We start from the raw sequence: 112,589 nt of genomic DNA on the forward strand, positions 1-112,589 counted from the left end.
AGGCTTTATGGCGTCAGGCCACAAGCTTCAATGGTTTTGTGGCGAAAGCCCGCCGCCGATCAGCGTGATCTTGAGGAATGAGCGCAGCCCCCGGACAAAGCCACGCCCTCACCGACCATCTTTCGCATCGTCATAGGTTCTCGCTGCCGCGTCGATCCTGTCGCTATTTTCAGCTGCCCAGGCGCACAGGGCTTCGAATGGCTGCCGCAGGGAGTGGCCGAGCGGCGTGATGGCATATTCAACGCCGATCGGCTGCGTCGGCAGAACCGTGCGGGTGACAAGCCCATTGCGCTCCAGCCTCTTCAACGCATCGGCCAGCGCCTTGTGCGTGATGCCATCCAGACGCCGCTTGATTTCGTTGAAACGCGATGGCTTGGGGCAGATCACCGTCAGGATCAGGATCGTCCACTTGTCGGCGATCTTGTCCAGCACCGGGCGGACCTTCGGCATATCGCAGAGCGCCTGCTGAGAGAGGGTTTCCAGGTCGGTATACTCGTCCATATCTAGGCTATCCAAGGTGCGTAATTGATATCAGATATCCACCGTATATCATGGCGGGACCATTGATTGAAAGGAATTACGATGGCTCGCATGAACAACAAGGTGGCTCTGGTCGTAGGCGGCGCGAAGGGCATCGGCCTCGCCATAGCAGAGCGGCTTTCTGCCGAAGGCGCAAAGGTTTTCCTCACCAGCCGCAAGGGTGAGGAGGCCGAAAAGGCAGCCCAGAGCATCGGCAATGGCGCGGTCGGCATTGCTGCCGATGCAAGCTCTCCGGAAGACATGCTCGCGGCTGTCGAAACCGCCCGCAAAGCCCATGGCCATATCGACGCGCTGGTCTTGAATGCCGGTCTTTCCGAATATGCACAGATTGCCGAGATCACGCCGGAGCATTTCGACCGCCACTTCGACGTCAACGTGAGAGGGATGGTCTTCGGCTTTCAGGCCGCTCTGCCTGCAATGAGAGAAGGAGGCTCAGCTGTGCTTATCGGGTCGATTGCCGGTAGCGCAGGCTACGCAGGTTACGGAACCTATTGCGCCACCAAAGCGGCCGTCCGCTCCTATGCAAGAACCTGGACGGCCGAACTCGCCCCCAAAGGCATCCGCGTCAACGTAGTCGCACCCGGCCCGACGGATACGGACATGATGGCCTCAGTCGCAGACGACGTGCGCGCGGCCATCGTCGCGCCGATCCCGATGGGCCGCATGGGACGGCCCGCGGAAGTGGCCGCGGCGACGCTGTTTCTGCTGAGCGATGAGGCGAGCTATATCGCCGGCGCCGAGCTCTGCGTCGATGGCGGGTTGCGGCAGGCTTAAGGGCGGATGGAAGATGCTGCCCGACCTTGAAGGGGTCGGGCGGCCACGATCACCATCGCGAGCCTGCGGCTCCAAGATGGTGGCGATGTGGAGCCGTCAGGCTGTCGTGTGGACTGGACGCTGCGATGTCGTCTGCCGCCGGCTGGTCAGTGTCAGGATCAGGGCGCCGCTCAAACCGGACACGAGCGATCCCATCAAAATCCCGATCTTGACGTGATCCTGCACCGCCGGATCGTCGAATGCCAGCAAGCCGATGAACAGCGACATCGTAAACCCGATGCCACAGAGAAGTGCCGTCCCTGCCACCTGTCCCCAGCTTGCCTGGGCGGGAAGTTGCGCCAGACCGAGCTTCACGAGCACGGCGACGACGCCAAATACGCCGATGAGCTTGCCGAAGAAAAGGCCTCCCGCCACACCCATTGTCAGCGGCTCGGTAAACACCGACAGGCTCAGACCCGAAAGGGAAACGCCTGCATTGGCGAAGCCGAAGATTGGCACGATGATGAAGGCAACGGGTTTGTGCAGCGCATGCTCGAGGCGATGAAGCGGCGACTCGTCCGGCGTCGCTTCCGGTGTGCCGGGCGTCAACTTGAGCGGGATCGTCAGCGCCAGCATCACGCCAGCCAGTGTTGCGTGAACGCCGGACGCAAATACGAGCACCCAGAGCACGGCGCCAAGGACGAGATAGGGCCACAGCACCTTCACCTTCATCTTGCTGAAGATGAAGAGATTGCCCCAAACGAGAGCGGCGCCGATAAGAGCGACCAGGTTCAGGTCTGCCGTATAGAACAGAGCGATGACGATGACCGCACCGAGATCGTCGATGATGGCCAGCGCTGCAAGAAAGATCTTCAGCGAGGTCGGGACGCGCGATCCGAACAGGGAGAGCACGCCAAGGGCAAAAGCGATGTCCGTCGCTGTCGGTATGGCCCATCCTTGCAAGGCGGCTGGATTGTCGCGGTTCAGCAGGACGTAGAAGAGTGCCGGAAACACCATGCCGCCCGCTGCGGCGGCACCCGGCAGAACCCTGCGGCTCCAGCTGGAGAGTTGACCGTCAAGCATTTCGCGTTTGATTTCCAAACCCACCATCAGGAAGAACACCGCCATCAGGGCGTCGTTGATCCAGTGCTGGATGCTCAGCGGTCCGATATAGACGTGGAGGATATGGAAATAGTCTTCAGCCAGAGGCGAGTTGGCCGTGATGATGGCTAGAAGTGCGACGGCCATGAGCACGAGGCCACCCGAGGCCCCGTTGTCGAGAAACTTGCGAAGTGTGGAATTGATGCGACCTGGATTTGATGTCGAAGACACAGGCTCACCCTCCCTTTGTTGGAAGTTGATCTTAGTCTCCGTCGATTTCGGGGGAACCCGCAGCGCACGCAGCACGCGCTTTCAGGTTCAATCATAGCCCAGTTTGGTGCGTTTTTCCACCAAAACCGGCATCTTGCGCGTGCGGTTTAAGGTTTTTTGCCGGGCAAGTCGACGTTTCAGCGCCGCGCTTGTTCGTCCTCCACCCGTCCGGCAAACCAGTTGGCGAGAAGTGCGCCGGATATGTTGTGCCACACGCTGAAGATGGCGCTGGGCACGGCGGCAAGTGGCGAGAAATAAGCCGTTGCAAGGGCGGCACCGAGGCCGGAATTCTGCATGCCGACCTCGATGGCAATGGCTTTGCGCTTGGCAAGCGTCAGGCCGAAGGCCTTCGCCGCAAAGAAGCCCAGCAGGTAGCCGAGGCCGTTGTGAAGGATAACGACGGCGAAGATCATCAGGCCGGATTGGACGATGGACGCCTTGGACGCGCCGACAACTGCCGAGACGATGAGGACGATGCCGATAACGCTGACGAGCGGCAGAGCAGGGACGGCGGCCTTGACGAAAGCGGGCAGAAGTTTCTGCAGGATTGCGCCGAGCGCCAGCGGTATCAGCACCACCTTGATGATGCTCATGAACATCGCCCAACCGTCGACGGGCAGGTACTGGCTGGCAAACAGCCAGACGAGGAAGGGCGTGACGATGGGAGCCACAAGCGTGGTGACCGACGTGCAGGCAACAGAGAGCGCCACGTCTCCCTTGGACAGATAGGTCATGACGTTAGAGGACGTGCCACCTGGGCAGCAGCCCACCAGGATCACGCCTGCCGCCACTTCCGGCGGCATCGGAATGAACTTGGTCAAAAGAACAGCCAGAAGCGGCATGATCAGGAATTGGCCAAGAACGCCGATCGTCACATCGAAGGGCCGCTTCACCACCTCGCGGAAGTCATCAAGCGAAAGGGTAAGACCCATGCCGAACATGATGATGGACAGCAACGTCACGATCCATGGACCGATCTGCTTGAACGTGTCGGGAAAGAAGAAGCCGAGGACCGCAAACAGCACCACCCAGGCCGCGAATGTCTTGCCAACGAACGACGATATCTGCGCCAGTGCCTTCATGATCTGTCCCTCCAAAGAAATGCAAGCGGGACGTCTAGATGCGTCAGCTTGACTGTCAAGGTCAGTTTGGCTGGGTTGTTGCGTGTCTGCTAATATTGCCGTTGCCTGCTTTCAGAAGGCATGTGGACGACAGCTGCAATCGGGGACGATGCGCTTGCACCCATCGGCGAGTTCATCCGTCGCCCAGCAGAAGACATCAAGGGCGCGCTTTTGTCAGCCTGATTTGATCGCCCTCAACCTTGATCTCGTCGCTCCAGCCAAGGTGCCGGTAGAAGCCAGCGGCGCGGCTATTTTCAGCGGTTTCCAGCCAGATTTCAGAATGGTGCCGAAACAGCTCATTCTCAGCGGCATCCACCAGCTTTGCCCCTATGCCCATCCCCTCATGTGAGGGAAGAACGAAGGCAGCGAAGAGAGATCCTTCGGCAATATCGATCATCGAGAACCCGACGACCTCATCGCCCGAAACCGCGGCCCAGGCGCAGGGTGCAGCAGAAATCATCTCGGCAATCGACGCCTCGGTGATGCCGAGACCGGCAAGTTGTTCGCGGCTCAGGTGGTTCTCACGAACGGAGGTGCGAATGTGAAACAGGGCTGGAACATCGGCGGGATTGGCGGGTCTGATCTTCGTCTTCATGTGCTCCTGCATGTTGAAGTGTTCGTTTTGACAAATACGGCTTCATGCTGACAAGGCTTTAATTGCGACGCCGATTGGATTGGCGTAGAATTGGCGATCATCTGGGGGATGTCCATGCCAAAATTGGCCCGGTTCGTACAATTCTCGAGCGGCGTCTTTGCGCTGGCCCTCATCACCTTGTTGAGAACATACGCCGCAGCCGCCGATGATCCTGGTGATCGGCCAATGAATTTTATCCTCGTCTCTGACGGGGATTGCAGCAACTCATGCGTGCAGTGGGTTTCGGCAGAGGGAGCGATAACGTACGCCACACCGACGCGGTTTGCCGCTTTTCTGTCGACGCTGAAGAACCGTAAACTTCCCATCGTCATCCAATCTGTCGGAGGTGACGTCGACGCCGCTTTGGCAATTGGCCAGATGATCCGCAACCGCAAGCTCGATACCGCTATCGGACGCACCCAACTGAACGATTGTCCAATGCTTGATCCGCGGTGCAAGGAGAAAATGGTCAAGGGCGGCTGGTCCTCTGGCACAGTGCGCAGCGGCGGGGCCTATTGCTTTTCTGCTTGTCCATTAGTCGTTGCGGGCGGCGTCAACCGTGCGGCAGCGCCTAACACATCGATCGGTCTCCACCAGATTACAAACGGCAAGAAAGACCGAAACTATGGACCTGTGAACAAGCGCAATCTCGATGCCATCTCCACCCGCAAGGACGACCGCATTAAAGAGAAGTTGGGTACTTATCTTGACGCCATGGGTGTTCAATCCAAAGACGTTTTCGCCATGATGGGACTGGCCACGCCGCATGGTCTTTACCACGTGCTGGATGAAGAGGCACTCAAAACTGGATTGATCACCAAGGTTTACTCGCTTGAGGAGGAGCCGGGGCTCGCTTTCACGCCTGAGGTGCCTAAAACGCTCGCAAAGAAGCCGAAGGCGAAGGGATAGCCTTCGCTGCAGTAATACAACGCAGTAGTTCACAACATCCAATGCGCGCTAAAAGCGTAAGAGCAGTTCTCAGGCGACAGAAGCTGTTGAGTTGAAGGAATGTCAAAAATTAAACTTTCACGCATCTTGCCCGCGGATGCGGATGCACTCATCGATGCAAACCGAAGAAGCGCTGCTTTCCATTCGCCATGGGTTAAACCCTTCGTCGATCGCGAAGGTTTTGATGCTTGGTACGGAAGAACTCTGACCGGGCCGAATCTAGGTTACGTGGTTCGAGAGGCCGAGAGCGACGCAATCGTCGGTGTCGTGAACATCAGTGAGATCGTTTGGGGCGTATTTCGAAGCGCGTATCTAAGCTATTACGGCATGGTGGATTGGTCACGCAAAGGCTTCATGACTGAGGGCGTCCGCAATGCTTGTTGTCATGTTTTTGATGATCTCGGCCTGCACAGGCTGGAGGCGAACATTCAGCCCGAAAACATTGCCTCTCTGTCGTTGATAAAACAGGTGGGCTTCAAGAAGGAAGGATTTTCAACTCAGTATTTGAAAGTCGAGGGATCGTGGCGTGACCACGAGAGGTGGGCGCTGCTCGCCAACGGTCGGCCGATGACGCCCCCTCCTGAGAATGGAAGCCTTGGCTGAGGCGCGCGGGACCGTTACGAGCTGCACCCCCCTTAACGCTATCAGAAGGTTTCTCCATTAGCATCAGCACATAATTCCGGGCAGCTTCTTTAAGGGTCTGATGGCCTCTCTGCTTTTGGTGACGGCGGCACTCCTTAGCGCTACCGTTACCGCTGCTGCCGATTCCGCCAATATCCGTGTCACCTGTTGGACTACCGCCTCGTTTTCGGAAGACCTCGTGGCGGTTGCTCGGGATGAGCAGAGGTGCTGTGCTTCAGCGCACGGAAGAAACTTTCGATCGACGCCGAGCGGGTGCTGCTTCGGTTCTATATCACAGCGGATCGTGTGCTTCCTCAATATCTGTTGTCGCGCAGAAGTGCGCTGGAGGCGGTGCATCTGCTCATGTCTATTTCCGGCGACGGAGACCTAGCCTCCCTCTATGAACGCGCCGACAGGCTGCTTTACGAGGCCAAGGATAACGGACGTAACAAGACAGAAAGTGCAGTCAGCGCCACAGCTTCACCGAAAGCTGTGAAAATCAATAAGGCGAGCAGAGCCTAGCGGGCTGCTGTCCGGCAAAGCCTCACGCCTGCAACGACGCCCCCAACAAAGCCAGTCCCATCAACAGCACCACCAGCGCGCCCGCAATCTCGATCCCATTGGCGATCCTTGAGGCGCGGCGGCTGCCGGTTCCGGCGTAGCGGATGGCGGCGTCCTTGGCGGTGACGGCGAGGATGGCGAGGAGTGAGACGGTGATGGCGGTGCCGATGGACATGGCAAGCACCGAGAGCATGCCGCCGAGCAGCAGGCCGTTCAGCATGGAAAAGCTCATGACGATGATGGCGCCGGAGCAGGGGCGCAGGCCCACCGCCACAATGGCCGACCAGGCTTCGGTGAGGCTGAAGGTGCGGGACTGGAAGAGCAGGGGGTCGGGCGCATGCGCCTTGCCGCAGGCATCGCAGAGATCGCCGCTGCCGCTTTGGGCGTGATCGGCAAAGACCGGCTGGCCCTGGAAGCGCAAGCCGCTGCCCATGCCGGTGCGGCGGGGCGCTGAGCTTGCGGTCTCCCCGAAGCCGGTCGTTCCGTTTTCGGCTGCCTTGAACGAGAGCACGGGGCTGGCGGACAGGCTGGCGCTTGTAAGAGGTGAGGCCGATGACGATGCGGCAAGGGCCGGTGCGGGCGTTTGCGGGGATGCGAGCGCGTGATGGTCAGCGCGCCGATGCAGCATGCTCCAGATCTTGCGCGCCAAGAGCCAGGCGCCGAAGAGCGCGACCATGGCAAAGCTGGCAATTTCCATCGCCTGCGTCGCCTTGGTCATTGTGATGGAGGTGCCGCGCAGCACGAAATAGGCCGCGACGACGAGGCCGATGGCGACGACGCCTTGGATCAGCGCCGAGACGAAGGAGATCAGGATGCCGCGTTTCAGCTGCGTCTCGTTGGCGATCATGTAGGAGGAGATCACCGCCTTGCCATGGCCGGGGCCGGCCGCATGGAATACGCCATAGGCAAAGGAGAGGCCGATCAGCGAGGTCAGCGCCCAGGGGTCTTCGCGCATGGCTTTCAGCGCGCCGGTCAGCGCGCGGTAGAAGCTCTGCTGGTGGACGTTGATCCACTGGAAGAAGGGTGCCAGCGGCCCGCCGACGGAAATGGAAGGTTCGGCCGAGCCGATGCCGAGCGGCGATTGGGCGTGGGCGATGCTGAGGGAGGCGAAGAGAAGGGTGAGGGTGGTGAGCGCGAGGAGAAGCTTGCTTCCCTCATTCCTGTCCTTGTGAGAGGAATCCAGTCGTCGCGCGTCTGCGCGGCGGGAGGAGTCTTGCCAACCCAATGACCTCTCCGGCGTCATGGTCACTCCCCAGGGTGACCTGACCATCCATGAGCCGTTGAAAACATGGATCCTCGGGTCAAGCCCGAGGATGACCCAAAGCGAGCGTTTCAGGGTAATCATCAATCCCTCAGCCTGCCGGGCTCCCTGTGGTGAAACGCCATCCTCTAGCATTGCAGTTCCAGTCTTGTCGCAAAGAGCTTGGTCATGTCGGTGCCGGTCGGGTCGTTGAAGAAGGCGTCGGTGAGACTGCTCTGGTTCTGGGCGATGATTTCATCCGGGTCCGGGCGCACCACCTTGTGTTTGCAGGCGGCCAGATGCGGACCCTTCACCACGATGTCGGTGTCCTTGGCAAAATCGATGGCCGTATACATGGTCGGGTCCCAGGCGCCGAAGGAGAGCTTGCCCTTCACCGGCAGCGGGTTTTTCGGCTTGACCGAGAAGAACATCAGGATCTGGCCATCCTTGTAATCCACATGGATGACGTCCGGCTTGTTGAAGTCGATGTTCTTTCCGTTCACCGCGATGAAGGTGTAATAGGAATATTCCGCCAGCGATTCATGCACCGTGTTGCCGATTTCGGCGAGCTCTTCCTTGTCGAGCTTGGCGTCGCTGTTCTTGTCGTAATCCAGCACCACGCTTGCGGAAAACATCTCGTCGAAGCGCCAGATGTTGCGCACTTCCTGCACATTGCCATCCGCGCCTTCGATGATTTCCATGCGGGCTTCGGCAAAAATATGCGGATGGGCGAAGGCGGTGAGCGGCGCAAGACAGGCGGCGGCGCAGGCGGCCATTGGCAGAAGACGTTTTTTCATGGGCCGCGTTTATCCTCGGGCGAATCTGCGGTTACTCTATAACAAATTGGGTCTGAATTTCGGCGGCCAGCCGATCAACCGTTCTTTCGGAACCAGTTGGACAGATAATCGACGAAGCTGCGCACCTTGGCCGGCAGATAGCGCCGGTGCGGATAGACCGCGTAAATGCCGCGATCGCGGGAAATATAATCATCGAAAAGCGTCACAAGCTCGCCCGACTGGATATGTGGGCGGGCGATGAAGTCCGGCACGATGGCGACGCCTAACCCAGAGCGCGCGGCGCGCAGCGTGGCCTGCGGGCTGTTAACCTCGATCGGCCCGCGCGTTGCCACCGAGTTGGTGCCGCCGCCCGGCTCGAAATAGCGGATGTGGTTCTGGAAGCGGGAATTGGTATCGATGATGCAGGGGACTTTTCCGAGATCCTGCGGGTTTTCCAGTGGCCCATGGCGGGCGACGAAATCCGGTGTCGCCACCGCGTGAACGCGAAAATCCGACAGCTTGCGGGCAATCAGGCCGGAATCCTCCAGCTTGGTGATGCGGATGGCGAGGTCGAATCCTTCTTCGATCAGATCGACGAAGCGGTCGTCGGCGACGATCTCCATGGAAAGCTCGGGGTTTTCGCGGGCGAAATCGATGAGGCTCTGGCCGACATCGGCATCGATGAAGGTGCGCGGCACCGAAAGCCTCAGCTTGCCCTTCAGATCGGAATTCTTCTCGCGTACCAGGTCGGCAAGATTGTCGATCTCTTTCAGAATGTCGGAGGCGGTGCGGTAATAGGTATGGCCGGCTTCCGTCAGCGAAAACTGCCGTGTGGTGCGGTTGAGAAGCAGCGCGCCGAGATCGTCTTCCAGCTCCCGGACATATTTGGACAGCAGCGCCTTGGAGCGTCCGGTCTTGCGTGCGGCGGCCGAAAAACCTTCCGCTTCGACCACGTCGATAAAGGCGCGAATGCGCGTCAGCGTGTCCATTCATAAACTCCTGTTCGTTCCATATAATTGAACGATTGGAATCCACTGTCCAACAGGAAAAGCACTGCCGAAAAAATTCGCGACATGCTGAAAAAATCCTCTTGATTATGACGGCGAATATTCTTATCTCCCTGTCTGCCCAAAGTCGCACGTGCCCATGTGTGTCCGCCGACCCTCGATGTGGTGAGGAGTTCGGTAAGGTACCTGGAATTAACCCCTCCAGTCGCTGTTCCGGCCAACCGGATATGCGAGGACATACGAAGCAACGACGGTGCGGGCCTTTCTGGTTCTCTGCCGGCTTTCCATCAGCCGGGGTACTGAAGAGGCACACCATCATTGCCGTAAGTGCGGTTGGGTATGATTCCCTCCAATCCCATGGCAGACAAAGCCGAATAATGCTCCTGGCAGGGCGTTGTTCATATTTGCGCCTTGAGCGTATGCGAATGAATCTGCGCCTCCACCGGCTGATTCGTCTTGCATATCTCGAGCGTTCTTTGTCCTCCGGAATTTTCCGGAGCCGGATCAAGTTAGGGAACACAACGATGACGACTGCTCGCATCCTCGACTTCATCAATACCCGCCGTCCCGAAGGTCCCTGCCTTGTGGTCGATCTCGACGTCGTGCGTGACAACTTCCATGCGTTCCGGCATGCCCTGCCGAACAGCGCGATCTATTACGCCGTCAAGGCCAACCCGGCTCCTGAAATTCTGTCGCTGCTCGCCTCCATGGGCTCCAACTTCGATTGCGCCTCCGTGGCTGAAATCCAGATGGCGCTCGATGCCGGTGCGACCTCCGACCGCATCTCCTTCGGCAACACCATCAAGAAGGAACGCGATGTTGCACGCGCTCACGCGCTCGGCATCGATCTCTTCGCCGTGGACAGCCATGAGGAAGTCGAGAAGGTTGCCCGTGCCGCTCCCGGTGCGCGCGTATTCTGCCGCGTTCTGACCGATGGCGAAGGTGCCGAATGGCCGCTGTCTCGCAAGTTCGGCTGCGTGCCGCAGATGGCTGTCGATGTTCTGGTCTATGCACACCAGCTGGGTCTGGAATCCTACGGCGTGTCCTTCCATGTCGGTTCGCAGATGATGAACCTCGACGCATGGGATGCAGCCGTTGGCGATGCCAAGCGCGTCTTCGCCTCTCTTGCCAAGCAGGGCATCCACCTGCAGATGGTCAATATGGGCGGCGGTTTTCCGACCAAGTATCTTCGCGACGTTCCCGCCGCTGAAGAATACGGCCAGGCAATCGACACGGCGCTGCGCAAGCACTTCGGCAACCAGATCCCGAAGACCATCATCGAGCCGGGCCGTGGCATGGTTGGCAATGCGGGCGTGATCAAGGCGGAAGTCGTTCTCGTCTCACGCAAGTCCGACAATGACAACCATCGCTGGGTGTTCCTGGACATCGGCAAGTTCGGCGGTCTGGCCGAAACCATGGACGAAGCCATCCGCTACCCCATCCGCACCACGCGCGATGAGGACACGATGGAGCCTTGCGTTCTGGCCGGTCCGACCTGCGACAGCGCCGATGTGCTCTACGAGAAGAACATGTACCCGCTGCCGGTCTCGCTGACCATCGGCGACGAAGTTCTGATCGAAGGAACGGGCGCCTACACGACCACCTATTCGGCGGTCGCTTTCAACGGCTTCGAGCCCTTGAAGGCCTATGTGATCTAAACCCGTCTCAGGGTTTTCTCGATCCAAAGCAATGTGATCTGCGCGAGACGCCGCCCGTTGGGGCGGATGGCGTTCTCCCGGATCTTCCCGTTCCGGCCCGGCTGACGCCCGGGCCTGGCGCACACCCTGCTTGCCAATCCTCTGTCCAGTCGAGGGATAAGCTTGCGGCGCGCGCCGGGCCGGAACGGTTCATTCCTTGTCGTTGCAAGATGGTTGCGCGACATGTTTCTGGCAGGTGCCGCTTTCGTGGGCGGCTTGGTAACGGGAGGCCGGGATGGCCGCTGTTCTCAATTCGGTTCGTGCATTCTTCACGCCGCAGACATTCTTCATCGAGACCGAAAACGCCGGCGACATCGTCGCGCGCGAAAACCTGCTGGACCGCGCCATGGGTCCCGGCCGCCGCCGCAAGTCTTCCGAGAAGCTGCGCGCCGGCCGTGTGCCTGCCGAAGGTCTGGCGCTGGTTGCCCGTGATGAGGATGCCCATGTCATCGGCACCGTGCGCCTGTGGAACGTCGAGGCGGGCGTGACCCGCGAAGGCCGCCCGGTTGCCGCCCTGCTGCTCGGACCGCTCGCCGTCGATGCCGCCCATGAGGGCAAGGGTATCGGCTCGGGGCTGATGCGCGCGGCAATCGCTGAAGCTGCCCGCCGCGGCCACGGCGCAATCCTGCTTGTGGGTGACGCGCCGTACTACGAACGCTTCGGCTTCTTCGCGAACAAGACCCAGCACCTCGTCATGCCTGGCCCCTTCGAGCGCAACCGCTTTCTGGCGCTGGAACTGAAGGCGGGTTGGCTGGATGGTGCCGCCGGCATGCTGGTGGCGAGCGGTCGTCGCTTTTCCTGATCGACAAACAGTCCCTGAGGTCTGCCATTTGACTGTGTGAAATGAGAGAGCCGTTCCCGGTATGGGGGCGGCTCTTCTTATTAGCGGGTGGGCTGCTGCTTCCCGGCCAATCCTGCAATCCACTCACGAGACGATCGGTATCCAGATTTCCACCTCGCCGCGACCGGTGCGCCCATCGGAGCGGTGATCGTAGCGTTCGAAGTCCGGGGCCTGTGCGCTCTTCAGGCCAGCGTCGGGCAGTGCCTTGTTCCAGATCGTATAGACTGTCTTGGCAAAGTCCGAGATATGGCCGCTATGGGTGAAGACGGCATATCGGTGTGCGGGGATATCGATATGCTCCATCCCGGATGTCGAGCCTTTTGCCTCTACTCCCGCGATATAGCGGAAATTGCCGGCGCCGTCCCCCATGCAGCAGACCCCGTATAAGGCTCCCGGCACGGCGTTTTCCACCTCGTTTTCGCGGGCGTTGAAGGCCTGCCAGAGTGCCGGTATCGCGCCGGTGTTGCCAAAGGCGCAGTCGATGCCAAGTCCCACCACCCGCAACGCGCCGCGTTCTTCCTGGCGGGGGGCAGCAACCGGAACAATCATATCCTTGTTCATTTCAAAAGGCTCCATGAGATCGAGAGTGGCGATGGATCGATGGCTTCGCAGAGCGCTTGGCGTGATGCCGAAGCAATGTGCGAAGGCACGTGTGAATGCCTCGTGAGAACCATAGCCAGCATCGAGTGCGATGGCGATGATGTTGTCCTGACCATGAGCGACGGCGCGTGCCGCCTTGGATAATCTGCGGGCGCGCGCGTAGCTCATGATCGACATGCCTGTGGCCAGTTGAAAGATCCGGCACATGTGATGGACATTGACCGCGCAACGCTCAGACAGCGAGGTCAGGGACAGGTCTGTGTGCAAATCCGTTTCTAACTGCCAGATCAGTCTTTCAACAACGGCCATGGGCTCTCCCGTGCTTCACCCGGTCCTTATCGCGGATCGGAGGCTGGTGCGCTTGATCGTATTTGACTTTGCGATGACGGCAAGGGTGCGTCGAGAGCGTGCTTTATGGGACGCAGAAAAGGCTGAAGCGTGTTGCGGTGTTTCAAAACCGCTCCACGCTTCAGGTCGATATCTCACTTGTGGGGGCAGGGCGGAGGGTGCCGCCATGCCATCATACCATCCGGATTACGCGGCGCGCTGGACCTGCGCCTGGTCGTTGCCGGCGATCTGGAACCGGCCTGCGAGCGAGGCGAGCGTGTGGGCGGCATCTGCCAGCGTCTGGGTGGCGGCGTTGGTTTCTTCCACCATGGCGGCATTGTGCTGCGTCATCTGGTCCAGCGTGTTGACGCTGGTGTTGATCTCGGCAAGACCGACGGATTGTTCGCGAGCGGCGGTTGCGATGGCGTCGATGTTGAGATCGATGCGCGATACCACGGCCTGGATTTCGGCCAGAACCGAACCGGTCGACTGAACGAGATCGACGCCGCCTGCCACTTCCTGGCTGGATCTGGCGACCAGCTGCTTGATTTCCTTGGCGGCGGCGGCAGCGCGTTGCGCCAGATCGCGCACCTCCTGCGCCACGACGGCAAAGCCCTTTCCGGCATCGCCCGCACGCGCCGCTTCAACACCGGCATTCAGCGCCAGAAGATTGGTCTGGAAGGCAATGCCTTCGATGACGCCGATGATGGAGCCTATTTCACCCGATGCCGTCTCGATGCGGCTCATGGCCGAAATCGCCTCACCAACGACAGCGGAGGAATGGACGGCGGAGTTGCGCGCATCCTTGACCAGATTGCGCATGTCTTCCACGCGCGATACCGAGGCCTTGCCGGTAGAGGTGACCTGCTCCAGGGCTGCGGCGGTTTCTTCCAGCGCGGCTGCCTGCTGCTCGGTGCGGCGCGCCAGATTGTCGGCGCCGCCACGCAGTTCCTGCCCCTGTCGGTTCAATTGGACGGTCTCCGACAGAACCTCCCGAAGCGTCGAGCGCAACGTTGCGACCGACTCGTTGAAATTCTGTCGCAGGGTTTCGAAGCGCGGATGGAAGGGCTGTTCGAGATTGCGGCTCAGATCGCCATTTGCGAGCTGGCTCAAGCCACCGCCCAGTTGCTCGACAGCAAAACGAAGCGCGTCGGCATCGGCAAGACGCTCACGTTCGCGCTCCTGGCGTTCGGCATCGCTTGCCTGGCGCGCCTCCTCGGCTTGCGCTTCCAGCCGTCTTTTCTCCAACCCCGCATCGCGGAAGATGGCAAGCGCCTTTGCAATGGCGCCGATCTCGTCCTTGCGGCCAAGGTGCGGCGGAGCGTCCGTCAGGTCGCCGCCTGCCATCGTCGTCATGGCGTGGGTCATGTCGCCCAGCGGGCGGATGGCGCGGCGTCTGGTAAAGAGCGTGGAGGCGATGCACAGAAGAATGAGGAAGAACCCAAGGCCATAGCTTGCGCCCTGTAGCAGGGTGGTCTGCGAAGCAGCATAGGCCTCCTTCTCCGTGCCGAAGACATTGCCCATCTCCACCAGTTGGTTGACGGCAGCTTCATGCAGATGGAATTTCGCCCGCAGCGCGCTCAAGGATGCGGTAATGGCCGCACGATCATTGGCAAAAAGGGCAGGGAGCGTTGTGGTTTCCATTTCGCGCCAGAAATCGTCGCCCTTGACCAGCACATCATCGAAAAGCTTGGCCTTCAAGGCATCTGGCAGGGTGGTCGTCTTCCAGTATTGGCGACGGTCTTCATATTGGTCTTTCAGAACCTTCATGCGTGCTGCGTTGGTGTTCAGCGTATCGGTATGCAAGGCGCTTTCATTGGCAAGCGCATAGCTTTCGATGACATACAGCGGCGGCGGCAGAATATCGGCGATCAGGTCCTTGCTGTAGATGATGTCCTGATAGATCGGGCCATTCACCTTCAACCTGTTTAGCGCCTCAGCGCCTGTCAGAAGTGTCAGAAGCACGCCTGCAATCAGGGCAATGCCTGTGGCTGTGATGGCCGCTGAAATGGAAACTCGCATGGTTGTCTTTCTCCGGGCCCTAGATCGCCAGATGCGGCATTAGGGTCATAGCTTGAGTCCGGGAAATAACGTCGCGAAGATAGGTTTAGATCGAACTAATTATGGTTAATAATAATAATCTGTTTTAGCGTGGTTAAAGGTTTCTTAAATCTCTGGCCTCTCGGAGCAAAAGGCGCCAGGGCTTGAGCCTTCCCATGCGATTTGATCCACCTCAAATGCCTCAGTCGTTCGAAGAGATAGGAAAGGCGCGACACACCTTCTCCGCTCTTTTGCGCCGAGTCCAAACCTTGCGGGCGCCAAGCGAAGACGCGTGTTCATCGATCTGATCAAGGAGAGAAAACGTGTTTGCGACCGTCCGAAAAGCCATCCTTCCGCTTCTGTGCTGCGCTCTGCCCGGCATTGCCTTCGCGGCGGATCTGGCGCAAGTTGCACCAGCCCCCACGGCTGAAGAAGCGATCGCTGCGGCAAGCCCGTGGATGATCCGCGTTCGAGCGCTCGGTGTTCTCACCCATGACAGCGGCACGATCAATGGCGTGCCGGGTGCCGGGCTCTCCTATTCGGACACGGTGATCCCGGAATTCGATATCAGCTACTTCTTCACCGACAACATCGCCGCCGAACTCATTCTCGGCACGACCTTTTCCAAGATCAAAACGACGGGGTCGCTTGGCGAGATCGATGTCGGCAAGACCTGGCTCTTGCCGCCAACGCTGACGCTGCAATATCACTTTACCGATTTCGGCGCCTTCAAACCCTATGTGGGTGCTGGCGTGAACTACTCTCTCTTCTATCACCAGAGCGAAAAGCCGGGCTTCAGCAATCTCGATGTGAAGAACGATTTCGGTGCGGCCGTGCAGGTCGGCTTCGACTATATGGTGACGAAGAACTGGGGCGTGAATTTCGACGTGAAGAAGATTTTTCTCGATACCAAATGGACGGCGACGAGCGACGCCTTTGGTGACATCAGCGGCAAGGCGAAGATTGATCCATGGCTGGTGGGCGCGGGTGTGACCTATCGGTTCTGAGGGTTCAGGAGAGGGCGTCGCCGGAGGGTGCGGCCCCTTTTGCCGTTCACGCGTCTCCCTCTCCACCGTCATCCTTGCCCCTGAGGCGAGGATCCAATTATTCCCAACGGCGTCAATGGCTTATGGATCCTCGGGTCAAGCCCGAGGATGACGGAGGTGGGAGTGGAGCGCCTCAGTCTCTACCGCGTCTTTGCGTTAACAACACCTCACCGTCTTCATTCCAACGCGCTGTCTTCAGGCCAAATTGACCGCTTCTCACAAATCCGCTAAACACTGCGGCAGGTTGAGAGTGCCTGCCGTCCGCGAGCATCATTGCTTTGGTGAAACTCTCTGTCAAACCTCCGATACGGTCATTCCTTTTCAGGCATGCAGACGGTGGCAATGCGGACCCCTCCTCGACACTGTATGCCGATGCAGGAGAACCGCCATGCGGAACACGACACCACCTCTACCCAGTCTCGATACGCTGAAGGATCAGGCGAAGCGTCTTCGCGCTGGCCTTGCTGACGAAGGGACAACCATCGGCCATTCACGCGCGCTGGAACTGATCGCGGCGCAATATGGCTACCGCGACTGGAACACGCTGCATGCCGCCGTCGGCAATCGCCCGCCCTTCAATCCCTATATGCTGGGCTCGCGGGTCAGCGGCTATTATCTCGGCCAGCCTTTCACCGGCGCGATCCTTGGCGTGCAATCGCTTGGCGGCGATCCGGAGCGTTATCGTCTGACGATGCATTTCGACGATCCGGTGGATGTCGTCACCTTCGACAGCTTCTCGGCCTTTCGCCAGCGGGTTCATTGCAATGTGGACGCGAGCGGTCGCACGACGGAGCGGACCTCCGATGGGCGGGCGCAGGTCGAGCTCACCTGGTAAAAGCGCAAGCGTGTCCAGTGCTGATTTCAGTACTGGATGCGCTATCGCTGCAGACGTCTTGTGTTGTTACGCCGAGATATCGACGATGCCGCAATCGCCCGCTTCTGAAGCGAAGGCGAGCAGCTTGCCGGTGGCGCTCCAGGAGAGGCCGGAGATCGCGCCCTTGCCGGGGCGGCGCAGCAGCGCCTCCTTGCCGTCGGCCATGCGCACACCGAGGATCATGCCATCGATGAAGCCGATGGCGAGCACGTCGTCGCTGGGGTGGAAAGCGACCTGCGTGGCCATGATGTTGCCGCGGGTGCCGAGTTCTTCCGGCGGCTTGCCCATCGGGCCATCCTTGCCGGAGAAGGGCCAGACGATGGCGGCCGGTGCGCCGGAAGAGGCAAGCCATTTGCCCTTGGGCGACCAAGAGAGCGATTTGACCTTGGCCGGATATCCCGTCATGCGCATGTGGCGGGCGTCAGCACCTTTCGGCGCATCGAGCTTCCAGCCATGCAGCGCATTTTCCTGCATGGTGGTGACAAGGAAGCGGCCATCGGGGGAGTATGTGACGCCGGTATGGGCGCCCTTCCATTCCAGATCGACGGGATCGCCGGCGGTCGCGACCCAGTGCAGCGTCACGCCATTGTAGCGGGCCGCGGCGATACGCAGGCCCTTGGGTGCAAAGGCAATCGCCTCGACCGTGCGCTCTTCCTTGAATTCCTTGGTGGTGCCGTCCGCAAGCTTGACGAAGCTAGATTTTCCAACGGCATAGGCCACGGCATTTTGCGGGCCACCTGCCACCACGCTGATCCACTTGCGCGGCACATGGGCGATTTCGGTCACCGCGCCATCATGACCGATGCGCAGCACCTTGCCGTCCTCGCCGCCCGTCAGAAGCGTGGCGCTATAGGGATCGCGAATGCAGGTGAGCAGGCCTTCATGGGCCTGCGTTACCTTTTCCCCGCCATCGAGACGGTGAATGGTGCCGGCGGCGGTAGCAAACAGCGGGATATCGCCCAGAAAATGCGCCGCGACGACGTGGCCTTCAAGGTCAAGAGGAGCAACGGTTGGCATGGGTGATGAGTCTTTCGTCTGTATGGGTTTTGGCTGCGGTATGGGGTGGTTTGTTTTCGTCCACCCTGTGCGGCGTGGATCCTCGGGTCACCCTCGGGCTTGACCCGAGGGCCGAGGATGACGCGAAGGAGAGGGCGGAGCCCAAGCTTCCCTTGGTCGGCCCCGGTGGAACTGGACCGGCCCCGAAGGGGGATGCTTAAGCCTTCGCTTCGCAGGCGTGGAAGCTCGCTTCCAGTTTTTCGCGGTCGAGTTCACGGCCGATGAAGACGAGGCGGCTTTCGCGCTTTTCGCTGTCCTTCCACGGGCGCTGGTGATCGCCCTCGATGATCATGTGCACGCCCTGAACCACGTAACGCTCGGCATCGCCCTTGAAGGCGATGATGCCCTTGAGGCGCAGAATGTTCGGACCGTCGGTCTGCGTTACCTTCTGGATCCAGGGGAAGAAGCGCTCCGGGTTCATCTCGCCGCCGCGCAGCGAAATGGACTGAACCGTCACGTCATGGATGGGAGACGGTGCCGCATGGTCATGGTCGTGATGATGGTGGTCATGGTCATGCCCGTGGTGATCGTGGCCATGATGGTCGTGATCATGCCCATGATGGTGGTGGTCGTGATCGTGGTGGTGATGATCGCAGTCCGGGCCGCAGGCATGGTCTTCATGGCCGTGCTCGAGGAAGTGCGGATCGTTTTCCAGCGCGCGCTCCAGGTTGAAGGCACCCTGGTCCAGCACGCGGGCAAGATCGACGCCGGAGCGTTCGGTCTTGTAGATGCGGGCGGAGGGGTTGATGGCGCGCACGATGTCTTCGATGCGGGCCAGCTCTTCCTTCGTCACGAGGTCGCTCTTGTTGATGACGACCACATCGGCAAAGGCGATCTGGTCTTCGGCTTCGCGGCTGTCCTTCAGGCGCAGCGGCAGGTGCTTGGCATCGACCAGTGCGACGACGGCGTCGAGCTCGGTCTTGGCGCGCACATCGTCATCCATGAAGAAGGTCTGGGCGACGGGAACCGGATCGGCAAGGCCGGTGGTTTCGACGATGATGCCATCGAAACGGCCCGGACGGCGCATCAGGCCTTCCACGACGCGGATGAGGTCACCGCGCACCGTGCAGCAGATGCAGCCATTGTTCATCTCGTAGATTTCCTCGTCGGATTCCACGATCAGGTCGTTGTCGATGCCGATTTCGCCGAACTCGTTGACGATGACCGCATATTTCTTGCCGTGGTTCTCGGTCAGGATGCGATTGAGCAAGGTGGTCTTGCCAGCACCCAGATAGCCGGTCAGCACGGTAACGGGAATGGGCTTTGCAGCAGCAGCGGTGTTTGCTTCGGTCATTGTTTCGGTCATGGGAAACCTCGATATGCGGCAGAGTGCCGCGACAGACAAAAATGTTGCCGTTCATATAGGCTTGCGAAGAAGGCAGTTCAAAGAAATTCTGTTCAAGAATTTTGATGCTGCGGCCTTAAGACGGATTGAAGTCGCTCACATCGAAGGCGCGCACGTCTTCCAGAAGCGCGATCAGACCGCGCACCGAATGGGCGATGATCTGCTCGCCCTTCTCGGCGGTGGCGGCGGCTGCGTTTCCGGCGACGCCCAATGAGTTCAGGTCGCTCATCATCCAGCCGAAGGCGTGCGGGCCATAGGCGCGCAGATGGGCAAAGCGGCTCGCAAATTCGCTTTGGCGGGAGGAAAAGCTCGCTGCCTTGTCCGTGGCGACTTCATCCGGCTTGAGCGCCAGCATGACCGACGTTTCAATATCGCCGCCATGAATATCGATCGCCTTGTCTTGCGGCGCAATCAGCCCGTCGGGCAGGCCGAACCGCGTCCAGCTGGTGGCAACCGCCAGCATGGAAAAGCGCTTGCGCGCCTCTGTCGCGACGATCGTCATCAGCGGCGCATTGCCGCCATGGGCGTTCAGCATGACGAATTTGCGGATGCCCTTCTCGTGCTGGGCGCGGACGATCTCCAGCCAGCGATTGACGGCCTCATCGAAGGCGAGCGTCTTGGTGCCGGCCACATCCATATGCTCGATGGAGTAGCCGACCGGCTCTACGGGTAGGAAAGTCACGGGGAAGTCTTGCGGCAGGGCTGCCTTCAGGCGCGCGACGATGCCTTGCGCAATCAGCGTATCGGTCTCAAAGGGCAGATGCGGGCCATGCTGCTCATGTGCGCCGAGCGGCAGAACTGCGATTATCTCCGAGGGTTGAAATCCGGCTGTTATCGTTTCGTCGTCAAATTGCGTGTATGTGTTTGGCATATGGCGATCCGCGCCTGTATTCGTTAGAAGTTACAATATCATATAGTCGTTTCGCGATCTGGCAAAAGGCACGGGCTGAATGAGCAAGGACAAGGCCTCGAAAAAGGACAAGGCGTCCAAGAAGGACAAGTCGCAGAAGAAGAAGGATATTGCCTTCAGCCCGGAAGAGCTGGCGCAATCCATCACGCAGGCCGCACGCTCCATGCGCACGGCGCTCAGCCACAATCTTGCGACGAGCGGCCTTTATGCGGGCCAGGACGGCGTGATCCTGGCGCTTGCCCAGGAAGGCAGCATGACGCCCGGCCAGATTGCCCAGAAGCTTGGCGTCAAGGCGCCGACCATGACCCGCACCATCGGTCGCATGGAAGCGCAAGGCTTTGTCGAGCGCAGTGCAGGCGAAGGCGATGGTCGCCTGACCATGGTGAAGCTCACCGAAGCCGGCGAGAAAAGCGTCGATCACATCAACACGTCGCTTGCGGCCTGCGGTGCGCGCGCGGTGGAGGGTTTGTCCGCCAAAGACGTGAAAAACGTGGTCAAGCTCTTGCGCGCCATCGACGCCAACCTGCAGTCCCTCGATTTAATCGATTAAAGATTTGAAGTGAAAGCCTTCAACAGTTCGCAAAACCCTTAAACCTGTTGCGCGTGTTGTTTAAATTGTTTAATCACGATTTAAACGTCGCGGGGGTGCGACGCGCGATCTCGGGGAGGGGACATGGCGCAGAAGGTGAAGCTTTCAACGATTGCCGAAAGCCTGGGGCTTTCCACGGCAACCATTTCTCTGGCGCTGCGTGACAGCCCGTTGGTGGCATCCGACACCCGCGAGAAGATCAAGGATCAAGCTCGCGCGCTGGGCTATATCTATAATCGCCGCGCTGCCAGCCTTCGCACATCCCGCTCCGGTATTATCGGCGTCGTCTTTCACGACGTGATGAACCCCTTCTACGGCGAAATTCTCAAAGCCATCGAAAGCGAACTCGATCGCAGCCGCCAGACCTTCATTCTGTCCAACCATTACGACTCGGTGGAAAAGCAGCGCACCTTTCTGGAAACGCTGCTGCAGCTTGGCAGCGATGGCGTGATCATGTCTCCGGCGATCGGCACGCCGACGGAAGATCTGAAGCTTGCGGAAGAAAACGGCATGCCAGCCATTCTGGTGGCGCGCTCCATGGATGGTGTCGATATGCCGACCTTCCGTGGCGACGACAGCTACGGCATCTCGCTTGCCACCAACCATCTGATCAGCCTTGGCCACCGCACCATCGCCATGGTGGGCGGTACCGACCAGACCTCCACCGGCCGCGATCGCTATCAGGGCTATGTGAATGCGCTGCGCAAGGCCGGTATCGAGGTCGATCCGAACCTGCGCATTCCCGGTGCCCGCTCCAAGCAGGGCGGCTTCGAGGCGGCGGTGAATTTCCTGTCGCTGCCACAGAAACCGACAGCCGCGGTCTGCTGGAACGACCTCGTCGCCATCGGCCTGATGAACGGCGTTTCACGCGCAGGCTTCGTGCCGGGCAAGGATATTTCCGTGACCGGCTATGACGATCTGGAAGAAGCGTCGATTTCCACGCCTTCGCTGACGACCGTGTCCAACGGTCAGGCGGAAGTGGGGCGTCTTGCGGCCCGCGCGTTGCTGGACAGGCTGGCGGGCAGCCATGAGCCGGACGGCATTCACCTGATCAAGCCGGAAATGCGCATCCGCCAGTCCACCGGGCCGTGCATTCCGCGTCAGTAATCCACGACAGTACCAATCTCGTCTTTTCGCGGGTTTCGGTTTCGTCTCGCATCGGTTAGCTTTGCCTTCCGCATCACGGAGCGGTCCCGCCGCTTCGACATTTTTTGCATTTCCGGGTCTTGAGAGCGACTGGCTCTCCTCTCTGGAAATGCGTCTGCAGGAGGAATGACCGCCCATGTCCGATCAAAAACCCGTCGTTCTCGTTCCGGGAAAAATTCATCCGCGCGTGCTGGAGCGCTTCCAAGGCAAGGTGGAGGTGGTGACCGCACCTGTGGGGGCAAAGCCTGCCATCTCCGCCGAGGTGGCGGAGCGCGTTCGCGCCGTCGCCGTCTCCGGCAGTGTCAATGCGGACTGGATCGATGGATTGCCGAACCTTGAGATCATCTCCAATTTCGGTGTGGGCTATGACGGCGTCGATGCCAAGCATGCGGCCAAGCGCGGCATCATCGTCACCAACACGCCGGATGTGCTGAATGACGAAGTGGCCGATACGACGATTGCGCTTCTGATCAACACGGTGCGCCGCCTCTATCAGGCCGAGAGCTATCTGCGTGATGGCAAGTGGGTGAAGGAGGGGCCGTTTGCGCTCTCGCCCTTCTCGCTGCGCGGTCGCAAGGTCGGCCTCTTCGGCATGGGCCGCATCGGCCAGGAAATCGCCAAGCGCCTCGAGCCCTTCAAGGTGGAGATCGGCTATCACACGCGCAGCAAGCGCGACGAGCTGTCCTACACCTATTACGCCTCGCTGAAGGAGATGGCGAGCGCGGTCGATATTCTGATCTGCATCGTGCCCGGCACGCCGGAAACCCACAAGGCCATCAATGGCGAGATCTTCTCCGCACTTGGCTCGAATGGCGTCTTCATCAATGTCGGCCGTGGCTCGAGCGTGGATGAGGATGCGCTGATCAAGGCGCTTGAAGACGGCACGCTCGGTGGTGCCGGTCTCGATGTGTTCTATTCGGAGCCGAATGTGCCCGAAGCGCTGTTGGCATTCGACAATGTGTCGCTCTTGCCGCACGTCGCCTCCGCCTCGGTGCCGACGCGCAATGCCATGGCGGATCTGGTGGCGGACAATATTCTCGGCTGGTTTGCGGAGCGCAAGGTGCTGACGCCGGTGCCGGAAACCCCGGTGAAGGGATGACCGAAAAAGAGAGCGAGGCGTTTTACGCCTTGCTCGCCTGATACCCCCGCACGGCCTTGCCGAAGGCTTCGAACAGAGCGCGTGAGGGGCCATCGGTCTCGGCCCAATATTCCGGGTGCCACTGGACGCCGATGGCAAATCCCTCGGCATCAATAACGGAGACGGCCTCGATGGTGCCGTCTTCGGCGGTCGCTTCCACCTGTAGTCTTGGCGCGGTTTGCGCAATCGCCTGGCGGTGGACCGAGTTGATCTGGATTTCGCCGGAAAGGCCAAGATGCTCCGCAATGCAGGAGCCTTCGCGCACATGCACCGGCTGGCGGATGCTGAACATCACGTCGCGCTCGGTGGTGTCCGGCTTGCGGTGGTCCCAGCGGCCCGGCAGTTCCTGAATTTCGCTGGCAAGCGTGCCGCCAAGGGCAACGTTCAACTCCTGAATGCCGCGGCAGATGGCGAGCATCGGAATGCCGCGATCGATCGCGCGGCGGATGAGTTCGAGGCTCGTCGCATCACGCCCGGCATCGAAGGGGCCATCGGCGTCGGTGGCCTGCTTGCCATAGAGTGAAGGGTGCACATTGCTGGCCGAGCCCGAAACGAGCAGCCCATCCACGCGGTCGAGAATGGCGTCGACCTCATTGCCGCTTTCGAAGGCGGGCACGATCAAGGACATGACGCCGGCCACCTTCAGCGCGGCGTTGAGATATTGCGTCTGCGCCGCGTGCCACTCGGCACCGTCCACCTGTTTGATATCGGCAGGGATCGCGATGATGGGCTTCGACATGATGGCTCCGAATGTGATGCGGTCTTGAAATAAAGCATGTTGCGCAAAAGCGTGCAGCGGTTTTGCGATAACGACATGCGAAAAAGCAAGGGCCGAAAGTGGGTGAGCGGATCTGAAAGATCGCAACACGCTTAAGGCTGCCGTCAGTGAAGCCGAAGGGGCGGATTCGTCAAGCATTCTCTTTGCGTAAGTGACGCAATTTATTGGTCTAAAGTATAAGACGATGCCGCTTGGACGATCGACTTTCCCATGGAGCGATCAATTTTATCGCTCCCAAGCATGTCATGAGATTTATTCTTCCATGGGCCGCTTGTCAGTTGCCATGGCCCATGCTTTTCTCCAGTTGATGTCGTGTGCGTGGAGGGATGCGACACGATGACAGGTTCGTATCTGGGAGGATAATATGGATCGACGTTCATTCATCAAAAAAGGTGCGCTTGCGGGCACGGGTGCTGCGGCAGCAACCGTTCTGGCGGCACCGGCAATCGCGCAGGAAAATGCCAAGATCACATGGAGGTTGACCTCCTCGTTCCCCAAATCGCTCGATACGATCTTTGGCGGCGCGCAGGATATTTCCAACCACGTGAAGAACGCGACCGACGGCAATTTCAACATCCAGGTGTTTGCAGCGGGCGAAATCGTTCCCGGCCTGCAGGCGGCGGATGCCGTCTCCTCCGGCACGGTGGAAATGTGCCATACCTGCTCTTATTATTACGTCGGCAAGGACCCAACCTTTGCGATCGGCACCGCGATCCCCTTTGGCCTCAATGCGCGTCTGACCAACTCCTGGTTCTATGAGGGCAATGGCAACACGCTTTTGAACGAGTTCTACGCCAAGCACAAGCTCTACGGCATGATTTCCGGCAATACCGGGGTGCAGATGGGCGGCTGGTTCCGCAAGGAAATCAACACCGTCGACGATTTCAAGGGCGTGAAGATGCGCATCGCCGGTCTGGCCGGCAAGGTGGTTGAAAAGCTTGGCGTCGTGCCGCAGCAGATCGCCGGCGGCGATATCTACCCGGCGCTGGAAAAGGGCACGATCGACGCGGCCGAATGGGTCGGTCCCTATGACGATCACAAGCTCGGCTTCCAGAAGGTGGCGAAATATTACTACTACCCGGCCTTCTGGGAAGGTGGCCCGGTCATCCACTCCTTCGTCAATCTGGACAAGTGGAACGACCTGCCAAAGAACTATCAGGCCGTGCTGCAGGACGCCTGCTCGTTCGCCAACACCAACATGCTGGCGAAATACGACGCCAAGAACCCGAAGGCGATCAAGCAGATCGTCTCCGAAGGTGCAACGCTTCGTCCCTTCAGCCAGGATATTCTGGACGCCTGCTACAAGGCGGCTCTCGAAGTCTACGCGGAAATCTCTGCCGTCAACCCGGACTTCAAGAAGGTCTATGACGACCAGGTCGCCTTCAAGCGGGAAGGCTATCTGTGGATGCAGCTCGCCGAGTACACCTATGACACGTTCATGATGATACAGCAGCGCAACGGCAAGCTCTGACGTTATAAGCAGGATTGATAGGACGCCCGGATCGAAAGGTCCGGGCTTTTTCGTTTGAGCTTAAACAGGGCTCTCGCGCGTTTATGGACAAGTAACGGCGCCTGGTTATGATCGGCAGCGTTGAGCAGCGAAGCAGAACATTTCGGAGACTAGCCGGAATATCGGCGAGGATCGGCCACGCCGACCTTGGCAAAGGCCTTGCTGTTCAACTGTGGAGGTGATGTGATGCGCAAGCCGCTGAGCATTACGTTTATCGTAAAGAAAAACCGGACAGGCTGGTCAATAGCTGTCCGGTTCAATTTCTTCAGATAAGCAAACCGGAAGGTGGGGCTGCAACCCCGCCTTCCACTCCGTCAATATAACGCTTTCACCCTTATCAAACAAGTATTGCCAATCAAGGATTGATCTTCGGCGGTTCGTTGAGGTTCGGCATTCCGGGCAGGCCGTTGCCGCCGCCCTGGCCGGGTGCGCCGTCCATGGGGGGCAGGCCGAAGTTGGGCATGGTGTTGCCGCCCTGGTTGCCGAAGGCGGGGACCTCGATCTTGATGGTGTTGAGATCGACCTCCGGGGTCTTGTCCAGCCAGTAGGTGACGGATTCCGGCCAGAAGATGACGATGGCGACGAGGATGAGCTGCATGCCGAGCCACGGGATCGCGCCCATGTAAATATCCGAGGTCTTTACCGTGCGCGGCGCGATGGAGCGCAGATAAAAGAGCGCAAAGCCGAAGGGTGGGTGCATGAAGCTCGTCTGCATGTTGATGCACAGCAGCACGCCGAACCAGATCAGATCGATGCCGAGCGACTGGGCGATGGGCGCTAGCATCGGCACGACGATGAAGGCGATCTCGAAGAAATCGAGGAAGAAGGCGAGGAAGAAGATGAAGATGTTGACGAAGATCAGGAAGCCGATCGGGCCGCCTGGAATGCCCGACAGCATGTGCTCGATCCACAGCGAGCCATCCATGCCCTGAAACACCAGCGAGAAGCAGGTGGCGCCGACCAGAATGAACACCACCATGGATGTGATGTGCATGGTGGAATGCATGCCCTGCTTGACCAGATCCCAGGTCAGGCGGCGGTGGGCTGCGGCAAGCGCCATGGCGCCGACGACGCCAAGTGCGCCGGCTTCCGTCGGTGTCGCAAGGCCGAGAAAGATGGTGCCGAGAACCAGGAAGATCAGCACGATGGACGGGATCATGCCGCCCAGAACCTTCAGCACTAGCGCCCGGTTCAGCTCTCCACGGGCTTCCGGCGGAAGTGCGGGAACATCCTTCGGCCGGAAGACCGAGAGAAAGAGGATGAAGAGCATGAAGATTGCGACCTGCAGGAAGGACGGGCCGATGGCGCCGAGATACATGTCGCCGACGGAACGGCCGAGCTGGTCGGCGAGAACGATGAGAACGAGAGAGGGCGGAATGACCTGCGTGATGGTGCCGGATGCAGCAATGACGCCCGTGGCGACGCGCGGATTATAGCCGTATTTCAGCATGATCGGCAGCGAGATGACGCCCATGGTGATGACGGACGCTGCCACGGTGCCGGTGATCGCGCCGAGAATGGCGCCAACCAGAATGACCGCATAGGCAAGGCCGCCGGGGATCGCGCCGAAGAGCTTGCCCGTGCCCTCCAGCAAATCCTCCGCAAGGCCGCACCGTTCCAGGATTGCCCCCATGAAGGTGAAGAAGGGAATGGCGAGCAGCAGATCGTTGGAGATGATGCCGAAGATGCGCAGCGGCAGCGCCTGCATGAAGGCGGGCGAGAAATGCTCGGTGAAGATGCCGATGACGCCGAACAGAAGACCGACGCTGGCAAGCGAGAAAGCGACCGGAAAGCCGTAGAGCATGAAGATGATCATGCCCAGGAACATGGCCGGCGGAAGAATACCGTATTCGAACATCAGAATATCCTTGGAATAGCGCCGGCGTTACTGGAGCGGTTTTTCATATTTGGTGTCGAGCTGATAGAGCCCGTTCAGCGCACCGATGCGCTTCACCAGTTCGGATATTCCCTGAAGGACGAGGAGGGCAAAGCCCGCAAAGATGATGAACTTGACCGGCCAGCGGATGAGGCCGCCGGCATTGGAGGAGACTTCGTTCTGTTGCCACGAGAGAAGGAACACCGGCCAGCTCAGCCAGGCGAGATAGAAGCAGGCGGGAAGCAGGAAGAGAACGAGGCCGATAATATCCACCCAGATGCGGGTGCGCGGTGCAATGGCGCCGTAGATGATATCGACGCGCACATGCTCATTCATCCGCAGCGTATAGGACGCGCCGATGAGCACGATGAAGCCGAACATGTACCACTGGATTTCCAGGAGGCCGTTCGAACTGTAATTGAACAGGTAACGCACAATGGCGTTGCCAGCGCTGACGAGGCAGCAGATGAGAACCAGATAGCCTGAGAATTTTCCCAGCGCCTCGCTCAACAGGTCGATGGCGCGGCTCAGTTTCAAAAGCGCGTGCATTGTTTTCCCCTTTCGATCCCTTTGCGGGTTTTCGAGGAGGAATGTTTATGGCGGAAACCCCTCAGGCGAATCGTCCTCCCACGCCTGTTGTCCCCACCAGAAATCCTCCCTGCGTCCATCGTTATGGGCAGGATTTGCCAAATGCAACTAGGAAGAAGGTCGACCATGCGCCATCCCGGTCTTTCCTGCGCGCCGGTGGCGTCGATGTGACAAATGCCAAGGTTTTCCAGCGGCGCGAGCCCGGGATAAATTGCCCGAATTCGGAGCGATTTTGCCGGGCAAACAGCGCGTTACCCGCGTTGCGTCGGCTTCAAATTTTGTGTAGGTCTTGACGCGGAGCGTTCTGTCGCTTGCTTCGTTATCAGGGAAGACATCCATCGGATGATGGGACGATGACGGCGAGCGCAGATCAATAGAGGGGAAGCAAGCATGAGCGAACACCATAGCGGTCCAGTCGAAGTCGGTGCGAAGATGGACCTTGCCGAGCATCAGAAGACCTACAATCATTTTCTGCTGGCTTCGAAATACGGCACGATGCTGGTGTGCATGCTGATGATCGCCATGGCCGTTGGTTTCTTCACCACAGGCGGTTTCTTCGGCGGATTGCTGGTTTTCATCATCCTGTCGGCTGCGGGTTTCTTCATTCTGTAAGCCGTTTTTGCCGTCATCCACGACAGCGCGGCACCCGTCGCGCTTCATCTCGCTCAGCGTCATAAGACCGATGAGAGGCGCGTGTCATGAAGGCTCTTTTCCTGTCGCTGTGTCTGGCTGTCTGCTTCTGGCAGGGTGCGACGGCGCGTGAATTCACCGCCGAGGAAAAGGCTGACCTTCAGGCGCAGATCGTGCGCTTCGAAACCGCGCTGAAGCAGGGCGACTTCGGTGTTATTACCGACTCGGTCCCGCCTAAGGTTCTCCAGCATATCGCCACGACGGCAGGGATCACCCTGGAACAACTTCGGAGCGCGATGCAAAAGCAGATCGCCCTCACCTCCGTCAAGTTTCTCGATGCCAAGTTGGATATCGACAACGCCACCTATAATGAGGCGCCAGATGGCACCTCTTATGTGTTGGTGCCGTCACGCAGCCTGATCGAAAGCCAAGGCCAGAAGATAGAAGTGAAGAGTACGGTTTTGGCGCTGATGGATGAGGGCAAATGGTATTTGCCCAGGATCGACGACGCACGGCAGATCAACCTCCTGCGTGAGGTTTATCCCTTCGTTACCACCATTGAGTTTCCGACCAGAACGGTGACGCCGGTGGAGTAAGCGTTGCTGCTATGGCGAGAGCGATGCGGGTGTTCAGCCAGTCAGCCTCAGCAACCTCTCATCACGCCGGCGTTGTGAGATCCTGAACCTTGGCGCGGTTGGCGTTGCCCCAGTCGCACAAGGGAACGAGGGCCTGGACCAGCGTATCCCCGAAGGGCGTCAATTCGTAATCGACCACCGGCGGCACGCACTGGTGATCGCGACGCGTCAGCACCTCCATGCCGACCAGATCGCGCAACTGCTGGATCAGTACCTTCTCGCTGATGCCGCCAACGCGTCGCTTCAATTCCGAGAAGCGGGTGGGGCCACCTTGCACATGGTAGAGGGTCAAAGGTTTCCACTTGCCGCCGACGACCCTCAGCGACACGTCCAAACCGCACTTCGTCTCCATCCTGTCCATAAATTCACACTTACCTTTTTGTAGGTTCTACCCACAAGGTAATTGCTTGCCTATGTGGAGGTCAAGCTGCGGCGCGACAGCGTCTCGGCTACGACATCGGCCCTGTGAACAGAATCCGTTCAGGAACGCACGATGTGGTCAATTCCAACAGTTGGAGCAGCTCTCTCTTGCGTCAAATGCGATGAAGGGCGCTCTCATAACAACCAGAAGCAAAGGTTCAACCATGAGCGACAATATCCAGACAATCAGGAGCCTCTACGCCGCAGCCGAAGGGCATTCGCTTGATCTTGAGGGATTTCTCTCCTGCTTCTCCGAGGATGCCTACGTTCGCAACGTCCCGACAGGAACGGATTTCCATGGTCCGGATATCGCGCTCGTTGCCAGCGGCATGGCCGATGCCTTTCCGGACATCCACCGAGAGATCTTCGATCTATACGCGATGAACGACGTGGTGGTCGTCGAGCTTGCCATTCGCGGCACGCAGGATGGGCCACTTGTAACGCCCGAAGGGACGGTCTCTGCGAGTGGAAAGACCATCGATGTTCCTTGCTGCGACGTCTTTCGCCTGAAGGAGGGCAAGGTGACCTCCTTCCATTGCTACAACGCCGCATCCATCATGATGCAGCAACTGGGTCTCGCGGGCTCCAAGCCATGATGATGCAGCCGCATCGGGCAGTCGGCGCCGGCTTCAATAAAACATTCACCTTCGATCTTCATGAGATATCAAAACCTCTCATGCAACAGTTCGACCCGGTCGGGGGCGACTACAGCATCGGCTAGACCGCTGCGTAGATTTTAAGAATACAGAGCGTGCTTTGTGCGTCCAGAGGGACGCACGGCGCTCCATCGCTCAAACAAGGGACCTAAAGGTCGATGCTTGCATTTGTTGAACGCCATATACAGCAGGCATGCGCCACGGACCGCTTTGAGACGAAGAGCAAGGTCCTTTCCTTTGCCCTTCGCACGGCTATCGTCGTGACGCTGGTTGCCGACATATTGAATATCGTCGCCCATCATCTGATGAACGCATTTGGCTTGCTGCCCTACGACGTCTGGCAGGGGGCAACCGTTGGCGTGATCATATCGACCGTGGTGGCCTCGTCGTTGACGTTTTCCATCGTGTATCTCGTGGGTCTCGCCATCCATCATCTGTCCATCTCGCGCGCGACATTCGAACGGCTGAGCCGCACCGACATGCTGTCTGGGCTCCTCAATCGCCGTGCCTTCATGGAAGAGGTGGCGAAGGCGGGCGAGAATGCGTCGCTCATCCTGTTCGATATCGATCGCTTCAAGCGCATCAATGACGAGTTCGGCCACGATGTCGGAGACCATGCGATCGTGACGGTAGCACGGCACCTGATGTCTGCTTTCCCGCAACCCCATGTCGTTGCCAGGATCGGCGGCGAGGAATTTGCCGTTCTGGCGGTTCAACTGACCGCCCAGAAACGTTTGACGCTTGCACAACGATGCAACGAAATGCTGGCAGCGCGGCCCGTGAACCTCAAAGACAGGCTTGTTCACATCACGCTGTCGGGCGGTGTGGCCGATAAGGAATCCTACGCGTCCTTCGAGGATCTGTTCAACGCCTGCGACAGGGCGCTCTATCTGGCGAAATCATCCGGTCGCAATCAGATCCTCCATAGCGACCTGCTGCCGGAGGACTTTAAAGCGAAAGCCAGCGTGGCTGTGTAGCGCCTTGTATTATTGCGTGTTGCTATCGCAAAGCCGCTGCACATTTTTGATTGGACCATGCTTCCGGTGACTGCTATTGGCCCATTGAGGGCATTCGCCGTCGCAAAATCGGGCGCGTAACCGTGGTTTTCTGACAAGGTTTCGCAACAGACATTCTGGCTTGCTTCAGGGGCGGCCGATCTGTGGGGAAAATTAGGATTTCTGCGTTTGCTGATCCTGTTTCGCCGACGGTGATGCTCGTTCTGACCGCCTTCCATAAACGTTGATGCCGATCGCCGCAGATATAATTCCACTGGCGAGCAAGAAGGTAAGTTGCATGCCGCTGGCAATCGCCGGAGGTTCGGCATTGGCAAGCGTTTCCGTCCCGACGCCGAATGCAAAAACTGCACCCATGACAGAAGCGCCCCCGATCAACCCAATGTTGCGCGATAGGCTGAGGAGTCCAGAAACCGTGCCGCGCCGGTCCGCTGAAACATCCGCCAGCGCGGCGGTGTTGTTTGCCGACTGAAAGAGTTGGTAGCCCGGCGTCAGGACGATGATGGAAAGTATGTAGCCAACGACTCCTGTCATATTTGGCAAGACCGCCAGAAGGAAGGCACCAGCTGCCATGAGGACAAGCCCAGTCGCCAGCACTCGGCTGCTTCCGCAAACATCCACCAGACGCCCTGATGGAACGCCGCTGAAGATGGAGATCACCGGACCAATCGCCATGAGCAGCCCCACCGACGTTTCCTTCAGGCCGAGTCCGAGGCCGAGATAAAAAGGGCCGACTACGAGCGTCGTCATCATAACAGTGGCCACCAGCAGGTTGATGGCGAGATTGGGTAGAAGGGCCATGTTTAGTGCGGAGCGCACGCTTGCCGATGATGTCTTCCCAGTGCCGACTGCGTTCGGCAGCATGATGAACGCCAGAAGGAAAGCGATGGCCGCCAGTGGCAGTTGGACCCAGAAGATACCGCGCCATCCCGTCACTGGGATTAGTAGCCCCCCAAGCGAAGGACCGAGCGCCGTGCCCAGAGCGGAAACCGTTCCAAGCAGGCCCATTGCTCGTCCTAGGCTACCCTCGCTCGCCGTATGACGCATCAGCGCCATGGAAAGCGTCATGAGGAAGGCCGCGCCGATGCCCTGAAGCGCGCGCGCACCGATTAGCAACCATAGGCTCGGCGCGAGACCGCAAACGAGCGAGCCAAGGAAAAAGAGGCCGAGACCCGCAAGCAATCCAGGCTTCAGACCATGATTGTCGCCGAGCCGGCCTGCGATGACGACCGCAACGGTTAAAGCGACGAGATAGGCGACGACGACTGCCTGCACCTCGGCAAAGGGTGCGGAGAACGCCTCGGACAACGCCGGCAGTGCGATGTTGGCGATACTGGTACCGAGCGAGGCCAGCAGCATTGTCAGAGCCAGTGTGATCGTGATCCCCGATTGCTTTCTATTCCGCTTAAGCGTTTCAGCCTGTTCCATTGTCTCGTCCTCTTGCTCGAATGCTGGTTCGAGAGTAGCCTGCCACTTCAAGTCGACTTGAGGTCAAGCATGAAATTACTGGATATTGGAGAGGTGTCGGCGCAGAGCGGGGTCAAACCTTCGGCGTTGCGTTACTATGAGGAAGCGGGACTGATTTCCTCCGTTTCACGGCATGGGCTGCGCAGGCAGTTTCCGCCTGAAGTTCTCTTGCAACTCAAGCTGATCGTGATGGGCAAGTCGGCGGGGTTCTCGCTGGAAGAGATCGCAGGCATGTTCAGCAGCAACGGCATCCCTGACCTGCCGCGCGACGTGCTTCATCAGAAGGCCGATGAAATCGACAAGCAAATCTGCGAGTTGACGAAGCTCCGTGACACGCTCCGGCACGTCGCCGAGTGCCCTGCGCCATCGCATATGGAATGCGCCACCTTCAAGCGACTCATGGGAGCCGCAGGAAAGCGGATCGCAGTAAGGAAGAATATCACTCGCACGCGGGGGTAGGTTTCAGAGACTATCATTCGTCAGGTGAGACCGTTGCCAATCCAAATTATTGCGACGCTTGTTCTCCCGACTTTTGCGACGTCACAGAATAGGAGTCTTGCGGAAATCGCAATGACGGCTTTTGGCGCAAAGCCGCAGACAACTCGCTGTCGGCCGGTGCAAACCGAGCTGACTGCCCCTCAACCGCAGGCCATGGAAGACGCTTTGGTCTCATATGGGGTGCAAGTCGAGCGGGCATTGGCGAGACACCAGACGGAGGTGGAAAAAACCTTGCGCGATCGCGCACGATCCGTGCTGCGCTTCACCCATTTCGACTATCTGATGCTGTCGACGAAGTGGCGAAGTGTCCAATATCTCAGGAACAGCTACTGGAAATTTGCGGGGCGATTCCCCCGCAGTGCGGCCTGGTTTTTCACCCTCATTTCCGGGGTGTGGTGAAGCGGTTAGTGTGTCGTAAGGAGAGGGCACCTAAGCAACCGATCTCATGAAGCGCGTCATCCATCCATGATGTCACGTTCGTTGAACGCGTCGTATTTTCGGATCTCGCCGCGCATCTTGCCGCTCCAGCGGCGGACGAAGGCGATAGTGTCGGCTGCCTGCAAATGCGCGCTGAGTGCTGCCTGATCGGCCCAGCGTTCCGATATCAGCAATCGCCCCGCGTGCGGATCATCCACCGCCGCATCATAGCTGATGCATCCTGATCGCTTTCGTGTTTCGGTTGCCAAAGCTTGGAGGTCTGCGGTGAATGGCGCCAGATCGGCCGGATCGACATGCATGTGGCCGGTTATGATCAACATTGATATTGCTTTCCATAGGTGCCCCGACAGCATGGTTGCGGCGGCCGGGGGCTTGACTGGTGACGCGTGTGATCAGGCGGCGACCAGCACGATCTTGCCCTGGATGCTGCCTTCGGACGCACGGCGATGCGCAGCGGCAGCCTCGGCCAGGGGATAGGTGCTGTCGATGACCACCCGAACGGTGCCATCATCGAGCAGCCGGCCAGCCTCAGCCAATTGCCCGCCATTCGAGCGCACCTGCGTCGTCGAGACGGTTATGTTGCGGCGGGCGGCTTCCTCGTGACCTGAAAAGCCAAGCGGGTTGACGAGGAACAGTGCGCCATTCGGCTTGATCAAGGGGAGGAAGCGTTCCATGTTCGCGCCGCCCACGGCATCGAGCACCAGATCGATATCCTTCACCACCGTTTCGACATCTGTCTTCCTGTAGTCGATGAAGAGATCCGCACCGAGGTCTTTGAGAAGCGCCTCATGCTTGCCCGAAGCAACGGCAATTACCCTCGCGCCCTGCCATTTGGCGATCTGCACCGCGAGATGCCCCACGCCTCCGCCCGCGCCGTTCACCATCACCGTCTTGCCGCCAAGCGGAATGGGTGCGTGCGGGAAGGTCTGGAAGGGGTTCGGCACATCATGCCCGAGGCTGACCAGAAATTGCCAGGCGGTCAGCAGCGACATGGGTGCGCCGGCGGCATGGATGTGGTCGATGCCCGCAGGTTTCAGCGCCAGGTCTGACGCGGGAACCCGGACATAGTCGGCATAGGCGCCGCTTCCGATCATCAGATCATGCGGGAAGCGGACCATGGCGAAGACGGCATCGCCGGGTTTGAACTGCGAGACCTTTTCACCCACCGCCGAGACGGTGCCGGAAATATCCGTGCCAAGGATCAGCGGAAAGATTGGATTGGGCTGCCATTCCGGCGGGAGCGCGCGATAACCGTCGCGCAAATAGAGATCCGGCGGGTTGATGCTTGCGGCGTGGACCCGAACAAGCACCTCATCCGCAGAGATTTGCGGTCGTGGCGCATCCTCATAGAGGAGCACATCCGGTCCACCGAATGCGTGCAATCGCACGGCTTTCATCATCTCAGTCATCATTGCCTCACTTGGACTGTCGTTCTGTGAGGGGAAGATAGGACTGCGGGTTTCATTTGAAAATCAGGCGGCAATTCGCTTTAATAGTGCCATGAAGGAACAAATCGGAATTGACAGGCTGACGGGGCTGATTGCATTTGCACGGGCCGGTTCGCTTGGAAGCTACACCGCCGCCGCCCGCTCGCTGGGCATCTCACCGTCCGCGGTCAGCAAAAGCATCCAGCGGCTGGAACAGCAGCTCGGCGTTTCGCTGTTTGCGCGCACGACGCGTTCCTTGACGCTGACGAGCGAAGGGCGCGATCTGCATGATCGGGCGCTGAGGCTGCTGCACGCCGCCGAAGAGATCGAGCAGGCGGCGAAAGCAGCGCGCACCGAGCCAGCCGGCACATTGCGCATCGCTGCATCCCTGCCGATCGGCCTGCATGTCATCGCGCCGGTGCTGCCGCGTTTTCGCGCGCTCCACCCGAAGGTGACCATCGATCTGCGTCTGAGCGATCACATGGTGGATCTTATCGACGGCGGCTTCGACCTTGCGGTTCGCATTGGCGACCTGTCGGATTCGCGCCTGCTTTCCCGCCGCCTGATGCCGCACCGGCTATGCTGCTACGCCTCGCCGGACTATCTGGCCAGGCGCAGCCCGCCAACCCATCCGAACCAGTTGGAGGAGCACGAGACCGTGAGCCTGCGCTATCAGAGCAGCGGCCAGCTGTTTCGCTGGCCTTTCCGCATCGGGGAGAAGGAAGTGGAGATCGTGCCATCCTCCGGCATCATCGTCGATGCCAGCGAAGCCGTGCTCGCGGCAATATCAGCCGGTGCCGGCATCGGCATGGCGACGAGTTTCATGGCCAACGCCTGGGTGAAGCGTGGCGCGCTCGTGCCGGTTCTTTCCGATTACGCGGTGGACCGGCACAATATCACGGCCCTATGGCCCGAAAGCCGACGATCCAACCCCGCCATGCGCGCCTTCCTGAACGCGCTGGTGGAGCTGTCGTAACGGGGGCAGGAGCCTTCGCAACTCGCGGAGGCTCCGAGTTCCACAAGCGATATCAGCCAGCCACCTTCTCCAGCTCCGACAGTGCCTCCGAGGGGAGCTCGATCGTCGCGGCTGCGAGGTTTTCGCGTAGATGGCCGCGTGACGAGGTGCCGGGGATCAGGAGAATGTTCGGCGATCGCTGAAGCAGCCAGGCAAGCGCCACCTGCATCGGCGTGGCGTTGAGCTTTGCGGCCACGTCGGACAGGGTGGAGGATTGCAGCGGCGAGAAGCCGCCGAGCGGGAAGAACGGCACATAGGCGATGCCGCGGGCCGCGAGCGTGTCGATCAGGGCGTCGTCGTGGCGATGCGCAAGATTGTACTGGTTCTGGACGCAGACGATGTCGGTGATCTTTCCGGCATCCTCAATCTGCTTTGCCGTGACGTTGGAAAGGCCGATATGCCGGATCAGCCCCTGTTGCTTCAAATCCGCCAGCACGTCGAGCGCTTCGTCCAACGACCCTTCCGCAGGGCCGTGCACGTCGAACATGGCGCGCAGATTGACGACATCGACCACATCGAGCCCGAGATTGCGCAGATTGTCATGAACGGCCTGTGTCAGCTCCGCACGTGAGAAGGCCGGCTTCCAGGATGCGTCCGCGCCTCTGCTCGCGCCGACCTTGGTGACGATCAGAAGGTCGCTCGCGTAGGGATGCAAGGCCTCGCGGATGATTTCGTTCGTCACATGCGGGCCATAGAAATCGCTGGTGTCGATGTGGTTGACGCCGCTTTCCACCGCTTCGCGCAGCACGGCTACGGCCTCTGCACGATCGCGCGGTGGCCCGAAAACGCCCTTGCCCGCAAGCTGCATCGCGCCATAGCCCAAACGGCGCACCGTGTGGTCGCCAAGCTTGAATGTTGCTGAATTTGTCATCGTGCTCATCGCCCTATCTCCTTTGTGTTGCTGGAAAATAGGCAGGTGGCATATGTGCGACAAGGCGCTATAATCAGGACAGGTTGTCCGTCAACGCGGACAATAGAGACGGGGCGTTGGGAGAGCAAGAGTGGCGGATTTAACGGATCTGAATGCGTTTCTGCTGGTGGCGCGATCCCAGGGGTTTCGGCAGGCGGCGCGCGAAAGCGGCATCAGTTCCTCGGCGTTGAGCGATGCGGTGAAGCGGCTGGAAGACGAGCTTGGGGTACGACTGTTCAACCGCACCACGAGGAGCGTGCTGATGACGGATGCAGGACGTCTCCTCATGGAGCGCACCGCACCCGCATTCGCAGAGGTGGCCTCGGCGTTGAACGAGGTCAAAAGCAGCCGCGGACGCACCTCGGGCGAGCTTCGGCTGAATGTGCCGATGAGTGCGGCAAAGCTGGTCCTACCCGCGATCGTGCCACCGTTTCTCGCGGCCTATCCGGACATCAGCCTCGAAATCGTGACCGATGAGAATTTCGTCGATATCATCAAGAGCGGCTGCGATGCCGGCATCCGTTATGACGAAAGGCTGGAGCAGGATATGCTCGCCCTGCCGATCGGCCCCCGCCAGCAGCGCTTTGCCCTTGCCGCATCGCCGGATTACCTGGCGAGACGAGGCACGCCGCGACATCCACAAGACCTGCTGTCGCATGATTGCATTCTCGGCCGGTTTTCAGGGCGCGCCATTCCGCCCTGGGAATTCGAACGGAACGGGGAAGAGGTCGTCATCAATCCGAAAGGCAACCTCATCGTCCAGTTCGGCGGCGGCACCGATCTTGGCATAGACGCCGCCATTGCCGGCTGCGGCATGTCTTACATTTTCGAGGATTGGCTGAAGCCGTATTTCGATCGGGGGGACTTGGTGCCGGTAATGGAAGACTGGTGGCTGCGGTTTCCCGGCCCGTTTCTTTATTACTCCGGACGGCGGCTTGTACCTGCGCCTTTGCGGGCGTTTATCGATTTCGTGCGGCAAATGAACAGGGATGCAGGGAAAGATTTGGGGGTAGGCTTGTGAAGATCAGGGAAGGGGTCATTCCATTGCTCTCTCTGGCGGGATCGCCGGCAGGAGTCGTAGGGGCCTTCTGGATGGAGACTATCGGACCTAAGCCTGAGTATACATAAAGTTGAAAAGCTATGCAGAAGACGTTGTGAAATCCGCGCCCGGCGTCCAGTTTCTATAAGTGTCTGGCTCAATCCCCAAGCCTTCAAATGGGGCGCCATTTGGAAACATCTGCCTCTTGGTGCTGACCCACAACCGCATCCCATCGCCGAGATCACGCATATAAGGTTGTCCGCTGCTTCCGCCCGTTGGCTCACCGACGAGTTCGGCACGTTTGTTGTCTTTGAAAGGCACCACAAAATCCTCCGCGGCTGAGAAGGTGCGTCTGTCAATGAGGATGGTCAGCGGTCCCTTGAATGCTCCCTCGACTGGCTGTCTCCATTCTGCCTCCTGGGCCAGCAGAGAAGGCGGCTTGCCTTGAGCGCGCGCAAGGGCGTTCGTTACGGGTGTGACATATGTCCAGAACCGATATCGACCAGGCATGAGTGCGGCGACGAGTTTGTCGGGTGTGTTGCCGCCGGAGTTGCCGCGAACATCGATCACCAGATGAATGGTATTGGTGAGAGATTGCAGAAGTCCGATAGCGTCAGCTTCGAAGTGAGGTTGAGCGAAGCTTGGTATGGTCAGGAGGTATCTCTCGCCGTCCACCAGCCAGCGACCTGTCGTTGCAGTACCGCCGTCGGGAAGCTCCCTGCCACGATCGATTTTTTTCTTCGAGCCATCGTCCATCACGATTTCAAAGGAAGGTGGAAACAGGAAAGGCTTTGAGAAAAGGCGGGTGCGTTGCTCGCGAATGCTGGAGCCCGGCACGAACGCCATAAGCCTCGACGCCATCTCATCGATTGGCTGGTCGCCAATCCGGACAATTCGAGTTCCCAGAGCAATATCATCATAGGCTGACTTGGTTACGCACCATCCAGCCTCATCGTGCGTTACGTCCAACCCTATAGGCGCACCGTGCTCATGCCAGAGCCATTCATCGGAAAATGCGGTATGCCCGTTCCTCAGCTTCGCAATAAACCGCATCGTGGCGAGATCGAAACCGAGGCGATCCGGCGCCTCAAAAGCGTCTTCGACATAGGCCTTGAACTCAGCCTCAAAGTCGAAGCTAGCAAGTGCCTCCCAGTGCGCGAAGCAAGATCGGATCGCTTCATATAGGCCAGCGACGATTTCACCACGCCGCGACGCGGACAATGTCCTCTGCGCTTCCAATCGATCAACGTCTTGCGTTGCCATCTCCAGCCTCGGCTCAATAGGCGATCTGCAGATGACGTCGCTATATCGACCTGGATGTCAACGGCTGGTGTTGGCGCAAAGCGGAGAACGTAACTGGCCCTAAGCAGACCTCCAGGTGGTTTGGAGGTAAGGCAATTAGCGCCCTCCAATCGGTCGTAGACTGCTTTTGCCTCCACCTTGAAGCGGACGCTGCCACTAACGTATTGTGAGGCCTGCTCTTTACGGCAGCCAGAGTCTCGCCAGGCCGACCACTCCGCCATTTGACAAACCAGAAACGAATGTGAACGTCCAAATGAACGAACATGCGACCCAAGTCCTCGATGCATATCTCGATGCATACAAACTAGCCGTTCCGCATGCCGTATTGATCGAGGGGCGATGGGGAAGCGGTAAGACCCACTTCTTGGAGAAGGTATACGAGCCGAGTCGCATCCAAAGGATGCACGCAGAGCGCCGTCGTCATGTCCCCTTCCTGTTCGTCAGCCTTTTTGGAGCCACATCGGCCAGTGACGTTGAGATGAGAATCTATAAGACTGCGAATCCTGGCGAAGCGATAGCTGGTAGCCTTGCCGGGACCTTCGCGCTCGGCATCGGCGAGTTCCTTCGCGTGAAGGATACGACCAAGGGCGTTGTCGATCGCCTTGGAAAGAAAGCGATCAAGCGGCTAAATGAATATGTCTTCGTGTTCGATGACCTAGAACGGGTTGAGAAGGCGGCATTCGGGGAAGTAATGGGTCTCGTGAACGCTCTCGTCGCAGAGCACGGCCGCCGCGTGTTGCTGGTCACAGACGAGGACAAGCTAAAGGAGCTCGTCGGCGACACAATCTGGAAAGACCAGAACGAAAAAATCGTAGGAAGGCGAGCGCGCATTGAGGCCGATTTGGAAAGTCTTATGCAGACTTCGATTAGGGAACTGGCGAAGGGGCCTGCTAAAACTCTTTTTACCGACGTGGCCGGCGATCTTTTGGAAGTGGCCCGTGCCTCGAAGGTCGAGAACCTACGGAACCTGAGTTGGGCAATGCACAATGCCACAGCTTTCGTGAATTGCCTCATTAGGGACAATGAAATTCCAGTATCTCACGTCGTGTGGACCATGAAAGTCGTACTAGCAACTACACTGTGGTTGCGCTCTGGTCTCCTTGACAACGAAACCCTGAGGCATATTCCAGGCCTGTCTACCACTTTGGCCTTCCGATCTATCTCGCGTAGCAGTCAGGATGCTCCACTTGATCCGCAACTGACAAAGGCCAAGGCCTTTTCGGATGCCTTCGGCTTTCTTGATGTCGATGCCCCCCCGGTTGATTACGCTTTTATCACCGCGTTCGAGAAGAGCGGAGTGCTTGAGGATTCCGAAGTTAACACTTGGATCAAATCTCATTTTGGGTTTGGACGGAAATACTCAGAGGCTTCTTGGCGAAGACTTTGGCACAGTCATGAGAGGCCGATAGCAGAGACTGAACAAGCTCTGGCCGACCTGAAGGACGAACTCGCCCAACGTGTACATACCCACCTTGGGCCAATCCTCCATGCCGTTGGCTTAGCGCTCAGGCATTGGGCCGTTAATGACCATAGACTGACTAACAATGAGGATGTCGTGGCGTTCTTCAAGAAATACATCGACGATGTTGCCGACCAAGGTCTCTTAGAAAAGAGCGAGCCTGATCATTTTTTTTCTACACTCCACAGTTACGGTGGTCTTGGCTTCAGCTCAAATGACACGGATGAGTTTCAACAGATACTCCAGTATATCCGCACACGATCAAGGGAGATCGCAGCTGCAGAGCTTCGTACGCGGGCTGAGATCATCCTGGACGAAGCCGAAGCAGGTGACTTAGAGGCCTTGTTCAGGCTGGTGCGTAGTGATGAATACCAGCTATCTACAAATCCCGTCCTCAAAGACATCCCAGTGAACCGAGTGGCTGAACTGATGGCTCGGGATGTGCCTGCTCTGCACGCTGGTTCAAAGATGCTAGCTTACCGCTATCATCGCGCGAGAAACGGGGACCCGCTGTTAGAAGAAATTCACTGGGCTCGTGGCGTCTATGCCGCCGTCGTCGAGAAACTTGATCATTGGGAAGAACCCCATCGCTCAATGGCATTAAAATCGATGGCAGGTTTAATAAGTCATTACGAGCAAGGAAAACAGCCTGACGATATGATCATTCCACCCAAGGAGGCCGCCGAAACAGAGGGATAAGCCTCTACACGAATGGTCAAATGCCATAGCGAGTAGTACCTGCAATTTCTTCGGGTTCGGACCAATTTCGAGCCGACATCCGGCCCATCACAAATAACCGCTTTAGGCGCAAAACTGACGTCTCCAGTTGGCCCGAACCGGTCATGCGTGGCCGAATGAGATGGATCAGCTTCTCGCCTCCTTTTGAACGTTCCGACGATTGCTTGGCGAGCCTGAAAGTAACCCTGGGTTCAGCCACTGAAAATCAGGTTGTACCCAAAGATAAGCTCTTTAAAGATGTTGTTTGCAGCCTCCCCGAATCAGCGTCAACAATGGCTGCACCGGCCGCGCTTCTGCGGACTACGAAAGTTCAAGCAAGGTGCCTTATGCCAACCATTGACGCTGATAGACCCATTACCGATGTGCAGACCGATGAATACGGCTTCGCTGAAATGGCGAGGAAACTTGCTCCTTCTATAGCCGAGCTAGCAAACGGAGAGAGCGTTGTTTTCGGCATCGAAGGACCATGGGGTTCCGGTAAGACCAGCTTTTTAAATTTCCTTCGCTCCTCGCTAGAATCCGATCAGAAACCCCATGTGGTCACGCTTGCACCTTGGCTCATTGGTGATAGCCGCGATCTCGTATCTGCCTTAATCGCATCTATGGCCCCAATTCTCGAAGATTTGGAGGCCAACAACCCAGCTAGACGATGGTACGCCCGCAAGTCGAAGGTCGCGAAAGTAGCGGATTTGTTGAAAGGCTATGCCGTGATGACTGGACGCGGATTGGGGCCAGTAGCGAAGATGGCAGGACTGGCAGTTCCTGGACTCAATATCGTCGGAGAAGCGATTGAATTAGGAACTAACACGCTCGTTGGGCTAAAAGGTGCAAGCGAAACGCAGGTCAAAGCAAGCATTTCCGGCCGCATCAGAGAGCTGAATGCACGTTTCATAGTCCTGATCGATGACCTTGACCGGCTTGAACCACAGCAGGCGGTTGAGGTGGTGCGATTGGTGCGATCGGTCGCAGATTTTCCTAACGTTGCATACGTACTTTGTTATGATCGGGCTATCTTGGGACACGCTCTTGAAACCGGGCTGTCGGTAAAGGACGGCGACCTCTTTCTGCAAAAAATCGTCCAGCTGACGTTCACACTGCCTATGCCCGAGCCATTTGATCTTCGGTTCTCGCTCAGAAAGAAGCTGACCGCCTTATTCCAACGCGTGGCTGGACGGGACCTGACCGGTGATGAGCGCGACGACCTGATGCGGTCGGTGGACCTCGAAGGCACGCGGCTAAGGACGCCGCGGGACGTAAAGCTCGTGCTGAACGGCGTCTCGTTCATCTATCCTTCAATCGCGAACGAAGTTTATTTTCCGGATCTTTGCCGGATTCACCTTATCAAAATCGTTCATCCCCGGCTCCATCGGTGGATTGAGGAGTACCTTGGATCACGGAATGTGCTTGTGTCTGGCGACGCTCGAATTGACAAATCAGAACGGGCAAGGCTCGGCGATCGGCTATTGGAGTTGATGCCTGACGACGACGGGGAGTCCCCGAACTCAATTTGGTCGCTTCTGGGTTTCGTGCCCGGCCTTGTGAAGACTGACAACAGTGTCGAGCGCGTTTTCAAGTCCGTAAGTGACAGAGACATCGAACGATTAATCGATGCACGACGGCTCGGCAGCCCTTTGCATTCGCGGTTCTACTTTGCCCTCAGTCCTCCGAAGGCTATGATCCCAGAAGCGGATATGCGATCACTTAGAGAAGCGGCGGGGCAGGATGTACCAGTCACTACCAGCATCCTACGCGGATACATTGAAAGCGAGCGGCATTATGGGCAAAGCTGGATTGAGCACCTGCTCATGAGGCTCGACGACCTTGAACTTCGAACCTACTCGATCGACCAACTGGCTGGGCTAGCAACCGCACTTGCAATCAGCGCCGGACACGCTATTCGCAAGCATGAGCGGATAGACTTTCTGGCCGTCTCGCTTTCTACGAAATTTCAATGGACGGTCGATCTGATCCTAACGAAGATCAAAAAGATTGATGCTGCTCGTGCAGCGTCCGTCAGCAGCGAGATTTTCCACCAAGGCGATCTCGCATGGCTCGTGGGCCGCTACTACCGCCAGCAACTCTTTGATCATGGCCGCGTGGGAGACAGGGCGAAGTCCGCCGACCAGCTTGTCCATACCGACGCGGTGATGGATCAAGGACGGGCCACCATTGAGGCACGGCTTTCGGCGGCCACCGACGATTTCCTGGATTTTAAAGACTTCGGCGCTTTCATTTTCGGATGGCGAGACATGTCTGGGATCGACACGACGAAAGCCTGGGTCACGCAGAAAGTTGCCACGGATGCTAACTTTCTAAAATTCCTTCTCCAAATGCGGAGCTGGGCGGCGAGTGATCGGGTGTACTATCCGTTGCGCCGTGAAGCCGTGGAAATCTTCGTTCCGTGGCATGACGTCATCGCCCGCATTAAAGTGATCGAACAACAGGCCGACGACGAGACATTGCGGACCGTAGGTAGTATCAAGCTGGCAATCAAACATGGACGTGACCGCTCGGGGGATGACTTCGATGCCGGCGGAGTTTCAACGGTAGGCGAAGACGACCCAGATGAGGCGGTAGCTAACCCTAGCCCTGCTGACGGTAAAAGGCACTAACTCACGTAACTTGAAGCAGTCGATGTCTCCTATTGGCGCAGACCAGTCCCAGAGAAGAGATCAAAGAAACTCAACGGCCCTTGCACTGGCGCCAGTTCTCCTGTCAGCTTCGGTGCATCTTTCGTTATCGCGACCGTCCGCTGACCGACCCACCCTCAACCTTCTCCGGGCTTCTTCACCAGAAGTCCGTTCAGAAGCAGATCGAGATGGGCGGCGCGGTAGCCCTTTATGTCGATGTCCATGGCTTCTTCGAAGATGATCCTCAGAACGGTGAGCGTCATCAGCGGTGCGATGACGAGTTCGGGGAAGGCGATGTAGTCGTTTTTCAGTTCGCCGGCTGCGGCACCTTCCTTGATGAGTTCGATGATCCTGTCGATCAGGGGCTGGAAGACACATTGCTCATGCCGGGCGACGATGTCGGGGAACTTCTGGCCCTCGGCGATGATCAGTTTGAGGATTTCGCGGTTCTGGCGGTCTTGGTCGAGATGATCGTAGAGTGCGCCCAGAAGCGATCTGATCTTCTCGGAGGCCGTGCCGGTGCGGGTGTCCTCGCTCTTGACGATGTCGGCGAAGGATGTCGAGGCATGGCGGATGGTGGCTTCGAAGAGAATTTCCTTGGTCTCGAAGTACACATAAATGGTGCCCTTGGTGACGCCGACATGTTTGGCGATGTCCTCAACCCGTGTTGCGGCGTACCCGTTCTTGACGAATTCGGTGAAGGCCGCGTCCAGGATCTGCGCGGGGCGGAGCTCTTTCTGCTCGGCGCGCGTCAGTTTCTTTCCCGCCTTGGAGTGGCACAGCTTAAACATCGGTGATCGGCATCCCATTCATTCGGCATCGATAGTGCTGAAGCAAGTCGCGATCGTTCAGATTCGCGTCGCCGCTTCGTTCTTTGTTTTATCGCATATCGTTATCGCAAAACCGCTGCATAGTTTTTCGTGCAGCAGGCTTAAGAAGTTATCATTGACTTTCCAGTCAGTCAAATATACGCAATCACGATATCTCGATGATAAGGCCCACCCATGAAGCAGATTTTGAGCGTGCTCCTGATTGCGAGCGCCGGTTTTTTGACCGCGTGCAGTCCAAAGGAAGGCGAAGGAGAACCGGACTTGCGCCAGGTCCGGGTGGTGACGGTTGAGAACAGCCAGGTGGTGTCCGGCGGAGCCGTGACCGGCGAAATCCGCGCGCGTATCGAGACCGATCTGTCCTTCCGTGTGGGCGGCAAGATCATTGATCGTCAGGTCGATGTTGGAGACCATGTGAGAGCGGGCCAGGTTCTGGCGCGCATCGATGCGGAAGAGCAGCAGGCCGATCTGGCGGTTGCCGAGGCCAATCTCGAGGCCGCTGTGGCGCAGCGCATCCAGGCAGAGCTGGCCTTTGCCCGCCAGCAGAAACTTTTCGAAACGCAGGTGACGCCACGCTCGGCACTCGATCAGGCGCAGGAAGCGCTTTCCACCGCGCAGGGCAGTGAGCGGTCGGCGCAGGCGCAGCTTGGCAGCGCCAAGGAAGCGCTCTCCTATACCGAACTGAAAGCCGATCAGGATGGGTTGATCACCGCGCGCAATGCCGAAGTGGGGCAGGTGGCGCAGGCGGCATCGCCCATCTTCACGCTGGCGCAGGATGGCCCGCGCGACGCGATCTTCGAAGTGGTGGAAACGCTCTTCCTCGGCCGCGAGATTCAGCCGGAGGTGAAGATCACGCTTCTGACCGATCCCGACCGGCAGGTGATGGCCAAGGTCCGCGAGATTTCCCCCACCATCGATTCCTCCACCGGAACGGTGAAGGTGAAGGTCGGGCTTGGGGTGGACGTTCCCATGCCGCTCGGCGCTGCCGTGCAGGGCAATTTCCTCTATGAGCCACAGGCCGCCATGGTGCTGCCTTGGTCGGCGATTTCCTCCAAGGATGGAAGGCCGGCTGTCTGGGTCGTCGATCCCGCCTCGTCGAAAGTGGCGCTGCGCGCCATCGAGGTCGAAGATTATGAAACAGGTCATTTCATCGTCAAGCAGGGGCTGAAGCCCGGTGAGAGCGTGGTGGCCGAGGGTGGCAAGTTCCTGCGCCCGGATGAAAAGGTCGCTTTCGAGAAGGTGGCAGTACAATGATCAGAACCCAGATTGCTACCCTCCTTCTATCGGGGCTGCTGCTTTCCGCCTGCAGCGAGGATAAGTCCGAGGCCCCACCGCCGCCGCGCCCCGTGCTTTCGGTGGTGGCCAAGGAAATGCCCGTGCAGTCTCTCAGCTTTGCGGGAACGGTGTCTCCGCGCTTCGAGGCCGAGCTTGGTTTTCGCACGCTGGGGCGTCTCACGTCTCGCACCGTCAGCGTCGGCGATCTCGTGGAGAAGGGGCAGGTCATTGCCACCATCGATCCGACATCGCTGGAGCTTGCCGTGCGCAGCGCCCAATCGGATCTTTCCAATGCGCAGGCGCAGCTTCGCAATGCGCAGAGCACGCAGCAGCGCCAGTTGCAGCTTGCCGAAACGCGCTCCGGCACCCGGGCCGCATTGGAAGAGGCGGAACAAGGGCTGAAGACCGCAAGCGCCTCCGTGGCGCGGGCGCAGGCCAATCTCAACAAGGCGAATGAGCAGCTGAGCTATGCGCAGCTTGCCGCCGAATTCGACGGCGTGGTGACGGCAACCTCGGCAGAACTCGGCCAGGTGGTGACCGTCGGCCAGGTGGTGGTGACGATTGCCAAGCCGGACGAGCGCGATGCGGTGATCGACGTGCCGCAGTCCATTGCCGAGCAGCTGAAACTTGGCACGCCCTTCGACGTGGCGCTGCAGCTCGATCCGCAGGTGCGGGTGGCGGGCACGGTGCGCGAGATCGCGCCGCAGGCCGATACGGCCACACGAACGCGCCGCACGAAGATCGCGCTTGACCACCCGGGTGATGCCTTCCGGCTGGGTGCGGTGATCCGCGCTTCGGCCAGCATCGCCTCCAAACCCAATCTGATGCTGCCGGCCACCGCCATCCGCACGCGCGACAGCCAAACCGCCGTGTGGATTGTCGATGAGGCCGCCGCAAAGGTTACGCTTCGCCCGGTCGTGCTGGAGGGTCCGCCGAACGCCTATGGCTATGTGGTTGTCAAAGAGGGCGTGAAGCCGGGGGAGCGTGTCGTTATTGCAGGCGTCAACTCGCTTGAGGACGGGCAGTCCATTCGCATCGATCAGGAGCGCGTACAGTGAAAAAGTTCAATCTCTCCGAATGGGCATTGGCGCACCGCTCGCTCGTCTCCTATTTCATGATCGTCTTCCTCATTGCAGGCGTGTTTTCCTATCTCAATCTCGGGCGTGAAGAAGATCCGAACTTCACCATCAAGACGATGGTGATTTCCGCCGCCTGGCCGGGGGCGACGGCCGAAGAGGTCAGCCGTCAGGTAACGGACCGCATCGAGAAGAAGCTGCAGGAGCTGGAATCGCTCGATTATACCCGCAGCGAAACGACCGCCGGCAAGACCACCGTCTTCCTCGAGCTTCTGCCCACCACCAAGGCGCGGGATGTGGAGCCGACCTGGCGCCGCGTCCGCAACATGATCAGCGATATCAAGGGCGAGTTTCCCTCGGGCGTGCAGGGGCCCTTCTTCAACGATCGCTTCGGCGACGTCTTCGGCAATATCTTTGCCTTTACCAGCGACGGGCTGTCTCAGCGCCAGCTGCGCGATCTCGTCGAAGATGCGCGCTCCAAAATCCTGACCATCGAGAATGTCGGCAAGGTCGATATTATCGGGGCGCAGGACGAGGCGATCTATCTGGAGTTTTCCACCCGCAAGATTGCAGCGCTCGGCATCGATCGCCAGTCGATCATCGCCACGCTGCAGGCGCAGAATGCGGTGACGCAATCCGGCTTCGTGACCGCTGGGCCGGAGCGCATCGCCATCCGTGTGGGCGGACAGTTCGCCTCGGAAAACGCGCTGGAATCCATCAATCTGCGCGTCAATGACCGCTTCTTCCCGTTAACCGATGTGGCGACGATCCATCGCGGCTATGTCGATCCGCCGACGGCACTCTTCCGCTACAATGGCAAGCCGGCCATCGGTCTTGCCATCGGCATGCGGGCCGGTGCCAACCTGCTGGAGTTCGGTGAAGCCGTCGATGAACACATCAAGGCGGTCGTCGCAGACCTACCGATCGGCGTCGAGGTCAACCGCGTGTCCGATCAGCCCGCAGTGGTGGAGGAGGCTGTGTCCGGCTTCACCCGTGCGCTGTTCGAAGCGGTTGCCATCGTTCTTGTCATCAGCTTCATCAGCCTTGGTCTTCGCGCCGGTCTGGTGGTTGCGGTGTCCATTCCGCTCGTGCTCGCCATCACCTTCGTCTACATGGAATATACCGGCATTTCGTTGCAGCGCATCTCGCTTGGTGCGCTGATCATTGCGCTCGGTCTTCTGGTCGATGACGCGATGATTGCGGTGGAGATGATGGTGGCGCGGCTGGAGGAGGGCGACGATCTGCGCAAGGCCGCGACCTATGTTTACACGTCCACCGCCTTCCCGATGCTGACCGGCACACTCGTGACCGTCGCGGGCTTCATCCCGATCGGCCTCAACAGCAGTGCGGCGGGTGAGTTCACCTTCACGCTGTTTGTCGTCATTGCGGTTTCGCTGCTGGTCTCCTGGATCGTCGCGGTTCTCTTCACCCCGCTTCTCGGCGTGTTGATGCTGCCCAAGACGATGAAGCAGCATCACGACAAGAAGGGCCGGGTTGCGACGATCTTCTCGCGTCTATTGACGACAGCCATGCGCTGGCGCTGGGTGACCATTCTGTTGACCATCGGTGTCTTCGGCGTCTCCGTCGCCGGCATGGGTCTGGTGCAGCAGCAGTTCTTCCCAAGCTCCGACCGGCCGGAACTGATCATCGACTGGAACCTGCCGCAGAACAGCTCGATTGCCGAGACCAACCGGCAGATGGCAAAGTTCGAGCAGGACAAGCTCGCCAACAATCCTGATATCGACCACTGGACGACCTATGTGGGGCAGGGCGCGCCGCGCTTCATTTTGTCCTTCGACGTGCAGAACCAGAACGTCTTCTTCGGCCAGACGGTGATCGTGCCGAAAAGCCTGGAAGCGCGTGACCGGGTGCGCGGCGATTTCCAGAAATATCTGAACGAGACGTTTCCCGGCACCGATGCCTTCGTAAAACTGCTCGATATCGGCCCGCCGGTCGGCAAGCCGGTGCAGTATCGCATCAGCGGTCCGGACGTCCAGAAGGTGCGCGACATCTCCATGCGCTTTGCCGGTGTCGTCGGCCAGCATCCGCTGCTCACCAACATGATCTTCGACTGGAACGAGCCATCGCGCGTGGTCAAGGTCGATGTGTTGCAGGACAAGGCCCGGCAGCTTGGCGTGAGCTCGGAAGATATTGCCACCGTGCTGAACAGCATCGTCGAAGGCGCGAGCGCCACGCAGGTGCGCGACAATATCTACCTCATCGATGTGATCGGACGTGCTGACGCTCAGGAGCGCGGCTCGATCGAGACGTTGCAGAACCTGCAGATTGCAGGCTCCGACGGAAAGCTCATCCCGCTCTCGGCCGTGGCGAACCTGCGCTATGATGTGGAACAAGCCATGATCGCATCGCGCGACCGCATCCCGACCATCACGCTGAAAGCGGCGATCAAGGGGCCGACCCAGCCGGCGACGATCGTCACCCAGCTTCAGCCGCAGGTGGATGCCTTCATCAAGACGCTGCCGGTCGGCTACAAGGTCGAGATCGGCGGCGCCGTGGAATCGAGCGCCGAAGCGCAAGGACCGATTGCCGCCGTCGCACCGATGATGCTCTTTGCCATGGCGACGATCCTGATGATCCAGCTGCAGAGCTTCAGCCGCCTGTTCCTGGTCTTTGCGGTGGCTCCAACAGCGCTGATCGGCGTGGTGGCGGCACTGCTTCTCAGCAACGCGCCGATGGGCTTCGTGGCGATCCTCGGCATTCTGGCGCTGATCGGCATCCTTATCCGAAACTCGGTCATCCTGGTGGTGCAGATCGAGCATCTGCGCATGGAGGGCGTGCCTGCCTGGCAAGCCGTGATCGAGGCGACCGAGCACCGCATGCGCCCGATCATGCTGACGGCGGCGGCTGCGACACTGGCACTTATCCCGATTTCGCGCGAAGTCTTCTGGGGGCCGATGGCCTATGCGATGATGGGCGGTATCGTGGTCGGCACGGTGCTGACACTGCTCTTTTTGCCGGCGCTTTACGTGACCTGGTTCCGCATCAAGCCGGAGGAGAAGACGGCCGAGCCAGAGGCGAAAGCCGAAGGCGACGCCAAGCCTGCTTGAAAAAACAAGCTGGAGGCGATCCCGTTTAAGTTCTGAATCTGGGGCTCACCCCCCTCTGTCCTGCCGGACATCTCCCCCTCAAGGGGGGAGATCGACTCGTGGCGAACTCTCGCACTTCGTCGACGTTGATGATGAAATGGGGGAGCATCCCTCTTGCCATTCTCCCCCCTTGAGGGGGAGATGTCCGGCAGGACAGAGGGGGGTGCGGCACCCCTCGGGCATGCCCGCCAGAAAGAACAGAAGTGGGGCGACCGAAATAGAACGCCTCTCGCTCGTCATCCTCAAGCTTGACCTGAGGATCCATGTTTTTCGATCACTTGAGGATTGGGTCGTGGATCCTCGCCTCAAGGGCGAGGATGACGGGGAGGAGGGGTTTAGCGTTACATCAACGTCGCGCGGAAGGAAACCCGCCTACCTCTTATCACAGAGTACACAGAAGAAGAGCCATTGGCGTATTTTACTGTGGTGTCCGGAAGGACGGACGGCGTTCGGAAGAACGCTTACGACGCGCCAGCGCCGCGCATGCGGGCGAGGCCGTCGACGGCGGGCTTGTATTTGGGGTCGAGGCGGGCGGCGTGGTTGTAGGATTTCAGCGCCTTGTCGCGTTCGCCGCGGCGCTCATAGACCAGTGCCTGGTTGGCCCAGGATTCCGCGCGGCTGTCATCCAGCGCGATGGCGTGGTTGAAATCGGCAAAGGCGTTTTCGTCGTCGTTCAGCGCCACATAGGAAATGCCGCGACCGTTGTATGGCTCGGGCGAGTTGGGCGAAAGCGAGATGGCCTTGGAGAAATCTTCGATGGCCTGGCTGTGCTGGCTGCGCAGCTGGTAGATCAGGCCGCGATTGTGATAGGCGCGGCCATCGGTGGTGTCGGTGTTGATGGCGGCGGTGAAGTCGTTGAAGGCTTCGTTGGTGCGGCCCGTCTGGCGGTAGAGGTTGCCGCGACCGATCAGCGCCACGTCGTAATTCGGGTTGATCTGCAGCGCGCTGTTATAATCCTGCAGCGCCTGCTGCTGCTGGCCCATGTTGCGGTAGACGAGCGCGCGGTTGGCGTAAGCCTGATAGAAGCGTGGATTGAGCTGCAGGGCCTGATTGAAGTCGGCAATGGCGCGCTTGGAGTCACCGGCGCGGCCGTAAGCCGAGCCACGGACGTTATAGCCTTCCGGATCCTGCGGGTTGGCGTTGATGACCGAGGTCAGCGAGGCGATGTTCTGTTCAGACCCTTGAGCGCGGTCGATCTGGAACACGTCGTTTGTCGTGTTGGTGGTGGCGCAGCCGGCAAGAGCCGCAACCATGCCGCAGAGGATGAGGGTGGAAGAAAGCCGCATGGTTTTTCTCTGAGATACGCCGTGGAACAGGGCGATAGGACGTCTGGATTCACCGGTATCAACAGCGTTCATGCGGTATGGGTTCCCTCTCAAGGCTGATCATGCAGAGCCAATTATGCAGGCCCGATCGTGCAAAGCGAATTCAGACATGCTAAACCGTGTCGCGATCTTTCAGATCCGCTCCTTCACGCTTTAGGCCTTCTTCTCTCGCATGTCGTTATCGCAAAACCGGTCACCGCTTTTGCGCGACATGCTTTAGAGCGCCGTGCGTCCTATTGGACGCACAAAGGACGCTCCATCTTCTTTGAGCCACGCATCGTGCTTTCCGAAAACCCTATCCGATTTTTGGGCCGATGCTGTAAAACTCAAAGAGCGGCGGCGAAATAATCGCCCCCGCCCCATAAGCATTCAAAAACGTCGAAAAGACGGCCTATTAGCGGCTCGCAGCACGTGGAGCAGCAATCAGACCTTCGCGCTGCATGCGCTTGCGAGCAAGCTTGCGAACGCGGCGAACGGCTTCAGCCTTTTCGCGAGCGCGCTTCTGCGAAGGCTTCTCGTAATAATCACGCATCTTCATTTCGCGGAAGATACCTTCGCGCTGCATTTTCTTCTTGAGAGCGCGAAGCGCCTGATCAACGTTGTTATCGCGGACTAGTACCTGCACGTGAATCCCGTTCCTTTAGGTTGGTTATCTTGCCATGCGAATAAAGGCATTCGCAGGCAAACAAAAAAGCGTTCGTGTGGCCGGGTTGGCCGCGCGATTGGTGTGGTGCAATATCAGATCGTTTCCTTGAAGTCCAGCCGTTAACTGTGTCTCTCGGTGAAAATACAAGGGGTGCCGAGAAAGTTATGACGCATGTCAAAACAATCATGTCGCGGCGTCGCAAAATGAACACTGAACACTGCGCATATTTGCCATTCATAGGTCTCAGCCGGAATAATCCAGCGTGTCTTCAGGGAGTTGCTTGCGAATGCGCAAATTTTCTGTTTTTGCCGTGGCTCGCGAGGCAATGCGGGCCCACAAGGGATGGGATGCCCAGTGGGCTTCTCCCGAGCCGCGCAAGGAATATGACGTCATCATCATCGGTGGCGGCGGCCATGGTCTCGGTGCCGCTTATTATCTGGCCAAGGAACATGGCATCACGAATATTGCCGTTCTGGAAAAGGGCTGGCTCGGCGGCGGCAATACCGGCCGCAACACCACCATCATCCGCTCGAACTATCTCTATGAAGAGAGCATGGATATGTACGAGCACTCCCTCAAATTGTGGGAAGGCTTGAGCCAGGATCTGAACTACAACGTCATGTATTCGGCACGCGGCGTGATGATGCTGTCGCACAATGTGCATGACCAGCAGTCCTTCAAGCGCCATATCAATGCCAACCGCCTCTATGGCATCGACAATGAATGGCTGACGCCGGAAGAGGCCAAGGCCTACTGTCCGCCACTCGATATTTCTGCGAACGCGCGCTACGCCATCAATGGTGCTGCCCTGCAGCGTCGCGGTGGTACCGCCCGTCACGATGCTGTTGCCTGGGGCTATGCCCGTGCGGCGTCCGATCGCGGCGTCCACATCATCCAGAACTGCGAAGTCACCGCGATCCGTCGTGGGCCGGATGGCGCAGTGACGGGTGTGGAAACCAATCGTGGCTTCATTGGCGCCAAGAAGATCGGCGTATCGGCGGCCGGTCACTCCTCCGTCATCATGAAAATGGCCGATGTGCGCGTGCCGCTTGCTTCCAACCCGTTGCAGGCTCTGGTCTCCGAGCCGCTGAAACCCATCTTCCCCTGCGTGGTGATGTCCAACACCGTGCATGCCTATATCTCGCAGTCCGACAAGGGCGAGCTGGTCATCGGTGCCGGTACCGACCAGTACAACTCTTATTCGCAGACCGGCGGCCTGCAGATCATCACGCATACGCTGGACGCCATCTGCGAACTCTTCCCGATCTTCCGTCGTGTGAAGATGATGCGCCAGTGGGGCGGCATTACCGACAACACACCGGATCGTTCGGCGATCCAGAGCGTGACGCCGGTTCCAAACCTCTTTGTCAATTGCGGCTGGGGTACGGGCGGCTTCAAGGCCACGCCAGGCTCTGCGCATCTCTTCGCGCATCTGATTGCGCGCGGCGAGCCGCACCGGCTGGCGGCAGGGCTGAACCTCGACCGGTTCCGCACTGGACGGTTGATCGACGAGGCGGCAGCCGCGGCGGTTGCCCATTGAAGATGCCGGCTGCTCTCCTTGCAGCCATGTGTATGGCCTCTGCGGCCGATGCCGGTCCGGTTGTTCCCGAGGCTGGCGATTTTCGAGTGCAGGCCATCCGCAAGGTGCAGGGAGAGGACAACTGGCCGTTTCTGGCGGAAGAGGGCTTCCTGATGTGCGCTCCAAGCCTTGGCCAGAAGCTCGTCTATTTCGTGCCGAAGGGTGCAGATGGCGAGAATGAATATCCCGTCGCCCTCGACAGCAATCTGATGTCGATGGCGGTGGTCAATATCGGGCGCGGCAACGCGTTTCGGCCCTATACGAATTTTGAAGATCTGACGAACAGGCTCTCCCCCTACATCACCATGGGAAAGCGCCTGTGTGACCAACCCGCCGGAACGGTGATTCCGGAAAGCTCTCTTTGAGGGAACATCATGCTGCTGATCCGTTGTCCATATTGCGAAGAAGAACGCTCCGAGCTGGAGTTCCGCTGGGCTGGCGAGGCGCATATTGCCCGCCCTGAAAACATTGCCGGGATCTCCGACGAGGAGTTTGCCGAGTATTTCTTCATGCGCGATAACGACAAGGGCATGGTCTATGAGCGCTGGCGCCATATCCATGGCTGCGGCCGCTTCTTCAACGCGGCGCGCCATTCCGTGACCGACAAGTTTTACCTGACATACAAGGCGGGCGAGCCGAAGCCGGATGAGGCTTCGCTTCTCTCCTCCAGCGAAGGAGCAGCCCGATGAGTGGCGCTTACCGTATCAAGGGTGCCGGCCGCCTGACGCCTGCCCGCACCGCCCGCTTCAACTTCGACGGCAAGAGCTATACTGCGCTTCAGGGAGACACGGTTGCCTCCGCATTGCTGGCAAATGGCGTGCACCTGATCGGCCGCTCGTTCAAATATCACCGTCCGCGCGGCTTTCTGTCTGCCGGTCCGGAAGAGCCGAATGCGCTGATCGACGTGTCGCGCGATGCCTCCCGCCGCCAGCCGAACGTGCGCGCCACGGTGCAGGAAGTCTTCGACGGGGCGATCGTCTCGTCGCAGAACCGCTATCCGTCGCTGTCCTTCGATGTCGGCGCGATCAACGATTTCTTCTCGCCCTTCTTTGCGGCGGGCTTCTACTACAAGACCTTCATGTGGCCGAAGGCGGCATGGCACAAGCTCTATGAGCCGATCATCCGCCGCGCCGCGGGTCTCGGCAGCGCGCCGAAACAGGGCGATACCGACCAATATGCCAGCCGTTATGCCCATTGCGACGTGCTGGTGGCCGGTGGCGGTGCTGCCGGTCTGACGGCGGCGCTTTCTGCGGCCAAGACGGGTGCCAAGGTCATGCTGGTCGACGAGAACCCGACGGTTGGCGGTGCGCTGCGCTTTGAAAGCGGCACCGTGATCGACGGCAAGAACGGCTATGACTGGGCGCAGTCGGTTTTGGCCGAGCTGAAGGCGATGCCGAATGTGGAGGTGCTGACCCGCACCACCGTCTTCGGTTACTACAACCACAACTTCATCGGCCTGGCCGAGCGCGTGACCGACCACCTGGCAAGCCCGGCGCTGCATGAGCCGCGCGAGCGCCTGTGGCAGGTGCGCGCCAAGAAGGTGGTGATGGCGACCGGCGCCATCGAGCGCCACATGGTATTCGCCAATAACGACCGCCCCGGCATCATGCTGGCGTCCGCTGCCCGCACCTATCTCAACCAGTATGGCGTGGCTGTCGGCCACAATGTTGGTGTCTACACCGCCCAGGACAGCGCCTATGAGGCGGCCTTCGACCTGAAGCGCGCCGGTGTCAAGATCGCGGCGATCGTCGATTGCCGTCCTAATCCGAGCGCAAAGCTTCTGGACGAGGCGCGCGCGCTTGGTATCGAGGTTCTGGCTGGCCACAGCGTCTTCGATACGGCGGGCCGCCTTCGCGTCACCTCCATGACGGTTGGCCGCAATGGCGGTTCGGGCAAGCGCAAGATCGCTGTCGATGCGCTGATCGTCTCGGCCGGCTGGACGCCATCGGTCCATCTCTTCTCGCAGTCTCGCGGCAAACTGAAATATGACGCGCCGAACCAGCGCTTCCTGCCCGACGTGCACGTGCAGGACTGCGTTTCGATCGGCGCCTGCAACGGTACCGACGATCTCTCCGCGCTGCTTTCCGAAGCGGCTGCGGCTGGGGGCGGCGAAGTTGCCGTTTCCGGCAGCAATGCCAACACCTGGACGGGCGGCATGATCGGCGCTGCCGAAGGTGCGGGTGCAGACCAAAGCGTCAAGGCCTTCATCGACTTCCAGCACGATGTCTGCGCCAAGGATATCCGCCTTGCGGTACGCGAAGGCATGCACTCCATCGAGCACATCAAGCGCTTCACCACCAACGGCATGGCGTCCGACCAGGGCAAGATGTCCAACATGCATGGTCTTGCCATTGCATCGGAAGCGCTGGGCCGCGATCTGCCGAAGGTCGGTCTCACCACCTTCCGCGCACCTTACACGCCGGTGACCTTCGGTACGCTGGTCGGCCATTCGCGTGGCAAGCTGTTCGATCCGGCCCGCAAGACGCCGATGCATGCCTTGGAAGAAGCAGAAGGTGCGGCCTTCGAGGATGTCGGTAACTGGAAGCGCGCCTGGTACTATCCGCGTGCGGGCGAAGACATGCATGAGGCAGTCAACCGCGAGTGCAAGACGGTGCGCGAAAGCGTTGGCGTCTTCGATGCCTCCACGCTCGGCAAGATCGAGGTTGTCGGCCCGGATGCGGCGAAGTTCCTCAACCTGCTCTACACCAATGCCTGGGATACGCTGAAGCCCGGTCGCTGCCGCTACGGCATCATGACCCGCGAAGACGGTTTCGTCTATGATGACGGTGTTGTCGGTCGCATGGCGGAAGACCGCTTCCACGTGACGACGACGACGGGCGGCGCGCCACGCGTGCTGCACCACATGGAAGACTATCTGCAGACGGAATTCCCGCATCTCAACGTCTGGCTGACCTCCGCCACCGAACAATGGGCGGTGATCGCGGTGCAGGGACCGAAGGCGCGCGAGGTGATTGCGCCGCTGGTGGAAGGTATCGATCTTTCGCCCGAAGCGTTCCCGCATATGGCGGTGGCGGAAGGCAAGATCTGCGGCGTGCCGACGCGTCTTTTCCGCGTGTCGTTTACCGGCGAACTCGGCTTCGAAGTCAACGTACCTGCCGATTTCGGCCCGGCCGTTTGGCAGGCCATTGCCGAGCGGGCGAAAGCCGTCGGCGGCTGCCTTTATGGCACCGAGACAATGCACGTGCTGCGCGCCGAAAAGGGCTACATCATCGTCGGCCAGGATACCGATGGCACGGTGACGCCCGACGATGCGGGCCTTGGCTGGGCTGTCTCCAAGAAGAAGACGGACTTCGTCGGTATTCGCGGTCTGCAGCGCCCGGATCTGACCCGCAGCGGCCGCAAGCAGCTTGTCGGTCTCTTGCCGAAGAACGCGCATGAGGTGCCGGAAGAGGGCGGCCAGATCGTCGTCGATCCGAATGCACCCAAGCCGATGACAATGCTCGGTCACGTCACATCGTCCTACTGGTCCGAAAATCTCGGTCGCGCCATCGCTTTCGGTCTGGTGGCCGATGGCCGGGCGCGGATGGGTGAGACCCTCTACATTCCGCTTGCCGACAGGACGATTGCAGTCGAGGTGACGGACATGGTGTTCTTCGACAAGGAAGGAGGCCGGATCAATGGCTGATTTGGCGACAGCAAAGCGTACATTCGTTCTCGACGGCGTGCATGGCGGTTCCGCCGGTACATCCATCAAGCCTGCGGCACCGGCCTACCGGCTGGTGCTGCGCGCGCGGCCAGAGGCGGTGGAGGCCGTATCTCAGGCGCTCGAACTTGCCCTGCCGACACGCCCGAAAACCTCTGCGACCTCGGGACTGCGCTCGGCCTTGTGGATCGGCCCGGATGAGTGGCTGGTCATCGACCAGGGCGAAGCCGACCTGATGGCAGCACTTTCCAGCACGACCGGACTGTTTTCCGCAACCGACGTCTCCCACCGCAACCTCGCCATCATCGTTTCCGGCCCCGGCGCCGAAACGACGATCAATGCCGGCTGCCCGCAGGACCTCTCGCTTGCCGCCTTCCCGGTCGGCGCCTGCACCCGCACAGTCTTCGGCAAGGCGGAAGTGGTGCTGCTGCGCGTGGCCGATGACACCTTTCGCGTGGAGTGCTGGCGCTCCTTTGCGGACTATGTGTTCGGTCTGCTGGACGAGGGTTCGCGGGACGCTTGAGGCGCGCGCTTTAGTCATTCAGGCGCCCTAAGCCGTTGAAAAGATGGATCCTCGGGTCGAGCCCGAGGATGACGCAGGTTGGGTTTTGCCCCTCGTCCTGACCGGCCTCTCCGTGCCGCTCTTTCTACTGCCTTGATCCCAGCGCCAGACGGCAGGCGAGCCCGGCAAAGACCCCTGCCAGTAGATAGTGCGGCAGTTTGGGAAAGCGGCTGATGCCGGAAAGCCGCTGGCGGATGTTGCTGCCAAGAAGAATCACGGTGCCATTCACCAGAAAGCCGATGCCGTTCAGGATGGTGGCGAGGATCACCATCTGGAGGACGAGCGCATTGCCATCCGGATTGATGAACTGCGGAAAGAGCGCCAGAACGAAGAGCGCCATTTTCGGGTTGAGGATGTTGGTGGCGAGGCCTTCCAGAAAAATCCGTCTTGAGGACAGCCGTTTCAATCCGGTTGTGGGCGAAAAGCCCGCGCCCTGTGAGCGCACGGTTTTGACGGCAAGATACAAGAGATAGGCGCAACCCGCCCAGCGGACGATCTCGTAGGCGACCGGTACCGTCAGAAACAATTGCGAGAGGCCCAAGGCTGCGGCAATCGCGTGGCAATAGGTCCCGGCGGCTATTCCGGCATAGGTCAGAAAACCTGCGGACCGGCCCTGGCTGACACTGCGCGAGGCGATCAGCAGCATATCCGGACCGGGTGTAGCCGTCAGCACGAGGGCTGCGGCGGCAAAGAGCATGAGGGTGGGGAATTCCGGCATGGTATTTTCCTTTTGAAAATGAGGCCGGAATTCCGATCTATCATGGGCGACGCAGATAGCAAGCGCCGTTGTGCCGCTAAGCCGATTTCGCCTGTGCCCGCATGAAGCCCACCGTTGCTGCCCAGAGAACGACGCCGATCAGGAGCAAGACGCCCGCAATCGAATATTGCACCGGATCGCGCCCGGTCCATGGGCCGACGAGGAAGAAGCAGCTGATGGCGCCGAGCACCGGCAGGATGGTCGGTGTGCGGAAGTGCTTGTGCGCCACCTTGTCCTTGCGCAGCACCAGCACCGCGACATTGACGATGGTGAAAACGCCGAGCAGCAGGAGAGCCGTTGTACCGCCAAGCGCTGGAACACCGCCGGCAAAGGCGATGAGTCCGACGGCGATCAGCGAGGTGAAGATGATCGCCACAAAGGGCGTGCGGCGGCCGGAATGGACCTTGCCGAGGGCTGGCGGAAGCACGCCTTCGCGGCTCATGCCGTAGATCAGGCGGCTTGCCATCATCATGTTGATCAGCGCCGAATTGGCGACGGCAAACATAGTGACGACGGCGAAGATGCCGATCGGGAAGTTTGGCGCGCCGGCTTGTACCACCTTCAAGAGCGGCGTTTCGCCTTCGCCGAGTTCGGCAGCGGGCACGAGGGTGATGGCGGAAATGGCGACCAGAATATAGATGATGCCGGTGATGACGAGACCGCCGAGCAGCACTTTCGGAAAGATGCGGGCGGGCTGCTTGCATTCTTCGGCCATGTTGACCGAATCCTCAAAACCGACCATGGCGAAGAAGGCAAGTGTGGTGGCGGCCACCACCGACCAGATGACGCCGTGTTCACCCGCAGGCTGGAAGGTCCAGGCGCGCGACACATCGCCCTGACCATTGCCGATGGCCCAGAAGCCGATGCAGATGATCAACAGCAGGCCGGTCAGCTCCACCACCGTCAGCACCACATTCATCTTCACGCTTTCACCGACGCCACGGAAATTGATGAGTGCGACGGCAACGATGAAGGCAATAGCGATGCCGGTGACACCGAAGCCGCCGAAATCGAAGCCGGTGACGGTGGCGAAATTGGCGGCAAAGGCGCGCGAGGCGGTGGAGGCGGAGGTCACACCCGACGACATGACGGTGAAGGCGACGAGGAAGGTGATGAAGTGAACGCCGAAAGCCTTGTGGGTATAAAGGGCAGCGCCTGCGGCGCGCGGATATTTCGTCACCAGTTCGAGATAGCTGCAGGCGGTCAAAAGTGCCACGGCAAAAGCGATGAGGAAGGGCAGCCAGACCACGCCACCCACTTCGGCGGCGACCTGACCGGTCAGCGCGTAGATGCCGGTGCCGAGAATATCCCCGACGATGAACAGAAGAAGCAGCCCCGGCCCCATGACGCGTTTAAGCTCAGTGCTTTGCTCGCCTGCATCATCCGGTTGTGTAATGTTTTGCGCCATATAGAATTCCCCCAAATAATATCGGCTTTAACGTGAGGGCTGGATGAAGGTTCCCGCGAGAGAAGAGCAAATGGCGCCAAGTGCTTGCGCTGGAATTGGCTGGAGGAATGGCGATGGTTTCTGCTATAGAGGATACAGCTTTTGGGCGAAGGGCTGAAGCCGCGCCCGACCCGTCATGGTCGGGCTCGACTAACCACGAGCCATTGAAAGCAGGGACCCTCGTGGCCGAGCCCGAGGACGACGAGGGGAACAGGTTAGTACTTCATTGCAGCCTGGCAGCCTTGGCTGGAGCCTTCTATAGAGGATATGATGCAGATACAGGTCGGCCATTATCCGCAATTGCAGATGCTCTGCTGGAGCAGGGACGCGAACGCGTGCTTGACTGGCGAAGAAGCGTTCTCGATCTACGAGCGCAATTGGCGCTTTGTCGACACTGAGGCACTGACCACAGAAGAGAAAGCGTTGATCGACGATCTGGTTGAGCGATACGGCCCTTTGCTGATAGCATCCTGACATATGAGTACTTTCCGCCGTCCGCATCATAACGCTGTCCTGACCGTGCTGAACTCTCTCGACGGAGAGTTGCTGAAACGCGCTGAATGTTTTTTCGGCGGCGAGACCGCGATCGTCCTTAGCCTCGACGAGTATCGTGAAAGCGTCGATATCGACTTTCTCTGTTCGTCTCAGGAAGGCTACAGGATGCTCCGCGAAGCCGTGTGGAGCAGACGATTTTCGGGGCTTGCCAAATCGACTGGGAAGTCGATTGGCCGGGTTTCAACTCTGCGAGACATGCGGGCCGACCAATATGGTATTCGGACCTTTGTGCAGGTGGACGATACCCGCATCAAGTTCGAGATCGTACGCGAGGGTCGTATCGATCTTTCCGGGCAGATGGATGAGCGCTACGGCGTCCCGGTGCTGAGCAGAAGCGATATGTTCGCTGAGAAGCTTTTGGCGAATGCGGACCGCTGGCCTGATAAGGCCGTTTACAGCAGAGATATTATCGATCTGTCGATGATGATTGCTGCGTGGGGCAATGTTCCTGCTGCGGCGTGGCAGAAAGCTCGAGACGCTTACGGTGAGACGGTTACGAGCGCGTATTCCAGGGCTGTCGCGTTGATTCAGGACAGAGAATGGCTCCACACCTGTATGGACGGCATGCAGATGGACCGGCAGCTTGCGTCGCGGATATTGGGAGCGCATGCGAACCCAACGGTCGATCAGGAGCCGGATTGAGCTTCGAATAAAGGCTTGGCTTTGAGCACGCTACCTATGTGACGGTCACCGCACCCAGCCCTTCCAATCCACCCAGCGCCCGTGAAAATCCGCTCGGCCGATCTCCTGTTTTTCACCCGTGGGCCAGATTTGCAGGGTCAGTGCGGCACCGCGTGGCTGGCCATCGCCTTCCATCTGGAGGCGGGCGAGCGGGGCGTCCGGGGTGGCGCGGCTTCCGGCCTCAGTGATCAGCGCTTCGCCCTTCTGTTTGAGGCTGTCTGGAAAATACTGCCAGGCGACGGAGTGGAAGATGACATGGGTGGCGCCGGGCTTCGAGGTTTCGAGCCGTCCTGCCAGCCAGTCGATCGCGTCTGCCTTTTCCACCTGCAGGTGATTGTCGGCGGCGATGGTGAGCGCATTTTGCGTGCGCTCCAGGCGGTCCGCCTGGTCTGCCCAGATGTAGGAGAGCTGGCGCAGGCGGTCGTCGGGATTGGATGGATTCAAGGGATTGAGGTCGCAGCCGGCGCGTTCGAGGACGGTGAAGCTAAGCGGGATGGCTGGCGCTTCGCCGCGCCATTCCGGCGAGAGGAAGACGGGACTGCCCGTTCCCCATTCCGTTTCGCCAAGGCGGTAGCGATAGCGGTCGAGCTGGAGGTTGAGGCCGGCGCTTGCGCCAACCTCTGAAAGGATGAGCGGCCTGCCGGTGCGCTCGGCGACGATGAAGAGACCAGGCAGGAGGGCCGCGGAGCGGCGGACTTCGTTGGTTTGCGGCGGGAACTTCAGTCGCTCTAGGATGAAGGCCTTGTGCTCCTGAAAGGCTTGCTGGCAGGCGGTCCAGAGGTCGGTGTCATTGAGTTCGGTCAGCGGGCTGATCCGGTTTGAACGAACCAGCGCATGCAGGCACCCGGCGGTGCGCAAGGGCACGGAGTCGTCGCTGGGACCGGGCGGGCCGGGCCATGTGAGGATGGTGTGGGCAACGGTGCCTTGCGCGCTGTCCAGCTTTTCGGCAAGCAGCCGGCAGAGCCTGGCGGTGAAGGGCGAACCGAGCGCATCGCACGCTTGCGCCTGCGTCTGGAATGCTTCTCGAACGATTGCTTCCGGCATGGTGCCCTCCGTCCTCTGCCTGTTCTAAGACGTGTCGCGATCTTTTAGATACGCGTCAGACGCCTCAGGTCTTTGCGATCGTAAACCGTCGAACCGTTTGCGCCGACCATGCCTTACGCGTCCTCCGGCCTGTCCTTCGGATCGAATTGCGAGATGGTGGTCCAGCGGGCGGTGAGCGCCGGTTTGCGTTCGTCTTCGATTTCCACCGTCACGTCGTAGGTGTTGGTCAGCATCGATGCGCCGCGAAAGCGGGCTTCGGCCAGGGTGAAACGGCCGCGCACGCGCGCGCCGCTCTTGACCGGGGCGACGAAGGTGACTTTGTCGAAGCCGTAATTGATGCCCATGGTCTGTTCGCGGATTTTCGGCAGTGCGCTGTAGTTCATGGCCGACAGCAGCGAAAGCGTCAGGAAGCCATGGGCAATCGTGCCGCCGAAAGGGCTCTCGGCCTTGGCACGTTCAGGATCGGTGTGGATGAACTGGTCATCCAGCGTGGCCCCCGCAAAGGCATCGATCATTGCCTGATCGACGGTGATCCAGTCGGATACTCCCACTTCCGTGCCGACCAAACCCTTCACTTCACTAAGCGATACGTCTTTCACAGCGCGTGGTCCTTTTCATGATGGAGACTCTACCGTATCGGCCCGAAAGTCGGAATCGATTTTCGGAAAGCACGATGCGGTGAGTCTACGAGATAGAGCGTCTTTATGCGTCCAATAGGACGGCGACGCGCTATAGGGCAGGTGAATGCGTGTCATCAACGGCTACATCATCGGACGGGAAATCGGAACCGATTTCGCAAAGCCGATGCTAAAAGAATGAGGGCCTCCCCTAAAGGAGGCGGGGTGCACCCACATAAAAGACGACGGAGCGGGGTGGCAACCAGGCGGGAACGCCGAAATCGACGCCGAGCGGTTTCCAGCCTTCGCCCTTCAAGGTGAAGGGAATGGCGTTGCGGCTGCGGTTGAACAGAATGGCCAAGCGAACCGTCTTGCTGGTCTGCCTGTCCAGTGTTTTCAGCACCATGGCGAAGGTGGTGGCATCCGGGCGGTTCCAGTCCTCGTCGCGCATGGGGTCGCCCAAGGGCGAAAGCCATTCGATCTCGCCGTTGCCGGTTGAGAAGAAAGTGCTTTCGCCAAAGACTGCGAAGCGCTGGCGCAGCTTGGCCAGAAAGGCGGTGTGGTCGATCAGATCGGGGGAAAGGGCTTGCCAGTCCACCCAGGTGATCTCGTTGTCCTGGGCATAGGCGTTGTTGTTGCCGCGCTGGCTGCGCCCACCTTCATCGCCCGCCGCCAGCATCACCGTGCCGCGGGTGACGAAGAGGGTGGCGAGCAGCGCCTTGACGTCGGCGATCCGGGCAGCGTTGACCGCCGGATCGTCGGTCAGGCCCTCGATGCCATTGTTCCACGAGTGATTGTCATTGTGGCCGTCGCGGTTCTCCTCGCCATTCGCCTCATTGTGTTTGTGGGCGTGGGCGACGAGATCGAAAAGCGTGAAGCCGTCATGGGCGGCGATGAAGTTGACGCTGCGGGTTTCGGTGCGCGCGTTGCGTGAGAAGATCGGGGCAGAACCGGCAAGCGCATCGGCGAGCGCGCCGATCGTATAATCGTCGCCACGCCAGTAGCGGCGGATATCGTCACGCGCCCGGTCGTTCCATTCGAGGAACGAGGCCGGAAAATTGCCGAGTTGATAGCCGCCGGGGCCGATGTCCCAGGGTTCTGCGATCAGCACCCGGTCGGCCAAAAGCGGGTCTTCATGCATCTGGCGCAGGGTTTCGCTTTGCGGATCGAAGCCCTCCGCTGTGCGGCCGATAACGGGGGCGAGATCGAAGCGGAAGCCATCGATACCGGCATGGGCGACGAAGTGGCGGAGCGTTTCGATGACGAGATGGCGCACCTGTGGGTGATCGCAAGCAAGCGTATTGCCGGTGCCGGTGTCGTTGATCAGCGTGCCGGGATCGTCGGATGCGTGACGGTAATAGGTGAGGTTGTCGAGACCGCGCAGCGATAGCGTCGAGCCGAAGCGATCGCTCTCGCCCGTATGGTTGAAGACGAGATCGAGGATCACGCCAATGCCTGCATCATGCAGTTTGGCGACAGTGTCGCGCAGTTCGGCGATACCGCCAGGGCAGAGCCGCGGATCGAGCGCCATGAAGCCGACGGGGTTGTAACCCCAGCCATTGGTGAGATTGAGCGGCGGCAGATGCCGTTCGTCGATCCAGGCGGTGATCGGCATCAATTCCACGGCGCTGACGCCGATCTTTTTCAGATGCGCGATGATGGTGGGGTGGGCGAGCGCTGCGACCGTGCCGCGAATGGCTTCCGGTATGTCGGGGTGCAGCATGGTGAAGGGCTTGACGGCCACTTCATAGATCAGGCCGGTGCGGGTGAAGCGGGGTGGCTCGGGCGTGATCGGCGTGTCGCTGGAGACGATCGCCTTCGGCATGACGGCGCTGGTGTCTTCGCCGAAGGTGAAGAGGGAGGGGTGGTTCTGGAAAGGGCGGTCGATCGTGGTTGCGTAGGGGTCGAGGAGGAGCTTGGCCGGGTCGAACCATTGGCCGTGGTCTGGCGCGTGAGGGCCGTGGGCGCGGTAGCCGTAGCGGGTGCCTGTGGTGGCTTGCGCAACGGTGAGGCGATGGATGCCGTCCTCGTCACGCTGCATGTGCAGGCGCGCGGTTTCGGTGTTGCCGCTGGCGTCGTAGAGGCAGAGTTCGATTTTCGTGGCGTTTTGGGAGTAGACGGAAAACTGGGTGCCTGTTGGCGTGGGGACTGCACCTTGGGGGAACGCTGGGTGGGTTGGCATGGGCTGGTCCCTTTGGTGGTTTGTGAGTTGGGGCTTGCGTCTCTTTTGGTGCGAAGGCGCGGCCCGTCTGTTCTTTAGGACCCCCCTCTGTCCTGCCGGACATCTCCCCCTCAAGGGGGGAGATCGGGTTGGGGTTGGCCGCTCGCTTTTCTTGCTACCTCCGTGAGGAGGTTTCTTCAGCACCAAGCTTGATACGAAGCGGAAGCTTGCCTCTTGCCGATCTCCCCCCTTGAGGGGGAGATGCCCGGCAGGGCAGAGGGGGGTGGCCACCCGCAAAAGGGAGGCGAGCCATGACAGCCCACCCCCCCAGCCGCAGATCAGGTAATCACCGTCGGCGCATCGCGGCCTGTGTGCTTCTTGATGCCGGCAATCGTGTCTGCCGCAGCGATGAGGTCGGCCAGCGCTTCCTGGGTTTCGATAGTGTGGCGGGCCGCATCGGCCTCGTAGCGCTCGACATAGAGGCGCAGCGTGGCGCCGGAGGTGCCGGTGCCGGAGAGGCGCAACACGATGCGCGAGCCGCCTTCGAAGAGGATGCGGATGCCCTGGTTCTTGCTGACCGACTGATCGACCGGATCGTGATAGGCAAAGTCGTCGGCCTTGGCGACCTTCAGGTTGCCGTAAGTGGTGCCGGGAAGCGTCGCCAGCTTCTCGCGCAGTATGGCGACCAGCGTGTTGGCGGCGTCGCTGTCGACTTCTTCATAGTCGTGGCGCGAGTAATAGTTGCGGCCATATTCGGCCCAGTGCTTGGTGACGATGTCCTTGACGCTTTCCTTGCGGGCGGCGACGATGTTCAGCCAGAAGAGCACGGCCCAGAGACCGTCCTTTTCGCGCACATGGTTGGAGCCGGTGCCGAAGCTTTCCTCGCCGCAGACGGTGACCTTGCCGGCATCCAGCAGGTTGCCGAAGAACTTCCAGCCGGTCGGCGTTTCATACATGCCGATGCCGAGCTTTTCCGCCACGCGGTCTGCGGCGGCACTCGTCGGCATGGAGCGGGCGATGCCGGAAATGCCAGATGCGTAGCCGGGCGCCAGCTTGGCGTTGGCGGCGATGATGGCAAGCGAATCCGACGGCGTGACGAACATGCCCTTGCCGACGACCATGTTGCGGTCGCCGTCGCCATCGGAAGCGGCGCCGAAATCGGGGCCTTCCGGGCTCATCACGTCGTCATAGAGTTCCTTGGCGTGAACGAGGTTCGGGTCTGGGTGATGGCCGCCGAAATCCGGCAGCGGTACGGAGTTGCGAACCGAGCCTGCCGGTGCGCCAAGGCGCTTCTCGATGATTTCGACCGCATAGGGGCCAGTCACCGCGCTCATGGAATCGACCACGACCTTGAAGCCGCCTGCGATCAGATCGCGGATCGCACCGAAGTCGAAGAGTTCTTCCATCAGCGTGGCGTAATCGGCCACCGGATCGATGACTTCCACCTGCATGCCGGCGACGTCGCTCGTGCCGATCCGGTCGAGATCGATATCGGCAACATCGGCGATGCGGTAGGTTTCGATCGACTTGGTGCGGGCGAAGATGGCGTCGGTGATCTTTTCGGGCGCCGGGCCGCCATTGCCGATATTGTACTTGATGCCGAAGTCTTCGTTGGGGCCACCGGGATTGTGGCTGGCGGAGAGAACGATGCCGCCGAAAGCCTTGTATTTGCGGATGACGTTGGAGGCAGCAGGCGTGGAGAGAATGCCGCCCTGGCCGACCAGAACCTTGCCGAAGCCTGCGGCTGCGGCCATCTTGATCGCCTTCTGGATGACCTCACGATTGTAGTAGCGGCCATCGCCGCCGATCACCAGCGCCTCACCGGCAAAGCCCTCGAGGCTGTCGAAGATCGACTGGATGAAGTTTTCCGCGTAGTTCTCCTGCGCGAAAACCGGCACCTTCTTGCGAAGGCCGGAGGTTCCGGGCTTCTGATCCTGAAACGGCGTGGTCTGGACGGTCTTGATCGACATTCAATGGCCTTTCGACAAAAGTTGGGTGTAGAGCGCGGCATACAGCCCTGCGCTCTTTTCCCAGGAAACATCCGATTTCATCCCCTGCTTCTGCATCTGCGTCCACAGCTTCGGGTCTCGGTAATATCGCATGGTGCGGCGGAGCGCCTGGCGCAGTCCTTCCGGGGTGACGGAGGAGAACTGGACGCCGGTGGCGACCTTGGCGGAAACAGCAGCGTGATTGGCATCGATCACGGTATCGTTCAAGCCCCCGTTGCGTGCAACGACGGGCACGCAGCCATAGCGCAGCGCATAAAGCTGGGTCAGGCCACAGGGCTCGAAGCGGGAGGGAACGATGATGGCATCGCTGCCGGCCTGCATCAGGTGCGACAGCGGCTCGTTATAGCCGACGGCAACGCCGACGCGTCCGGGATGACGGGTGGCGGCGGCCATCAGCGCGCCTTCCAGCGCAATCTCGCCGGCACCCAGCACCACCAGACGACCGCCCATCTCGACGATATCGTCGGCAACCTCGGCAATCAGGTCGATGCCCTTTTGCCAGGTGAGGCGGGAGATGACGCAGAAGAGCGGACCGTTGTCGTGATCGACCCGGAAGTGGTTGGCGACGGCGGCCTTGTTGATGGCGCGCAGCTTCAGGTTTGCAGCCGTATAGTTTTCCTGGATCAGATGGTCGATTGCCGGGTTCCAGACCTCGGCATCGATGCCGTTGACGATGCCATGCAGCGCCTGGGCGCGGGCGCGGATGACGCCCTCGAGCCCCATGCCGTAATCCGGGGTCAGGATTTCCTCGGCATAGGACGGGCTCACCGTGCTGAGCGCCGTTGCCGTCTGCAGGCCGCCCTTCAGAAAGCTGATATCGTTATAATATTCAATGCTTTCGGTGGAAAAGGCATGGGCCGGCAGGCGCAGTTCGGAAAAGATATTGGCGCCGAACTGACCCTGGAAGGCAATATTGTGGATGGTCAGCAGGCTTGGAATTTCCGGCGTCTCGGCATAGCGCATATAGACCGGGGCCATTGCGGACTGCCAGTCATGCGCATGCAGGAGATCTGGCTGCCAGCCGGCAAGCTTGCCTGCGGCGATTTCGGCAGCGGCCAGCGAAAGGGCGGCATAGCGCTTCCAGTTGTCGGCGAAATCCTTGCCGGTGGAATCGAGATAGGGGCCGGCGGGGCGGTCATAGAGCGAGGGAATGTCGAGGATCAGGAGGTCCAGACCCTCATGCTCGCCTGCCAGAATATCGGCATGTTCACCCAGAAGATCGGGAAACTCCCCGACCTTGTGGGCGTCCTTGACCGCCGATTTGACGGCGGGGTAGCCGGGGATGAGCGAGCGGGTGTGAACGCCGCAGGCTTTCAGCGCGATGGGGAGCGCGCCGGAAACATCCGCAAGCCCCCCGGTCTTGATCAGCGGATAGATTTCGGATGTGACCGAAAGAACATTCATGAGGCTCACAGGTCCAGCTTGTCGATCATCGATTGGGTTATCAGGCAGATGCCGTTGTCCGTGCGGCGGAACCGCTTGGCATCGAGGATCGGGTCCTCGCCGACGATCAGCCCTTCCGGGATGACGACGCCGTGGTCGATGACGACATTGCTGAGCTGCGCGTGGCGGCCGATCTTCACGCTTGGCAGCACGACGGCATTTTCGAGGCGCGAATAGGAGTTTGCGCGCACACCGGTAAACAGCAGGCTGCGGTTCAGCGATGCGCCGGAGATGATGCAATCGCCCGAGACGACGGAGGAGACCGCCGAGCCGCGGCGGTTTTCGTCGTCATGCACGAATTTCGCCGGCGGCGTGATCTCGGCATAGGTCCAGATCGGCCAGGACTTGTCGTAGATATCCAGATCCGGAACGATATCGGTCAAATCGATATTGGCCTGCCAGTAGGCATCGATGGTGCCGACATCGCGCCAGTATGGACCGTGCTCAAAATCGGAGCGCACGCAGGAGGAGGCGAAGCGGTGCGCGACGGCCTTACCATGTTCGACGATATAGGGGATGATGTCCTTGCCGAAGTCGCGGCTGGAATTCGGGTCGCTGGCATCGCGGCGCAGGCATTCCATCAGGAACTTGGTGTGGAAGACGTAGATGCCCATGGAGGCGAGAGCGTTTTCCTCATCGCCCGGAATGCCCGGCGGGTCGGCCGGCTTTTCGATGAAGGCGATGATCTCGTCCTTGTCGTTGACATGCATGACGCCGAAACCGGTGGCTTCCATGCGCGGCACTTCCAGGCAACCGATCGTCACGTCCGCGCCGGAATCCACATGCTGCTGCAGCATGTATTCATAGTCCATCTTGTAGATATGGTCGCCGGCGAGGATGACCATATATTCGGGGCCGTGAGACTCGATGATGTCGATATTCTGGTAGACGGCGTCTGCGGTGCCTTCGTACCATTGCGTTTCGGAAACGCGCTGGGAGGCGGGCAGAATATCGAAGCTTTCGTTACGTTCCGGGCGGAAGAAGTCCCAGCCGCGCTGCAGGTGGCGGATCAGCGAATGCGCCTTGTACTGCGTGGCGACGCCAATGCGGCGGATGCCCGAGTTCAGCGCATTGGAGAGCGCGAAATCGATAATGCGTGCCTTGCCGCCGAAATAGACCGCAGGCTTTGCGCGGCGGTCGGTGAGTTCCTTGAGGCGGCTGCCGCGCCCGCCAGCCAGCACATATGCCATTGCATCACGTGCCAGAGGCTGAATTCTCTTTTCACTCATCGGTCCTGTCCTCCCATAAAATTCCACGGTTCCCTTGGTCTCAAACGTGTGGGGAGATTTTAAGGTTTCCCATCACGTGTTCATTTTCCTCTGCCTCATGTCCCTGCGACGAGAGGCGGATTAGTTTTCCAGCTCCAGCATGATGACGGCGAGCGGCGGAAGTGTGAGCGTCGCGCCGATGCTGCCGCCGGCATCCACCGCCTGCACGCGCCCGCCATTGCCCTTGCCCGTCCCGCCATAGATCTCGGCATCGGTGTTGAGAATTTCGCGCCAGCGCCCTGCGGCGGGAAGCGGCACGTAAAAATTCTCGCGATAGACCGGCGTCAGGTTGGAGATGACCGCCACCGGCTTTTCGCCCGGCGCACGGCGCAGCCATGCCAGCACGGAATTGTCGTGATCGTCGGCCATCAGCCATTCGAAGCCTTCCGGCTCGCAGTCGCGGGCATGAAGGGCGGCCTTGGAGCGGTAGGTGAAGTTCAGATCGCGCACCAGGCGGCGCATGCCTTCATGCATGTGGTACTGCAGGAGGTTCCAGTCGAGCGAGACCTTCTCGCTCCATTCGCTCCACTGCGCAAATTCCTGACCCATGAACAGCAGCTTCTTGCCCGGATAGCCCCACATGAAGGCGTAATAGGCGCGAAGATTGGCGAATTTCTGCCAGTCGTCGCCCGGCATCTTGGCAATCATCGAACCTTTGCCATGCACCACTTCGTCATGCGAGATCGGCAGCACGAAATTCTCGCTGAAGGCGTAGAGCAGACCGAAGGTCAGTTCCTGATGGTGGAACTTGCGATGCACGGGTTCGCGGGCAAAATAGCTCAGCGTGTCGTGCATGAAGCCCATGTTCCACTTGAAGCCGAAGCCGAGACCGCCCTCATGCACGGGCTGGGAGACCTTGGGCCAGGAGGTGGATTCTTCCGCAATGGTCATGACGCCCGGATGGTTGCCATAGATCAGCGTGTTCATCTTCTGCAGGAAGCGAACCGATTCCAGGTTCTCGCGCCCGCCATATTCGTTGGGGATCCACTCGCCTTCCTTGCGGGAGTAATCGAGATAGAGCATCGAGGCGACCGCATCGACGCGCAGGCCGTCGAGGTGGAATTTTTCCGCCCAGTAGAGCGCATTGTTGATGAGGTAGGACATGACCTCGACGCGACCGAAATTGTAGATCGCGGTGTTCCAGTCTGGGTGGAAGCCCTGACGCGGATCGGCATGCTCATAAAGGGCGGTACCGTCGAACCACTTCAAGCCATGCTCGTCGGTGGGGAAATGGGCCGGCACCCAGTCGAGGATGACGCCGATGCCGACCTTGTGGGCGCCGTTGACGAAGCGGGCAAAACCCTCCGGCTCGCCAAAGCGGGCGGTCGGCGCATAAAGGCCGGTCGTCTGGTAGCCCCAGGAGGGATCATAGGGGTGTTCGGTGATGGGAAGGAATTCGATATGGGTGAAGCCCATGTCGGCGCAATAGGGGATGAGCTGGGCGGCCATCTCGTCCCAGGTCAGCATGGAGCCGTCCTGATGCTTGCGCCAGGAGGCAGCGTGGACCTCATAGACGCTGATCGGCTGGCGACGCTGATCGATGCTGGCCCAATGCTTGCGGTGCGCGTCGTCTTCCCATTGCTGGACAAGCTCCGGCGTGGTGACGGAGGCATTCTTCGGGCGAAGCTCGGCGCGGCGCGCGTAAGGGTCGGCCTTCAGCGGCAAAAGCTCGCCATGGGGGCCGATGATCTCGAACTTGTAGGCGCAGCCGGCATAGACATCCGGTGCGAAGATTTCCCAGATGCCGGTGTCCTTGCGAAAGCGCATCACATGGCGGCGGCCATCCCAATTGTTGAAATCGCCGACGACGGAGACACGGCGCGCATTCGGCGCCCAGACCGCGAAATGGAAACCCTCGACGCCTTCAAGCTTCAGGGGATGTGCGCCCATCTTGTCGAAGAGACGTAAGTGCGATCCTTCGCGCACCAGATAATCGTCCATCGGGCCGAGCACGGGGCCGAAACTATAGGGGTCGGTCACCGCCCATTCGGCATCGTCGCGAAGCGCGCGGTAACGCACGGGCTGGCGCTTGGTAATCGTGATCGGACCTTCGAAGAAGCCGTCGTCGTCGACGCGGGTCAACTCTCCGGCAACGTTGCCGTCCAAGGTCATGACCGTCACTTCTTCGGCGCCCGGGATAAAACAGCGGGCGACGAGAGTGCCCGGCGTCTGGTGGACGCCGAGCACTGCAAAGGGATTGGAATGCAAACCGCTCTTGATTGCCTCGATTTCGGCCGTGGGTATGGAGTTGAAAGTCTTCTCTTCAGCCGAATTGAGCGGTTTTTTCATCAGGCTCTCCAGATTTCCGTGGCGTATTGGCGGATCGTCCGGTCGGACGAGAACCAGCCCATGCGCGCGGTATTGCGAACGGTTTTTTCAAACCAGCTGGAGGGGTTGCTCCAGATGGCATCGACATCGCGCTGGGCTTGCGCATAGGCATCGAAATCGGCGGCGACCATGAACCAGTCATTGTTGTAGAGACCGTCCATCAGTCCGGTGAAGCGCGAGCGGTCGTCAGGCGAAAACACGCCGGACGCGATCGAAGAGACGGCTTGAGCAAGCTCGGCCGAATTTTCGATGATGGCGCGCGGATTGTGGCCCTCGGAGCGCGCCTTGGCCACCTCGTCTGCGGTCTTGCCGAAGATGACGATATTGTCTTCGCCGACATGCTCAAGCATCTCGACATTGGCGCCGTCGAGCGTGCCGATGGTGAGTGCTCCATTGAGCGCGAATTTCATGTTGCCGGTGCCTGACGCTTCCATGCCCGCGGTGGAAATCTGCTCCGACAGGTCAGCGGCCGGCACCATGATTTCGGCCAGCGAGACGTTGTAATTCGGAATAAATACCACTTTCAGAAGCCCACGCACTGCCGGATCGTTGTTGATGACGCGGGCGATATCATTGGCGAGCTTAATGATAAGCTTGGCGTTGTGATAACTCGGCGCGGCCTTACCGGCAAAGAACTTAACGCGTGGAACCCAATCCAGTTCCGGGTGCGAGCGAATTTGGTCGTACAAAGCGACCGCCTCGATCAGGTTCAGCAGCTGGCGCTTATATTCGTGGATGCGCTTGATCTGGATATCGAAGAGCGCGGAGGGATCGACGCGGATGCCCATGCGCTGCGCTACCGTATTGGCAAGGCGCACCTTGTTCTGCCGCTTGATCTCGGCGAACTTGTCGCGGAAGCTGGAATCTTCGGCAAAGCGGTCGAGATCGAGAAGCTTCTCGGCATCGTCCATGAAGGCATCGCCGATGGCGTCGCGGATCAGGCTCGTCAGGCCCGGATTGCACTGCATCAGCCAGCGGCGTGGGGTAATGCCGTTGGTCTTGTTGTTGATGCGGTTTGGAAACAGCATGTGCAGGTCGGAAAAGACTGTTTCCTTCATCAGCTCGGTATGCAGCGCCGACACGCCGTTGATGGAGTGCGAGCCGATAAAGGCGAGGTTACCCATGCGCACGCGGCGCTCGCCGCCTTCGTCGATCAGCGAGATCGAGCGGATCTGGCCATCCGAGAGCTTCTTTTCCTTGCGGGCGAAGATCAGCGTGTTGGCATTGATCGCGTAGATGATCTGCATGTGGCGCGGAAGAAGCCGCTCAAGCAGCGGCACCGGCCAGCTTTCCAGCGCTTCGGGAAGAAGCGTGTGGTTGGTGTAGGAGAAGGTGCCACGGGTGATCGTCCAGGCCTCTTCGAAATCCATGCCATGCACGTCGCAGAGAAGGCGCATCATTTCGGCAATGGATATGGCCGGATGGGTATCGTTGAGCTGGATGGAGACCTTGTCCGGGAGATTGGTGAAGTCCGGATATTGCTGCAGGTGACGGCGCAGGATGTCCTGCAGCGAGGCAGACGAGAAGAAGTATTCCTGGCGCAGGCGCAGTTCCTGGCCGGCAGGGTTCGCGTCGGCCGGGTAGAGAACACGGGTGAGGGACTCGGCCTTGTTGCTTTCACGCAGCGCGCCAATGTGGTCGCCGGCATTGAAGGCATCGAGCAGGATCGGATCGATTGGCTGGGCGGACCAGAGGCGCAGCGTGTTGACGCGGGTGCCGCGCCAGCCGACCACCGGCGTATCATAGGCCATGGCGATCATGCGCTCGGCCGGTTTCCACAGGAAGCGCTGCGGATCTTCATAGCCGCCAATGGTTTCCACCGTGCCGCCGAAGCCGATTTCATAGGCGCTTTCACGCCGCTCGAATTCCCAGGGGTTGCCGTGGGCAAGCCAGGTCTCGGGCAGTTCCACCTGCCAGCCATCGGCCATCTGCTGGCGGAACAGGCCGTGGACATAGCGGATGCCGTAGCCATAGGCGGCGATATCGACGGTGGCCATGGATTCCATGAAACAGGCGGCGAGACGGCCAAGACCGCCATTGCCGAGTGCGGCATCCGGCTCCAGTCCGGCGATCACGTCGAACTCGACGCCGAGCGAGGTGAGCGCCTGGCGAATTTCCTCCATCAGTTCCAGATTGGAAATGGCGTCACGCATCAGCCGGCCAATGAGGAATTCCAGCGACAGGTAATAGACCCGCTTGGAATCGTTCTGATAGGCCTTGCGGGTGGATTCCATCCACTTGTCGATGATGCGGTCGCGAACGACGAGAATGGTGGCCGTCAACCAGTCATGCGGCTTTGCGACCTTGACGTCCTTGCCGATGCGGTAGGTGAGGCGCTCGATGATTTCAGAGGCAAGCACATCCGGTTCGGAACTGCGCGGGGCGGGGCGGGGAAGGTCGTTGGTGGCAAGTTTGTTGATCATGGGTCGGTCAGCACCTTGATGGGAGGAGAGGGCCTGAGTCTATCTGTCGATCAAAGCGCGTCGCGATCCTTGGGAGCGGCTCGTCACGCTTTCAATCCTTTCATTGTTGCATGTCACGATCGAAAATCGTCTTGCTGTTCGCAGACATGCTGCACTGCTTCGATTGCAGTTTATGCATCGATAAGCGGCTGTGGCAACAGCCCTTTTTGCAAGAGAAGCGATTGCCCAGAAAGGGGCCGAGGTAGGCGTTAAAACGCTTTCTTAAAAGGCAAAGAGCGCGTAGCTTTCGCCACGCGCTTGGCAAACTTATCGAGTGAACTGGAGGTCAGTTGATCAGGCGTGTGGGGAGGCTTGCGGCCTTTCGGGCGATCTCGCCGAAGGCGGCCACGATCTCTTCCATGTTATTGGGGTCATAGTAGTTATCCGCGCTGCTAGCGCAATATTGCAGCAGCGACTTGCCCTTTGCGGGGGCCATGAATGCGACGGTGAAGATCTGGATGCCGTCTGCCTTGACCGCAGCGCAGGTGGAGCGCACTTGGTTGTCGATCGCCGTGCTCGTCATTTCGCCGTCCGTCATCAACACGACATAGCGTTGAAATGCGTTGTTACCGTTTTTGTCGTGCTCTCTCTTCTCGTTGGAATTGCTGCTTTTCAGCGCCGTGAAGGCTGTGTTGAGCGCGACGGCCGCATTTGTACCACCGGTCGGATATTGCGGAATGGCATTGACATAGGAGCGGGCAGAGGACGTTCCCCAGCTCAACTGGCGCGCCGCGAAGGGCACGTCGTTATAGGCGATGGCACCAGTGCGAACCAGCTCCGATTCCGGATTGCCGTGATCTTTATAAGATGGGTCGGACTTGTTCAGCGTGTCCATCAAATAAGACACGGCCTCTTGCAACGACTGCATCTTGCTGACGTAGCACGGCTTGTTGGATTCGGCCCTCGGCCAGGACTTTTCCGAATAGTTGGAGCAGGTATCCTTGCTCTTGTTCACCGTGTCCGTCTTAAAGGACATGGAGCCGGAGCGGTCCAGCACCAGATAGAGAGACAGGGCCGCACCCTTGCTGAAGGAGCTTTGGGCGGTGCTGCTGACCCTCAAGGTTATGGTCTGAAAGCCTAAGAAACCCATCAGAGGGTTGAGTTCGACTTGCCGGCTGATGGTACCGGAAATTTTGAAGGCGGTTCCCTTCTTGTTGTCGGAGCGTTCCGCGATCGCGTCGACTTCAGGTTTCTTCTTCTTCGATTTGCCCTTATCTGCCCCGTTCCCGTTCCCGTTCCCGTTCCCGTTCCCTTTTCCGTTTCCACTGGCGCTTGCGTCGTCATCGTCGTCGACCCCGTAGTTCTCCAGGCGCTGCCTTACCTCGGCGGCATATTCTGCATCGGACTTCTTGCCCTCGTCGATGCGGGCATGGGTGGCTACAGCAAGCGTTGCGCTGTCGAGCACGGTCTGCATGTCGTTTTTCACCTGCATGACGCGGGTGGTTTCCATGCCAGCGCCAACGGCACCAAAGAGGAGAGGCAGACCAAGTGCAGTCAGAATTGCGAAGTTGCCGCGCTTGTCGGCAAGTAAGCTTTTAAACGTCCGTCCCATCATCATTCGGCCAACACCCAGCTATCGCCTTGTTTTATAAGGGGCAGACTTACCGACGCTTTATTGATGATTTGCTAACTCAAGCAATCCAGTTTGAGCAAAGCGGCATTTTATTTAATAATAATTATAGCTGTGACGCTTTTTACTTGCAGCTGTTCTACCGCAGACAACTCCCGATCGGTGAAGAATGGGATGGGCGGTTGAAAGGGTGATGATCAACTGACCGGGACGACATCGACCGCTTGTGTAATCTTCTGGTTGCCGTAGCTTTTCAATACGCCGATGACGGGTGCCACATCGGCATAATCACGGCCATAGCCGACGACGATATGATCGCTGCCGGCAAGGATATCGTTGGTCGGGTCCAGTTCGATATAGCCGTCCGCTTCGCCGCACCAGACGCGCACCCAGGCATGCATGGCGTCTGCGCCTTCGAGCCGCTCCTTGCCAGGTGGCGGAAGGGTGCGCAGGAAACCGCTGACATAGCCGGCGGGAATGCCGAGGCTGCGCAGTGCTGCAATCATGATGTGGGAGAAATCCTGGCAGACGCCACGCTTCAGCTTGAAGGCCTGGCCCGGTGTCGTGTCCACCGTGGTGGCCTCGCCATCATATTTGAAGTCCTTGTAGATGCGCTTGCATAGCGCAAAGGCAATTTCGCGCACCGTCATGCCAGGCTTGGCCGTTTCACGCGCGTAAGACGCAATCGCCGCATCTTCGCCGATGCGGGGGCTGGCGCCTGCCAGATGGTGGGGGGCGTCCGCATCCAGCGAGTTGATGCTGGAAAGCTCCGCCTGCAGCCTGTCGAGCGGTGGCGAGAGATCTGCCGTCAGCGACGGGCTCTCCACCGAGACGCGGGCCTGCATGCGGATGTCGAGCTTGTCGTGGGAGGCGCGCAGATAGATCGAGGTGGCGCTCTGGTGGAAGAAGTCGTCGAAGACGGTACGCTCTTCGGGCGTCGGCGAGACGGTGAGAGCAGAGGCGACCAGCCTTTGCCTGCCTTGAATGGAAAGCGGCGTGACACGGATGATGTGGCGCGCGCCGGAGGCCAGCGTGTCGTAGACATAACCCATATGCAGCGAGAGATCGTAGAGCATCGACTATCCGAGATAGGTTTGCGCGAGAATATCGGAAAGCCGTTCGAGATCCTTCTCCAGCTGGCGGAAGACATCGCCGGAGAGATTTTCCGACGTCATGACCGCAAGCGTGGACTGAATGCGCATCGCCTCTCGGCAGAAGGGCGACATCTGGCCGTTGATGGAGGCGTTGGGCAATTGCTCGACCTCGGCATGGATCTCGTTCAGCTGGAAGAGGATCGAGCGCGGGTTGAGCGGGTCGAGCGCCAGGAGATCCATCACCGTCAGCGCTGCGGTATTCACATTGTAGCGGCGGCGATGGGTCATGACGCTGTCGCCGATTTCGAGCAGCATGTCATAGGAGCCGTCGGGTGCTTCCGGCCCGCCCATATGCGCAAGCAGCCGTGTCATGTGCAGGCCACGTTCGAGATAGCGCCCGATCGCCAGGAAGCGCCAGCCGGTGAAGCGATACATGTTTTCATGCACCAGACCGGCAAAGCCCGCGACCTTGCGCAACAGAATGGTCATGGCATGGGTGGCGTCGTCGCCCGCATGGATCTTGCTGTGAAAGCGGCGCGCGGTCTTCGCCAGATCGTTGAGTGCCAGCCAGCCATCCGGCGAGAAGCGGTCGCGGATGTTGCTGGCGGAATAGATGGCGCTGTTGATATTGGCGATCAGGCTGGAGGGGACGGGCTCCTCCACGTCGATATCGACGGTTTCCAGATAGTCGGTGACATGGGCAAGCAGCGGCTGCTTCGGATCGGCGGATTCGGCATAGCGTGCATGCCAGGCGCGCAGGATGCGCAGCGCGCCTTCGGAGCGTTCGATATAGCGGCCGAGCCAGAAGAGATTATCGGCCGCACGGCTCGGCAGGCTGCCGGGTATGTTGCGGATGAAGTTCTCTTCCGGAGGCAGAAGCGTGGTGCGCTCCACCGGCTTGTCGCTGACGATCCAGACATCCGCCGCGCGGCCTCCGGCCTGCATGGCAATGGCCGCGACATCATTGCTGCGGCCGATACGGGCAAAGCCACCCGGCATCACCTGCCAGCCATCCTGGGTGCGGGCAACGAAGACGCGAAGGCTCATGGGCCGTGGCACGAGCTTGCCATCGACGAAGGCAGGCGTGGTGGACAGCGTGACGACTTCCTGGCCGACGAGCTTGTGGCCGTCGGTTGCCAGCCAGTCGCTGATCGAATCCTTGGCGGTCTCGCGCAGGCTCGAACCCAGCACCGACTGCCCGTTATCGTCGAAGAAGGGCAGGCGCGAGTAAGCGGGGCCGATGACCATGCGCTCGATATTGCTGGCCACCTGCTGGCGCTCCGTCGGCTGGCCGCACCACCATGTGGCAATCGACGGCATGGCGAGATCTTCGCCCAGGATATGGCGACAGATGGCGGGCATGAAGGCAAGCAGCGCGCGGGTTTCCAAGATGCCGCTGCCGAGCGCATTGACCATGTTGAGCGAGCCGGCGCGCAGCGCCTGCACCATGCCGGGCGTGCCGATATGGGAGTTCTGGTCGAGCTCCAGCGGATCGGCATAGGACGCATCGAGACGCCGCCACAACACGCCGACGGGCTTGAGGCCTGCGACGGTGCGGACCATGACGCGGTTGTTGACGACCGTCAGGTCTTCGCCTTCCAGGAGCATGAAGCCGAGATAGCGAGCGATATAGGCATGCTCGAAATAGGTTTCGCTGGCCGGACCTGGGGTCAGGACCGCGATACGCTCATCCATATGCTGGCGGTGCGATTGCAGCGTATCGCGAAACGCGCCGAAGAAGGAGGCGAGGCGATGGACATGCGCCTCCGCATAGATATCGGAAAAGGCGCGGGTGGTGGCCACACGGTTTTCGAGCGCGAAGCCCGCGCCGGAGGGTGCCTGGGCGCGATCGGCCAGAACCCACCAGTTGCCGTCGGGCCCACGGCCGATCTCGAAGGAGCAGAAGTGCAGGTAATGGCCGTTGGCGGGTTTTACCCCCACCATGGGGCGCAGAAATTCCGGATTGGAGGCAATGAGGGCTGGCGGCACGTAACCCTGCTGCACCAGCGTGTTCTCGCCATAGATATCGGCGACCACGGCTTCGAGCAGATTTGCCCGCTGGACGAGGCCTCTGGTGACGACCTGCCATTCGGCATCATCGATCAGAACCGGGACATGCGAGATCGGCCAGTTGCGTTCGCTGCCGCCACCGCCGACGCCTTGAGCGCTATAGTCACGATAGAAGACGCCGGCATCGCGCAGATAGCGGTCGGTACGCGAGAAGCGGTCGTGCAGTTCACGCTCGTCCATGCGCGAAAGGGCATTGACGAAAGGCTGCCAGACGGGGCGGATACGCCCGTCTATATCCAGCATTTCATCGGCAACGCCCGGCAACGCGCGATAGCCCAGCATGGATCCCATGCCGGTTTCTCCGGTCTTGCGTTCCGTTGCAGGTGCCTTCGCCACCTTATACTCCTTGCGGGCGTCGCAGATCGAGTGTCAGCGGAAACTCCGGCGACACCGCTTCCGGCCAGACGGTATATTGACCGGCCGTGTGGCCCCAAGGCTCGAAACGCGCCAGGCGACGCGCTTCCGCCTCGTTTCCATTGACCGGAAAGGTGTCATAGTTGCGCCCGCCCGGATGGGCAACATGATAGATGCAGCCACCGATCGAACGGTTCGACCATGTATCATAAATATCGAATGTTAAGGGCGAGTTGACCGGCAGCACCGGGTGCAGGCCGGCTGCCGGCTGCCACGCCTTGAAGCGCACGCCTGCGACCGAAACGCCGGATTCGCCCGTTGGCTTCAAGGGCACGGCGCGGCCATTGCAGGACACGGTGTAGCGGGCCGGATTGGTGGTTTCGAGGCGTACCTGAAGGCGCTCGACGGAGGAATCCACATAGCGCACCGTGCCGCCGATGGCCCCCTGTTCGCCCATGACATGCCAGGGTTCCAGCGCCTGGCGCAGCTCCAGCTTCGAGCCCTCATATTCCACCTCGCCGAAGAAGGGGAAGCGGAATTCGAGCTGGGCGACGAACCACTCCGGCTTCAGGTCGAAACCGTTCTCTCTCAGATCGGCGAGAACGTCGAGGAAATCCGCCCAGATGTAGTGCGGCAGCATGAAGCGGTCAGCAAGCGCTGTACCCCAGCGGACGAACTTTCCGCCGATCGGGTTCTTCCAGAAGCGGGCGATCAGCGCACGCACCAGCAACTGCTGGGCAAGCGACATGCGGGCATTCGGCGGCATTTCAAAACCACGGAATTCCACAAGGCCAAGACGGCCCGTCGGGCCATCGGGCGAAAACAGCTTGTCGATGCAGATTTCCGAGCGGTGGGTGTTGCCGGTGACATCAACGAGCAGATTGCGGAACAGACGGTCGACCAGCCACGGCAGGGGGGGCACGCCTTCGCCGGGCGCCGGCACCTGGGCCATGGCGATTTCCAGCTCGTACATGCTGTCATGGCGCGCTTCATCGATGCGCGGCGCTTGGCTGGTGGGGCCGATAAAGAGGCCGGAGAAAAGGTAGGAGAGCGAGGGGTGGCGCTGCCAGTGCAGCACGAGGCTCTTCAACAGATCGGGGCGGCGCAGGAACGGGCTGTCATTGGGGTTTGCGCCACCGACGACCACATGGTTGCCGCCGCCGGTGCCGGTGTGGCGACCGTCGATCATGAACTTGTCGGCGCCAAGCCGCGACTGGCGCGCGTCTTCATAAATCGCGGTTGTGATATCGACGCACTCCTTCCAGCTTGCGGCCGGATGGATGTTGACCTCGATGACGCCGGGATCGGGTGCGACGCGAATAACGTTCATGCGCTCGTCATGTGGGGGCGCGTAGCCCTCGATATGGACGGGCAGGCCGAGATCGGTGGCGGCAGCCTCGGCGGATGCGATGAGGTCGAGATAATCCTCAATGCGTTCGACCGGCGGCATGAAGACGCAGAGCCGGCCATCGCGCGCTTCGACGGATAGTGCGGTGCGGACCGTTCCGGCGATATCGCTGATGACCTGCTCGTTGCGGCCGAGGTTTGGGGCATCGCCCGCCTGGAAGGACGCTTCTGGCATGCTGCGTGTCGAAGGCGATGGGGCATGCGCCGAAGGCGGCAAGGCATCCGGCAGAGGACCGCGGGGAATCGAGGGATCGGCCTCGTGAATGTAGGGGAAGGCGGACGGCGGAACGTAGGGCAGGGTTCCAAGCGGCAGGCGGTAGCCGACGGCGCTATCGCCCGGCACCAGGAAGATCTTGCCGCGCCGCGTCTTCCACCGCTCGCTGACCCAGCGCTTGTGGCCGGAGCTTTGCGCATTCCACGCCTGCACGGGCAGAATATAGCCGGTCGGCTCCGTCAGGCCGCGCTCGAAGACGCGCGCCAAGCGGCTGCGCTCTTCCGGGTCCTTGAGCTTGGAGTTGGAGGGATCGACATTGTCGGGAAGGTTGGCTTCCTTGATCAGCCATTCCGCCGTGTCTTCATAGGCGGGCAGTACCAGATCAGGCTCGATGCCGAGGTGGCCGGCAATCGAGGTGAGCAGACGTTCGGCATCGGTGGAGGTGACGCCGGTATCCTGACCTTCCTGAGCGACGAGATCGGGATTGCGCCAGACGGACTTGCCGTCCTTGCGCCAATAAAGCGAGAAGGTCCAGCGTGGCAGGGTTTCGCCCGGATACCACTTGCCCTGGCCATAATGCAGGAAGCCGTTGGGGGCAAAGCGCTCGCGCAGTTTGCGGATGAGGATATCCGCCTTTTGCCGCTTGGTCGGGCCGACGGCGCCAGTGTTCCATTCCTCGGATTCGAAATCGTCGATGGAGACGAAGGTCGGCTCGCCGCCCATGGTCAGGCGCACATCCTGTGCGATGAGCGCGCGATCGACGGTTTCGCCAAGCGCATTCAGCTCTTCCCAGCTTTCATCCGAAAAGGGCTTGGTGATGCGCGGATGTTCGGCAACGCGCGTGACCCTCATGTCGAAGGCGAATTCGGTATTGGCCTCGCCGAAATAGCCGCCGGAAATGGGCGCTGCGTTGCGATAATGCGGAGTGGCCGACAAGGGAATATGGCTTTCGCCGGTCAGAAGCCCCGATGTCGGATCAAAACCGACCCAGCCGGCACCCGGCAGATAGACCTCTGCCCAGGCATGCAGATCGGTGAAATCCACTTCCGTGCCGGACGGTCCATCGAGCGCCTTCAGATCCGGCGCGAGCTGAATGAGATAGCCGGAGACGAAGCGGGCGGCCAGCCCGAGGCGACGCAGCACCTGCACCAGAAGCCAGCTGGTATCGCGGCAGGAGCCCTTGCCCGACAGAAGCGTTTCTTCCGGGGTCTGCACGCCGGGCTCCATGCGGATGACGTAACCGATGGCCTGCTGAAGTTTTGCATTGATGCCGACGATCATATCGACCGTTGTCTGGCCGGGGGTCTTGTCGATTGTGGCCATCAGAGCATCGAAGAGCGGACCGGTCTCTTCCGTCTTGCGGTAGATCGACAGATCGTCCTTCAGCGTTTCCGGATAGTCGAAGGGCCATTTGGTGGCGCTTTCTTCGACGAAGAAATCGAAGGGGTTATAGACCGTCATATCCGCGACGAGATCGACCTCGATCTTGAACTCGGTGACCGGATCGGGAAAGACGAAGCGGGCCTGGAAGTTGCCGTAAGGGTCCTGCTGCAGATTGACGAAATGATTGGAGGGCGTGACCTTCAGCGAATGGCTGATGACCTTGGTGCGTGAATGCGGCGCCGGTTTCAACCTTATGATCTGGGGTCCGAGGCGGACTGGCCGGTCATATTTATAATGCGTCAGATGATAGATGCTCGCCTTGATCGACATGTATTACCTTATATTTCCGGCATTTGCGGATTGTTCCGCCCCCTCTATTGCCCTGACTTTGTGCAATGCACGCGCATAATGCAAGGAACATTTCGGTCCCGTCGTGCATTCGTCGCCGCGGTATTTCAAAGGGCGCGTCAGGGGTGTTCTTGAGGTCGTGTAGACAAGTACCAGCTTAGTGATATTGCTGTCATCGCTAGGGCACAGACTTGGTCTTTGTCAGTCAGCGCGATTCTGTGATTTGAGAAAGTGGTAATGAATTGAAAACGCAAGGAAATTCTCCTGAGGAGATGGCTGCCTACGCGCGATTCGATCTCAATTTCAGAGCGCAGATGCGGATGATGGGCAGTGCCTTCTGGACATCTCCGGTGCGATCCCGGCTGATCCTTCTGGCCTGCGGTCTGCTGACCATCATTCTCGTGACCGCCTATGGGCAGGTGAGGCTGAACGAATGGAACGCGCCCTTCTACAATTCGCTGGAGCGGCGCGACCTCAACGCCTTCATTCACCAGCTGGAAGTCTTCACCATCATTGCCGGGTGCCTGCTGCTTCTCAACGTCTTCCAGACATGGCTGAACCAGATGACCGCGCTGAACATGCGCGAGGGGCTGGCGAAAGACATGGTGGAGCAGTGGCTGAAGCCCGGCCGCGCCGCCAAGCTTGCAAGCTTCGGCACCATTTCCATCAACCCCGACCAGCGCCTGCATGAAGATGTGCGCAACCTTGCCGAAAGCAGCACCGCACTTGCCATTGGCCTCGTCAACGCCACCATTATTCTCGTCAGCTTCATTGGCGTGCTCTGGGGCCTTTCTGCGGGCTTTGCCATCGAGATCGGCGGCAAGATGGTGGCGATCCCGGGCTATATGGTCTGGGCGGCACTTCTTTATGCGGGATCGGCCTCGCTGCTTTCCAACATTGTCGGGTACCGGCTGGTGCCGCTGAATGCCGAGCGCTATTCCAAAGAGGCGGAGCTGCGCTTCTCTTTGATGCGGGCGAGCGAAAATCTGACGGCCATCACGCTCTCGCGCGGCGAGAAGAACGAGCGTCACCGCATTCGCCAGGATATCGATGCGGTGCTGGTCGTCATTCGCGGGCTCGCCATGGGGCTGACGCATCTGACATGGGTGTCTGCCGGTTATGGCTGGCTTGCCATCGTCGCGCCGATCCTGATTGCCGCGCCCGTCTACTTCTCCGGCAACCTGACGTTTGGCGGGCTGATGATGGCGGTGGGCGCCTTCAACCAGGTGAATGTGGCGCTGCGCTGGTACATCGACAATTTCGGCCCGATCGCCAGCTGGAAGGCGACGCTGCAACGCGTGTCGATCTTCCGCAATGCGCTGATCCAGATGGACAGCGTCGAGAGGCACGAAAACGCCATCGACCTCGAACGTTCCGCGACCGATGTCGTGCGGTTTTCATCCGTCGAAATCAGTCCTGAAGCGGGAGGCAAGGAGATGGTGCGCAGCTTCAGGCTGCGCGAAGCTCCTGTCGAGATCGCCATTGGCGACCGTGTGGTGATCGACGGAGACCAGGGCGTGAACCGACGGCTGTTCTTTGCGGCGATTGCCGGGCTCTGGCCCTGGGGGCGCGGCAAGATCACCATGCCGCCGCGCGACGAGACGCTGTTCATTGCTCAGCACGGCTACATGCCGGCGGCGCCATTGCGCGAAATTCTCTCCTATCCGCGTGCGCCGCAGAAGTTCACGGAAGAAGAATTTCTGGCCGCCATGGAAGCCTGCGGCCTTGGCCACATCATTCCGCGGATGAACGACAATATTCGCTGGGACCAGAAGTTCGATTCCGACGAGCAGGCCTGTATTCGGGTGGCCAACGCGCTTCTGTTAAAGCCGCGCTGGCTGTTCATCGACGATCTGCTGGAAGGTCTGGAGAAGCACACGATCGACCGGCTGGTGGAGGTGCTGAGCGGAATGAAGGACACCGCCGTGGTCTATATCGGCCGCTCGGATGCGGTGATGCAGGTCCTGTCACCACGTGTTCTGCATCTCGATCTGGTTACGACCGCGCAAGCTGGATAGAGTGCGTGTCTTCCATGACCACTGGCGAGCGGATTTCGAGCCGCTCTCCTTTTGTCGTCTGTGTTTCGAAACGAAGCATAAAGGGCGCCGTCACCGCAATCGAGACGATGGCCAGCAGAGCGACCACGATCAGGCGGTCGTAATGCCTCTGTTTGATGTCATTCCCACTCCAGTCATATGCCATTTTCGAGCCTCGCCCTGCATCTGGAAGTATATGAAATTAACCTAATAAATTAAGAGACTGAGCCGTTATAGTTAACGAAGCATTACCGAAGCTTGGTAATTTGTTGTATTGTGGTTTTTTGACTGTGTTTGATGCGACTTGTTGTTGATTCAAGAATCAGCTTTCTCATTTCAAGCGACATGCTGGAAATGAAGACCAGCCAAGACGAAATCGCTCTTTTCCAATCAATGGTGAATAGGCTATCGCGACACCGGGAGGTGCGCGATCAAGAGGTATGCTGATGGACAACCAACCACCCTCCGATATGGAACTGACCCTTCGCACGCTGGCCATGCCGGCTGACGCCAATCCCGCTGGTGATATTTTTGGCGGCTGGGTGATGTCGCAGATGGACCTTGCCGCCTTCGTGCGCGCCAATGACGTGGCGGGCGGCCGCACGGTCACCGTTGCCGTCAACGAGATCGTCTTCAAGAAGCCGGTGAAGATCGGCGACACGCTGTGCGTCTACACCCGCATCGAGAAGGTGGGGCGCACTTCGATCACGCTGAAGATCGAAGCCTGGACGCGCCACTATTCGCAACATTCCCGCGACAAGGTGACGGAGGCCGTGTTCATCATGGTGGCGGTGGACGATGCGGGCAACCCGCGGCCGGTGAAGGGGTGAGGGGTTTGGTGGTGCGGGTGGGCTGATTGGCTTGATGAGCGGCACTCACCTCTCTTCCGTCATTCTCGGCCTTGAGCCGAGAATCCACGTCTTTCAGAGTTCGTTGCGCGTGGTGGCCTGCGCTGATTGCCTGTTAAGCCCTTGAGGTTGTGGATCCTCGGGTCAAGCCCGAGGAAGACGGCAGTGGGTGGGGCAGAGACGGCGCACTTCAGCCCGGCCCATGGATGAGCCACATCCGTCTCGCGTCTCGTGGTATGCTGCGGTTCTACTGGAGCACCCGCTACCCGGCCCACGTCACCGGATAACCGATTGGTTTAGAACTTTACGCCGAGGCCGAGGCGGACACCGTGCTGGTCGATATCGGAGTTGAGCAGCGGGCCGGCATCGTAGTCGAAATTCTGATCGCCGAAATTGGTGTAGCGATATTCGACGCGGCCGAAGATCATGTCGGTGAAGGCGTAATCGACGCCGGCGCCGACGGTGAAGCCGTAGAAGTTTTCTTTCTGGGTACCGGCACCTGGCACCGTCAGATAGCCACGGCCGATGGCCCAGCCGGCCGTGCCGTAGACCAAGGCGCGATCAACCGCGTAGCCGACCTTGGCGCGGACCGAGCCCTGCCAATCGAAGCCGTATTCGTAGAAATCCGGTGCGAGAACCGTGAGCTTGCCGCCGCCCAGGTTGCCTTCGAAATCGCCTTCGACGCCTGCGACCCAGTTGTTGGAGAACTGATAATTATAGCCGGCAAAACCGCCGATCAGGCCGTCGTCGAAATTGGCATTCACCGTGCCGACCGGGGCGATGCCCAGAATATCGTTCTTGTTCCAGCCATATCCAACCTGAATACCCGCGTTAAAGCCGCTCCAGGAGAAGGAAGAGTTGTCGATCGCGACCGGTGCTGCGGGAACGTCCGAGACGGCGTCCGCGGCAATTGCGGACGTTGCGGCAAGAATAAAAGCGGCGGCGGCAAAGACAGTGGTTTTCATCGGAAGCACTCTAAGGTTCAATGGCGCTATCGATAGCCTATTGGCGGCAAAATGCTGTAACTCCGCAGCAACAACAGAAACATCTTGCGGCCTGCAGCTTGGAGCGCGGTGGCGTGCCACTCGGCTCTTTTCAGGGCTACAGCACCGGCGCGAAAATCGGGCTCGATTTTCGCAAAGACACGATGCGTCGATTTAAAAAGGGAAAGCGTCCCGGCGATACCGGGCGTCTGGCCCTTCATGGCCCATGGACTTCACGCTCGCGACTGGATGCCCTGCTGGGTATGGTTTAGCGTGTTGTAGAGACCAGTGCCGTGTCGCAGCCGGCGTTGCTCGGCCATCTCGTCGCGCGCGTCCTTTTCCTTTCGGTCTTCCTCGCGCTCAGCAAAAGGGCGGATATCGAAATCATCAGCGATGGACATGCCCTTTTTGGCGGTGACGTCGTAGAGATCGACGCTGATCACCGTGCAGTTTTGCGAGGTGGTCTCATCGATCAGGGCCTGGATCTCCTCCGCCTTATAGAGGCGCACCGGCATTTCCAGAAGAACCGTATCGCCATCGCGCCAGCGGGTGGCAATCAGTAGCATTTCGTCTTTTCCGATGATGTAGCCAGGCGTGGTCATAGAAGATGATCCTCATCGTCGCTGTCTTCTCAAATGCCGGGTTACTCCGCGTGAAGCGGCGTTCATCTGTTCGGGCACAGATCCGTTCCTACTATTATACTAGTAATTATGTCAACAAGAAAACTAGTAACAAGGGGAACAAAGAGAGAATCAGTTTTTCGATGGCTGACTGGTCAAATAGATTGTTGCTGTGATGATGGGAGGCGAGGTGACGCTTGCCAGCAGGCTTACATGTTGATGATCGAGCGGCGGACGCGGCCGACGATGATGGGGTCGTTGTCGGGGAAGATCGGTTCGTGCTGCGGATTGGTGGAGACGGGCTCGAAGCGCATGGGGCCGGAGCGGTAGCGCTTATAGGTGGCGTTGCCTTCCACGTCCGAGATGACGTAGCAGCCATTGGGAACGAGGTTGCGATCGTTGCGATCGACGAAGATGATGGAGTCGGGCGGAGAAATCCTGTCCATGGAATCACCGCTGACTTTCAAGGCAATCCAGTCTCCCGAGGCCGGTAAATCCGCCACGCGGATGAGGCCAAGGGCTTCGTCGGCGATGTCATCACGGATCATGGCGCCGGCGCTGACCCAGGCGAGATAGGGCACGATCAGGGTGGGAACGCCTTCGGCATCCGGCGTGTAGGATGGGTCGAGTTCATGGACGCTGACGCCGAGCGCTTGGGCAAGGGCGGGAAGTTCGGTGGTCTTTTCAGTCAAGCCGGTCTCGAGTTGCGAGATGAGCTGCTGGCTCACACCCGACAGTTCCGCAACTTTCGCCTGCGAAAGATTTTTGATCTTCCTGATCGATTTCAGATTTTCGCCAATAATTCCCATGGCTTAGTTTCTACCAGAACACTTGTGGAAACGCACACAAGGAAACTAGTTGACGGATGTCCCGATTTTTACTAGTTTCCTTGTATGAACAGATTTCGTCATCACATCGCACCGGGCGCTGAGGCCGATGGCTTCCGGGTCGGACCCGGCTCGGCAGGGAGCGGCTTCAGGCCGTTCGTTTGCCGGTCAAGGGTGGCGGCCCGAGAGGTCTGCGCCAGAGGGGCGGTCGCGGTTGAGACGGTGCCTGTCTTGCGAATGGCGAGGGGTGGGTTTGTCCCTCGTCTGGACCTGCGCCCCGATGTCTTTGGTGAGCGGCAGGCAGCGAAGCGGAGGACCGATGCGTCCTTCGCCGCGCTGGCCGCTCCCGGCATCGGGGCGGGGCGAAGGCGGGCTTTGACCTTTATGGAGGATCGGCGCGCATGAGTTCTGTCCGTATCGAAGCATCCGCGCAGGCGCGCCGCGCTGCGTTTCAGACACGCTATATCGGCTGCCGCGAATGCCGGCGCCCGCTTTCTATCGAACACCAGATCGAGCGGTTCTGCGACAGGTGCGGAACGGTGACGCCGGTCGAAATCCGGGAAGGAAAGAATGATGACTGATGTTCTGGACAGACCCGGCTTCGGCGTGGCGCGCTGGAAGGCGGTTGCCGAATATCGAAGCCAGGCCGGTATCGTCGATGTCGAACACGCGATCGAGGAACTGGACGAGCTGCACGACCTGATCGAGCGCGGGCCGGATTGGAATACGCTGGTCAAGATCACCGTGACCTTTGCCCGCCCGGTTTGCGGGTTGCTGACCATCGAGGAGGCCGCGCGGCTATGACCCAATGCAACAGCAACATGCAGGCCGTGGCGACGAATGATGATGAGGATGCAAGCTTCGATTTCGAGGCTTTCGAGGCCGAGCTTCTTTGCGAGGTCAACCGCATCAATGGCGAGCGACTGGCGGCCTGATGGCTGCAGTGTTTGCCCCATGACTGAGTTCGAGATCTCGGCGGCTCTGCCGCTGGATCGAAGGTTTTGATCGCGTCTCCTCCCTGGCGATCAAAAACGGGCTGACGGCTTGTCCTCCCGGGCCGTCAGCCCAACCCTCCAATCCTTGAAGCCTTTGCCGTCTCGAGAAGACGGTTCGAGGCGCTTGTCGGGAAGATCCTGCGCGGGGACGCCGGCCTTTTGGCCCGAAAACTCTCAGCCGTACCCTGAAGGTGCGGCCGATATCACCATTGCCAATACCACGCGCCCTAAGTCTGCGCCTGCGGTTCAGACGACAGGCGAACTTTGCCGCCTGATGGCGAGGAAGCGGGAACACGCATGAGCAAGGCACTGACACTTTTTCGCTCCGGCTATGACACGGCCGAGATCGCCTACATTCTGGGGCGCACGGAAGCGGATGTTTACAACGAGCTTGCACGGCTTCGCGAAGAAAGCCGGGCGGCGAATGTGGCGGTGATCAAGTATCACCCGGCCAAGGATGCTTGGGGCACGCCGCCGATGCGCGCGGAGAATGCCAATGGCTAACCTGCCTTTCATGCCGTTCTGGACCGATGCCTATCTGGCCGACACGGTGCATCTGACCACCGAGCAGCATGGCGCCTATCTGCTGCTGCTCTTCCAGGCGTGGCGCTCCCCCGATTGTTCGCTGGCCGACGATGATGAACTTCTGGCGCTGCAGGCCAAGGTTTCTCCGGCCAGATGGCGGGCGATGAAGCCGGTGGTGATGGCATTCTGGAAGCTCGACAAGCGGCGGAAGAAATGGGTGCAGAAGCGGCTGCGGATCGAGCGCGAAAAGGCCATGGAGCGCAAGGCGAAAGCCAGAGATAGCGCCGTAACCCGCTGGAAAGGCGAGAAAAACAGCGATGCGAAGGCATTGCGGTCGCACAGCGAAGGCTCTGCTTCCAGAGTCACACCCATAGAAGAAAAATCTGGCGATTTTTCCAGACGCGCTCGCGCGCCGAAAAAATCATCCCGCGATTTGTTGATGGAGGCGTTTCAGGATGTTTGACCTCATTGCCAAGGATCAGTTCGACCGGCTGCCGGAGCGGTATCGTGAGCGTGCGCGGCAGATTGCCCTACGGGTGCAGGAGATCGACCGGCTGCTTGCGCCCGCCGCGCCGGAGACCATTCGCGATACGGCGCTTCGGCTGATCGGCCAGTTTCGTCCGCAGCCGGGCGTGGATGTGGCGGCGTTTGGCCGCGAGTTTCGCGGTGTCTGCGCCGATCTGCCGGAATGGGCGGTGTGCGAGGCGGCCAATGATTTCATTGCCGGGCGCGTTGCCAACCACACCGGCCAGTTCGTGCCGACCTGTGCGGAGTTCGGCAAGCAGGCCAGAGCCATCATCGCGCCTTTTCACGCCGAACGCTGTGCGCTGCGCATCGAAGCCTCGCGACTGTTCGACCGTGCGGCGGATGAGAAGCGGCGGGCAATGATTGCCATCGAGCGGGCTGATCCCGCGGTGAAAGCGCGGGTGAGGGCGATTGTGGCGGAGGCGCGCGCAGGGGCGCCGGTGAGCGTCGGGTTCCTGCATGGGTCTCTCGACCCGCAGGTGCAGGCGACACTGGATGCGATGAAGAAGACGCCGCAGCACCCATCGAAAATTTCAAAGACACGTATCGGCAAGGACGACAGACGATGAGCCTCTATCCTCAGACACAGCTGAATCTCACCCTGATCCAGACCAACCGCGTGGACGGCTTCATGCGGCTTGTCAGCCCGCTGGAATACCGCGCGCGTGACAGCATGGCGGATGCGGCGCGTCACCTTCTTCAGAAATATCCCGAGGCTACGCTGCATCTGGTGCGCAGCGATGTGCGGGCGCGCTGGCTGGTCAGGATCCGGATGGAGATGGTGGTGCATTTTCGCGATGCGCTGGGCAAGACCTACCCGCAGATCGCCCGCTTCATGCGCCGCGACCACACCTCCATTCTGCATCTCTACCGAAAGGCGAAGGCACAAGATTTGGAGGGCGGGGCGTGACCGGCACAATTCCAGAGGCAATCCACCAGGCAAAGGCGGCGGCATCGGAACGCAAGAAGCGGGAAACGGCGATCCACCGCATTCTCGACCAGTATCAGCAAGGCCGCGGTGCATCGGCCTGCATGGACGACATCAAGCGCATCCTGGCGCGCGATTAACAACGGAAAAGGACAAGCATCATGACCAGCAAGGCCGAAAAACTGAAGCAGAAGCGCGGACGGCGCAAGGTGATCAATGTGGCGCGCGAGCCGAATGGGCGCATCTCAAGATCCGGCCGCGCCCACGCGCCGGCAGACAGCGTGGCGCTGAAGGCGCGAGCAAGCCGCATAGGCGTGACGGTCGAAGAAGCGCGTGATCCGCGGGCCGCAACCTATATCGGCACGCTGAACATGCTCGGCAAACGCGATGGCCTAAGCGACGACCAGTATGAGGGCGCGGTGCGGTTTCTGGAACTGCGCCAATCCTATATGATGGCGATCAAGGCGCCGGATGGCGAGCGCGACAAAAGCGAGCGCAGCACGCCTTCCCAGACGATCAGCGAGGATTACGAGAAATGGTGCAAGGCGGTGATTGCCCGCTATGACGGATGCCGCAAGACCATCCAGACCGCACAGAACGAGCTTCGCCAGAACCTTTGGGCAGCGCTGGATTTCTGCGTGATCAAGGGCGAGCGGCAGCACCATATGCTGGGGGACTTGCGCGTGGTGTGCAATGTGTTGGCGCGGTTTTTTGGGGTGTGACGGCGGGGGAGACTCGGCGTTCGCGGCGGGTACGCCGCCGCGATATTTGCAGACCTTATGCTCCTGGATTAGGCCTGAAACTTCATGGCGTAAGTGATAGAGGGATGGTCGGGTCAAGCCCGACCATAATGGCGGCGGAGTTTTGACCACGGCGAGGTCGTCCGTGGCCTTACTGGCTCACGCTGCCTTCGCGACTGGCTGCGATCATTCATCGCTGACCAAGGGCCACGACTCAATCGGAGCCTCCGCAGTTCGGACATCTTTATAGGTCGAGCTGATCTTGTTCAGCACCGCCTCATCATCCGAATCGATCTCATAGAAAGTGCTGTCGACGGCCCGGATGATCACCCACCGTTTGTCTGAACGGGTGGGTTCCAAGCCGACAAACTCTCCCCAGATAACTTGCAGGGTCTTCTCAGCTAAGGCGGCCAAATCAAAGCCCGAAAGCTGGACATCGTCCTGCGCCAAACGCTCAAGCTGTTCGCCCCCTTCACCGGTAGCCTCAAACCACTCGTGCCCCGATATGGACGACTTGACTGTCGAGACGACCCAGCGTCCTTCCAAAGAACGGGGTGCTAAGAGCCGCAGCAAGTCTCTGAGATCAAGGGCAAGAACGTGTTGGTTGAGGTCATAGACCCTGAGTGTCGTCATGGTATCCCCCCGCGCCCCAAGGTCGCATTAGTAGAAATACTCTGTCAACCGGGCCAAAGCGGCGCGGCGTGCGGGCGGCTCTTCGCGCGATTGAACAAGTCGCTTCGCTCTTCGGGCCTTTGATCAAGGACCGCCAATGGCGGGCAGGACAGGACGAAAATTGGCTTTTATATTTTTTTGCCCGGAGCGATTTTATCGTTTGACTTTTCTTCCCGAAACAGCGATAAGTGACATGTCTTCATATTCGAAGAATTGTATTTGGGAGCGGCCTTTGGGTCGCTTTTTGCGTTTTTGGCTTCAGGTTCATGGAAGCTTACTTGGGTTGCTCTGGAACCCTTCTCGCTCTGTCCGCACGCGGAGCTACCGCTTAAAGTACAGGGTTTTTTTAGCGAGTAAAAAAAGCTCGACTCTCGTATTGATTGATTCCATGTTTGCCCAGGGGGGCAAGTATGCAGATCTCAATACCTTTCAAGATAGAATACAAAACCGAGCATTCGGTCCCGATACCTGAAATAGTCGATAGTCTTTTGTCGTTGCAGCTTCTCCTGGAGGAAGCTGCTCAAAATCTTGAGACATTTATCCCGGGCCTTTCAATTCAAAAGGTGGACGTTCGTGTCCAAGAAATTTCTCATGGTAGTCTTAGAGAATTGCTGCTCGTTGCTATCTTTGCGGCTTTTCAAGAAGAGCTTGAGAAAGGCGTCCCCGCTATAATTAATGAGTTCTTGGGGATTGAGGTGCCTGAAAGCACTCACACGCTCCTGACCGTTTTGGTCTTGGTGGCTGTCGTTTACGGGGTGGACTACATAAAAGAGTTGGTTTCACCGGAAAACGACGCTTCTCTTACCAAGCAATGGAAAGCCAGTCTTATAGCTGACGTTGCGGCGGAGACTGGGAAGTCTCCAGACGACGTCAAAAAAATTCTCGATAAGCGATACGGGAAAAAGGGTCGGGTGAAGCAACTGGCTGATGCGTCTGTCAAATTCTTTAAACCAAGCAAGGATCAAGGGAACGCTCCTATCTTGGTGGGCAATCGGCGGATTGAACCGCAGTTTGTCGAGGATACTGAAGCGAATTATGTGTATGAAGAAGCCAGCAAGGTGGAGAAGACAAAAAAGTACTACGGTGTGGTTTTGCAAATCCATCAGAAGGATTTAGATCGGGAAACCAGCGGGTGGGCAGCAATTCCCGTCGGTATCCATCCCAAACGGTTGCCTATGAAGTTAGTCGATGGCGTGACCCCAGATATGATATGGGACAACGACGAAATCACAGCTGATATTATCCTGAAATCCCGGAGGATCGGCCTGGGCTTCACACCATCAGAAATACATGTTGTCCGGCTGAAGTCTTAAGCGGACGCATCCTAGTATTCTCGTGGCTGAATACACAGCGATTTATTAGTCGCGATCCAAGATCCGCTACTCATGGCTCGACAGACGATGCGCCACTTCCGTGCACGGAATAACCTCCTATGAAAACACCACGGCCATTAAATCCAAGGCAACGCCTTTTCGTTGAGGAGTACCTGGTCGATCTGAACGCCGCCCACGCTGCAATCCGGGCGGGGTATAGCCGTTCGTTTTCCGACAAAGGAGCTTGGAAGCTGTTGCAGAATGCCGAGATCAGGGCTGCGATCGACAAGGCGAAGCTCGAGCGCTCGAAGCGCACGCAGATTCACGCGGACTGGTTGCTGTCGCGGCTGGCCGAAGAGGCGCTGGCTGATATTGCCGATCTTTATGATGAGAATGGCGGGCTGAAGCCGGTCGATCAGTGGCCGTTGATCTGGCGGCAGGGGCTGGTTGCGGCGGTTGAGGTCAAGGAATTGTTCGAAGGGCGCGGCGAGAGCCGTGAGGCGATCGGGCGGGTGTCGCAGGTGAAGCTCAGCGACCGGATCAAGCGGCTGGAGCTGATCGGCAAGCATATCGATGTGCAGGCGTTTCGAGAGAAAGTCGAGGTCGAGGTCAGCGGGTCGCTCGCCGAGCGGTTGGCGCGGGCCAAGGCGCGGGTTCTGGGCTGACGGGGTGTTGGCGGGGAGGATACTTCAAGCTGCTTCGTGTGTGACTTCGATACGTGATGCATCTGATTTTCTGGCGCCGTGACGCCAGGTCGGAACTGGGAACGACAGCCCTTTGGTCAAAGGCGGAAAACGGAGCCATCCTCGCCCTTGAGGCGAGGATCCATCTTTTCACGCGCTTAAGAGTGCGGCTCATGGATCCTCGGGTCGAGCCCGAGGATGACGGAGGAGGAGTGGTTTGACCTCATCGCAACGTCGTGCGGAAGTGATAAGTGACAGAGTGTCCGGCTGAATGACTGTGTATCCAGCTAAACCGCCGGGCGTCCTATTGGACGCACAAAGGACGCTTTGCCGTTTTTGAATCTATGCGATGCTGTAGCGGATTATTTGGGCCGTTTGATCTGAAAGATCGTGACTCGCTTCAATCGGGCGAGTGCGCGCCGATTACGACATTCAATTCCAGACAGTGCAGGCTTTGCCGGGAGATCGTTCATGGGCAATGCCAAGCAGGGGAGCAAGGGCCGTGTGGATACCGATCTCGATGCGGAGATTATCGAGGCGGCGGCTCGGTTTCAGTATGATCCGCAAGGCTGGGCGCGGTTTGCGTGGGATTGGGGTGAGGGCGAGCTTGACGGAATCGCGGGGCCGCGGGATTGGCAGGCGGATATCAATGATGAGATCCGTCAGCATCTGAACAGCGAGAACCGCTACCAGCCTTTGCAGATTGCGGTGGCGAGCGGCCACGGGATCGGCAAATCGGCGCAGATGGGGATGATGGCCAATTGGGCCATGTCCTGTTTTGCCGATTGCAAGATCGTCGTGACCGCCAATACCGAGACGCAGCTGCGCACCAAGACATCACCGGAAGTGGGCAAGTGGTTCCGCTCCTCGATCACCAGCCACTGGTTCGAGACGCAGGCCATGTCGATCAAGTCTCGCGATCGGGGACATGCGGATCTCTGGCGGCTGGATTTCGTCGCCTGGTCTGCCAACAATACCGAGGCTTTTGCCGGTCTGCACAACAAGGACCGCATCATTGTGCTGATGTTCGACGAGGCGTCGAAGATTACCGACAGTGTCTGGGAAGTGGCCGAAGGCGCGCTGACCGACGAAAACACCATCATCATCTGGATCGTGTTCGGCAATCCGACGCAGAATACCGGGCGGTTTCGCGAGTGTTTTCGTCGGCATCGCCGGCGCTGGATCAGGCGGCAGATCGACAGCCGCACGGTGCCCGGCACCAACAAGAAGAAACTTGCCGAATGGGTCAGCGACTACGGCGAGGACAGCGATTTCGTCAAAGTGCGAGTGCGCGGCATGTTTCCATCGACATCGGCAAAGCAGTTCATCTCCACCGAGGATGTGGACGCTGCCCAGAAGGTGCATCTGCGCAAGGAGCAATATGATTTTGCGCCGAAGATCATCGGCGTCGATCCGGCCTGGACCGGTGACGACGAGCTGGTGATCTATCTGCGCCAGGGGCTTTATGCCCGGCTTTTGATGACCATGCCGAAGAACGACAACGACATTCTGGTGGCGAACCATGTGGCGCGCTTCGAGGATGAGTTGCAGGCCGATGCGGTGTTCATCGATCTTGGCCATGGCACCGGCATCTATTCCGCCGGCGTGACGCTGGGGCGCACATGGCAGCTCGTGAGCTTTGCCGAAAAGAGCATCGATCGCGGCTGTCTCAACAAGCGTGCCGAAATGTGGAAGGGCATGCGCGACTGGCTGAAACAGGGCGGTGCGCTCGATGCGCGCGACGACATTCTCTACCACGACCTGATCGGGCCAGAGCTTGTGGCCCGCGTGGATGGCAAGCTGCAGATCGAGAGCAAGGAAGACATGAAGGCGCGGGGGCTTCCTTCTCCCAACCGTGCGGATGCGCTTGGACTGACCTTTGCCCGGCCTGTCGTGCCTAAGGGGCGAGGGGATGAGCGGTATAATCATAGCCGGGAGACCGGGTATGGTGATGGTGGGGATGGGTATAATCCGTTTGGGTGAGGGGTGTGCGCCATCTGATGCGCTGTGATGTCCGGCGGTAGGAATGATGGAGGCGACCCCTTTTACGTTCTGGATCTGCCGTTCACCCCCCTCTGCCCTGCCGGGCATCTCCCCCTCAAGGGTGGAGATCGGCAAAAGGCGCTCTTCGCGTGTCACATCTGACCGTAGTTTGGGCCAAGACGGTGCAACACTCCGATCTCCCCACTTGAGGGGGAGACGCCCGGCAGGGCAGAGGGGGGTTCTTCTACCCAACTCATTGTTTCCATGAAATTTAAGCCGAACGGCCCGAAGCGCGGGCTGGCTCTGTCTGTCTTCAATTCGAGGTTTTGCGATGTGTGTTTTCAAGTCTCCCAAGGTGGCGAAGCCGGAGGATCCGAAGTTGCCGATCGAGTATGCGGCGCAGCGCGAGCCGGATACCCAAACGGTGAATGGGGCCGGGCGCCGCACGCGGGATCGGTTGCGGGCGGCGACGTCGACGATGTTGACCGGGGTTCAGGGCGTGGGCGCGCTGGATACGAGCGGCAAGAAAAACCTATTGGGAGGCTGATATGGCCGATACGATCCGCGAACGGCATGAGCGGCGCCTGAAGGCGTTGCAGAAGGAGCGCAACCCCTATGAGGCGCAGTGGCAGGAGCTGAACGATTTCATCGTTCCCGGCCGCTACCGCAAGGGGGATGCCCGTGACCCGAAGGGGATCAACGGCAACAAGAAGATCATCGACAACTCGCCGAAGCTTGCCCACCGCGTGGCGCAATCGGGCATGCAGGCGGGGCTGACGTCTCCCACGCGGCCCTGGATGCGCTACAGCATTACCGACAAGGATCTGCGTGAGTTCGGGCCTGTCAAAGACTATCTTTATGAGGCGACACGCCGGGCGCGTGAGCGGCTGGCCGTCTCGAATATATATAATTGTCTTCATTCCGGTTATGGCGACGAGCTTCTGTTCGGGCAATTCTGCCTGATCCTGACGCGCGCCGGGCGGCGCCTGCACGGCATCTTGCCGCCGGTCGGGCAATATTGGCTGGCGCAGAGCCAGTATGGCATGCGGGTCGATACCTGTTATCGCCGCGTGTGGATGACGGTGGAGCAGATTGTCGGGCGCTGGGTGGCAAAGCCCAATTCCCGCGATATGGACTGGTCGAACGTGTCCTCCACCATCAAGAACCTGTGGGACCGGGGCAATTACGACGAGGTGGTGGAGGTGTTTAACGCCATCGAGCCGCGTTCCGCCCGCGATCCCGCACGCCCGACGAAGGCCAACAAGCCCTTCATGTCCAACTATTGGGAAGCAGGCCAGGACCGCGACAAGATGCTGGAAGTGAGCGGCTTCGACCGCAATCCGCTGATTGCGCCGCGTTGGGATGTGGTGGGCGAAGATGTCTATGCCGCCACATGCCCCGGCATGGATGCACTGCCGGATGTGAAGATGCTGCAGACCGAGCAGCGCTGGAAGGGCATGGGCATCGAGCATCAGGTGCGCCCACCACTGGTGGCGCCGACCTCGCTTCGCAACAAGCGCAATTCCTCGCTGCCCGGCACCGTGACTTTCGTCGACGAGCAGAGTGTTGGCACGGCCGCCTATCGCCGTGCCTTCGAGGTCAATGTGCCGCTGGGCGATCTCGCCGCCGATATCGATGAGGCCAAGCGTCGGGTGGACCGGGCCTTTTACGCCGATCTCTTCATGGCGATCAGCACGATGGAAGGGGTGCAGCCGCGCAACCAGTTCGAGCTGACGCAGCGCAAGGAAGAGCAGCTTCAGCAGCTGGGGCCGACGGTGGAGCGACAGCATCACGAACTGATCCAGCCCTTGGCGGACTGGGTGTTCTACCAGCTGGACGATGACGACGAGTTGCCGGAGGCGCCGCAGGATCTGCAGGGCGAGGAGCTGAATGTTGACAATATCTCGACGCTCTACCAGGCGCAGCTTGCGGTTTCGACCGGCTCTATCGAGCGCATGGTGAGTTTCGTCGGCAATCTTGCCGGTGCGCGACCTGACGCGGTGGACAAGCTCGATGTCGACCAGGCGATCGACGAATATGGCGATGCGATCGGTGTGGTGTCCACCATCGTGCGCTCCGACGACAAGGTGAAGGCGATCCGCGACGAGCGGATGCAACAGCAACAGGCGGCGCAGGCGACGGAAGCCGCCGCCAAGCTGGCGCCTGCACTGCGCGATGGTGCGCAAGCCGCACAGGCGCTTTCCGCCACCGACGATCATGGCGGGCCGGTGGAACTGCTGCGCAAGCTTGGAATTGCCGGATGACAGCCAAAACAATGCAGGAACAGGCGCTCGATCTCGCAACCGAGTTCGTGCTGGCGGAGCCGCGTGCGCGCGAATTTCTCTGGTGGGTGCTTTGCCAGTGCAACGTCTATGGCGCGCCGCATGTGGTGAATGGCGAGACCGGCATTCACATCGGCCGGCGCATCATCGGCGTCACCATCATCGACCAGCTGAACCAGATCAAACCCACCGCCTATGCCGAGATGATGATCGAGGCCCACAGACGCGCGGAAAAGCGCAAGAGGGAAGAGCATGCTGAGACAGTGGATGAATAGTGCCACCTTTGCGCCGGAAGGCCATACCGATTGGGGCGTGAGCCCGGATAGCGGCGGCAGCGACAATGCCAACGCCAATGACGATGCGCCGCTTCTGAACGGGGCGGCAGAGCCGCTTGTCGCCGGCCAGAATGGGGCCGGGCGAGAGGGTGGCGAAGGGGAGGGTGGGAACCTTTCTCCCGAGCCTGGCGATGCCGCCGATCTGGTGCCTGAAAATGGCGAATACGACATCAAGCTCGATTGCGGCATCGAACTCGACCGGGCGCTCTTGGACCGCGCCTCTCCGGTGATGAAGGAGCTTGGCCTGACGAATGGCCAGGCGAGCCGTCTGGCCGGCGTGATCGCCGAGCAGCGCAAGCTTGAATATGACGCGCTGAGCGAGCGCCACCAGAAGATTACCTCCGACTGGCAGCAGGAAATCCGCGCCGACCGGGACTTTGGCGGCGACAATCTTTCGACCAGCCTCAACAACGCAAACCGCGTGATCGCGACGTTCGGAGACGATGCTCTCCGCCGCGATCTCGTCGAAATCGGGATTGGCAACCATCCCGGACTTTTCCGGCTATTGGCCCGTGTCGGCAACGCTCTCAGTGATGACAAGCCCGCATCGTCGGAAACCGCAGCAGCCCCTCCGACCTCGCCCGAACAGGCGATGTATGGAGCGACAACATCAACGACACGAGGTTAACACATGGCCACTATCGGCAATATGTATCCCACCCTTTCCGACCTGAAGAAACAGGGCTGGGGCGACGACATTTCCACCATCATCGACATGCTGGTGCAGTTCAACGCGATGTATGAAGACGCGCCGATCTTCGAATGCAACATGGGCTCGTCGCATCTGACGACGGTGCGCACCGGCCTTCCCATTCCCACCTGGCGCAAGCTCTACAAGGGCGTTTTGCCGACCAAGGGCACGACGGCGCAGGTGAAGGACGCGACCGGCATGCTGGAAGACTGGTCCGAAGTCGACGCCAAGCTGGTCGAAATCGCCAAGAACCCGGCGCGCTTTCGTCTCAATGAAGCCAAGGCCCATATTGCGGGCATGGCGAACATGCTGGGCTCCACCGTCTATTACGGCGATATCGACGTGAACCCGGAGCGTTTTACCGGCCTGCATGCCCGCTTCAATTCCAAATCCGCCGCCAATGGCCGCCAGATCGTTGACGCCGGTGGTACGGGCTCGGACAACACCTCCATCTGGTTCGTGACCTGGGGTGAGGATTCCGTTCACCTGCTTTATCCGGAAGGATCGAAGGCCGGCCTGCAGCGCGAGGACAAGGGCAAGACCACCAAGGAACTGCCCGACGGCTCTCTCTATGATGTGTACCGCGAGAAGTTCCAGCAGGATATCGGCCTTTCGGTGCGCGACTGGCGCGGTGTGGCGCGTATTGCCAATATCGATATTTCCGATCTGCGCGCCAACCCGACAGCCGGCGGTGCCGATCTCATCAACCTGATGATCGACGGTTATTACGCGTTGCAGAACCCGAACCAGCCGAACGGCAAGACGGTGATCTATGCCAGCAAGACGGTGCAGACCTTCCTGCACAAGCAGGCAATGAACCGCACCAATGTGAACCTGACGCTCGACCAGAGCCAGGGCAAGCCGATCGTCTCCTTCCTTGGGCATCCGATCCGCCGCGACGACAATATTCTCGAAACAGAAGGGCAGATCGTCTGAGGACGGTCTGGAACAGGTGACACTCCATGATTTTTGACGCACAGAATCTCTTCTCGGATGCGCAGGCGATCACCGCCTCGACCGTATCCACCAATGTCATCGACTTCGGCGCATCGGGCAAACCCGTGGGTGCAGCTGCTGCGATCCGCAAGGATCTTGGCCGCGGCAAGAAGGTCGATCTTCGCCTGCAGATGGTGGAGACGGCGCTTGCCGCCGGTGCGGCGACGCTGACCGTCGATCTGCAGACCGACGACAATGAGGCATTCTCTTCGCCGCGTGTGGCCTGGACCTCCGGCGCGATCCCCAAGGCGGCCCTCGTGGCCGGCTATGTGTTTCCGCTGGAGTTCTTTCCGCGCGGTGCCGACGAGCGCTTTGCCCGTCTTGCCTATACGGTCGCCACCGGTCCGCTGACGGCGGGCAGGATCACCGCCGGTGTGGTGGCCGCCTCGGAGGACAATAATTATGACTAAGACCGTGATGGCGACCCGCGCCGGTGTCTACGGGCATTTTCGCGAAGAGGGCGAGGTTTTCGAGATTGCGACCGAGAACCATTTCTCCGCTTTCTGGATGACCGAGATTTCGCCGGAAGAAGCGCTGGCGCGTCAGGCGGCGGCGCGCAAACGGGCGGAAGCACAGCGCCACGGGACCGAGGCGTCCCGTGTCGACAATGTCGAGATCGAGGCTCTGCGCGCCGAGATTGCCGAAAAGAATGCCGAGATCGAGCGGCTGATGCGCAATGCGCCCGTTCCTTCTGCCGAGAAGACCGCGGCGGATGTGGTGAAGATGGCGAGCGATCCGGGCGTCGAGTTCATGACCTTCAAGGCGGCGGCGCGCAAGCTTCTGGGCGAGGCGACGCCTTCGACCAAGGCGGAGATTATCGCGGCACTTGAGGACAAGGTGAGCCAGGGGTGATGGTCGCGGTCAGTTGAAGGACTGGCCTGCCTCCGTAAGCCCTTGAAAGATGGGTCCTCGGGTCAAGCCCGAGGATGACCCAAAGTGAGTGCTGCATACCGCATCCTGAACCCGGCTCAATCCAGAGTCGGGTTTTCTATTTTGGAGAAGCGAATGTCATCCGTTACCAGCATCTGCAACATTGCGCTGTCCAATATCGGCAAGAAGACCATTTCCGACATAGACGAGCCATCGACCGAGGCGCGCACCTGCAAGCTTCACTATGCGCTGACGCGCGACCGGTTGCTGCAATCCTATGAATGGGAATTTGCCAAGACCATGGTCGATCTGGCGGAGGTTGCCAATCCGCGCCCTGAGCGCTGGCGCCATGCCTATGCGCGGCCGCAGAATTGTTTGAAGCCGCTGCGCATCGTGCCGGCCGTGCTTTTGCCAGGCGATGCAGACGATGTGGCCTATCATGCGACCGAAGGGCTGATCTTTTGCGATCAGTCTCCGGCGAAGCTGGAATTCGTGCGGCAGTTCGATGACCCGGCGCGCTATCCGCCGCTTTTCGAAGAGGCGTTGAGCTGGGCGCTGTCGGCCAAGATCGCCATTTCGCTGACCTCCGACCAGTCCACCCGCAAGGATGCCTACCAGATTGCGGCCTCGTCTTTCGAGGCGGCGAAGGAGGCGGATGCGGATGAAAATCGATCGAGCTGGACCGACAGTTCCACGCTGATGACGGCACGGGGTTGAGGCGATGGCGATTTTGCGCGTGATGCAGCCGGCTTTTACCTCCGGCGAGTTGAGCCCGGCGCTGTGGGCCCGGGTCGATGTGGATAAATATCGGTCCGGTCTCAAGGTGGCGAAGAACATTTTCATTCACCCGCATGGCGGTGCTTCCAACCGCAGCGGGCTGGAATTCATCGGCCGGACGCGGGGTTCGGGCTTTGCCATTCTGCTCCCCTTCATCTTCGATGCGGAGACGGACCAGACCTATAATCTGGAGTTCTCCCATCTGAAGATGCGCGTCTATCGCGCCGGGAGCCCGGTGCTGGAGGCGGCAAGGGCGATCACTGGTATCTCCATTGCCGCAAATGGCGTGGTGACGTCCGCAGCGCATGGCTTTGCGAATGGCGATGAGGTGTTCCTGTCCGGTGTGGCCGGCATGAGCGCGCTGAACAATCGCAATTTCATCATCCGCAATGTCACGGCCAATACGTATCAGCTGGAGGACCTGCTGGGTGTCGCTCTCTCCACCCTCGGCATGCCGGCCTATGCGGGTGGCGGCACGGCGCGGCGCGTCTACGAGATTGCCTCGCCCTATACGGCGGACGAGTTGCGGCGCGTGGTTTTTGCCCAGGAGAACGATGTGATGTATCTGACGCATCAGGCACATCCGCCGATGAAGCTTTCCAGGCTTGGCGACGCCAACTGGCTGTTTTCGCCGCTGACCTTCGTGCCGCAGATCGCCAAGCCGACGGGGGTGAAGGGGACCGTGTACTTCAAGCGCAAGACCGGCTCGGTTGCCAATATCGGCTACCGCGTGTCGGCAGTCAGTGCATCGGGCGCGGAAAGTGCGGCGTCTGCCGGCGTCACCGTCGGGGTTCAATATGAGAATGAGGACGGGCGCCGGGTGCGACTGACCTGGAATGCTTCGACGGGCGCTGCTCTTTATCGCATCTATCGTTCCGATGGCAGTACCGGCATTCTGGCCGAAACGCCGATTGCGGAAATCGAGATCGACCAGACGCAGTATCAGGGGGATGGAACGGCCATCCCCTCAGCCTCCGCAACCGGCGCGCCGCCGGTGCCGACGGGCGTGACGGGTGCGATCGTCTACGGCAAGGAGATGAAATATGTGGTGGCGGCCATCTCCGATGAGACGGGAGAAGAAAGCCTGCCCTCCGAGCCTGCGACGCTGCGCAATGACATGGTCTATCGCGGCAACCGCAATGCGCTGTTCTGGACAGCGACGCCTGGGGCAGGAAGCTATGTGGTCTATCGGCTGGACAATGGCCGCTATGGCTATGTGGGCAAGACGGAGACGACGAGCTTTACCGACGAGAACATCACGCCGGATCTGGCGAGCGGCCCGCAGGAGGGATACAATCCGTTTGACAGTGCCGGCAATTATCCCGCTTGCGTGAATTTCTACGAGCAGCGGCTGGCCATGGGCGGCACGGCGAATGTGCCGGCGGGGCTTTGGCTCGGGCAATCCGCCAATTATGAGAATTTCGGCGCGGCCTCGCCGGTGAAGGCAAGCGACGCCATCACCTTGCGCATCCGCTCCAAGGAGAAGAACCAGATCCGCGCGATCAGCGAGTCTCGCGGCATGGCGGTCTTCACCACCGCCAACGAGTTCAACGTGGCCGGTAGCGGTGAAGAGATCATGACACCGACCAATATGGTGGTGAAGAAGCAGAGCAACCGTGGCTCATCCTGGTTGCAGCCGATTGCGGTGGGCGACGTGATGCTGTTTGCACTGGCGCGGGGCGGGGTTATTCGCGACTATTCCTATGAATTTTCCAACGACAATTTCACTGGCCAGGATCTGACGATCATGTCGCGCCATCTGTTCGAAGGCCGGCAGGTTGTGTCCTGGGCCTTTGCGCAGTCGCCCTATTCGATCGTCTGGGTGGTGCTGGACAATGGCCAATGCGTGAGCCTGACCTATATGCGCGAGCATGAGGTGTGGGCCTGGACGCGGCATGAGACGGACGGTCAGTTCGAGGCGGTGAATGTGGTGGCCGAGGGCGACGAGGACGCGGTCTATTTCGTCATTCGCCGCACGGTGGATGGCAAGTCGCAGCGTTACATCGAGCGCATGCATTCTCGCCTCTTTGCGATGTCCGAAGATGCGTTCTTCGTCGATAGCGGGCTTTCCTATGAGGGCGCGCCGACGAAGACGATGCGCGGGCTTCACCACCTGGAGGGCAAGGTGCTGGTGGCGCTGGCGGATGGCAATGTGGTGCGGGATCTGGTGGTGACGAATGGCACGGTGACGCTGCCGATTGCCGCCTCAAAAGTGCATGTCGGCCTGCCTTACGAGGCGGAGCTGAGGACGCTCGATGTCGATCTTGGCAACGTGGGCGAGCTTGGCACGGTGCAGGCGAGGAACAAGGCGATCGCCAATATCACGCTCAGGGTGGAAAAGACCCGCGGCATCTGGGCCGGGCCTGCCGAGGATGCGCTGGTGGAGCTGAAGCAGCGTGAGTTCGAGAACTGGAGCGAGGCGATCCGCCTTGCGACTGGCGATGTGGAACTGACGCCGACGGCAGACTGGACGAAGGGTGGGACGATGATCATCAAGCAGTTCGATCCGCTGCCGATGACGGTTCTGGCCATCATGCCGGATCTCAGGGTGGCAGCGTGACGGTTCGGGTGATCGAGGCGAGCACCGACCATGTCGATGTGATTGCGCCGCGGATGCGTGAGGCCGACCGCGAGGAGGTGTTCGCCGCCGTGGGACGCGGACCGGCCTCTGCGCTTTTGCACTCGCTGGAGCGGTCCGACTTTGCCCATACCGTGTTGTTTGATGATGTGCCGGAGCTGATGTTCGGCTGCGGCACGACGAATATTCTGGCCCGGACCGGTGCGCCGTGGCTGCTGGGCACCGATGCGCTGGAGCGGCATGCGCGCGATTTTCTGCGTGGCTCTCTCCACTGGGTGGCCGAGATGCGGCAGCGCTACACGCTGCTGCAGAATGTCGTTGATGACCGGAATGCGGTTTCCAAACGGTGGCTGCAATGGCTGGGCTTTACGCTTTCCGATCCGCAGCCTTTTGGCTATGAGCAGCGCCCTTTTCGTATTTTTGAGATGAAGGCTTGAGGCATGTGTGATTTTGGTCTGATCCTTGGCGCCGCCTCGACCGTGATTGGTGCGGCCGGCGCAAAACAGGAGGCGGAGGCAAGTGCCGCCGCATCCGAATATAACGCGAAAGTCACGGACATGAATGTGCGGCTTTCCGAGAGGCGGGCGCGTGACGCACTGGACCGCGGCAAGCTGGAAGAGCAGAAGAAGCGCCAGGAGACCGCGCAGATTACCGGCCAGCAAAGGGCAGCCATGGCCGCCAATGGCGTGGACCTGACATTCGGCTCTCCGCTTGATCTGTTGGTCGATACCGCAACGCTTGGCGAGATCGACGCGCTGACCATTCGCCGCAACGCCGCAAACGAGGCCTATGACTTCGACGTGGCGGCGGCCAATGGCCGGGCGGAGGCCAGCCTTGCGCGGGCGAATGCCAAGAACACCCGCAAGGGCGGCAACCTGAAAGCGCTCGGCACGCTGCTGACCGGAGCGAGCAAGACGTTTGGCGATAGTCCATTGTTCAAGGCGAAATCGGGGACGTGATGAGCGCCCATTGTTGGTCGGGGCTTTTCGAAGCCCTTCAGCCGTCAAGGCGTCTTGGCGAAGGGGTCTTGCTGCTTTGCATCTTCGGCGCTGTTGCGGAGCATTTTTTCAGTCTCGTCCTGGCAGGCGCGCATTTGTGAGAAGGCCGTCTTCGCTCCGTCGAGCCGAAGGTCCGCAACCTCCTTTCCGTCATAGGTCACAAGCAATTGGCTGCTCGTTTCAAACTGGGCCATGAGCTTCGCCATTTTTGTGACGATGCTCAATCCGTGCGATGAGCTTGAGCCAGTTGCTTCTAGCTCCAAGGCTTTCTTGGAATCAAAGGAAAGATGGAGCGCATAGGCCTTGTCGTCTTTCAGGGACTTCCACTTGTCGTTTCTGAGAAGGACGTAAAATCCGGCGTTGCCAGGAAGCATAGCGAAACCGACGTGCAGGATCGTGCGGTCTTCATAAAGGCGCGACACGTAGCAGCCGAAGCCGAGATCTGGCTCAACATTGACCGACCACTTGCCAAAGGTTCCCCACTCGACCGGATCGGCGTAGGCGCTGAACGGCATGCAGGAAAGGCAAGCGGCGAGGAGGGTGTGTTTCAAGAGCCTGTCCATGTCGTTTGCCTGATCATGCTGGATGGTTATTGTGCCGGATGCGGTTGTGACGGCTCTGTTCGACCATCGCTCTTATCGACTGCACATCGACGCTACTGCTATCTCAATCACGGTTTGAAGGGGTCGTCCGAGGCTTGCGTGGAAGATTTCCTGGCGAAGGGATCGGACGTGTCGGGCTCCATTCTGGAGATTTTGAAGAATTCGTCGGTCGTCTTCTGACAGGCATCCATTTCTTCTATAGCCTCTTCGACGCCACTTAGGGAAAGGTGGGCTATCTCCTTCTTCTCATAGAACATCTTGACGATTTTGCTGGACTTGAACCCGTCGAGAAAGTCCTGCAAACTCGATTTCATCATAAGTCTACGGTTGGATCCTTGAACGTAGGCTGTAGTCTCTACATCCCAGTTTATGCCCTCATCGAATTCGAAGTTGACGGAATAGACTTTCTTGTGGACCAGCGATTTCCATTTTTCATTCCCAACAGAGAGAAAAAAGCCTGGCTTTCCCTTTTTGAAATAGCGCCAAAACATCAGTTCATGACCGGTTTCAAACACAGACATGACGACACAAGTATTGTCGAGGTTCGGTTGCATCTGAACCCTCCAAGTGCCGAATTTGCCCCAAAGGACCGGGTCTTTTATCTCCGGTGCGTTCTGCGCGGCGGCGGCGAAAGGCATGCAGGCCAGGAGGAGGGCGGCGATTGCCTGTTTCATGTGAAGGCCTGCTTTATGTTGGCTATCGGCAAGGTGGTGAGACTTGCGCATTTGTGCATGAGTCGAAATGCGTGTCGAGTGGTTTTGCCTTGGAAACGGGGTGCGCCCGATGGGTTGCAGAGAGGATACTTTCGTCCGTTAGATCAATGTCCATCGGGCTAATTGGCCGGTCAGATTGTGTTGAGGCCAGCGTCGAGGGGCTGACCTCCCGACCCCGGGGTCGTCCGCAGGTGCATCAGACCTCGACATAAGGGCAAAGACAGCAAGTGTTACAATTTTTGGGGATCGTCTGATGGTTCTACGGAGGGGTCCTTGGCGAAGGGATCGGCTTCCTGTGACTTTGGTTTTCGGGCTTTCAAAATCTCGTCAGTCTTTTTCTGGCAGGCGTTCATCTCGGCTATCGCCTTGGCGACGCCTCTCAAAGAGAGGTTAGCGATCTGTCTGCCGTCGTAGAAGAGCGTGGCGGTGTCGCTAGTCTGGAAGTGTTCGAGGAACATCTCATTATCTGTGGCGATCAAGAGACTGCGGTTGAAATCATCCTCCACTGTTGCCGATGCGTTCGTCTTCCAGATTCCATAATCGCCAAGCTGAACTTCCAAGGCATATCTCTCATCATCCTTCAGAGATTTCCATCTTGGGTTATTGACGGACAAGTATAGTCCAGAGCCGTCCTTTTGACGAAAGCGTCCAAATCGCATTACGACGCCCTCACCGTAAATGCGGGCCACGTAACAAGCATTTCCGCGAGTAGGGTCCATAAAGACGTGCCAGCCACCGAAGGTGCCCCAGACGGTGGAGTCTTTCGGGGGCGCGTCCTCTGCGACAGCAACAAATGGCGCGAGGACGACAAGAAAAGCGGCAATTGTCTGTTTCATGCGGGACTTGTTGATCAGAACCAGGTTGAAGGTCATTCATTTGCACACGGGTTGAAATGTCTGTCCAGGCGTTTCGCCGTGTCGGTGAGATCGTGCTCGGTGCACCGCCGCTATTGACGCTAAGCTGGTTCATGGTTTGGGCGCGAATGGGTCATCCGTTGCGCTTGTTGCCGGCGGCTTGGCAAAAGGATCCTCCGTGGTGCTCTCCGCTGGCGTCTTGGCGAATGGATCATCCGGTGTCGCAGTCTCTGGCGTCTTGGCGAATGGATCACCAAACTCTTCCGGCGAGCTTTTAAGGTCTTCCGTAACCATTGCCAAGCAGTCAAGCATTGCAGAAATCGCCTCGGCAGCGCGATCGAACTTCAATGCAATGGCCGCTCCGCTTACGGGTTTGACGTGAAGCACCTTATTCTTTGCGAACTCTTCGAAAAGTTGAGTATCCTGCGGCACCACAATAAATAGCATCTGGCTATCGTCCATGAAATCGGCTTTCGCCTTTATAGGCGCCGATGAACCGAACTGAAGACGCACATCGAGGTTCTTGCTGGGTTTAAGTACAGTCCATTTGTTGTGTGTCACCGAGAAGTAAACGCCTCGCGCTTCTGCCAGGGGTAAGACGCCGAGGGTGATGGAGGCGTCTGTGCCAAACGACCTGTACATCGAGCAACCGTGCGTCGCTCGACGATCATTGAAAACGGACCATTCGCCGACCTGTCCCCACAATTCGGTCTCTGCACGTGTGGTGGTTGGCAAGCATGCGAGGAATGCGAGTGCAATGGCCGTTTGTGCGGTCCCGAGCAAAACCGCTTTCCCAGACAATATCGATTGAAAAATCACTGGTTTCTCATTGGTGGCGGCATTTGTCTGCCTAGTCTGCGTTGCTTCTATCATCGAGTTCGAAAGCTGCCGCTTGTCCTCAGCGGTGGCGCAGTCCATCGCCGTTACAGCTCGCGCGGATGGTCCACTGCTCCGACAGGAGATTTTTTGGCGAAAGGTTCAGCCTCTTCAGGCTTCGGGTTTAGTTTCTTCAAAACCTCGTCGGTCTTCTTCTGGCAGGCGTTCATCTCGCTCACGGCCTTGGTGACGCCCTTGAGCGACAGGTTGATGATTTCCTTGTCATCATAGTAAACTTTGGCTGTGTCGCTTGTCTCGAACTCTTCGAGGAACTTTTCATCTGCACCGGAGACCAAGAGCGAGCGTGTTACATCGTCGTCCTCCACGACTCCCATAGCGCTTGCGGACCAAGGATCATTATCCCCAAACTGAAGGTCGATGAGATACTCTTGCCCATGCTTGAGCGACTTCCACTTTGGATTGTTGACCGAAAAATACAGGCCGGAGTTGCCCTGCTTGCTGTAGCGCCCAAACCGAAGCACGACGTCCGCGTCGTACACACGACCCAAATAACAAGCATTGCCGGCGGTCGTATCGACACGAACGCCCCATTCACCGAATGTGCCCCACAGGATGGTATCCTTCGAGAAGGCGTCCTCTGCTGAAGCTGCAAAAGGCATGCAGGCCAGAAGAAGGGCGGCGATTGCCAGTTTCATGAGCGGGCCTGCTGTTCGAATGCGATATTGGTTTGAGACCTGGATATTTGCGCAGGAGTTGAAAAGGCTGTCGAGTCGTTTCTTCGAGCCAAACGTGCGTCGCGATCTTTCAGATTCGCTCATACGCTTTAGATCTTTGTCTTGTCGCATGTCGTTATCGCAAAACCGGTGACCACTTTTGCGCGACATGCTTAGGCGTGTGTTCTCACAGGTGAGGACGCGCAGACCTGCCGCGGGTGAGGGCTAGGCCATTGGCTGCAGCCTGCTCTGACAAAATAACGAGATTAGATGTTACCAGGCGTTCTTCGGGGCGCCTTTTTTATGGAGTGAGCCATGGCTGAGGTTCCGGTCAGACAATATTTTCGCCAGGCTGCCGTGCCTGTTTATCAGGGCAGCGTTGCCCCGCGGCCAATCCTCCAACAGCCACTGACGGTGAAGGCCTCGGAGAATGATTTTGGTGCGCAGGTGGGTAGGGGCATGCAGTCTCTTGGCGAAGGACTTGGCAAAATGGCCGAGGCTGCCAGCAAGCTGCGCGACCTTCAGGCCGACACGACCGCCAAGGACAGCAAGACTGCCTTCGAGCGGGCAAAGCTTGCGCTGGAGCATGGCGAAAACGGTTATCTCAACACGAGTGGCCAAAGCGCTGTCGAAGGCTATCCCGGCTATGAAGAGGCGCTTGCCAAGCTTCAAAAGACCTTTGAGCCGAAAGATCCGCTGGCGGCGGGAAGATATGAGGCGATGGTCGCTCCTGTGGTGACGACCGGCCTGGAAGCTGCCATCAAGCACAGGGCGCAGGGACAGAAGGAGTGGGTGGGCAAGGCCGCTGAAGGCAGGCTTTCTCTTGCCAAGGACCAGGCGATCGCCGGGTACAACAAGCCTGAGCAGATCAATTCCGCCGTGGCGTCCGGCGTCAACGAAATTTACAGTCTCGGTAAGCTGAACGGCTGGACGCCGGAGGTAATCGTGGCCAAGTCCATGGACTTCGTGACGGGACTTCACACCGGGGTCGCCATGACGATGGCTGGAAAGCCTGGTGGCGCGACCGCGGCAATGGAGTATCTGAAGGCCAACAGTGCCCAGGTGGACCCGAAGGCGCGGGCGGACCTGGAGAACAAGATCAGGCCCTTGGCAATCGACGAGAAGGGCAAACAGATTGCCCTAGAGATCGTTTCGGAGAAACGGACAACCGCCGGTGCGACTGATGATGTTGTGACGGGCGCTGTGGATAAGGCTTCGCCCGGAAAGGCTGCGACTGGTTCCGGGAAGAATGGTGGCACGCGAGACGACCCCGGTCAGAATCTAACCGCTGATGCCGGAACGGATAGGGATAGCAGCAACCCTCCAGAGGGTGGGGACGCGAGGGCTCAGTCCGGCCAGACATCCGCAAATGGCGTGAACCGTGCGGCGGAGGAAGAACCGCAACGCGGAGGACCAACGCGGGCGAAAGCGTTTCTCGTTTCAATCTCGGCAAAGCCCGATCGACCCGGGGACGCGCTTCCGCTTGACAACGAATTTGCCAAAAATGCCCAGGCTTTTATCGAAGATGCGCCAGAGGACATTCGCAAGAGACTGGGGGTGAGTTTTGTAGACCCGACATCACGCGCCTCTGTTGCCTTAGCGTCTTCCGCTTCCAGTGGGCGCAGCATTCAGTTGACCTATGAGGGGAGGCCGCTGGATCAGGCTCCGGCTCCTGTTCTCGACTGGCTTCACGACAATGCCGAACAATATGGTCTGCGGTTTCCCTATGAGACCGATCCATCCTCCACCGCGCCGGAGGCGTTCGGACGTGGTGGCAGCACTCTTGTTGCGGCGCGCGACGGGGTTGCAGCGCGGAGCAACATGCTGTCCGAGGCAGAGGCAGTGAAACGCATCAATCAAATTGCAGATGAAGAGGTCAGAGCATCCACGAAAAGGCATTTTTCTAATGAAGTAAATGTGATTTCGAACGCAGAGATCGAGAAATCCAGATCGGCAAAGATGGAGGTTCTTCAGGCTGTTATGAATGGGAGGCCGGTTTCAGACGTAGCGCTGGACGTCCAGATTGCAGCCGGTCCTGACACGGTCAATGCCGCCAAGGAACTGGAGGCGAAGAGCCTTGAGGCTAAGTCCAAGCTCGATCTCTACTATGAACTTTCAATGAAGAGCGCCGTCGAGCCGCATCAATTCCTAAAGGTGGATCTGACGGTGCCGGAGATCGTCA

Annotated in this window: 108 protein-coding genes (1 of these 108 running past the window's edge); 58 read left to right on the top strand and 50 right to left on the bottom strand. The window is 59.5% G+C overall.

What is annotated here, in order from left to right:
- Positions 1-108: 108 nt before the first annotated feature.
- Positions 109-501: a winged helix-turn-helix transcriptional regulator gene (locus PVA19_RS13945; RefSeq protein WP_062439374.1), complete on the bottom strand. Its 393-nt coding sequence runs from the start codon at positions 499-501 to the stop codon at positions 109-111.
- 81 nt (positions 502-582) lie between these two features.
- On the opposite strand from PVA19_RS13945, the gene PVA19_RS13950 reads away from it, so the two are divergent.
- Entirely contained in the window at positions 583-1,314 is a 732-nt protein-coding gene (locus PVA19_RS13950; protein ID WP_274102989.1) for an SDR family NAD(P)-dependent oxidoreductase, read from the top strand.
- Between the two features lie 96 nt (positions 1,315-1,410).
- Here PVA19_RS13950 and nhaA read toward each other — a convergent pair whose 3' ends face one another.
- The 3 genes from nhaA to PVA19_RS13965 all read right to left on the bottom strand — a co-directional run bounded on the left by nhaA (position 1,411) and on the right by PVA19_RS13965 (position 4,380).
- Complete coding sequence (gene nhaA / locus PVA19_RS13955; protein WP_274102990.1) at positions 1,411-2,625, bottom strand: Na+/H+ antiporter NhaA; 1,215 nt, start codon at positions 2,623-2,625, stop codon at positions 1,411-1,413.
- 176 nt (positions 2,626-2,801) lie between these two features.
- Positions 2,802-3,746: a bile acid:sodium symporter family protein gene (locus tag PVA19_RS13960; RefSeq protein WP_113327430.1), complete on the bottom strand. Its 945-nt coding sequence runs from the start codon at positions 3,744-3,746 to the stop codon at positions 2,802-2,804.
- 196 nt (positions 3,747-3,942) lie between these two features.
- Positions 3,943-4,380 carry a GNAT family N-acetyltransferase gene (locus tag PVA19_RS13965; RefSeq protein ID WP_274102991.1) on the bottom strand — a complete coding sequence of 146 codons (438 nt, stop codon included), beginning with the start codon at positions 4,378-4,380 and terminating at the stop codon, positions 3,943-3,945.
- 114 nt (positions 4,381-4,494) lie between these two features.
- Here PVA19_RS13965 and PVA19_RS13970 point away from each other — a divergent pair, with 114 nt between their 5' ends.
- The 3 genes from PVA19_RS13970 (at position 4,495) to PVA19_RS13980 (ending at position 6,510) form a co-directional block, all read left to right on the top strand.
- Positions 4,495-5,328: a hypothetical protein gene (locus tag PVA19_RS13970; protein ID WP_274102993.1), complete on the top strand. Its 834-nt coding sequence runs from the start codon at positions 4,495-4,497 to the stop codon at positions 5,326-5,328.
- 99 nt (positions 5,329-5,427) lie between these two features.
- Positions 5,428-5,970 (top strand): GNAT family N-acetyltransferase, encoded by a 543-nt coding sequence (locus tag PVA19_RS13975; protein WP_113180916.1) that lies wholly within the window; start codon positions 5,428-5,430, stop codon positions 5,968-5,970.
- Positions 5,971-6,213: 243 nt separating this feature from the next.
- Positions 6,214-6,510 (top strand): hypothetical protein, encoded by a 297-nt coding sequence (locus tag PVA19_RS13980; RefSeq protein ID WP_062427797.1) that lies wholly within the window; start codon positions 6,214-6,216, stop codon positions 6,508-6,510.
- A gap of 22 nt (positions 6,511-6,532) precedes the next feature.
- On the opposite strand, the gene PVA19_RS13985 is transcribed toward PVA19_RS13980, so the two are convergent.
- From PVA19_RS13985 to PVA19_RS13995, 3 genes are all read right to left on the bottom strand, one after another.
- The gene (locus PVA19_RS13985; RefSeq protein ID WP_274103307.1) at positions 6,533-7,645 is read right to left on the bottom strand and encodes a nickel/cobalt transporter; all 1,113 of its coding nucleotides are present in this window, start codon (positions 7,643-7,645) and stop codon (positions 6,533-6,535) included.
- Between the two features lie 293 nt (positions 7,646-7,938).
- Positions 7,939-8,586 carry a DUF1007 family protein gene (locus PVA19_RS13990; protein ID WP_111849346.1) on the bottom strand — a complete coding sequence of 216 codons (648 nt, stop codon included), beginning with the start codon at positions 8,584-8,586 and terminating at the stop codon, positions 7,939-7,941.
- A gap of 74 nt (positions 8,587-8,660) precedes the next feature.
- On the bottom strand, positions 8,661-9,554 hold the full coding sequence (locus tag PVA19_RS13995; protein ID WP_062427799.1) for a LysR family transcriptional regulator: 894 nt from the start codon (positions 9,552-9,554) through the stop codon (positions 8,661-8,663).
- 542 nt (positions 9,555-10,096) lie between these two features.
- Here PVA19_RS13995 and odc2 point away from each other — a divergent pair.
- Positions 10,097-11,230 carry an ornithine/lysine decarboxylase gene (gene odc2, locus PVA19_RS14000; protein ID WP_062439396.1) on the top strand — a complete coding sequence of 378 codons (1,134 nt, stop codon included), beginning with the start codon at positions 10,097-10,099 and terminating at the stop codon, positions 11,228-11,230.
- A gap of 274 nt (positions 11,231-11,504) precedes the next feature.
- Positions 11,505-12,071 (top strand): GNAT family N-acetyltransferase, encoded by a 567-nt coding sequence (locus tag PVA19_RS14005; protein ID WP_062427800.1) that lies wholly within the window; start codon positions 11,505-11,507, stop codon positions 12,069-12,071.
- 123 nt (positions 12,072-12,194) lie between these two features.
- Here PVA19_RS14005 and PVA19_RS14010 read toward each other — a convergent pair whose 3' ends face one another.
- Both PVA19_RS14010 and PVA19_RS14015 read right to left on the bottom strand, forming a co-directional pair.
- Entirely contained in the window at positions 12,195-13,019 is an 825-nt protein-coding gene (locus tag PVA19_RS14010; RefSeq protein ID WP_062427801.1) for an AraC family transcriptional regulator, read from the bottom strand.
- A gap of 225 nt (positions 13,020-13,244) precedes the next feature.
- Complete coding sequence (locus PVA19_RS14015) at positions 13,245-15,059, bottom strand: methyl-accepting chemotaxis protein (RefSeq protein ID WP_274102994.1); 1,815 nt, start codon at positions 15,057-15,059, stop codon at positions 13,245-13,247.
- Between the two features lie 341 nt (positions 15,060-15,400).
- On the opposite strand from PVA19_RS14015, the gene PVA19_RS14020 reads away from it, so the two are divergent.
- Positions 15,401-16,084: an OmpW/AlkL family protein gene (locus PVA19_RS14020; protein WP_443111643.1), complete on the top strand. Its 684-nt coding sequence runs from the start codon at positions 15,401-15,403 to the stop codon at positions 16,082-16,084.
- A 427-nt stretch (positions 16,085-16,511) separates the two neighbouring features.
- Positions 16,512-16,958: a glyoxalase superfamily protein gene (locus PVA19_RS14025; protein ID WP_062439409.1), complete on the top strand. Its 447-nt coding sequence runs from the start codon at positions 16,512-16,514 to the stop codon at positions 16,956-16,958.
- Positions 16,959-17,024: 66 nt separating this feature from the next.
- On the opposite strand, the gene PVA19_RS14030 is transcribed toward PVA19_RS14025, so the two are convergent.
- The 3 genes from PVA19_RS14030 to PVA19_RS14040 form a co-directional block, all read right to left on the bottom strand.
- Positions 17,025-18,014 carry a WD40 repeat domain-containing protein gene (locus PVA19_RS14030; RefSeq protein WP_062427805.1) on the bottom strand — a complete coding sequence of 330 codons (990 nt, stop codon included), beginning with the start codon at positions 18,012-18,014 and terminating at the stop codon, positions 17,025-17,027.
- Positions 18,015-18,210: 196 nt separating this feature from the next.
- On the bottom strand, positions 18,211-19,359 hold the full coding sequence (locus PVA19_RS14035; protein WP_062427807.1) for a CobW family GTP-binding protein: 1,149 nt from the start codon (positions 19,357-19,359) through the stop codon (positions 18,211-18,213).
- A gap of 115 nt (positions 19,360-19,474) precedes the next feature.
- Positions 19,475-20,269 (bottom strand): creatininase family protein, encoded by a 795-nt coding sequence (locus PVA19_RS14040; RefSeq protein WP_062427808.1) that lies wholly within the window; start codon positions 20,267-20,269, stop codon positions 19,475-19,477.
- Between the two features lie 79 nt (positions 20,270-20,348).
- Here PVA19_RS14040 and PVA19_RS14045 point away from each other — a divergent pair, with 79 nt between their 5' ends.
- The 3 genes from PVA19_RS14045 (at position 20,349) to PVA19_RS14055 (ending at position 23,142) form a co-directional block, all read left to right on the top strand.
- On the top strand, positions 20,349-20,858 hold the full coding sequence (locus PVA19_RS14045) for a MarR family winged helix-turn-helix transcriptional regulator (protein ID WP_062427809.1): 510 nt from the start codon (positions 20,349-20,351) through the stop codon (positions 20,856-20,858).
- Positions 20,859-20,981: 123 nt separating this feature from the next.
- Positions 20,982-22,004: a LacI family DNA-binding transcriptional regulator gene (locus PVA19_RS14050; protein ID WP_062427810.1), complete on the top strand. Its 1,023-nt coding sequence runs from the start codon at positions 20,982-20,984 to the stop codon at positions 22,002-22,004.
- A gap of 175 nt (positions 22,005-22,179) precedes the next feature.
- The gene (locus tag PVA19_RS14055; protein WP_062427811.1) at positions 22,180-23,142 is read left to right on the top strand and encodes a 2-hydroxyacid dehydrogenase; all 963 of its coding nucleotides are present in this window, start codon (positions 22,180-22,182) and stop codon (positions 23,140-23,142) included.
- A 22-nt stretch (positions 23,143-23,164) separates the two neighbouring features.
- Here PVA19_RS14055 and PVA19_RS14060 read toward each other — a convergent pair whose 3' ends face one another.
- Positions 23,165-23,920, bottom strand: a complete 756-nt coding sequence (locus PVA19_RS14060) for a gamma-glutamyl-gamma-aminobutyrate hydrolase family protein (RefSeq protein ID WP_062427967.1) — start codon at positions 23,918-23,920, stop codon at positions 23,165-23,167.
- 403 nt (positions 23,921-24,323) lie between these two features.
- Between PVA19_RS14060 and PVA19_RS14065 the strand changes: the two genes are divergently transcribed.
- A complete protein-coding gene (locus PVA19_RS14065; protein WP_062427812.1) occupies positions 24,324-25,430 on the top strand; it encodes a TRAP transporter substrate-binding protein in 1,107 nt (368 codons plus the stop codon).
- Positions 25,431-25,824: 394 nt separating this feature from the next.
- On the opposite strand, the gene PVA19_RS14070 is transcribed toward PVA19_RS14065, so the two are convergent.
- Both PVA19_RS14070 and PVA19_RS14075 read right to left on the bottom strand, forming a co-directional pair.
- Positions 25,825-27,327: a TRAP transporter large permease gene (locus PVA19_RS14070; protein WP_062427813.1), complete on the bottom strand. Its 1,503-nt coding sequence runs from the start codon at positions 27,325-27,327 to the stop codon at positions 25,825-25,827.
- 27 nt (positions 27,328-27,354) lie between these two features.
- Positions 27,355-27,894 (bottom strand): TRAP transporter small permease subunit, encoded by a 540-nt coding sequence (locus tag PVA19_RS14075; RefSeq protein ID WP_062427814.1) that lies wholly within the window; start codon positions 27,892-27,894, stop codon positions 27,355-27,357.
- A gap of 429 nt (positions 27,895-28,323) precedes the next feature.
- Here PVA19_RS14075 and PVA19_RS14080 point away from each other — a divergent pair, with 429 nt between their 5' ends.
- Together PVA19_RS14080 and PVA19_RS14085 are read left to right on the top strand one after the other, a co-directional pair.
- The gene (locus PVA19_RS14080; protein ID WP_062427815.1) at positions 28,324-28,545 is read left to right on the top strand and encodes an aa3-type cytochrome c oxidase subunit IV; all 222 of its coding nucleotides are present in this window, start codon (positions 28,324-28,326) and stop codon (positions 28,543-28,545) included.
- 86 nt (positions 28,546-28,631) lie between these two features.
- Positions 28,632-29,159, top strand: coding sequence for a hypothetical protein (locus tag PVA19_RS14085; protein ID WP_062427816.1), 528 nt, complete (start codon positions 28,632-28,634; stop codon positions 29,157-29,159).
- 61 nt (positions 29,160-29,220) lie between these two features.
- Here the strand turns inward: PVA19_RS14085 and PVA19_RS14090 are convergent, their stop codons facing one another.
- Positions 29,221-29,559: a winged helix-turn-helix transcriptional regulator gene (locus tag PVA19_RS14090; RefSeq protein WP_274102995.1), complete on the bottom strand. Its 339-nt coding sequence runs from the start codon at positions 29,557-29,559 to the stop codon at positions 29,221-29,223.
- Between the two features lie 223 nt (positions 29,560-29,782).
- Here PVA19_RS14090 and PVA19_RS14095 point away from each other — a divergent pair, with 223 nt between their 5' ends.
- Together PVA19_RS14095 and PVA19_RS14100 are read left to right on the top strand one after the other, a co-directional pair.
- Positions 29,783-30,214: a nuclear transport factor 2 family protein gene (locus tag PVA19_RS14095; RefSeq protein ID WP_274102996.1), complete on the top strand. Its 432-nt coding sequence runs from the start codon at positions 29,783-29,785 to the stop codon at positions 30,212-30,214.
- Between the two features lie 218 nt (positions 30,215-30,432).
- Entirely contained in the window at positions 30,433-31,251 is an 819-nt protein-coding gene (locus PVA19_RS14100; RefSeq protein ID WP_153311648.1) for a GGDEF domain-containing protein, read from the top strand.
- Positions 31,252-31,443: 192 nt separating this feature from the next.
- On the opposite strand, the gene PVA19_RS14105 is transcribed toward PVA19_RS14100, so the two are convergent.
- Positions 31,444-32,715, bottom strand: coding sequence for an MFS transporter (locus tag PVA19_RS14105; protein ID WP_274102997.1), 1,272 nt, complete (start codon positions 32,713-32,715; stop codon positions 31,444-31,446).
- 69 nt (positions 32,716-32,784) lie between these two features.
- Between PVA19_RS14105 and PVA19_RS14110 the strand changes: the two genes are divergently transcribed.
- Positions 32,785-33,213 carry a helix-turn-helix domain-containing protein gene (locus tag PVA19_RS14110; protein WP_274102998.1) on the top strand — a complete coding sequence of 143 codons (429 nt, stop codon included), beginning with the start codon at positions 32,785-32,787 and terminating at the stop codon, positions 33,211-33,213.
- A 111-nt stretch (positions 33,214-33,324) separates the two neighbouring features.
- Entirely contained in the window at positions 33,325-33,651 is a 327-nt protein-coding gene (locus PVA19_RS14115) for a hypothetical protein (RefSeq protein WP_274102999.1), read from the top strand.
- Positions 33,652-33,707: 56 nt separating this feature from the next.
- On the opposite strand, the gene PVA19_RS14120 is transcribed toward PVA19_RS14115, so the two are convergent.
- Both PVA19_RS14120 and PVA19_RS14125 read right to left on the bottom strand, forming a co-directional pair.
- Entirely contained in the window at positions 33,708-34,010 is a 303-nt protein-coding gene (locus tag PVA19_RS14120) for a putative quinol monooxygenase (protein WP_274103000.1), read from the bottom strand.
- 72 nt (positions 34,011-34,082) lie between these two features.
- The gene (locus PVA19_RS14125) at positions 34,083-35,099 is read right to left on the bottom strand and encodes an NADP-dependent oxidoreductase (RefSeq protein WP_274103001.1); all 1,017 of its coding nucleotides are present in this window, start codon (positions 35,097-35,099) and stop codon (positions 34,083-34,085) included.
- 91 nt (positions 35,100-35,190) lie between these two features.
- On the opposite strand from PVA19_RS14125, the gene PVA19_RS14130 reads away from it, so the two are divergent.
- Positions 35,191-36,093, top strand: coding sequence for a LysR family transcriptional regulator (locus PVA19_RS14130; RefSeq protein ID WP_274103002.1), 903 nt, complete (start codon positions 35,191-35,193; stop codon positions 36,091-36,093).
- Positions 36,094-36,145: 52 nt separating this feature from the next.
- Here the strand turns inward: PVA19_RS14130 and PVA19_RS14135 are convergent, their stop codons facing one another.
- On the bottom strand, positions 36,146-37,012 hold the full coding sequence (locus PVA19_RS14135) for an aldo/keto reductase family oxidoreductase (RefSeq protein ID WP_274103003.1): 867 nt from the start codon (positions 37,010-37,012) through the stop codon (positions 36,146-36,148).
- Positions 37,013-37,133: 121 nt separating this feature from the next.
- Between PVA19_RS14135 and PVA19_RS14140 the strand changes: the two genes are divergently transcribed.
- Positions 37,134-38,063, top strand: a complete 930-nt coding sequence (locus PVA19_RS14140) for a LysR family transcriptional regulator (RefSeq protein WP_274103005.1) — start codon at positions 37,134-37,136, stop codon at positions 38,061-38,063.
- Positions 38,064-38,180: 117 nt separating this feature from the next.
- Here PVA19_RS14140 and PVA19_RS14145 read toward each other — a convergent pair whose 3' ends face one another.
- The gene (locus tag PVA19_RS14145) at positions 38,181-39,344 is read right to left on the bottom strand and encodes a S41 family peptidase (RefSeq protein WP_274103006.1); all 1,164 of its coding nucleotides are present in this window, start codon (positions 39,342-39,344) and stop codon (positions 38,181-38,183) included.
- Between the two features lie 292 nt (positions 39,345-39,636).
- Between PVA19_RS14145 and PVA19_RS14150 the strand changes: the two genes are divergently transcribed.
- On the top strand, positions 39,637-41,541 hold the full coding sequence (locus PVA19_RS14150) for a P-loop NTPase fold protein (RefSeq protein ID WP_274103007.1): 1,905 nt from the start codon (positions 39,637-39,639) through the stop codon (positions 41,539-41,541).
- 155 nt (positions 41,542-41,696) lie between these two features.
- Positions 41,697-44,192: a KAP family P-loop NTPase fold protein gene (locus tag PVA19_RS14155; RefSeq protein WP_274103008.1), complete on the top strand. Its 2,496-nt coding sequence runs from the start codon at positions 41,697-41,699 to the stop codon at positions 44,190-44,192.
- Between the two features lie 155 nt (positions 44,193-44,347).
- On the opposite strand, the gene PVA19_RS14160 is transcribed toward PVA19_RS14155, so the two are convergent.
- Entirely contained in the window at positions 44,348-45,001 is a 654-nt protein-coding gene (locus PVA19_RS14160; RefSeq protein ID WP_274103009.1) for a TetR/AcrR family transcriptional regulator, read from the bottom strand.
- 213 nt (positions 45,002-45,214) lie between these two features.
- On the opposite strand from PVA19_RS14160, the gene PVA19_RS14165 reads away from it, so the two are divergent.
- Genes PVA19_RS14165 through PVA19_RS14175 form a run of 3 tightly spaced genes read left to right on the top strand, consistent with a single transcriptional unit; the run spans position 45,215 to position 50,456 of the window.
- Entirely contained in the window at positions 45,215-46,291 is a 1,077-nt protein-coding gene (locus tag PVA19_RS14165; RefSeq protein WP_274103010.1) for an efflux RND transporter periplasmic adaptor subunit, read from the top strand.
- On the top strand, positions 46,288-47,370 hold the full coding sequence (locus PVA19_RS14170) for an efflux RND transporter periplasmic adaptor subunit (protein ID WP_274103011.1): 1,083 nt from the start codon (positions 46,288-46,290) through the stop codon (positions 47,368-47,370). The genes PVA19_RS14165 and PVA19_RS14170 overlap by 4 nt, the downstream gene beginning before the upstream one ends.
- Positions 47,367-50,456 carry an efflux RND transporter permease subunit gene (locus PVA19_RS14175; protein WP_274103012.1) on the top strand — a complete coding sequence of 1,030 codons (3,090 nt, stop codon included), beginning with the start codon at positions 47,367-47,369 and terminating at the stop codon, positions 50,454-50,456. The genes PVA19_RS14170 and PVA19_RS14175 overlap by 4 nt, the downstream gene beginning before the upstream one ends.
- 500 nt (positions 50,457-50,956) lie before the next feature.
- Here PVA19_RS14175 and PVA19_RS14180 read toward each other — a convergent pair whose 3' ends face one another.
- Together PVA19_RS14180 and rpsU are read right to left on the bottom strand one after the other, a co-directional pair.
- Positions 50,957-51,781 (bottom strand): tetratricopeptide repeat protein, encoded by an 825-nt coding sequence (locus PVA19_RS14180; RefSeq protein WP_274103311.1) that lies wholly within the window; start codon positions 51,779-51,781, stop codon positions 50,957-50,959.
- Between the two features lie 433 nt (positions 51,782-52,214).
- Positions 52,215-52,445, bottom strand: a complete 231-nt coding sequence (gene rpsU / locus PVA19_RS14185; RefSeq protein WP_062427830.1) for a 30S ribosomal protein S21 — start codon at positions 52,443-52,445, stop codon at positions 52,215-52,217.
- A gap of 307 nt (positions 52,446-52,752) precedes the next feature.
- Between rpsU and PVA19_RS14190 the strand changes: the two genes are divergently transcribed.
- From PVA19_RS14190 to PVA19_RS14210, 5 genes are read left to right on the top strand one after another with little or no spacing between them, the layout of a single operon-like run.
- Complete coding sequence (locus PVA19_RS14190; RefSeq protein WP_062427831.1) at positions 52,753-54,006, top strand: sarcosine oxidase subunit beta family protein; 1,254 nt, start codon at positions 52,753-52,755, stop codon at positions 54,004-54,006.
- 2 nt (positions 54,007-54,008) lie between these two features.
- Positions 54,009-54,410, top strand: coding sequence for a hypothetical protein (locus PVA19_RS14195; RefSeq protein WP_274103014.1), 402 nt, complete (start codon positions 54,009-54,011; stop codon positions 54,408-54,410).
- A 9-nt stretch (positions 54,411-54,419) separates the two neighbouring features.
- A complete protein-coding gene (locus PVA19_RS14200; RefSeq protein WP_274103015.1) occupies positions 54,420-54,734 on the top strand; it encodes a sarcosine oxidase subunit delta in 315 nt (104 codons plus the stop codon).
- Complete coding sequence (locus PVA19_RS14205; protein ID WP_274103016.1) at positions 54,731-57,691, top strand: sarcosine oxidase subunit alpha; 2,961 nt, start codon at positions 54,731-54,733, stop codon at positions 57,689-57,691. Before PVA19_RS14200 ends, PVA19_RS14205 begins: the two co-directional genes overlap by 4 nt.
- Complete coding sequence (locus PVA19_RS14210; protein WP_111849398.1) at positions 57,684-58,232, top strand: sarcosine oxidase subunit gamma; 549 nt, start codon at positions 57,684-57,686, stop codon at positions 58,230-58,232. The genes PVA19_RS14205 and PVA19_RS14210 overlap by 8 nt, the downstream gene beginning before the upstream one ends.
- A gap of 124 nt (positions 58,233-58,356) precedes the next feature.
- Here the strand turns inward: PVA19_RS14210 and PVA19_RS14215 are convergent, their stop codons facing one another.
- Positions 58,357-58,989: a LysE family translocator gene (locus PVA19_RS14215; protein WP_111849400.1), complete on the bottom strand. Its 633-nt coding sequence runs from the start codon at positions 58,987-58,989 to the stop codon at positions 58,357-58,359.
- 76 nt (positions 58,990-59,065) lie between these two features.
- Positions 59,066-60,436: an APC family permease gene (locus tag PVA19_RS14220; protein WP_274103017.1), complete on the bottom strand. Its 1,371-nt coding sequence runs from the start codon at positions 60,434-60,436 to the stop codon at positions 59,066-59,068.
- A gap of 309 nt (positions 60,437-60,745) precedes the next feature.
- On the opposite strand from PVA19_RS14220, the gene PVA19_RS14225 reads away from it, so the two are divergent.
- Positions 60,746-60,949, top strand: coding sequence for a hypothetical protein (locus tag PVA19_RS14225; RefSeq protein WP_062427972.1), 204 nt, complete (start codon positions 60,746-60,748; stop codon positions 60,947-60,949).
- 3 nt (positions 60,950-60,952) lie between these two features.
- Complete coding sequence (locus PVA19_RS14230) at positions 60,953-61,672, top strand: nucleotidyl transferase AbiEii/AbiGii toxin family protein (RefSeq protein ID WP_274103018.1); 720 nt, start codon at positions 60,953-60,955, stop codon at positions 61,670-61,672.
- 45 nt (positions 61,673-61,717) lie between these two features.
- Here PVA19_RS14230 and PVA19_RS14235 read toward each other — a convergent pair whose 3' ends face one another.
- The 12 genes from PVA19_RS14235 to PVA19_RS14290 all read right to left on the bottom strand — a co-directional run bounded on the left by PVA19_RS14235 (position 61,718) and on the right by PVA19_RS14290 (position 83,465).
- Complete coding sequence (locus PVA19_RS14235) at positions 61,718-62,755, bottom strand: DUF2332 domain-containing protein (RefSeq protein ID WP_274103019.1); 1,038 nt, start codon at positions 62,753-62,755, stop codon at positions 61,718-61,720.
- 113 nt (positions 62,756-62,868) lie between these two features.
- On the bottom strand, positions 62,869-63,354 hold the full coding sequence (locus tag PVA19_RS14240) for a MaoC family dehydratase (protein ID WP_062598907.1): 486 nt from the start codon (positions 63,352-63,354) through the stop codon (positions 62,869-62,871).
- 229 nt (positions 63,355-63,583) lie between these two features.
- Positions 63,584-65,554, bottom strand: coding sequence for a glycogen debranching protein GlgX (gene glgX, locus PVA19_RS14245; protein ID WP_274103021.1), 1,971 nt, complete (start codon positions 65,552-65,554; stop codon positions 63,584-63,586).
- 317 nt (positions 65,555-65,871) lie between these two features.
- Positions 65,872-67,503: an alpha-D-glucose phosphate-specific phosphoglucomutase gene (locus PVA19_RS14250; protein ID WP_111849406.1), complete on the bottom strand. Its 1,632-nt coding sequence runs from the start codon at positions 67,501-67,503 to the stop codon at positions 65,872-65,874.
- Positions 67,504-68,946, bottom strand: a complete 1,443-nt coding sequence (gene glgA / locus PVA19_RS14255) for a glycogen synthase GlgA (RefSeq protein ID WP_274103022.1) — start codon at positions 68,944-68,946, stop codon at positions 67,504-67,506.
- Positions 68,947-68,951: 5 nt separating this feature from the next.
- Complete coding sequence (glgC, locus tag PVA19_RS14260) at positions 68,952-70,214, bottom strand: glucose-1-phosphate adenylyltransferase (protein ID WP_062427843.1); 1,263 nt, start codon at positions 70,212-70,214, stop codon at positions 68,952-68,954.
- A 120-nt stretch (positions 70,215-70,334) separates the two neighbouring features.
- The gene (gene glgB, locus PVA19_RS14265; protein ID WP_113180873.1) at positions 70,335-72,542 is read right to left on the bottom strand and encodes a 1,4-alpha-glucan branching protein GlgB; all 2,208 of its coding nucleotides are present in this window, start codon (positions 72,540-72,542) and stop codon (positions 70,335-70,337) included.
- Positions 72,542-75,004 (bottom strand): glycogen/starch/alpha-glucan phosphorylase, encoded by a 2,463-nt coding sequence (locus PVA19_RS14270; protein WP_111849410.1) that lies wholly within the window; start codon positions 75,002-75,004, stop codon positions 72,542-72,544. The genes glgB and PVA19_RS14270 overlap by 1 nt, the downstream gene beginning before the upstream one ends.
- A 325-nt stretch (positions 75,005-75,329) precedes the next feature.
- Positions 75,330-76,601, bottom strand: a complete 1,272-nt coding sequence (locus PVA19_RS14275; protein WP_274103023.1) for a vWA domain-containing protein — start codon at positions 76,599-76,601, stop codon at positions 75,330-75,332.
- Between the two features lie 209 nt (positions 76,602-76,810).
- The gene (locus PVA19_RS14280; protein WP_113227501.1) at positions 76,811-77,689 is read right to left on the bottom strand and encodes a transglutaminase family protein; all 879 of its coding nucleotides are present in this window, start codon (positions 77,687-77,689) and stop codon (positions 76,811-76,813) included.
- Between the two features lie 3 nt (positions 77,690-77,692).
- On the bottom strand, positions 77,693-80,113 hold the full coding sequence (locus tag PVA19_RS14285; protein WP_443111644.1) for a circularly permuted type 2 ATP-grasp protein: 2,421 nt from the start codon (positions 80,111-80,113) through the stop codon (positions 77,693-77,695).
- Position 80,114: 1 nt separating this feature from the next.
- Positions 80,115-83,465: a transglutaminase family protein gene (locus PVA19_RS14290; protein ID WP_274103024.1), complete on the bottom strand. Its 3,351-nt coding sequence runs from the start codon at positions 83,463-83,465 to the stop codon at positions 80,115-80,117.
- Between the two features lie 290 nt (positions 83,466-83,755).
- Between PVA19_RS14290 and PVA19_RS14295 the strand changes: the two genes are divergently transcribed.
- Positions 83,756-85,501: an ABC transporter ATP-binding protein/permease gene (locus PVA19_RS14295; protein WP_274103025.1), complete on the top strand. Its 1,746-nt coding sequence runs from the start codon at positions 83,756-83,758 to the stop codon at positions 85,499-85,501.
- On the opposite strand, the gene PVA19_RS14300 is transcribed toward PVA19_RS14295, so the two are convergent.
- Positions 85,479-85,685 carry a hypothetical protein gene (locus tag PVA19_RS14300; RefSeq protein ID WP_274103027.1) on the bottom strand — a complete coding sequence of 69 codons (207 nt, stop codon included), beginning with the start codon at positions 85,683-85,685 and terminating at the stop codon, positions 85,479-85,481. The genes PVA19_RS14295 and PVA19_RS14300 overlap by 23 nt on opposite strands.
- A gap of 280 nt (positions 85,686-85,965) precedes the next feature.
- Here PVA19_RS14300 and PVA19_RS14305 point away from each other — a divergent pair, with 280 nt between their 5' ends.
- A complete protein-coding gene (locus PVA19_RS14305; RefSeq protein WP_062427977.1) occupies positions 85,966-86,349 on the top strand; it encodes an acyl-CoA thioesterase in 384 nt (127 codons plus the stop codon).
- Positions 86,350-86,663: 314 nt separating this feature from the next.
- Here the strand turns inward: PVA19_RS14305 and PVA19_RS14310 are convergent, their stop codons facing one another.
- The 4 genes from PVA19_RS14310 to PVA19_RS14325 form a co-directional block, all read right to left on the bottom strand.
- A complete protein-coding gene (locus PVA19_RS14310) occupies positions 86,664-87,332 on the bottom strand; it encodes an outer membrane protein (protein WP_062439540.1) in 669 nt (222 codons plus the stop codon).
- Between the two features lie 26 nt (positions 87,333-87,358).
- Positions 87,359-87,571: a hypothetical protein gene (locus PVA19_RS14315; protein ID WP_274103028.1), complete on the bottom strand. Its 213-nt coding sequence runs from the start codon at positions 87,569-87,571 to the stop codon at positions 87,359-87,361.
- A 12-nt stretch (positions 87,572-87,583) separates the two neighbouring features.
- Positions 87,584-87,952 (bottom strand): hypothetical protein, encoded by a 369-nt coding sequence (locus PVA19_RS14320; protein ID WP_274103029.1) that lies wholly within the window; start codon positions 87,950-87,952, stop codon positions 87,584-87,586.
- Positions 87,953-88,179: 227 nt separating this feature from the next.
- Positions 88,180-88,779, bottom strand: coding sequence for an XRE family transcriptional regulator (locus tag PVA19_RS14325; RefSeq protein ID WP_062427854.1), 600 nt, complete (start codon positions 88,777-88,779; stop codon positions 88,180-88,182).
- Between the two features lie 419 nt (positions 88,780-89,198).
- Between PVA19_RS14325 and PVA19_RS14330 the strand changes: the two genes are divergently transcribed.
- From PVA19_RS14330 to PVA19_RS14370, 9 genes are all read left to right on the top strand, one after another.
- Entirely contained in the window at positions 89,199-89,378 is a 180-nt protein-coding gene (locus tag PVA19_RS14330; protein WP_112358602.1) for a hypothetical protein, read from the top strand.
- The gene (locus PVA19_RS14335; RefSeq protein ID WP_274103030.1) at positions 89,371-89,601 is read left to right on the top strand and encodes a hypothetical protein; all 231 of its coding nucleotides are present in this window, start codon (positions 89,371-89,373) and stop codon (positions 89,599-89,601) included. Before PVA19_RS14330 ends, PVA19_RS14335 begins: the two co-directional genes overlap by 8 nt.
- Positions 89,598-89,732 (top strand): hypothetical protein, encoded by a 135-nt coding sequence (locus PVA19_RS14340; protein WP_274103031.1) that lies wholly within the window; start codon positions 89,598-89,600, stop codon positions 89,730-89,732. Before PVA19_RS14335 ends, PVA19_RS14340 begins: the two co-directional genes overlap by 4 nt.
- A 357-nt stretch (positions 89,733-90,089) precedes the next feature.
- On the top strand, positions 90,090-90,296 hold the full coding sequence (locus PVA19_RS14345) for a hypothetical protein (RefSeq protein ID WP_113227624.1): 207 nt from the start codon (positions 90,090-90,092) through the stop codon (positions 90,294-90,296).
- Positions 90,289-90,780, top strand: a complete 492-nt coding sequence (locus PVA19_RS14350) for a DUF1376 domain-containing protein (protein WP_274103032.1) — start codon at positions 90,289-90,291, stop codon at positions 90,778-90,780. The genes PVA19_RS14345 and PVA19_RS14350 overlap by 8 nt, the downstream gene beginning before the upstream one ends.
- Complete coding sequence (locus PVA19_RS14355) at positions 90,773-91,411, top strand: hypothetical protein (RefSeq protein ID WP_274103033.1); 639 nt, start codon at positions 90,773-90,775, stop codon at positions 91,409-91,411. Before PVA19_RS14350 ends, PVA19_RS14355 begins: the two co-directional genes overlap by 8 nt.
- Positions 91,408-91,752, top strand: a complete 345-nt coding sequence (locus PVA19_RS14360; protein ID WP_274103034.1) for a hypothetical protein — start codon at positions 91,408-91,410, stop codon at positions 91,750-91,752. Before PVA19_RS14355 ends, PVA19_RS14360 begins: the two co-directional genes overlap by 4 nt.
- Complete coding sequence (locus PVA19_RS14365; protein WP_162723148.1) at positions 91,749-91,910, top strand: hypothetical protein; 162 nt, start codon at positions 91,749-91,751, stop codon at positions 91,908-91,910. The genes PVA19_RS14360 and PVA19_RS14365 overlap by 4 nt, the downstream gene beginning before the upstream one ends.
- Positions 91,911-91,931: 21 nt before the next feature.
- The gene (locus PVA19_RS14370) at positions 91,932-92,492 is read left to right on the top strand and encodes a hypothetical protein (protein ID WP_274103035.1); all 561 of its coding nucleotides are present in this window, start codon (positions 91,932-91,934) and stop codon (positions 92,490-92,492) included.
- Positions 92,493-92,696: 204 nt separating this feature from the next.
- Here the strand turns inward: PVA19_RS14370 and PVA19_RS14375 are convergent, their stop codons facing one another.
- Positions 92,697-93,143, bottom strand: a complete 447-nt coding sequence (locus PVA19_RS14375; protein WP_112358596.1) for a hypothetical protein — start codon at positions 93,141-93,143, stop codon at positions 92,697-92,699.
- A 449-nt stretch (positions 93,144-93,592) separates the two neighbouring features.
- Here PVA19_RS14375 and PVA19_RS14380 point away from each other — a divergent pair, with 449 nt between their 5' ends.
- The 14 genes from PVA19_RS14380 (at position 93,593) to PVA19_RS14445 (ending at position 106,649) form a co-directional block, all read left to right on the top strand.
- Positions 93,593-94,495 carry a hypothetical protein gene (locus PVA19_RS14380; RefSeq protein WP_274103036.1) on the top strand — a complete coding sequence of 301 codons (903 nt, stop codon included), beginning with the start codon at positions 93,593-93,595 and terminating at the stop codon, positions 94,493-94,495.
- Between the two features lie 119 nt (positions 94,496-94,614).
- Complete coding sequence (locus PVA19_RS14385; RefSeq protein WP_274103037.1) at positions 94,615-95,160, top strand: terminase small subunit; 546 nt, start codon at positions 94,615-94,617, stop codon at positions 95,158-95,160.
- Positions 95,161-95,649: 489 nt separating this feature from the next.
- Positions 95,650-97,161, top strand: coding sequence for a terminase (locus PVA19_RS14390; RefSeq protein WP_274103038.1), 1,512 nt, complete (start codon positions 95,650-95,652; stop codon positions 97,159-97,161).
- A 331-nt stretch (positions 97,162-97,492) separates the two neighbouring features.
- The gene (locus PVA19_RS14395) at positions 97,493-97,708 is read left to right on the top strand and encodes a hypothetical protein (RefSeq protein ID WP_062439573.1); all 216 of its coding nucleotides are present in this window, start codon (positions 97,493-97,495) and stop codon (positions 97,706-97,708) included.
- A gap of 1 nt (position 97,709) precedes the next feature.
- Positions 97,710-99,425, top strand: coding sequence for a portal protein (locus PVA19_RS14400; protein WP_274103039.1), 1,716 nt, complete (start codon positions 97,710-97,712; stop codon positions 99,423-99,425).
- Positions 99,422-99,718, top strand: coding sequence for a hypothetical protein (locus PVA19_RS14405; RefSeq protein ID WP_062439578.1), 297 nt, complete (start codon positions 99,422-99,424; stop codon positions 99,716-99,718). The genes PVA19_RS14400 and PVA19_RS14405 overlap by 4 nt, the downstream gene beginning before the upstream one ends.
- The gene (locus PVA19_RS14410; RefSeq protein WP_274103040.1) at positions 99,696-100,406 is read left to right on the top strand and encodes a hypothetical protein; all 711 of its coding nucleotides are present in this window, start codon (positions 99,696-99,698) and stop codon (positions 100,404-100,406) included. Before PVA19_RS14405 ends, PVA19_RS14410 begins: the two co-directional genes overlap by 23 nt.
- Before the next feature lie 3 nt (positions 100,407-100,409).
- A complete protein-coding gene (locus PVA19_RS14415; RefSeq protein WP_274103041.1) occupies positions 100,410-101,405 on the top strand; it encodes a major capsid protein in 996 nt (331 codons plus the stop codon).
- A 26-nt stretch (positions 101,406-101,431) separates the two neighbouring features.
- The gene (locus PVA19_RS14420; RefSeq protein WP_112520960.1) at positions 101,432-101,875 is read left to right on the top strand and encodes a Bbp16 family capsid cement protein; all 444 of its coding nucleotides are present in this window, start codon (positions 101,432-101,434) and stop codon (positions 101,873-101,875) included.
- Complete coding sequence (locus tag PVA19_RS14425) at positions 101,868-102,317, top strand: hypothetical protein (protein WP_274103042.1); 450 nt, start codon at positions 101,868-101,870, stop codon at positions 102,315-102,317. The genes PVA19_RS14420 and PVA19_RS14425 overlap by 8 nt, the downstream gene beginning before the upstream one ends.
- Before the next feature lie 153 nt (positions 102,318-102,470).
- The gene (locus tag PVA19_RS14430) at positions 102,471-103,052 is read left to right on the top strand and encodes a hypothetical protein (RefSeq protein ID WP_274103043.1); all 582 of its coding nucleotides are present in this window, start codon (positions 102,471-102,473) and stop codon (positions 103,050-103,052) included.
- A 4-nt stretch (positions 103,053-103,056) separates the two neighbouring features.
- On the top strand, positions 103,057-105,672 hold the full coding sequence (locus tag PVA19_RS14435; RefSeq protein ID WP_274103045.1) for a ubiquitin-activating E1 FCCH domain-containing protein: 2,616 nt from the start codon (positions 103,057-103,059) through the stop codon (positions 105,670-105,672).
- Complete coding sequence (locus tag PVA19_RS14440) at positions 105,669-106,127, top strand: hypothetical protein (RefSeq protein ID WP_274103046.1); 459 nt, start codon at positions 105,669-105,671, stop codon at positions 106,125-106,127. Before PVA19_RS14435 ends, PVA19_RS14440 begins: the two co-directional genes overlap by 4 nt.
- 3 nt (positions 106,128-106,130) lie before the next feature.
- Complete coding sequence (locus tag PVA19_RS14445; RefSeq protein ID WP_274103047.1) at positions 106,131-106,649, top strand: virion core protein, T7 gp14 family; 519 nt, start codon at positions 106,131-106,133, stop codon at positions 106,647-106,649.
- A 44-nt stretch (positions 106,650-106,693) separates the two neighbouring features.
- Here PVA19_RS14445 and PVA19_RS14450 read toward each other — a convergent pair whose 3' ends face one another.
- From PVA19_RS14450 to PVA19_RS14475, 6 genes are all read right to left on the bottom strand, one after another.
- Positions 106,694-107,239, bottom strand: coding sequence for a hypothetical protein (locus PVA19_RS14450; RefSeq protein WP_274103049.1), 546 nt, complete (start codon positions 107,237-107,239; stop codon positions 106,694-106,696).
- A gap of 119 nt (positions 107,240-107,358) precedes the next feature.
- Positions 107,359-107,964: a hypothetical protein gene (locus PVA19_RS14455; RefSeq protein WP_274103051.1), complete on the bottom strand. Its 606-nt coding sequence runs from the start codon at positions 107,962-107,964 to the stop codon at positions 107,359-107,361.
- 269 nt (positions 107,965-108,233) lie between these two features.
- A complete protein-coding gene (locus PVA19_RS14460; protein WP_274103053.1) occupies positions 108,234-108,875 on the bottom strand; it encodes a hypothetical protein in 642 nt (213 codons plus the stop codon).
- 93 nt (positions 108,876-108,968) lie between these two features.
- Positions 108,969-109,775 carry a hypothetical protein gene (locus tag PVA19_RS14465; protein ID WP_274103054.1) on the bottom strand — a complete coding sequence of 269 codons (807 nt, stop codon included), beginning with the start codon at positions 109,773-109,775 and terminating at the stop codon, positions 108,969-108,971.
- A gap of 5 nt (positions 109,776-109,780) precedes the next feature.
- On the bottom strand, positions 109,781-110,512 hold the full coding sequence (locus PVA19_RS14470; protein WP_274103055.1) for a hypothetical protein: 732 nt from the start codon (positions 110,510-110,512) through the stop codon (positions 109,781-109,783).
- A 168-nt stretch (positions 110,513-110,680) separates the two neighbouring features.
- A complete protein-coding gene (locus PVA19_RS14475; RefSeq protein WP_274103057.1) occupies positions 110,681-111,028 on the bottom strand; it encodes a hypothetical protein in 348 nt (115 codons plus the stop codon).
- Positions 111,029-111,127: 99 nt separating this feature from the next.
- Here PVA19_RS14475 and PVA19_RS14480 point away from each other — a divergent pair, with 99 nt between their 5' ends.
- On the top strand, positions 111,128-112,589 hold the 5' portion of the coding sequence (locus tag PVA19_RS14480; protein ID WP_274103058.1) for a hypothetical protein. The gene runs 542 nt beyond the window's last position; 1,462 of the gene's 2,004 nt are visible here — the first part of the coding sequence; its start codon is at positions 111,128-111,130; its stop codon lies off the right edge, out of view.

The sequence above is a fragment of the Agrobacterium sp. CNPSo 3708 genome (assembly GCF_028674915.1).
Taxonomy (GTDB): domain Bacteria; phylum Pseudomonadota; class Alphaproteobacteria; order Rhizobiales; family Rhizobiaceae; genus Agrobacterium; species Agrobacterium cavarae.

What these genes read in the sequence shown, in the direction of transcription:
- PVA19_RS13945 (WP_062439374.1), bottom strand. Translation starts at nt 501, where the DNA reads ATGGACGAGTATACCGACCTGGAAACCCTCTCTCAGCAGGCGCTCTGC.
- PVA19_RS13950 (WP_274102989.1), top strand. Translation starts at nt 583, where the DNA reads ATGGCTCGCATGAACAACAAGGTGGCTCTGGTCGTAGGCGGCGCGAAG.
- PVA19_RS13960 (WP_113327430.1), bottom strand. Translation starts at nt 3,746, where the DNA reads ATGAAGGCACTGGCGCAGATATCGTCGTTCGTTGGCAAGACATTCGCG.
- PVA19_RS13965 (WP_274102991.1), bottom strand. Translation starts at nt 4,380, where the DNA reads ATGAAGACGAAGATCAGACCCGCCAATCCCGCCGATGTTCCAGCCCTG.
- PVA19_RS13970 (WP_274102993.1), top strand. Translation starts at nt 4,495, where the DNA reads ATGCCAAAATTGGCCCGGTTCGTACAATTCTCGAGCGGCGTCTTTGCG.
- PVA19_RS13975 (WP_113180916.1), top strand. Translation starts at nt 5,428, where the DNA reads ATGTCAAAAATTAAACTTTCACGCATCTTGCCCGCGGATGCGGATGCA.
- PVA19_RS13990 (WP_111849346.1), bottom strand. Translation starts at nt 8,586, where the DNA reads ATGAAAAAACGTCTTCTGCCAATGGCCGCCTGCGCCGCCGCCTGTCTT.
- PVA19_RS13995 (WP_062427799.1), bottom strand. Translation starts at nt 9,554, where the DNA reads ATGGACACGCTGACGCGCATTCGCGCCTTTATCGACGTGGTCGAAGCG.
- odc2 (WP_062439396.1), top strand. Translation starts at nt 10,097, where the DNA reads ATGACGACTGCTCGCATCCTCGACTTCATCAATACCCGCCGTCCCGAA.
- PVA19_RS14005 (WP_062427800.1), top strand. Translation starts at nt 11,505, where the DNA reads ATGGCCGCTGTTCTCAATTCGGTTCGTGCATTCTTCACGCCGCAGACA.
- PVA19_RS14010 (WP_062427801.1), bottom strand. Translation starts at nt 13,019, where the DNA reads ATGGCCGTTGTTGAAAGACTGATCTGGCAGTTAGAAACGGATTTGCAC.
- PVA19_RS14015 (WP_274102994.1), bottom strand. Translation starts at nt 15,059, where the DNA reads ATGCGAGTTTCCATTTCAGCGGCCATCACAGCCACAGGCATTGCCCTG.
- PVA19_RS14025 (WP_062439409.1), top strand. Translation starts at nt 16,512, where the DNA reads ATGCGGAACACGACACCACCTCTACCCAGTCTCGATACGCTGAAGGAT.
- PVA19_RS14030 (WP_062427805.1), bottom strand. Translation starts at nt 18,014, where the DNA reads ATGCCAACCGTTGCTCCTCTTGACCTTGAAGGCCACGTCGTCGCGGCG.
- PVA19_RS14035 (WP_062427807.1), bottom strand. Translation starts at nt 19,359, where the DNA reads ATGACCGAAACAATGACCGAAGCAAACACCGCTGCTGCTGCAAAGCCC.
- PVA19_RS14040 (WP_062427808.1), bottom strand. Translation starts at nt 20,269, where the DNA reads ATGCCAAACACATACACGCAATTTGACGACGAAACGATAACAGCCGGA.
- PVA19_RS14045 (WP_062427809.1), top strand. Translation starts at nt 20,349, where the DNA reads ATGAGCAAGGACAAGGCCTCGAAAAAGGACAAGGCGTCCAAGAAGGAC.
- PVA19_RS14050 (WP_062427810.1), top strand. Translation starts at nt 20,982, where the DNA reads ATGGCGCAGAAGGTGAAGCTTTCAACGATTGCCGAAAGCCTGGGGCTT.
- PVA19_RS14055 (WP_062427811.1), top strand. Translation starts at nt 22,180, where the DNA reads ATGTCCGATCAAAAACCCGTCGTTCTCGTTCCGGGAAAAATTCATCCG.
- PVA19_RS14060 (WP_062427967.1), bottom strand. Translation starts at nt 23,920, where the DNA reads ATGTCGAAGCCCATCATCGCGATCCCTGCCGATATCAAACAGGTGGAC.
- PVA19_RS14065 (WP_062427812.1), top strand. Translation starts at nt 24,324, where the DNA reads ATGGATCGACGTTCATTCATCAAAAAAGGTGCGCTTGCGGGCACGGGT.
- PVA19_RS14070 (WP_062427813.1), bottom strand. Translation starts at nt 27,327, where the DNA reads ATGTTCGAATACGGTATTCTTCCGCCGGCCATGTTCCTGGGCATGATC.
- PVA19_RS14075 (WP_062427814.1), bottom strand. Translation starts at nt 27,894, where the DNA reads ATGCACGCGCTTTTGAAACTGAGCCGCGCCATCGACCTGTTGAGCGAG.
- PVA19_RS14080 (WP_062427815.1), top strand. Translation starts at nt 28,324, where the DNA reads ATGAGCGAACACCATAGCGGTCCAGTCGAAGTCGGTGCGAAGATGGAC.
- PVA19_RS14085 (WP_062427816.1), top strand. Translation starts at nt 28,632, where the DNA reads ATGAAGGCTCTTTTCCTGTCGCTGTGTCTGGCTGTCTGCTTCTGGCAG.
- PVA19_RS14090 (WP_274102995.1), bottom strand. Translation starts at nt 29,559, where the DNA reads ATGGACAGGATGGAGACGAAGTGCGGTTTGGACGTGTCGCTGAGGGTC.
- PVA19_RS14095 (WP_274102996.1), top strand. Translation starts at nt 29,783, where the DNA reads ATGAGCGACAATATCCAGACAATCAGGAGCCTCTACGCCGCAGCCGAA.
- PVA19_RS14100 (WP_153311648.1), top strand. Translation starts at nt 30,433, where the DNA reads ATGCTTGCATTTGTTGAACGCCATATACAGCAGGCATGCGCCACGGAC.
- PVA19_RS14105 (WP_274102997.1), bottom strand. Translation starts at nt 32,715, where the DNA reads ATGGAACAGGCTGAAACGCTTAAGCGGAATAGAAAGCAATCGGGGATC.
- PVA19_RS14110 (WP_274102998.1), top strand. Translation starts at nt 32,785, where the DNA reads ATGAAATTACTGGATATTGGAGAGGTGTCGGCGCAGAGCGGGGTCAAA.
- PVA19_RS14115 (WP_274102999.1), top strand. Translation starts at nt 33,325, where the DNA reads ATGACGGCTTTTGGCGCAAAGCCGCAGACAACTCGCTGTCGGCCGGTG.
- PVA19_RS14120 (WP_274103000.1), bottom strand. Translation starts at nt 34,010, where the DNA reads ATGTTGATCATAACCGGCCACATGCATGTCGATCCGGCCGATCTGGCG.
- PVA19_RS14125 (WP_274103001.1), bottom strand. Translation starts at nt 35,099, where the DNA reads ATGACTGAGATGATGAAAGCCGTGCGATTGCACGCATTCGGTGGACCG.
- PVA19_RS14130 (WP_274103002.1), top strand. Translation starts at nt 35,191, where the DNA reads ATGAAGGAACAAATCGGAATTGACAGGCTGACGGGGCTGATTGCATTT.
- PVA19_RS14135 (WP_274103003.1), bottom strand. Translation starts at nt 37,012, where the DNA reads ATGAGCACGATGACAAATTCAGCAACATTCAAGCTTGGCGACCACACG.
- PVA19_RS14145 (WP_274103006.1), bottom strand. Translation starts at nt 39,344, where the DNA reads ATGGCAACGCAAGACGTTGATCGATTGGAAGCGCAGAGGACATTGTCC.
- PVA19_RS14150 (WP_274103007.1), top strand. Translation starts at nt 39,637, where the DNA reads ATGAACGAACATGCGACCCAAGTCCTCGATGCATATCTCGATGCATAC.
- PVA19_RS14155 (WP_274103008.1), top strand. Translation starts at nt 41,697, where the DNA reads ATGAGATGGATCAGCTTCTCGCCTCCTTTTGAACGTTCCGACGATTGC.
- PVA19_RS14160 (WP_274103009.1), bottom strand. Translation starts at nt 45,001, where the DNA reads ATGTTTAAGCTGTGCCACTCCAAGGCGGGAAAGAAACTGACGCGCGCC.
- PVA19_RS14165 (WP_274103010.1), top strand. Translation starts at nt 45,215, where the DNA reads ATGAAGCAGATTTTGAGCGTGCTCCTGATTGCGAGCGCCGGTTTTTTG.
- PVA19_RS14170 (WP_274103011.1), top strand. Translation starts at nt 46,288, where the DNA reads ATGATCAGAACCCAGATTGCTACCCTCCTTCTATCGGGGCTGCTGCTT.
- PVA19_RS14180 (WP_274103311.1), bottom strand. Translation starts at nt 51,781, where the DNA reads ATGCGGCTTTCTTCCACCCTCATCCTCTGCGGCATGGTTGCGGCTCTT.
- PVA19_RS14190 (WP_062427831.1), top strand. Translation starts at nt 52,753, where the DNA reads ATGCGCAAATTTTCTGTTTTTGCCGTGGCTCGCGAGGCAATGCGGGCC.
- PVA19_RS14195 (WP_274103014.1), top strand. Translation starts at nt 54,009, where the DNA reads ATGCCGGCTGCTCTCCTTGCAGCCATGTGTATGGCCTCTGCGGCCGAT.
- PVA19_RS14200 (WP_274103015.1), top strand. Translation starts at nt 54,420, where the DNA reads ATGCTGCTGATCCGTTGTCCATATTGCGAAGAAGAACGCTCCGAGCTG.
- PVA19_RS14205 (WP_274103016.1), top strand. Translation starts at nt 54,731, where the DNA reads ATGAGTGGCGCTTACCGTATCAAGGGTGCCGGCCGCCTGACGCCTGCC.
- PVA19_RS14210 (WP_111849398.1), top strand. Translation starts at nt 57,684, where the DNA reads ATGGCTGATTTGGCGACAGCAAAGCGTACATTCGTTCTCGACGGCGTG.
- PVA19_RS14215 (WP_111849400.1), bottom strand. Translation starts at nt 58,989, where the DNA reads ATGCCGGAATTCCCCACCCTCATGCTCTTTGCCGCCGCAGCCCTCGTG.
- PVA19_RS14220 (WP_274103017.1), bottom strand. Translation starts at nt 60,436, where the DNA reads ATGGCGCAAAACATTACACAACCGGATGATGCAGGCGAGCAAAGCACT.
- PVA19_RS14225 (WP_062427972.1), top strand. Translation starts at nt 60,746, where the DNA reads ATGCAGATACAGGTCGGCCATTATCCGCAATTGCAGATGCTCTGCTGG.
- PVA19_RS14230 (WP_274103018.1), top strand. Translation starts at nt 60,953, where the DNA reads ATGAGTACTTTCCGCCGTCCGCATCATAACGCTGTCCTGACCGTGCTG.
- PVA19_RS14235 (WP_274103019.1), bottom strand. Translation starts at nt 62,755, where the DNA reads ATGCCGGAAGCAATCGTTCGAGAAGCATTCCAGACGCAGGCGCAAGCG.
- glgX (WP_274103021.1), bottom strand. Translation starts at nt 65,554, where the DNA reads ATGCCAACCCACCCAGCGTTCCCCCAAGGTGCAGTCCCCACGCCAACA.
- PVA19_RS14250 (WP_111849406.1), bottom strand. Translation starts at nt 67,503, where the DNA reads ATGTCGATCAAGACCGTCCAGACCACGCCGTTTCAGGATCAGAAGCCC.
- glgA (WP_274103022.1), bottom strand. Translation starts at nt 68,946, where the DNA reads ATGAATGTTCTTTCGGTCACATCCGAAATCTATCCGCTGATCAAGACC.
- glgC (WP_062427843.1), bottom strand. Translation starts at nt 70,214, where the DNA reads ATGAGTGAAAAGAGAATTCAGCCTCTGGCACGTGATGCAATGGCATAT.
- glgB (WP_113180873.1), bottom strand. Translation starts at nt 72,542, where the DNA reads ATGAAAAAACCGCTCAATTCGGCTGAAGAGAAGACTTTCAACTCCATA.
- PVA19_RS14270 (WP_111849410.1), bottom strand. Translation starts at nt 75,004, where the DNA reads ATGATCAACAAACTTGCCACCAACGACCTTCCCCGCCCCGCCCCGCGC.
- PVA19_RS14275 (WP_274103023.1), bottom strand. Translation starts at nt 76,601, where the DNA reads ATGATGATGGGACGGACGTTTAAAAGCTTACTTGCCGACAAGCGCGGC.
- PVA19_RS14280 (WP_113227501.1), bottom strand. Translation starts at nt 77,689, where the DNA reads ATGCTCTACGATCTCTCGCTGCATATGGGTTATGTCTACGACACGCTG.
- PVA19_RS14290 (WP_274103024.1), bottom strand. Translation starts at nt 83,465, where the DNA reads ATGTCGATCAAGGCGAGCATCTATCATCTGACGCATTATAAATATGAC.
- PVA19_RS14295 (WP_274103025.1), top strand. Translation starts at nt 83,756, where the DNA reads ATGGCTGCCTACGCGCGATTCGATCTCAATTTCAGAGCGCAGATGCGG.
- PVA19_RS14300 (WP_274103027.1), bottom strand. Translation starts at nt 85,685, where the DNA reads ATGGCATATGACTGGAGTGGGAATGACATCAAACAGAGGCATTACGAC.
- PVA19_RS14305 (WP_062427977.1), top strand. Translation starts at nt 85,966, where the DNA reads ATGGACAACCAACCACCCTCCGATATGGAACTGACCCTTCGCACGCTG.
- PVA19_RS14310 (WP_062439540.1), bottom strand. Translation starts at nt 87,332, where the DNA reads ATGAAAACCACTGTCTTTGCCGCCGCCGCTTTTATTCTTGCCGCAACG.
- PVA19_RS14315 (WP_274103028.1), bottom strand. Translation starts at nt 87,571, where the DNA reads ATGAAGGGCCAGACGCCCGGTATCGCCGGGACGCTTTCCCTTTTTAAA.
- PVA19_RS14320 (WP_274103029.1), bottom strand. Translation starts at nt 87,952, where the DNA reads ATGACCACGCCTGGCTACATCATCGGAAAAGACGAAATGCTACTGATT.
- PVA19_RS14325 (WP_062427854.1), bottom strand. Translation starts at nt 88,779, where the DNA reads ATGGGAATTATTGGCGAAAATCTGAAATCGATCAGGAAGATCAAAAAT.
- PVA19_RS14330 (WP_112358602.1), top strand. Translation starts at nt 89,199, where the DNA reads ATGAGTTCTGTCCGTATCGAAGCATCCGCGCAGGCGCGCCGCGCTGCG.
- PVA19_RS14335 (WP_274103030.1), top strand. Translation starts at nt 89,371, where the DNA reads ATGACTGATGTTCTGGACAGACCCGGCTTCGGCGTGGCGCGCTGGAAG.
- PVA19_RS14340 (WP_274103031.1), top strand. Translation starts at nt 89,598, where the DNA reads ATGACCCAATGCAACAGCAACATGCAGGCCGTGGCGACGAATGATGAT.
- PVA19_RS14345 (WP_113227624.1), top strand. Translation starts at nt 90,090, where the DNA reads ATGAGCAAGGCACTGACACTTTTTCGCTCCGGCTATGACACGGCCGAG.
- PVA19_RS14350 (WP_274103032.1), top strand. Translation starts at nt 90,289, where the DNA reads ATGGCTAACCTGCCTTTCATGCCGTTCTGGACCGATGCCTATCTGGCC.
- PVA19_RS14355 (WP_274103033.1), top strand. Translation starts at nt 90,773, where the DNA reads ATGTTTGACCTCATTGCCAAGGATCAGTTCGACCGGCTGCCGGAGCGG.
- PVA19_RS14360 (WP_274103034.1), top strand. Translation starts at nt 91,408, where the DNA reads ATGAGCCTCTATCCTCAGACACAGCTGAATCTCACCCTGATCCAGACC.
- PVA19_RS14370 (WP_274103035.1), top strand. Translation starts at nt 91,932, where the DNA reads ATGACCAGCAAGGCCGAAAAACTGAAGCAGAAGCGCGGACGGCGCAAG.
- PVA19_RS14375 (WP_112358596.1), bottom strand. Translation starts at nt 93,143, where the DNA reads ATGACGACACTCAGGGTCTATGACCTCAACCAACACGTTCTTGCCCTT.
- PVA19_RS14380 (WP_274103036.1), top strand. Translation starts at nt 93,593, where the DNA reads ATGCAGATCTCAATACCTTTCAAGATAGAATACAAAACCGAGCATTCG.
- PVA19_RS14385 (WP_274103037.1), top strand. Translation starts at nt 94,615, where the DNA reads ATGAAAACACCACGGCCATTAAATCCAAGGCAACGCCTTTTCGTTGAG.
- PVA19_RS14390 (WP_274103038.1), top strand. Translation starts at nt 95,650, where the DNA reads ATGGGCAATGCCAAGCAGGGGAGCAAGGGCCGTGTGGATACCGATCTC.
- PVA19_RS14395 (WP_062439573.1), top strand. Translation starts at nt 97,493, where the DNA reads ATGTGTGTTTTCAAGTCTCCCAAGGTGGCGAAGCCGGAGGATCCGAAG.
- PVA19_RS14400 (WP_274103039.1), top strand. Translation starts at nt 97,710, where the DNA reads ATGGCCGATACGATCCGCGAACGGCATGAGCGGCGCCTGAAGGCGTTG.
- PVA19_RS14405 (WP_062439578.1), top strand. Translation starts at nt 99,422, where the DNA reads ATGACAGCCAAAACAATGCAGGAACAGGCGCTCGATCTCGCAACCGAG.
- PVA19_RS14410 (WP_274103040.1), top strand. Translation starts at nt 99,696, where the DNA reads ATGCTGAGACAGTGGATGAATAGTGCCACCTTTGCGCCGGAAGGCCAT.
- PVA19_RS14415 (WP_274103041.1), top strand. Translation starts at nt 100,410, where the DNA reads ATGGCCACTATCGGCAATATGTATCCCACCCTTTCCGACCTGAAGAAA.
- PVA19_RS14420 (WP_112520960.1), top strand. Translation starts at nt 101,432, where the DNA reads ATGATTTTTGACGCACAGAATCTCTTCTCGGATGCGCAGGCGATCACC.
- PVA19_RS14425 (WP_274103042.1), top strand. Translation starts at nt 101,868, where the DNA reads ATGACTAAGACCGTGATGGCGACCCGCGCCGGTGTCTACGGGCATTTT.
- PVA19_RS14430 (WP_274103043.1), top strand. Translation starts at nt 102,471, where the DNA reads ATGTCATCCGTTACCAGCATCTGCAACATTGCGCTGTCCAATATCGGC.
- PVA19_RS14435 (WP_274103045.1), top strand. Translation starts at nt 103,057, where the DNA reads ATGGCGATTTTGCGCGTGATGCAGCCGGCTTTTACCTCCGGCGAGTTG.
- PVA19_RS14445 (WP_274103047.1), top strand. Translation starts at nt 106,131, where the DNA reads ATGTGTGATTTTGGTCTGATCCTTGGCGCCGCCTCGACCGTGATTGGT.
- PVA19_RS14455 (WP_274103051.1), bottom strand. Translation starts at nt 107,964, where the DNA reads ATGAAACAGGCAATCGCCGCCCTCCTCCTGGCCTGCATGCCTTTCGCC.
- PVA19_RS14460 (WP_274103053.1), bottom strand. Translation starts at nt 108,875, where the DNA reads ATGACCTTCAACCTGGTTCTGATCAACAAGTCCCGCATGAAACAGACA.
- PVA19_RS14465 (WP_274103054.1), bottom strand. Translation starts at nt 109,775, where the DNA reads ATGGACTGCGCCACCGCTGAGGACAAGCGGCAGCTTTCGAACTCGATG.
- PVA19_RS14470 (WP_274103055.1), bottom strand. Translation starts at nt 110,512, where the DNA reads ATGAGCGAATCTGAAAGATCGCGACGCACGTTTGGCTCGAAGAAACGA.